115 protein-coding genes, 1 tRNA gene, 1 pseudogene, 2 riboswitches and 1 other annotated feature are annotated in these 105,510 nt (G+C 48.5%); of the genes and pseudogenes, 97 read left to right on the top strand and 20 right to left on the bottom strand.

The features are described 5' to 3' along the window. The 17 genes from T504_RS0104310 to T504_RS0104235 all read left to right on the top strand — a co-directional run. The coding region (locus tag T504_RS0104310) for a GNVR domain-containing protein (RefSeq protein WP_033169827.1) at window positions 1–639 on the top strand (639 nt) is incomplete at its 5' end. Window positions 640–643: 4 nt separating this feature from the next. Beyond that, window positions 644–2,473 carry a polysaccharide biosynthesis protein gene (locus tag T504_RS0104305; RefSeq protein WP_051635200.1) on the top strand — a complete coding sequence of 610 codons (1,830 nt, stop codon included), beginning with the start codon at window positions 644–646 and terminating at the stop codon, window positions 2,471–2,473. A gap of 85 nt (window positions 2,474–2,558) precedes the next feature. Then, entirely contained in the window at window positions 2,559–3,827 is a 1,269-nt protein-coding gene (locus T504_RS0104300; RefSeq protein WP_033169826.1) for a DegT/DnrJ/EryC1/StrS family aminotransferase, read from the top strand. Between the two features lie 9 nt (window positions 3,828–3,836). Then, entirely contained in the window at window positions 3,837–4,460 is a 624-nt protein-coding gene (locus T504_RS0104295; RefSeq protein WP_033169825.1) for a sugar transferase, read from the top strand. After that, window positions 4,457–5,656 (top strand): type III PLP-dependent enzyme domain-containing protein, encoded by a 1,200-nt coding sequence (locus T504_RS0104290; RefSeq protein ID WP_033169824.1) that lies wholly within the window; start codon window positions 4,457–4,459, stop codon window positions 5,654–5,656. The genes T504_RS0104295 and T504_RS0104290 overlap by 4 nt, the downstream gene beginning before the upstream one ends. After that, window positions 5,653–6,618, top strand: coding sequence for an ATP-grasp domain-containing protein (locus T504_RS0104285; protein ID WP_033169823.1), 966 nt, complete (start codon window positions 5,653–5,655; stop codon window positions 6,616–6,618). The genes T504_RS0104290 and T504_RS0104285 overlap by 4 nt, the downstream gene beginning before the upstream one ends. A 23-nt stretch (window positions 6,619–6,641) precedes the next feature. Next, window positions 6,642–7,805, top strand: coding sequence for a glycosyltransferase (locus T504_RS0104280; RefSeq protein WP_033169822.1), 1,164 nt, complete (start codon window positions 6,642–6,644; stop codon window positions 7,803–7,805). Beyond that, a complete protein-coding gene (locus tag T504_RS15080) occupies window positions 7,802–7,915 on the top strand; it encodes a glycosyltransferase (RefSeq protein WP_197018680.1) in 114 nt (37 codons plus the stop codon). Before T504_RS0104280 ends, T504_RS15080 begins: the two co-directional genes overlap by 4 nt. Window positions 7,916–8,100: 185 nt before the next feature. After that, complete coding sequence (locus tag T504_RS0104275; protein ID WP_051635199.1) at window positions 8,101–8,901, top strand: hypothetical protein; 801 nt, start codon at window positions 8,101–8,103, stop codon at window positions 8,899–8,901. A 5-nt stretch (window positions 8,902–8,906) separates the two neighbouring features. Then, complete coding sequence (locus T504_RS0104270; RefSeq protein ID WP_033169841.1) at window positions 8,907–9,950, top strand: polysaccharide biosynthesis protein; 1,044 nt, start codon at window positions 8,907–8,909, stop codon at window positions 9,948–9,950. A gap of 9 nt (window positions 9,951–9,959) precedes the next feature. Further along, window positions 9,960–10,724, top strand: a complete 765-nt coding sequence (locus T504_RS0104265) for an NAD-dependent epimerase/dehydratase family protein (RefSeq protein ID WP_051635198.1) — start codon at window positions 9,960–9,962, stop codon at window positions 10,722–10,724. Window positions 10,725–10,729: 5 nt separating this feature from the next. Further along, window positions 10,730–11,581, top strand: a complete 852-nt coding sequence (locus T504_RS0104260) for a glycosyltransferase (protein WP_033169821.1) — start codon at window positions 10,730–10,732, stop codon at window positions 11,579–11,581. Window positions 11,582–11,661: 80 nt separating this feature from the next. After that, entirely contained in the window at window positions 11,662–12,723 is a 1,062-nt protein-coding gene (locus tag T504_RS0104255) for an EpsG family protein (RefSeq protein WP_033169820.1), read from the top strand. A 7-nt stretch (window positions 12,724–12,730) separates the two neighbouring features. After that, window positions 12,731–14,200, top strand: a complete 1,470-nt coding sequence (locus tag T504_RS0104250; protein ID WP_051635197.1) for a flippase — start codon at window positions 12,731–12,733, stop codon at window positions 14,198–14,200. A 79-nt stretch (window positions 14,201–14,279) separates the two neighbouring features. Then, the gene (locus T504_RS0104245; RefSeq protein ID WP_033169838.1) at window positions 14,280–15,446 is read left to right on the top strand and encodes a nucleotide sugar dehydrogenase; all 1,167 of its coding nucleotides are present in this window, start codon (window positions 14,280–14,282) and stop codon (window positions 15,444–15,446) included. 46 nt (window positions 15,447–15,492) lie between these two features. Beyond that, window positions 15,493–16,512, top strand: a complete 1,020-nt coding sequence (locus tag T504_RS0104240) for an NAD-dependent epimerase (RefSeq protein WP_369793610.1) — start codon at window positions 15,493–15,495, stop codon at window positions 16,510–16,512. A gap of 4 nt (window positions 16,513–16,516) precedes the next feature. After that, entirely contained in the window at window positions 16,517–16,708 is a 192-nt protein-coding gene (locus T504_RS0104235) for a type II toxin-antitoxin system HicB family antitoxin (RefSeq protein WP_033169818.1), read from the top strand. 58 nt (window positions 16,709–16,766) lie between these two features. Here the strand turns inward: T504_RS0104235 and T504_RS0104230 are convergent, their stop codons facing one another. Further along, a complete protein-coding gene (locus tag T504_RS0104230; protein WP_051635196.1) occupies window positions 16,767–17,765 on the bottom strand; it encodes an Rpn family recombination-promoting nuclease/putative transposase in 999 nt (332 codons plus the stop codon). A 533-nt stretch (window positions 17,766–18,298) separates the two neighbouring features. After that, window positions 18,299–19,135 (bottom strand): Rpn family recombination-promoting nuclease/putative transposase, encoded by an 837-nt coding sequence (locus T504_RS0104225; RefSeq protein ID WP_033169817.1) that lies wholly within the window; start codon window positions 19,133–19,135, stop codon window positions 18,299–18,301. A gap of 291 nt (window positions 19,136–19,426) precedes the next feature. Between T504_RS0104225 and T504_RS0104220 the strand changes: the two genes are divergently transcribed. The 3 genes from T504_RS0104220 to rbr all read left to right on the top strand — a co-directional run bounded on the left by T504_RS0104220 (window position 19,427) and on the right by rbr (window position 22,425). Further along, window positions 19,427–21,340 carry a fructose-bisphosphatase class III gene (locus tag T504_RS0104220; RefSeq protein WP_033169816.1) on the top strand — a complete coding sequence of 638 codons (1,914 nt, stop codon included), beginning with the start codon at window positions 19,427–19,429 and terminating at the stop codon, window positions 21,338–21,340. A gap of 147 nt (window positions 21,341–21,487) precedes the next feature. Next, window positions 21,488–21,868 (top strand): desulfoferrodoxin family protein, encoded by a 381-nt coding sequence (locus tag T504_RS0104215; protein ID WP_033169815.1) that lies wholly within the window; start codon window positions 21,488–21,490, stop codon window positions 21,866–21,868. 20 nt (window positions 21,869–21,888) lie between these two features. Further along, complete coding sequence (gene rbr, locus T504_RS0104210) at window positions 21,889–22,425, top strand: rubrerythrin (protein ID WP_033169814.1); 537 nt, start codon at window positions 21,889–21,891, stop codon at window positions 22,423–22,425. A gap of 52 nt (window positions 22,426–22,477) precedes the next feature. On the opposite strand, the gene T504_RS0104205 is transcribed toward rbr, so the two are convergent. Then, entirely contained in the window at window positions 22,478–23,398 is a 921-nt protein-coding gene (locus T504_RS0104205) for a LysR family transcriptional regulator (protein WP_033169813.1), read from the bottom strand. A gap of 159 nt (window positions 23,399–23,557) precedes the next feature. Here T504_RS0104205 and T504_RS0104200 point away from each other — a divergent pair, with 159 nt between their 5' ends. From T504_RS0104200 to T504_RS0104155, 10 genes are all read left to right on the top strand, one after another. Further along, window positions 23,558–24,673, top strand: a complete 1,116-nt coding sequence (locus tag T504_RS0104200) for a 5-methyltetrahydropteroyltriglutamate--homocysteine S-methyltransferase (RefSeq protein ID WP_033169812.1) — start codon at window positions 23,558–23,560, stop codon at window positions 24,671–24,673. Window positions 24,674–25,039: 366 nt separating this feature from the next. Continuing rightward, window positions 25,040–27,010, top strand: a complete 1,971-nt coding sequence (locus T504_RS0104195) for a methyl-accepting chemotaxis protein (protein WP_033169811.1) — start codon at window positions 25,040–25,042, stop codon at window positions 27,008–27,010. Window positions 27,011–27,065: 55 nt separating this feature from the next. After that, window positions 27,066–27,182, top strand: a riboswitch (FMN riboswitch). A 101-nt stretch (window positions 27,183–27,283) separates the two neighbouring features. After that, on the top strand, window positions 27,284–28,378 hold the full coding sequence (ribD, locus tag T504_RS0104190) for a bifunctional diaminohydroxyphosphoribosylaminopyrimidine deaminase/5-amino-6-(5-phosphoribosylamino)uracil reductase RibD (protein WP_369793611.1): 1,095 nt from the start codon (window positions 27,284–27,286) through the stop codon (window positions 28,376–28,378). Window positions 28,379–28,382: 4 nt separating this feature from the next. After that, the gene (locus T504_RS0104185; protein ID WP_033169809.1) at window positions 28,383–29,018 is read left to right on the top strand and encodes a riboflavin synthase; all 636 of its coding nucleotides are present in this window, start codon (window positions 28,383–28,385) and stop codon (window positions 29,016–29,018) included. A gap of 16 nt (window positions 29,019–29,034) precedes the next feature. Then, complete coding sequence (locus tag T504_RS0104180; protein ID WP_033169808.1) at window positions 29,035–30,246, top strand: bifunctional 3,4-dihydroxy-2-butanone-4-phosphate synthase/GTP cyclohydrolase II; 1,212 nt, start codon at window positions 29,035–29,037, stop codon at window positions 30,244–30,246. Window positions 30,247–30,270: 24 nt separating this feature from the next. Continuing rightward, complete coding sequence (gene ribE, locus T504_RS0104175) at window positions 30,271–30,738, top strand: 6,7-dimethyl-8-ribityllumazine synthase (RefSeq protein WP_033169807.1); 468 nt, start codon at window positions 30,271–30,273, stop codon at window positions 30,736–30,738. 27 nt (window positions 30,739–30,765) lie between these two features. Beyond that, window positions 30,766–31,323, top strand: coding sequence for a phosphodiesterase (yfcE, locus tag T504_RS0104170; protein WP_033169806.1), 558 nt, complete (start codon window positions 30,766–30,768; stop codon window positions 31,321–31,323). A 66-nt stretch (window positions 31,324–31,389) separates the two neighbouring features. Beyond that, on the top strand, window positions 31,390–32,268 hold the full coding sequence (gene hslO / locus T504_RS0104165; protein ID WP_033169805.1) for an Hsp33 family molecular chaperone HslO: 879 nt from the start codon (window positions 31,390–31,392) through the stop codon (window positions 32,266–32,268). Further along, on the top strand, window positions 32,268–32,981 hold the full coding sequence (locus tag T504_RS0104160; protein WP_033169804.1) for a M48 family metallopeptidase: 714 nt from the start codon (window positions 32,268–32,270) through the stop codon (window positions 32,979–32,981). Before hslO ends, T504_RS0104160 begins: the two co-directional genes overlap by 1 nt. A 343-nt stretch (window positions 32,982–33,324) precedes the next feature. After that, window positions 33,325–34,113 (top strand): helix-turn-helix transcriptional regulator, encoded by a 789-nt coding sequence (locus T504_RS0104155; RefSeq protein ID WP_033169803.1) that lies wholly within the window; start codon window positions 33,325–33,327, stop codon window positions 34,111–34,113. A 104-nt stretch (window positions 34,114–34,217) separates the two neighbouring features. Here the strand turns inward: T504_RS0104155 and rpmB are convergent, their stop codons facing one another. Further along, window positions 34,218–34,409: a 50S ribosomal protein L28 gene (gene rpmB, locus T504_RS0104150; protein WP_033169802.1), complete on the bottom strand. Its 192-nt coding sequence runs from the start codon at window positions 34,407–34,409 to the stop codon at window positions 34,218–34,220. 108 nt (window positions 34,410–34,517) lie between these two features. Next, the gene (gene pepF / locus T504_RS0104145; protein WP_033169801.1) at window positions 34,518–36,317 is read right to left on the bottom strand and encodes an oligoendopeptidase F; all 1,800 of its coding nucleotides are present in this window, start codon (window positions 36,315–36,317) and stop codon (window positions 34,518–34,520) included. Between the two features lie 124 nt (window positions 36,318–36,441). Between pepF and T504_RS0104140 the strand changes: the two genes are divergently transcribed. The 7 genes from T504_RS0104140 (at window position 36,442) to T504_RS0104110 (ending at window position 43,813) form a co-directional block, all read left to right on the top strand. Further along, a complete protein-coding gene (locus T504_RS0104140) occupies window positions 36,442–38,232 on the top strand; it encodes a B12-binding domain-containing radical SAM protein (protein ID WP_033169800.1) in 1,791 nt (596 codons plus the stop codon). Window positions 38,233–38,342: 110 nt separating this feature from the next. After that, window positions 38,343–39,308: a tRNA modification radical SAM protein MnmL/YtqA gene (locus T504_RS0104135; protein WP_033169799.1), complete on the top strand. Its 966-nt coding sequence runs from the start codon at window positions 38,343–38,345 to the stop codon at window positions 39,306–39,308. 81 nt (window positions 39,309–39,389) lie between these two features. After that, window positions 39,390–39,761 carry a hypothetical protein gene (locus T504_RS0104130; protein ID WP_033169798.1) on the top strand — a complete coding sequence of 124 codons (372 nt, stop codon included), beginning with the start codon at window positions 39,390–39,392 and terminating at the stop codon, window positions 39,759–39,761. A 119-nt stretch (window positions 39,762–39,880) separates the two neighbouring features. Beyond that, window positions 39,881–41,728 (top strand): acyltransferase family protein, encoded by a 1,848-nt coding sequence (locus tag T504_RS0104125; protein ID WP_033169797.1) that lies wholly within the window; start codon window positions 39,881–39,883, stop codon window positions 41,726–41,728. A 100-nt stretch (window positions 41,729–41,828) separates the two neighbouring features. After that, window positions 41,829–42,116, top strand: coding sequence for a LysM peptidoglycan-binding domain-containing protein (locus tag T504_RS0104120; RefSeq protein ID WP_051635194.1), 288 nt, complete (start codon window positions 41,829–41,831; stop codon window positions 42,114–42,116). 114 nt (window positions 42,117–42,230) lie between these two features. Then, window positions 42,231–42,902, top strand: coding sequence for a helix-turn-helix domain-containing protein (locus T504_RS0104115; protein ID WP_033169796.1), 672 nt, complete (start codon window positions 42,231–42,233; stop codon window positions 42,900–42,902). Continuing rightward, window positions 42,899–43,813: an IS3 family transposase gene (locus tag T504_RS0104110; protein ID WP_197018679.1), complete on the top strand. Its 915-nt coding sequence runs from the start codon at window positions 42,899–42,901 to the stop codon at window positions 43,811–43,813. The genes T504_RS0104115 and T504_RS0104110 overlap by 4 nt, the downstream gene beginning before the upstream one ends. A gap of 103 nt (window positions 43,814–43,916) precedes the next feature. Here T504_RS0104110 and T504_RS0104105 read toward each other — a convergent pair whose 3' ends face one another. After that, on the bottom strand, window positions 43,917–44,999 hold the full coding sequence (locus T504_RS0104105) for an HAD family hydrolase (protein WP_033169795.1): 1,083 nt from the start codon (window positions 44,997–44,999) through the stop codon (window positions 43,917–43,919). A 195-nt stretch (window positions 45,000–45,194) separates the two neighbouring features. Here T504_RS0104105 and T504_RS0104100 point away from each other — a divergent pair, with 195 nt between their 5' ends. The 3 genes from T504_RS0104100 to T504_RS0104090 all read left to right on the top strand — a co-directional run bounded on the left by T504_RS0104100 (window position 45,195) and on the right by T504_RS0104090 (window position 46,628). Next, complete coding sequence (locus tag T504_RS0104100) at window positions 45,195–45,668, top strand: hypothetical protein (RefSeq protein WP_156033470.1); 474 nt, start codon at window positions 45,195–45,197, stop codon at window positions 45,666–45,668. Between the two features lie 215 nt (window positions 45,669–45,883). After that, window positions 45,884–46,453, top strand: a complete 570-nt coding sequence (locus T504_RS0104095) for a hypothetical protein (RefSeq protein ID WP_033169793.1) — start codon at window positions 45,884–45,886, stop codon at window positions 46,451–46,453. Window positions 46,454–46,541: 88 nt separating this feature from the next. Further along, window positions 46,542–46,628, top strand: a tRNA-Leu gene (locus T504_RS0104090). Between the two features lie 114 nt (window positions 46,629–46,742). Here the strand turns inward: T504_RS0104090 and xerC are convergent. Continuing rightward, window positions 46,743–48,014 (bottom strand): site-specific integrase, encoded by a 1,272-nt coding sequence (xerC, locus tag T504_RS0104085; RefSeq protein ID WP_033169792.1) that lies wholly within the window; start codon window positions 48,012–48,014, stop codon window positions 46,743–46,745. Window positions 48,015–48,286: 272 nt separating this feature from the next. Further along, window positions 48,287–48,631: a helix-turn-helix domain-containing protein gene (locus tag T504_RS13810; RefSeq protein WP_051635193.1), complete on the bottom strand. Its 345-nt coding sequence runs from the start codon at window positions 48,629–48,631 to the stop codon at window positions 48,287–48,289. Window positions 48,632–48,888: 257 nt separating this feature from the next. Here T504_RS13810 and T504_RS0104075 point away from each other — a divergent pair, with 257 nt between their 5' ends. The 6 genes from T504_RS0104075 to T504_RS0104055 all read left to right on the top strand — a co-directional run bounded on the left by T504_RS0104075 (window position 48,889) and on the right by T504_RS0104055 (window position 51,457). Then, window positions 48,889–49,113 carry a helix-turn-helix domain-containing protein gene (locus tag T504_RS0104075; protein ID WP_033169791.1) on the top strand — a complete coding sequence of 75 codons (225 nt, stop codon included), beginning with the start codon at window positions 48,889–48,891 and terminating at the stop codon, window positions 49,111–49,113. Next, on the top strand, window positions 49,041–49,487 hold the full coding sequence (locus T504_RS14750) for a helix-turn-helix domain-containing protein (RefSeq protein ID WP_197018678.1): 447 nt from the start codon (window positions 49,041–49,043) through the stop codon (window positions 49,485–49,487). Before T504_RS0104075 ends, T504_RS14750 begins: the two co-directional genes overlap by 73 nt. 104 nt (window positions 49,488–49,591) lie before the next feature. Continuing rightward, window positions 49,592–49,753, top strand: coding sequence for a hypothetical protein (locus T504_RS14565; RefSeq protein WP_156033468.1), 162 nt, complete (start codon window positions 49,592–49,594; stop codon window positions 49,751–49,753). Continuing rightward, a complete protein-coding gene (locus T504_RS0104065) occupies window positions 49,754–50,272 on the top strand; it encodes a hypothetical protein (protein WP_033169789.1) in 519 nt (172 codons plus the stop codon). Window positions 50,273–50,306: 34 nt separating this feature from the next. Then, entirely contained in the window at window positions 50,307–50,885 is a 579-nt protein-coding gene (locus T504_RS0104060) for a MarR family transcriptional regulator (RefSeq protein WP_033169788.1), read from the top strand. Between the two features lie 11 nt (window positions 50,886–50,896). After that, the gene (locus tag T504_RS0104055) at window positions 50,897–51,457 is read left to right on the top strand and encodes an N-acetylmuramoyl-L-alanine amidase family protein (RefSeq protein ID WP_033169787.1); all 561 of its coding nucleotides are present in this window, start codon (window positions 50,897–50,899) and stop codon (window positions 51,455–51,457) included. 51 nt (window positions 51,458–51,508) lie between these two features. Here T504_RS0104055 and T504_RS0104050 read toward each other — a convergent pair whose 3' ends face one another. Beyond that, window positions 51,509–52,087 carry a PBECR4 domain-containing protein gene (locus T504_RS0104050; protein ID WP_033169786.1) on the bottom strand — a complete coding sequence of 193 codons (579 nt, stop codon included), beginning with the start codon at window positions 52,085–52,087 and terminating at the stop codon, window positions 51,509–51,511. 445 nt (window positions 52,088–52,532) lie between these two features. Next, window positions 52,533–52,700, bottom strand: a complete 168-nt coding sequence (locus T504_RS14560) for a hypothetical protein (RefSeq protein ID WP_156033467.1) — start codon at window positions 52,698–52,700, stop codon at window positions 52,533–52,535. A 343-nt stretch (window positions 52,701–53,043) separates the two neighbouring features. On the opposite strand from T504_RS14560, the gene T504_RS0104045 reads away from it, so the two are divergent. From T504_RS0104045 to T504_RS0104020, 7 genes are all read left to right on the top strand, one after another. Continuing rightward, a complete protein-coding gene (locus T504_RS0104045) occupies window positions 53,044–53,271 on the top strand; it encodes a DUF1659 domain-containing protein (protein WP_033169785.1) in 228 nt (75 codons plus the stop codon). Window positions 53,272–53,292: 21 nt separating this feature from the next. Next, complete coding sequence (locus T504_RS0104040; protein ID WP_033169784.1) at window positions 53,293–53,508, top strand: DUF2922 family protein; 216 nt, start codon at window positions 53,293–53,295, stop codon at window positions 53,506–53,508. Beyond that, window positions 53,508–53,663: a YvrJ family protein gene (locus T504_RS14170; protein WP_231473856.1), complete on the top strand. Its 156-nt coding sequence runs from the start codon at window positions 53,508–53,510 to the stop codon at window positions 53,661–53,663. Before T504_RS0104040 ends, T504_RS14170 begins: the two co-directional genes overlap by 1 nt. 183 nt (window positions 53,664–53,846) lie before the next feature. Beyond that, complete coding sequence (locus tag T504_RS0104035) at window positions 53,847–54,827, top strand: DNA adenine methylase (protein ID WP_051635192.1); 981 nt, start codon at window positions 53,847–53,849, stop codon at window positions 54,825–54,827. A 16-nt stretch (window positions 54,828–54,843) separates the two neighbouring features. Next, a complete protein-coding gene (locus tag T504_RS0104030) occupies window positions 54,844–55,611 on the top strand; it encodes a DpnI domain-containing protein (RefSeq protein WP_033169783.1) in 768 nt (255 codons plus the stop codon). 51 nt (window positions 55,612–55,662) lie between these two features. Next, the gene (locus T504_RS0104025; protein ID WP_033169782.1) at window positions 55,663–56,043 is read left to right on the top strand and encodes a PBECR2 nuclease fold domain-containing protein; all 381 of its coding nucleotides are present in this window, start codon (window positions 55,663–55,665) and stop codon (window positions 56,041–56,043) included. A gap of 375 nt (window positions 56,044–56,418) precedes the next feature. Further along, window positions 56,419–57,198, top strand: coding sequence for a TRM11 family SAM-dependent methyltransferase (locus tag T504_RS0104020; RefSeq protein ID WP_231473855.1), 780 nt, complete (start codon window positions 56,419–56,421; stop codon window positions 57,196–57,198). A 103-nt stretch (window positions 57,199–57,301) separates the two neighbouring features. Here the strand turns inward: T504_RS0104020 and T504_RS13625 are convergent, their stop codons facing one another. The 3 genes from T504_RS13625 to T504_RS0104005 all read right to left on the bottom strand — a co-directional run bounded on the left by T504_RS13625 (window position 57,302) and on the right by T504_RS0104005 (window position 60,352). Next, window positions 57,302–58,687 carry a hypothetical protein gene (locus T504_RS13625; RefSeq protein WP_051635191.1) on the bottom strand — a complete coding sequence of 462 codons (1,386 nt, stop codon included), beginning with the start codon at window positions 58,685–58,687 and terminating at the stop codon, window positions 57,302–57,304. Between the two features lie 557 nt (window positions 58,688–59,244). Further along, window positions 59,245–59,427, bottom strand: a complete 183-nt coding sequence (locus tag T504_RS0104010; RefSeq protein ID WP_033169781.1) for a hypothetical protein — start codon at window positions 59,425–59,427, stop codon at window positions 59,245–59,247. A gap of 502 nt (window positions 59,428–59,929) precedes the next feature. Beyond that, window positions 59,930–60,352 (bottom strand): helix-turn-helix domain-containing protein, encoded by a 423-nt coding sequence (locus T504_RS0104005; protein ID WP_033169780.1) that lies wholly within the window; start codon window positions 60,350–60,352, stop codon window positions 59,930–59,932. An 878-nt stretch (window positions 60,353–61,230) separates the two neighbouring features. Between T504_RS0104005 and T504_RS0104000 the strand changes: the two genes are divergently transcribed. The 3 genes from T504_RS0104000 to T504_RS14895 all read left to right on the top strand — a co-directional run bounded on the left by T504_RS0104000 (window position 61,231) and on the right by T504_RS14895 (window position 62,669). Then, complete coding sequence (locus T504_RS0104000) at window positions 61,231–61,800, top strand: hypothetical protein (RefSeq protein ID WP_033169779.1); 570 nt, start codon at window positions 61,231–61,233, stop codon at window positions 61,798–61,800. Between the two features lie 53 nt (window positions 61,801–61,853). Beyond that, the gene (locus tag T504_RS0103995; RefSeq protein WP_156033466.1) at window positions 61,854–62,378 is read left to right on the top strand and encodes a hypothetical protein; all 525 of its coding nucleotides are present in this window, start codon (window positions 61,854–61,856) and stop codon (window positions 62,376–62,378) included. 120 nt (window positions 62,379–62,498) lie between these two features. Beyond that, on the top strand, window positions 62,499–62,669 hold the full coding sequence (locus tag T504_RS14895; protein ID WP_231473854.1) for a hypothetical protein: 171 nt from the start codon (window positions 62,499–62,501) through the stop codon (window positions 62,667–62,669). A 39-nt stretch (window positions 62,670–62,708) separates the two neighbouring features. Here the strand turns inward: T504_RS14895 and T504_RS14890 are convergent. Both T504_RS14890 and T504_RS13805 read right to left on the bottom strand, forming a co-directional pair. Continuing rightward, a pseudogene (locus T504_RS14890) lies at window positions 62,709–62,783 on the bottom strand (hypothetical protein); the annotation flags it as partial. Window positions 62,784–62,824: 41 nt separating this feature from the next. Beyond that, entirely contained in the window at window positions 62,825–63,727 is a 903-nt protein-coding gene (locus T504_RS13805) for a GGDEF domain-containing protein (RefSeq protein ID WP_051635190.1), read from the bottom strand. A gap of 300 nt (window positions 63,728–64,027) precedes the next feature. Here T504_RS13805 and T504_RS0103985 point away from each other — a divergent pair, with 300 nt between their 5' ends. The 4 genes from T504_RS0103985 (at window position 64,028) to T504_RS0103970 (ending at window position 66,039) form a co-directional block, all read left to right on the top strand. Next, complete coding sequence (locus T504_RS0103985) at window positions 64,028–64,240, top strand: hypothetical protein (protein ID WP_033169777.1); 213 nt, start codon at window positions 64,028–64,030, stop codon at window positions 64,238–64,240. 90 nt (window positions 64,241–64,330) lie between these two features. Then, entirely contained in the window at window positions 64,331–64,603 is a 273-nt protein-coding gene (locus T504_RS0103980) for an HU family DNA-binding protein (protein WP_033169776.1), read from the top strand. Between the two features lie 139 nt (window positions 64,604–64,742). Continuing rightward, entirely contained in the window at window positions 64,743–65,444 is a 702-nt protein-coding gene (locus tag T504_RS0103975; protein WP_033169775.1) for a hypothetical protein, read from the top strand. 94 nt (window positions 65,445–65,538) lie between these two features. Further along, window positions 65,539–66,039, top strand: a complete 501-nt coding sequence (locus tag T504_RS0103970; protein WP_033169774.1) for a hypothetical protein — start codon at window positions 65,539–65,541, stop codon at window positions 66,037–66,039. Window positions 66,040–66,101: 62 nt separating this feature from the next. Here the strand turns inward: T504_RS0103970 and T504_RS0103965 are convergent, their stop codons facing one another. Beyond that, window positions 66,102–66,656, bottom strand: coding sequence for a phosphoribosyltransferase family protein (locus T504_RS0103965; RefSeq protein WP_033169773.1), 555 nt, complete (start codon window positions 66,654–66,656; stop codon window positions 66,102–66,104). Between the two features lie 192 nt (window positions 66,657–66,848). On the opposite strand from T504_RS0103965, the gene T504_RS0103960 reads away from it, so the two are divergent. The 5 genes from T504_RS0103960 to T504_RS14555 all read left to right on the top strand — a co-directional run bounded on the left by T504_RS0103960 (window position 66,849) and on the right by T504_RS14555 (window position 70,169). Further along, window positions 66,849–68,030, top strand: coding sequence for a type III PLP-dependent enzyme (locus tag T504_RS0103960; protein ID WP_033169772.1), 1,182 nt, complete (start codon window positions 66,849–66,851; stop codon window positions 68,028–68,030). Between the two features lie 54 nt (window positions 68,031–68,084). Next, complete coding sequence (locus T504_RS0103955) at window positions 68,085–68,297, top strand: hypothetical protein (protein WP_033169771.1); 213 nt, start codon at window positions 68,085–68,087, stop codon at window positions 68,295–68,297. Between the two features lie 283 nt (window positions 68,298–68,580). Next, window positions 68,581–69,369 (top strand): transporter substrate-binding domain-containing protein, encoded by a 789-nt coding sequence (locus T504_RS0103950; RefSeq protein WP_033169770.1) that lies wholly within the window; start codon window positions 68,581–68,583, stop codon window positions 69,367–69,369. Window positions 69,370–69,577: 208 nt separating this feature from the next. Then, a complete protein-coding gene (locus T504_RS14745; RefSeq protein WP_197018677.1) occupies window positions 69,578–69,952 on the top strand; it encodes a hypothetical protein in 375 nt (124 codons plus the stop codon). Between the two features lie 31 nt (window positions 69,953–69,983). After that, a complete protein-coding gene (locus T504_RS14555) occupies window positions 69,984–70,169 on the top strand; it encodes a hypothetical protein (RefSeq protein WP_156033465.1) in 186 nt (61 codons plus the stop codon). A gap of 131 nt (window positions 70,170–70,300) precedes the next feature. Here T504_RS14555 and T504_RS0103940 read toward each other — a convergent pair whose 3' ends face one another. From T504_RS0103940 to T504_RS0103930, 3 genes are all read right to left on the bottom strand, one after another. Next, entirely contained in the window at window positions 70,301–71,599 is a 1,299-nt protein-coding gene (locus T504_RS0103940; protein ID WP_033169768.1) for an aspartate aminotransferase family protein, read from the bottom strand. Window positions 71,600–71,667: 68 nt separating this feature from the next. Beyond that, window positions 71,668–73,617, bottom strand: coding sequence for a peptidase U32 family protein (locus tag T504_RS0103935; protein ID WP_033169767.1), 1,950 nt, complete (start codon window positions 73,615–73,617; stop codon window positions 71,668–71,670). A 184-nt stretch (window positions 73,618–73,801) separates the two neighbouring features. Then, the gene (locus T504_RS0103930) at window positions 73,802–74,464 is read right to left on the bottom strand and encodes a zinc-ribbon domain-containing protein (RefSeq protein WP_033169766.1); all 663 of its coding nucleotides are present in this window, start codon (window positions 74,462–74,464) and stop codon (window positions 73,802–73,804) included. A 217-nt stretch (window positions 74,465–74,681) separates the two neighbouring features. On the opposite strand from T504_RS0103930, the gene T504_RS0103925 reads away from it, so the two are divergent. From T504_RS0103925 to T504_RS0103770, 31 genes are all read left to right on the top strand, one after another. Continuing rightward, complete coding sequence (locus T504_RS0103925; RefSeq protein WP_033169765.1) at window positions 74,682–75,236, top strand: hypothetical protein; 555 nt, start codon at window positions 74,682–74,684, stop codon at window positions 75,234–75,236. A gap of 42 nt (window positions 75,237–75,278) precedes the next feature. Then, window positions 75,279–75,845 carry a biotin transporter BioY gene (locus T504_RS0103920; protein WP_081823369.1) on the top strand — a complete coding sequence of 189 codons (567 nt, stop codon included), beginning with the start codon at window positions 75,279–75,281 and terminating at the stop codon, window positions 75,843–75,845. A 2-nt stretch (window positions 75,846–75,847) separates the two neighbouring features. Then, window positions 75,848–76,996, top strand: coding sequence for an acetyl-CoA C-acyltransferase (locus T504_RS0103915; RefSeq protein ID WP_033169764.1), 1,149 nt, complete (start codon window positions 75,848–75,850; stop codon window positions 76,994–76,996). Next, window positions 76,993–78,387, top strand: a complete 1,395-nt coding sequence (locus T504_RS0103910; protein ID WP_051635189.1) for an AMP-binding protein — start codon at window positions 76,993–76,995, stop codon at window positions 78,385–78,387. The genes T504_RS0103915 and T504_RS0103910 overlap by 4 nt, the downstream gene beginning before the upstream one ends. Window positions 78,388–78,392: 5 nt before the next feature. After that, window positions 78,393–78,580: riboswitch (cobalamin riboswitch) on the top strand. Between the two features lie 353 nt (window positions 78,581–78,933). After that, the gene (locus T504_RS0103900) at window positions 78,934–81,129 is read left to right on the top strand and encodes a methylmalonyl-CoA mutase family protein (RefSeq protein ID WP_033169762.1); all 2,196 of its coding nucleotides are present in this window, start codon (window positions 78,934–78,936) and stop codon (window positions 81,127–81,129) included. Continuing rightward, a complete protein-coding gene (scpA, locus tag T504_RS0103895) occupies window positions 81,129–83,330 on the top strand; it encodes a methylmalonyl-CoA mutase (protein WP_033169761.1) in 2,202 nt (733 codons plus the stop codon). The genes T504_RS0103900 and scpA overlap by 1 nt, the downstream gene beginning before the upstream one ends. A gap of 13 nt (window positions 83,331–83,343) precedes the next feature. Then, window positions 83,344–84,546, top strand: a complete 1,203-nt coding sequence (meaB, locus tag T504_RS0103890; RefSeq protein ID WP_033169760.1) for a methylmalonyl Co-A mutase-associated GTPase MeaB — start codon at window positions 83,344–83,346, stop codon at window positions 84,544–84,546. 2 nt (window positions 84,547–84,548) lie between these two features. Next, window positions 84,549–85,076, top strand: a complete 528-nt coding sequence (locus tag T504_RS0103885; RefSeq protein ID WP_033169759.1) for a peptide-methionine (S)-S-oxide reductase — start codon at window positions 84,549–84,551, stop codon at window positions 85,074–85,076. Between the two features lie 394 nt (window positions 85,077–85,470). Continuing rightward, the gene (locus tag T504_RS0103880) at window positions 85,471–86,082 is read left to right on the top strand and encodes a hypothetical protein (RefSeq protein WP_033169758.1); all 612 of its coding nucleotides are present in this window, start codon (window positions 85,471–85,473) and stop codon (window positions 86,080–86,082) included. 76 nt (window positions 86,083–86,158) lie between these two features. Continuing rightward, window positions 86,159–86,773, top strand: coding sequence for a hypothetical protein (locus T504_RS0103875; RefSeq protein WP_033169757.1), 615 nt, complete (start codon window positions 86,159–86,161; stop codon window positions 86,771–86,773). Window positions 86,774–86,837: 64 nt separating this feature from the next. Further along, window positions 86,838–87,031: a binding site (T-box leader), on the top strand. Window positions 87,032–87,081: 50 nt separating this feature from the next. Continuing rightward, window positions 87,082–88,107 (top strand): phenylalanine--tRNA ligase subunit alpha, encoded by a 1,026-nt coding sequence (pheS, locus tag T504_RS0103870; protein WP_033169756.1) that lies wholly within the window; start codon window positions 87,082–87,084, stop codon window positions 88,105–88,107. An 18-nt stretch (window positions 88,108–88,125) separates the two neighbouring features. Next, window positions 88,126–90,561, top strand: a complete 2,436-nt coding sequence (gene pheT / locus T504_RS0103865) for a phenylalanine--tRNA ligase subunit beta (RefSeq protein ID WP_033169755.1) — start codon at window positions 88,126–88,128, stop codon at window positions 90,559–90,561. A gap of 10 nt (window positions 90,562–90,571) precedes the next feature. Continuing rightward, on the top strand, window positions 90,572–90,832 hold the full coding sequence (locus tag T504_RS0103860; protein ID WP_033169754.1) for a cell division protein ZapA: 261 nt from the start codon (window positions 90,572–90,574) through the stop codon (window positions 90,830–90,832). Between the two features lie 174 nt (window positions 90,833–91,006). Continuing rightward, window positions 91,007–92,728 carry a methyl-accepting chemotaxis protein gene (locus T504_RS0103855; RefSeq protein WP_033169753.1) on the top strand — a complete coding sequence of 574 codons (1,722 nt, stop codon included), beginning with the start codon at window positions 91,007–91,009 and terminating at the stop codon, window positions 92,726–92,728. Window positions 92,729–92,935: 207 nt separating this feature from the next. Then, window positions 92,936–93,571, top strand: coding sequence for a hypothetical protein (locus tag T504_RS0103850; protein WP_033169752.1), 636 nt, complete (start codon window positions 92,936–92,938; stop codon window positions 93,569–93,571). A 161-nt stretch (window positions 93,572–93,732) separates the two neighbouring features. After that, a complete protein-coding gene (locus T504_RS0103845; protein ID WP_033169751.1) occupies window positions 93,733–94,137 on the top strand; it encodes a type II secretion system protein in 405 nt (134 codons plus the stop codon). Next, window positions 94,134–94,610: a prepilin peptidase gene (locus tag T504_RS0103840; RefSeq protein WP_051635188.1), complete on the top strand. Its 477-nt coding sequence runs from the start codon at window positions 94,134–94,136 to the stop codon at window positions 94,608–94,610. The genes T504_RS0103845 and T504_RS0103840 overlap by 4 nt, the downstream gene beginning before the upstream one ends. Further along, entirely contained in the window at window positions 94,607–95,134 is a 528-nt protein-coding gene (locus T504_RS0103835) for a pilus assembly FimT family protein (RefSeq protein WP_033169750.1), read from the top strand. The genes T504_RS0103840 and T504_RS0103835 overlap by 4 nt, the downstream gene beginning before the upstream one ends. Continuing rightward, a complete protein-coding gene (locus T504_RS0103830; RefSeq protein WP_033169749.1) occupies window positions 95,131–95,541 on the top strand; it encodes a hypothetical protein in 411 nt (136 codons plus the stop codon). The genes T504_RS0103835 and T504_RS0103830 overlap by 4 nt, the downstream gene beginning before the upstream one ends. Continuing rightward, window positions 95,538–96,086: a PilW family protein gene (locus tag T504_RS0103825; protein WP_033169748.1), complete on the top strand. Its 549-nt coding sequence runs from the start codon at window positions 95,538–95,540 to the stop codon at window positions 96,084–96,086. Before T504_RS0103830 ends, T504_RS0103825 begins: the two co-directional genes overlap by 4 nt. After that, on the top strand, window positions 96,079–96,528 hold the full coding sequence (locus T504_RS0103820) for a hypothetical protein (protein ID WP_033169747.1): 450 nt from the start codon (window positions 96,079–96,081) through the stop codon (window positions 96,526–96,528). Before T504_RS0103825 ends, T504_RS0103820 begins: the two co-directional genes overlap by 8 nt. Then, window positions 96,503–97,609 carry a PilN domain-containing protein gene (locus T504_RS0103815; protein ID WP_033169746.1) on the top strand — a complete coding sequence of 369 codons (1,107 nt, stop codon included), beginning with the start codon at window positions 96,503–96,505 and terminating at the stop codon, window positions 97,607–97,609. Before T504_RS0103820 ends, T504_RS0103815 begins: the two co-directional genes overlap by 26 nt. Before the next feature lie 23 nt (window positions 97,610–97,632). Next, on the top strand, window positions 97,633–98,187 hold the full coding sequence (gene pilO, locus T504_RS0103810; RefSeq protein ID WP_033169745.1) for a type 4a pilus biogenesis protein PilO: 555 nt from the start codon (window positions 97,633–97,635) through the stop codon (window positions 98,185–98,187). A 128-nt stretch (window positions 98,188–98,315) separates the two neighbouring features. Then, on the top strand, window positions 98,316–99,476 hold the full coding sequence (gene aroC / locus T504_RS0103805) for a chorismate synthase (protein ID WP_033169744.1): 1,161 nt from the start codon (window positions 98,316–98,318) through the stop codon (window positions 99,474–99,476). 3 nt (window positions 99,477–99,479) lie between these two features. Beyond that, a complete protein-coding gene (locus T504_RS0103800; RefSeq protein WP_033169743.1) occupies window positions 99,480–100,010 on the top strand; it encodes a shikimate kinase in 531 nt (176 codons plus the stop codon). Next, entirely contained in the window at window positions 100,003–101,091 is a 1,089-nt protein-coding gene (gene aroB, locus T504_RS0103795; RefSeq protein ID WP_033169742.1) for a 3-dehydroquinate synthase, read from the top strand. Before T504_RS0103800 ends, aroB begins: the two co-directional genes overlap by 8 nt. Before the next feature lie 156 nt (window positions 101,092–101,247). Further along, a complete protein-coding gene (gene rplS, locus T504_RS0103790; RefSeq protein ID WP_033169741.1) occupies window positions 101,248–101,589 on the top strand; it encodes a 50S ribosomal protein L19 in 342 nt (113 codons plus the stop codon). A gap of 72 nt (window positions 101,590–101,661) precedes the next feature. Next, a complete protein-coding gene (gene lepB / locus T504_RS0103785) occupies window positions 101,662–102,183 on the top strand; it encodes a signal peptidase I (RefSeq protein ID WP_033169740.1) in 522 nt (173 codons plus the stop codon). A 16-nt stretch (window positions 102,184–102,199) separates the two neighbouring features. Continuing rightward, window positions 102,200–102,952, top strand: a complete 753-nt coding sequence (locus T504_RS0103780) for an exodeoxyribonuclease III (RefSeq protein ID WP_033169739.1) — start codon at window positions 102,200–102,202, stop codon at window positions 102,950–102,952. Between the two features lie 172 nt (window positions 102,953–103,124). Further along, entirely contained in the window at window positions 103,125–103,511 is a 387-nt protein-coding gene (locus T504_RS0103775; RefSeq protein WP_033169738.1) for a hypothetical protein, read from the top strand. 69 nt (window positions 103,512–103,580) lie between these two features. Beyond that, window positions 103,581–104,273, top strand: coding sequence for a hypothetical protein (locus T504_RS0103770; RefSeq protein WP_033169737.1), 693 nt, complete (start codon window positions 103,581–103,583; stop codon window positions 104,271–104,273). A gap of 105 nt (window positions 104,274–104,378) precedes the next feature. Here T504_RS0103770 and T504_RS0103765 read toward each other — a convergent pair whose 3' ends face one another. After that, on the bottom strand, window positions 104,379–105,038 hold the full coding sequence (locus T504_RS0103765; protein WP_033169736.1) for a hypothetical protein: 660 nt from the start codon (window positions 105,036–105,038) through the stop codon (window positions 104,379–104,381). Between the two features lie 216 nt (window positions 105,039–105,254). Between T504_RS0103765 and T504_RS0103760 the strand changes: the two genes are divergently transcribed. Next, window positions 105,255–105,510 (top strand): helix-turn-helix domain-containing protein (locus T504_RS0103760; protein WP_033169735.1); only part of this gene is annotated, 256 nt, incomplete at its 3' end.

The raw sequence follows: 105,510 nt of genomic DNA, 5'->3' as shown, positions 1-105,510 counted from the left end.
GTCGCTACCCAGAAACTCGGGGAGCAGAAAGCCGGAGCTGCCAGCTACAACATCAACGATAACAGCACCGTCCAGAGCATCCGTGCGCAGATTGTCGCGAAGGAAGTCGAACTCGTCGGTCTGCGGCAGAAATATACCGACAATCATCCGTCCGTTATCGCAGCGCAGCGTCAGCTGACTCAGCTGAGTCAGTCGTTATCCGATGAAGTCGGTGCCGTCGTGAACTCCAACGCCGCCAGCCTCAACAGCGCTCAGATGGAACTGTTAAAGAACCAGGCGGTAGCTCAGGCACAGGCTAGTGCTGCCAGCGCCAGCGAAGCGGCCATTAAGGCGAAAAAAGCCGAGAAAGAAACAGAAATCTCGCAGCTGCCAGAAGCCGTCATGGACTACATCAAACTCGAAAGCGACGCGAAAATCAAACAGCAAATCTACACCAGTCTCGTCCAGCAGTGCGAACAGGATAAAATCCAGGAAGCCATGGAGAGCATGGACATCCAAATCATTGATGAGGCAAATCTCCCCGATGAAGATAAGCCGGCGGCACCTAGAAAGAAACTAATCACAGCGATTGGCTTTGTTATCGGCTGTTTGATTAGCTTTGGCTATGGACTGATTTGTTATAAACGAGAAGAGGTTTGACGTGTTGGCTTATCTACGACAAATACGAGACAAACTAAAATTGCTGTTAATCGATGCCATAATCCTGGCCGTGATGCCATTAGTAGCATTGTTGCTTCGTTTCGAAGGTGTCGTTCCCGCTGCGGAGTTTGATACGTTTCGGGTATGCTTGCCATGGATGGTGTTGATTTCACTGGCCATCTTTTATTTCTATGGGATGTATCACCGCATTTGGCACTATGCGCGCATTCGTGATCTCATTGCGATAATTGGTGCCATAACCCTATCACAGGCTATTGTCTTTTTGATTATATCCATGGCGGCGATTCCCGTGCCGCGCAGTGTCATCATCTTAACCTGGGTGCTTACGATTTGTGCCGTGGGAGCCAGCCGTCTGGCCTATAAAGTCAATTTGGACTTGGTCACAGAATCCAAAGGGGATAGAAAAAATCTCCTCATCGTTGGTGCTGGCGATGCTGGCGCCATGCTGGTGCGTGAACTGGAACAAAAAATGACCGCATCTATCTGCATCGTTGGTTTCGTTGACGATGATGTGAAGAAACAAAAGGGGCGACTCGCTGGTTTTCCGATACTCGGGACCATAAGTGAAATCCCCAAAGTAGTACAAGAACACAAAATCGACAAAATCGTTATCGCCATACCCTCGGCGGATGGTGATACCATCCGCCATATTGCGATGCAATGCCGCAAGACGGGGGCAAAAGTCCGTATCATGCCAGGAATCTACGAAATGATGACCGACGAAGTCGGCATGGGGGAGATGCGCGAAATCCGGTTGGAAGACTTGCTTCGCCGTGATCCGATTCATCTCGACTTTGCCAAGATAACGAACTACATCGCCGGCAAAACCGTATTGATTACCGGTGCTGGCGGTTCCATTGGCTCGGAAATCTCCCGCCAGATCAGCCGCGTAGGAGCGAAAGAGATTATCCTCCTCGGCCGTGGGGAAAACAGCATCTATGAAATCCATCAGGAATTAAAGCAAAAATTCCCGGAGCAGACCTACCATACGGTAATCGCAAATATCACGGACAAAGACCGCATGGCACGAATCTTTAAACGTTTCCATCCGGAAGTCGTGTTTCATGCAGCGGCCCATAAACACGTCCCGCTTATGGAAATCCAGCCGGACGAAGCGGTCCGGAACAACGTCTTTGGTACGAAAAACGTGGCAGAACTCGCGGATGAAAACCACGCCGAAATTTTCGTATTGATTTCCACGGATAAAGCCGTAAATCCGACAAGCGTCATGGGCGCAACGAAACGTACCGCCGAACTTGTGCTGCAGGAAATCAATCAGCACAGTCCAACGAAATTTGTCACGGTAAGATTCGGCAACGTTCTCGGCAGTCGTGGCAGTGTCGTGCCGCTGTTTGAAAAACAGATTGCCGCTGGCGGCCCGGTAACCGTTACTCATAAAGAAATGACAAGATTCTTCATGACCATTCCGGAAGCTGTACAGCTCGTACTTCAAGCTGGTAGTCAGGCCGAAGGCGGCGAAGTTTTTCTGTTTGACATGGGCAAACCCGTGAAAATCAAAGATATGGCCGAAGACCTCATAAGACTTCACGGCCTCGTTCCAGGCGAAGACATCCAGATTATCTATACGGGGCTGCGTCCAGGAGAGAAACTTTACGAAGAACTCCTTACCAACGAAGAAGGTACGACTAGTACCAAACACAAGAAGATTTTTAGGGCACAGATTCAGCCGTTGGATGAATCTGATCTTGAGCAAAGCCTGAAAACGTTGCAAGAAACCACAGATAAGCAGGTGATCCTGCAAACCCTAAAACACATGATACCGACCTACAAAAGCAAACAGCTGGAATCCTAAAAAAGCCTCCCCCTAAGGGGGAGGGAGACCGCGAAGCGGTGGAAGGGGTTCCAGCACGAAAGGTAAGAAAGAAGGCTTTTTACGAATGTCAACCAATAAAATATGGCTATCCTCCCCCACGATGCATGGTGACGAGCAGAAGTGGGTAGACGAAGCCATCCGCACCAATTGGGTATCTACCGTCGGTGCAAACATAAATGCAATCGAAGAACAAATCGCCGAATACGTCGGCTGTAAGTACGCCGTAGCTTTATCGGCAGGTACCGCCGCATTGCATCTTGCAACAAAATTGGCTGGAGAAAAACTATACGGTCAGGCAAAACCGAATGCAGGCACCCTGCAAGGGCATAAAGTTTTCTGTTCAGACGTCACTTTTGATGCCAGCATCAATCCCGTAGCCTACGAAGATGGTGATGCTGTATTCATTGACACAGAATATGATACCTGGAATATGTGTCCCGAAGCTTTGGAGAAAGCATTTGATATTTATCCAGAAGTAAAACTCGTGATTGTTGCACACTTGTATGGTACCCCTGGCAAGATGCAGCAGATAAAGGAAATTTGTGACAAACACGGGGCCTTGATCGTTGAAGATGCTGCTGAATCCTTGGGCGCAAAATACAAACTCAATGGCGAGTGGGTAGAAACCGGTAATATAGGCGATTTCAATGCCATCAGCTTCAATGGCAACAAAATTATCACGGGATCTTCTGGCGGTATGTTCCTTACCAACAGTAAGGAGGATGCCGACAAGGTAAGAAAATGGTCCACCCAAAGTCGTGAAGCTGCCCCATGGTACCAGCATGAGGAAATCGGCTACAACTATCGTATGAGCAACATCATTGCTGGCATCATTCGTGGACAGATTCCCTATTTGGACGAGCATATCGCCCAGAAAAAAGCAATTTATGAGCGGTATGAAAAAGGTCTTGCCGATTTACCGGTTAAGATGAATCCTTACGACAGGAAAAACAGCCAGCCTAATTTTTGGCTATCTTGCATGATTATCGACAAAGAAGCCATGGCCCCTCAGGTCAGAGGCGAGCAAGAGTATCTCTACAAACATGAAAGTGGCAAAAGCTCGCCACAGGAAATTCTGGATGCCATAGCATCTATAAATGCAGAGGGGCGTCCGATTTGGAAGCCCATGCATATGCAGCCGATTTATCGGACAAATGCGTTTATCACGAAAGAAGGAAATGGGCGAGGGAATAGCAATGCCTATATTGCAGGCAAAAGTGTAGATGTGGGTGCAAATATATTTCAACGTGGCTTATGTTTGCCAAGTGACAATAAAATGACTGTTGAACAGCAGGAGCGGATTATTGAAATCATACATAAGTGTTTTGAGTAGGAGAAGAGCATGTACGCAAAATATATAAAGAGAATAATGGATTTTATTCTCTCGTTGAGCGCAATAGTGGTTTTGTCGCCATTGCTTATGTCACTTACAATAATTGGCGGAATAAAGATGAAGGGCAATCCTTTCTTTACTCAGGAAAGACCTGGACGGCGTGAGAAGGTGTTCAAGCTTATAAAGTTTAGAACAATGACGAATGCGAAGGATAAGGACGGAACCCTATTACCCGATGAAGTAAGACTTAACGGATATGGTAAGTTCCTGAGAAGTACAAGTCTTGACGAACTCCCTGAACTGTTCAATATCTGTAAAGGAGATATGAGCATTATTGGTCCGAGACCTTTGCTTGTTCAGTATCTTCCATACTATACAGAAATAGAAAAACATCGCCACGATGTAAGACCAGGACTTTCGGGGCTTGCACAGGTGAATGGAAGGAACCTTGTAAAGTGGGATCAACGGCTTGCAATGGATGTTGAGTATGTAAATAATATTACCTTTATGGGGGATGTTCAAATTATTTTTAAGACAATCAAAAAAGTGTTCGCGAAAGAAGATATTGCTACAGATACATTAACAGTGGAGCCTTATCTTGATGAGGAAAGAAAGGTAAAGGTAAGTATATGACAGGATTATCCATAAAAACCCCTTATTTTCTGATTGACAAAACAGGTCTTGATTCTGGATTGCAGAAACTTAAGGATGCTCTACAGAACGCATGGCCGAATTATATTATTGGGTATTCATATAAAACTAATTCACTTCCATGGGTTATTAACTACTTCAAAAAAAACAACTGCTATGCAGAGGTGGTTTCTGATGATGAATATGAGCTGGCTAAGTCAATTGGCATTGATAATAAAAATGTGATTTATAACGGTATAGCGAAAAGTAAAAAAAGTTTTCTTGAAGCAGTACGGAATCATGCAATTGTGAATATCGATTCGGAATATGAAATTGATTGGTTGGATGATCTCGCGTATCAGGACAGAGTGCAGGGAGAAAAATATGAAGTCGGTATTAGAGTTAACTTTGACCTCGAAGCGTATTGTCCTGGTCAGACTCAATGTGGTGAAGATGGCGAACGCTTCGGTTTTTGCTATGAAAATGGTGAGCTTCAACGGGCAATAGATAAGATTGAAAATAAGGGAATTCATGTGACGGGACTTCACTTACACAAAAGTTCTAAAACAAGGATGCCTGATATATATGAATCTATTGCAAAAGTGGCAGTAGAGATAACTGGAAAGTATGATTTGAGCTTGTCGTATATAGACATCGGTGGAGGTTTCTTTGGAGGACTTGAAACGAAACCTCAGTTTCCTGAGTACTTTAATATGGTTGCAGGCATTCTCGCTGAACAGTTTGATTCTGATAATACAGTATTGATTGTTGAGCCAGGTATGGCCTTGATTGGCTCAGCGGTTGATTATATTACATCAGTTGTTGATGTAAAAAAAACTATGAGAAATACATTTGTAATTACTGATGGAAGTAGAACACAGATAGATCCATTGATGACGAAAAGTGAATATTTCTACGATCTTATTATGCAGAATGAAAATAGAAAAAATAATACTCGGCAGATTGTATCTGGTTTTACATGTATGGAGCATGACAGATTATTTGAATTGAACGATGGTTTGGAACTTCAGCCTGGTGATCAGATCGTCTATCACAAGGTAGGAGCATATACCATGTGCCTAGCTCCTTTGTTTATAAAATGGTATCCGGATGTGTATGTTAAAGATGGAGCGTTAATCAACAAAGTTCGTAACAGATGGACTGATAGTAATTACAAGAGTGGGAGTATCGCCGAATGAATATACTGATTTTATCTGCTGGAACAAGAAGTAAAATTGTCCAGTATTTTAAAAGAACATTTGATGGAATTGGAACGGTGGTTGCTGCAGACGCAAGCAAACTTGCTCCGGCTATCTATGAGGCTGATAAATACTATATCGTGCCATTAATAAGTGAAGAAGGATATATAGAAAAGATCTTGGATATCTGTGATAAAGAACAGATTAATGGAGTTTTAAGCCTTATTGATCCAGAATTAAGTCTTCTTGCGGCCAATGAAAAGCGATTTAGAGAGATGGGGGTAACAATCATAGGCAGTTCTTATGAGCTTTGCGAGATGGCCTTGGATAAAATGAAGATGTATGAGTGGTTACAATCTCACGGGTACAATTGCGCAAGGTCTTGGATGGATAAAAATGATTTTTATAAAGCAATTGAAAATGGTGAGGTTTCTTATCCGGTATTTGTAAAACCATATCGTGGTTCAGCGTCGATTAGCATATCGAAAGTCTATGATAAGGAAACTGTTGATATATTATTTGCGCATGAAGATGATTTAATGATTCAGGAGTTTTTGAATGGGCAAGAAATTGGTGCAGATGTATACATTGATTTGATATCTGGTGAAGTTGTTTCAATTTTTGCCAAGAAGAAACTTAAAATGCGTGCTGGTGAAACTGATAAAGCGGTTAGTTTTAAGGACGAAAAATTATTTGAGCTAATTGAGAAATTTGTTTTAGAAGTTGGATATAGGGGACAAATTGATATTGATATTTTTGAAATAGACGGAGAATATTATATCAGTGAAGTGAATCCTAGATTCGGAGGTGGTTATCCACATGCATATGAGTCTGGAATTGACCATATGATAATGATTTTAAATAATTTAAGAGGTGTTTCAAATTGTAAGGGGATAGGTGGATATGATGAAGGAATTGTTATGATGAAGTACAGTGATTTGAAAATTATTGATAAAGCCTGATTGTTGGTCGGAAGGAAAATTGAATGTTAGCGCTAAAATTTATTTGGTTGATATCAATATTAGTTATCTTTTGGGCGATGGTTGGATATCCTGTATCATTGATAGTTTTAAATAAAATTTTTAGAAAAGATAATAAAAAGGATGATACGCTTGAGCCAACGGTTACCATAATGGTTGTTGCTCACGACGAAGAGAGGGTTATTGCTGAAAAGTTACAAAATTTGTTAGATATAGATTATCCTACAGAAAAGTTGGAATTTTTGATTGCCTCTGACTTTTCGACAGATAAAACAAATGAAATTGTTGAAGAATTTATTGCAACCCATTCAGAGCGTCGCATTCGAATACACAAGTCGATAAATCATTATGGAAAGACAAATGCACAAGATGAAGCACAGAAACTATGTGATACAGAAATACTTGTAATGACTGATGCAAATGCTATTTTTGAGTCGAGTGCAGTTAGGGAGTTGGTATCATACTTTACAGATCAAGATATTGCTTATGTATCGGGACAACTTAGATATATAAACACAGAAGAGAATCAAACAGCAAACTTAGAAGGCTTTTATTGGAAGCTTGACTTGATGTGTAGGAGTATCGAGAGTAAATTTCAGACTATCACAGCTGGTAATGGGGCAATTTATGCCGTAAGAAATAGTAATTATGAAAAGATACCGTCCATAGAATGTCATGATTCTTATTTTCCCATTGTCTATGCGTTGAAGAAGAAGAGGGCGATTTACAATCCAAATGCAATAGCTTACGAAAAAGCTGGTGAAGTTAACGAGGATGAGTTTAAACGAAAAGTTCGAATGAATAGAACTATTTTGAGAGGAATTTGTCCAGATATACGGGTGTTTAATGTGTTGGAATATCGATGGTTTTCGTACTTTTATTTTGGCCATCGAACTTGTCGCTACTCACTTTGGTTTATGCATTTATTAGTTTTTATAATAAATATTCCACTGTCGATTTGGGGAGGTTGGCTTTGGAAGATAATATTTGGATTTCAGCTTATTTTTTATGCGATAGCAACACTAGGTTGGATTACAAGAAGTAGTAATAAATTTGTGAAGATTGTTACATATTATTGCATGACAGTTATAGCACAGTGGAAAGGTGTTATTAATTGTGTAACAGGGAAATCGAAACCAGTGTGGGAAAAGGCAGAGAGTACTAGATGAATCGTAAAGAAGGGATGGTATCGATTATAACGCCGACACACAATTGCGGTAAATATATAAAAGAAACTATTGAAGCAGTACGAAATCAAAATATTCCAAGTAAGGAATGATAATTGTTGGTGATTGCTTATCGGATAATACCAAAGAAATAGTAGATAACTACAAACAATAAGATTCTAGAACAAAATGTAGATTGAGAAATGATTCCATTTCTAGCAATAAATGGTAGTTGTAAAATATACGTGGCAGTTATAAAAATATATAGATTGAAATAAAATGAATTGAGGGGATAATAATGTTTTCTATATATGTTAGTTCATACGATGGCGCATTTGATTTATGGAAACCGTTTTTTGATATTTTTTATTCGTATTGGGATGATTGTGCTTATCCTGTTTTTCTTATTAATAATAATCTTTCTTTTGATTATAGCAGTATTCATAATCCGGAAAGAAAACCTTTGGTTATAAATACGGGGGAAGAAATTAATTGGTTTCATAGATCTATAGAATCATTGAAAAAAATTGAAAGTGATTATGTCTTGTTTATGTTGGAGGATTATTATCTAAGCAAAAAACAGGATAATCAGAACTATGAGGATATAATTGAGTTTATGAAAAATAATGATGCTTGGTATTATCAACTATCATTAAAAAGGGGAGTTAATGGCGGTGATGTTGTACCTGTATGCAATAGCCTTAATTATCCAATAAGTTTACAACCGGCTATATGGAATAGAGTGAAACTTATAACAGTAATGGAAAAAATTAATGGAAAAAGTCCTTGGGATTTTGAACGATATTTTAAAATGAAATATAAAGATGGCAATGGTGAAGAGATAAAAGGTGCGTATTATGATACGCGAGATATTCTTGGTTATAAGAATGGTGTTCTAAGAGGAAACTGGATACCATCTACAATTATGTTTTATAAAGACAAAGGAATAAATATAAGCTTAGGAAATAGACCAATACTATCAAAGTGGAAAGAGTTTAAATTTAATTGTGCTGTAAATATTAGCCATAAATTAAATAATAAAGAAAAAGAATTTGCCAAGAGGATTTTATCAAAATTAGGTATTAGTTATTTAGGGTGATGTTAATGAGTAGTATATTTAAAGATAAAATTTTGCTTATTACAGGTGGAACTGGTAGCTTTGGTAATGCAGTTCTTAAACGGTTTTTGGATACTGACATAAAACAAATTAGGATTTTTTCGCGGGATGAACTTAAACAAGATGATATGAGGCATAAATATGAAGCCAAAAGACCTGATACGTGTGATAAAATCCGATATTATATAGGCGATGTTAAAGATATTGATTCGGTTCGCAATGCCATGCATGGTGTGGACTATATTTTTCATGCAGCGGCATTAAAACAAGTTCCATCGTGTGAATTTTTTCCTATTGAAGCTGTAAAAACAAATGTATTAGGAACAGAAAATGTCTTAACTGCTGCTATTGAAGAGAAGGTTAAACGCGTTATATGCCTTTCTACGGATAAAGCAGCATATCCTGTTAATGCAATGGGAACGTCAAAAGCTATGATGGAAAAAGTGATTGTGGCCAAAAGCAGAACAACTAATACTACTAAAATTTGTTGTACAAGATATGGAAATGTAATGTATAGTCGTGGTAGCGTTTTACCACTGTGGGTTAGTCAAATGAAAAAAGGAGCACCGTTGACATTAACAAACAAAGATATGACTCGATTCATAATGTCATTAGATGAAGCGGTTGATTTGGTTTTGTTTGCTTTCGAAAATGGTGAGAATGGAGATATATTGGTGCAAAAAGCGCCTGCAACGAGTATTGGGGTGTTGGCTGATGCTTTAAAAGCAATTTTTTCGTATGATATTCCCAATAAAATCATAGGGATACGACATGGTGAAAAAAATTACGAAACATTATTGACCGATGAAGAATGCTTTAGAGCTATTGATATGGGAGATTTTTATCGTGTGCCATGTGATAAAAGGGATTTAAATTATGATAAGTACATTGATAGTGGTACAGAAAGGAGTGGCCTAATTCAGTTTAATAGTAATAATACTAGATTGCTTACTGTAGAAGAGACAATGGAAAAATTATTGACCTTAGATGAGATTAAAGATGAGGTTAAATGTTGGAAGCATAAAAGTTAAGAGGCGCTTATGAAGGTACTTATTACTGGATATGATGGATTCGTTGGAAAAAATTTAATTAATACCTTAAAACGAAAACATAGTGTAGATGAATTGTTGTTATATAATCGAAAAAATTCATTTGACGATTTAAATCTATTTTGTAATCAAGCGGATGTGGTTTTTCATTTAGCAGCTGCTGTTAGGCCTAAAGCAAGAAATGGTTATGATGATAATATTGAGCTCACTAATCGTTTGATTGATTGCCTCGCAAAGAATGAAAATAAATGTCCTATTATGTTTGCATCATCAATTCAAGCCAAGGATAATAATCCATATGGGATTTCGAAAAGATCAGAGGAATCGAATTTGATCTCCTATGGTGTGAAGAATGATCTAAATATATATATATTTAGATTCCCTAACTTGTTTGGTAAAATGAGTAAACCTAATTATACAAGCGTTATATCGACTTTTTGTTACAACACTATAATGGGAATGCCAATTACTATTAATGATTCAGGGACTATGATAAACTTTGCATTTGTTGAAGATGTGCTCGATGAAGTTACGGATATAGTTTTAGATAAAAAACAAAAAAGTGCTGATTATATAGAGTTTGATGATTGCTATTTGGTTGGGTTAGGTGAGCTGGCTTATTATATGCAAACATTAAAAAATAATACATTTCCACAGATTGATAGGAAAGATGATTTTTATTTAAAGCTGAAACAAACATATAATTGGTATTTAAAAAATTATAAAATGTTTAACAACTTATCATGTAAGGGATAATTGATATGGTCGGAATAGTGATTTTGAATTATAATACTTGGAATGATTCTATAAAGTGTATTGAGTCGATTGTTTCGCTGACTACTGTTCCATATAAGATTTATTTGGTTGATAACTGTTCTGATATCAAACCGGGAAATGAGTGCTTGAAATATTTATGTGATTATAATGTGGAATTAATATATAGTGATGCAAATTTGGGATATGCAGCTGGTAATAATTTAGGATTACGCAAGGCCTATAATGATGGGTGTAGTGGATTTATTATTACGAATAGCGATGTAGTGTTGTTGAATGATTGTATAACCAAAATGGTGAAATATACTGAGAATATATTAGATGTTGGTATTGTGGGTCCTCTCATATATGATAAAAACAAGAATTTTCAGCCTATTTACATGCTATCGAGATTGAACGCAATGGGTAAAGTAAAAAATATGATGTTAAAGACACCGTTACGAGTGTTTTTGACAAAGTTCCAAGATTCATTTATTAAATATGATATCCCTGATAGGTCGTTGCGTGTATTCAGTGTAAGTGGATGTTTTTTTTATATTACAAAAAAATGCTACGAAAAGGTTTTTCCGTTTGATGAAAATACTTTTTTGTATGAAGAAGAATACATATTAGGATGTAGATTGGAGAACGAGAATATTGCGGCATGTATTATACCAGATGCTAGCATAATGCATATGGAATCATCGTCTATTGGTGCTATGAGTGATTTTTCATATACATGCTTGATGAAAAGTGAGGAATATTATCTTAAAGAGTATATACATGAATCACTTTTTATGAGATATATTGTTAAAATTTTGAGAAAAATCATATGGAGGTTGTTTTATAAAAAAAGATAATAATTGTAGTTATAATTTTGTGTTTGTTGTTTGTTAATGTAGTATTATAACAACTTTATCCAAGAAAAGGAAATAGATTGATGTTGATATTATATTTTCTGATAGTTATTGCTGGATTTCTGTTGCCAAAATCAAAAACGATTGTTTCGGCACAGATGATTATATGTAGTATCATTTTTATATTTAATACAGATAATCCTGATTATTTGGGGTATGTTGGGACTTACGAGAGCGTTAAATACGGTGGAGAGTTTAATCAGTATTTTCAGTTATATGCACCATTATATAAATTTCTGGTTTTTACTTGTGAATACTTGGATATGAGCTTTAATATGTTTCGTGCAGTGGTTTTTTTTAGCTGCATGTTATTAATGATTTCAACAGTGAAAAAAATTACCAATAATGTTGGTTTCGTTATGTCTATGTATATGATTTTTCCATTTGTAATGGATTGTATTCAAATCAGGAATTTTATTGGTGCAGCAGTATCAGTTTATGGATTTAGATTTTTAATAGATGCTGAAAATTCACAGAATAAAAATGCTGTTAAATTTGCTGTTACTATTGTTGTTGCAAGCTTATTTCATTACACAATGATAGCATATTTGATATATTTAATGAAGTTTTTGAAAGGGAAAATGTTTTCTTTAGCATATATTGTAGGGATGATTGGTGCTTGCTTATTGGCATTTGTCCTTCAGTACTATATAAAAATAGTTGAGTTATCATATTTAGAAACAACGGTTAGTGTTGAAACGTTTATGTTTATGTCCGGCTTAACAATTTTGGTCATCTATATTATATATAAATATAGGGAAAGGTTGGATGCTTTGAATATAAGTGAGGATGGGGAAACGGGAATATACAGTATACTGAAAATTTCGTTTATATTTATTCCGATGCTAATTTTTCACTTTGATTTGTACAGATATATACGTAATGTTTTGATTGTTTTTTCTTGTTATGCAGGCGATTACTTTGAGAAAATAAGAACTCCTAAAGGAGCTATTCTTTTGTCAAAGGTAATATTGTTTAGCGTGTTTATATTATGTTATGGATTACTATTGTGGAGGAGTGCATATTATTCTTATGACATTTCTTTGCTTGACAAATTATTGAATAGTATAGAATTCGTTTGGTGAAAATAGTATGAAATCTTTAAAGATAAATGCCACACTCAATGTGATTCAAAATATATGTAAAATTATCTTTCCGTTAGTAACTATACCTTATGTGTGTCGAGTTTTGGAAGCTTCTAATTTCGGGAAGGTATCATTCGGAAATTCGGTTGTTAGATATTTTATTTTGTTAGCTGCATTAGGGATTCCTGCTTATGCTCAGCGTGAAGCTTCTGCTTTTAGAGATGATAAAAATCGTATATCTCGGTTCTCAAATCAAGTTTTTTCGATTAGTGTATATTCAACTATTGCATCGTATACTTTCTTGTTTATAGCCTTGTTCTCGTCCTCAAAACTTAGTGATTATGCAATACTTATAATATTGCAAAGTGCGACAATCATACTTATTACACTAGGTGCTGATTGGATTAATGTTGTGTATGAAGACTATTTTTATCTGACGGTGCGTTATATAATATTTCAACTTATATCTATAATTTTGTTGTTTATGTTTGTTAATACAGCAAACGATTATTATATATATGCAATAATAAATATAATTGCTACAGCGGGGGGGGATGTCTTAAATATATTCTATATTCGAAAATATGTAAATCTTAAGTTAGTACCATTTAACGAAACGATTGAGCATTTTAAACCTATAATGATTTTGTTTTGCGTTTCTATGACTACCGTTATTTATATTAATTCGGATATTACAATTTTAGGATTTTACTTGTCAGATGATGATGTGGGTGTTTATACAATAGCTTCGAATATATACTCTGTGGTTAAGCAGGTGATCAGTGCAGTGATTGTAGTTAGCTTGCCACGATTGGCTTATTATTTGGGACATGATGATAATGAAGCGTATATGAAGCTAGCATTAAAGGTCTTAAATACATTAATTATTATATCGGTTCCATTGATCTGTTGGTTGATAATATTTAGTTCGGATATATTGCAGCTTTTAGGTGGATATGAATATATAAGAGGACAGCAATCATTAATAATTCTTTCTGTGGGGCTCCTTTTTGCCGTATTAGCTGGTTTTTATGCCAATGGATATCTTCTTTTGCATAAAAAAGATAAAATATTTCTTATGGCGACTACAATAAGTGCAGCTTTGAATATTGGATTAAATCTTTTTTTGATACCTTTTATAGGTATTGTTGGAGCAGCTATAACAACTTTGATTGCTGAGTTTGTTATGACTTTTATTTCATTTAGAGAAGCAATGAAAAAATATCGATTGGTTGTTGGGAGAAGTGAGCTTTTTTCTGCTATTATCGGAGGGGGGATTTTTCTCTTAATGTCTATTGCTGTTAAGAGTGTTAATGTTGATTCAATGCTTAATATGTTTGTATCCTTATTTATAGCTTTGCCTTTGTATTTTTGGTTTTTGAAATGCATGAACAATCCTTTTGCTAATAGCTTATGGATTATGCTTGTAAGTGTATGGAAGAAGGGTATAGGTGTTGTTAGAATTTTGTATAGGTGATTTTATAATTTGATATTATAGTGGCCATAATAATGAAATACAATAATAGTTAATATATGGAGAAGGGGAGTAGTGTGTGTTGAAAATCGCTATCGCAGGTACAGGTTATGTTGGCTTGTCTAATGGTATTTTGCTTGCACAATATAATGAGGTTGTGGCGTTGGATATTGTGCCGGAAAAGGTGGACATGTTGAATCAGAGGCAGTCACCGATTGTGGATGGGGATGTTTCAGAATTCCTTGCGCATAAGGAGCTGAACTTTCGGGCCACTTTGGACGCTCGAGAAGCGATTGAGGGGGCGGAGTTTGTTATTATTTCTACGCCGACTAACTATGACCCGGATAAGAACTTCTTTGATACCTCCTCGGTAGAGTCAGTAATTGAGGAAGTGTTGGATATTAATCCGCAGGCCGTAATGGTGATAAAGTCTACTGTTCCTGTGGGTTACACGGAGCAGATGAAAAAGCAATATAAGACCGATAATATTATTTTCTCACCAGAGTTTCTGCGGGAAGGAAAGGCGCTGCACGACAATCTCTATCCATCCCGAATTATCGTCGGAGAACAATCGGAACGCGCAAAGGTATTTGCAAGATTGTTGGCAGAAGGTGCGGTGAAGGAGAAGATTCCCACGCTGTTCACAGGTTCCACAGAAGCAGAGGCAATTAAGCTCTTTGCGAATACGTGCCTGGCTTTACGGGTGGCGTACTTCAATGAACTCGATTCCTATGCAGAGGCCCGTGGTCTCGATACGGCAGAGATTATCCGTGGTGTCAGCCTTGATCCTCGCATTGGTGATTTTTACAATAATCCATCTTTTGGCTATGGTGGTTATTGTTTGCCGAAAGATACAAAGCAGCTATTAGCTAACTATCGGGATGTTCCCCAAAATCTCATTGGGGCAGTGGTAGAAGCAAATCGTACTCGTAAGGATTTTATTGCCGATTCGATTATTGCAAAGAAGCCGAAGGTAGTAGGGATTTATCGTCTGACTATGAAGACGGCATCGGATAATTTCCGAGCCAGTGCTATTCAGGGCATCATGAAACGTATCAAGGCCAAGGGAATTCCCTGCATTGTTTATGAGCCGACACTCAAGGAAGATAACTTCTTCCGGTCTGAAGTTGTCAATGATTTGGAAGACTTTAAGAACCGAAGTGATGTGATTGTGGCCAACCGTTGGAATGATGCCTTGGAAGATGTACGGGAAAAGGTGTTTACCCGGGATATTTTTAGCCGGGATTGATTTAGCCTTCCCCACTGGGGAAGGTGGTGCGTAGCGCTCGGATGAGGTGAATAAATTGGCAAAATACAAAGAGTTTGATAATAGCAAGAAAGTATTGGTGACTGGCGGAGTTGGTTTTATCGGTTTCCACTTGTCAAAACGATTGCTGGAGCTTGGTGCAGAAGTAGTGGGGTTTGATAATTGTAACGATTACTATGATGTTTCGTTGAAGGAAAGTCGACTGGAGATTTTGCAGCAGTATCCGCTGTATGAGTTTATTAAAGGCGATTTGGCGGATGAGTCAAATGTTCAGGCATTATTTGACAAGTCAAAGCCGGATATTGTGGTGAATCTAGGGGAACAGGCTGGTGTGCGGTATAGCATTGACCATCCGCGCAGCTATATTGATTCCAATGTGATTGGGTTCTTCAATATATTGGAAGCTTGTCGCCACAATCCGGTGGAGCATCTGTTGTTTGCATCTAGTTCCTCGGTGTACGGTAATCAGGAGAAGACGCCTTTTAGCACCACAGATAATGTGGATCATCCCATCAGCCTCTATGCGGCAACGAAAAAATCCAATGAGTTGATGGCCTACACATACAGTCATCTATATAACATTCCGGCAACGGGATTGCGGTTCTTTACGGTGTACGGGCCGTATGGACGCCCCGATATGGCCTATTTTAAATTTGCTAATCTGATTCGCGAGGGTAAACCCATCAAGATTTACAACAATGGCGATATGCTGCGGGATTTCACCTATGTGGATGATATTGTCGCGGGCATTGAGCATATGCTATGTAATCCGCCGAAAGCTAATAAGGATGGCGATCAGTATAAAATTTACAATATTGGCAACAACAGTCCAGTGAAGTTGATGGATTTTATTGAGATGTTGGAAAAAGCCTTGGGAAAAACGGCGGCGAAGGAATATCTTCCTATGCAGCCTGGTGATGTGTATCAGACTTATGCCGATGTCAGTGAATTGGAGCGAGATTTTGATTTTAGGCCTAAGACGACAATCGCGGAAGGGCTAGGAAAATTTGCTCGGTGGTATTGTGATTTTTTCAGTGTAATAGGGTGATTATATGTTTGTGGTAAAAAAGAATTCTGAGATGACCAATAAGACGTTTCGTTTGCCGGTGGATTTGGTAGAGCGTCTCACGGAGGTGGCGAAGTCTCAGAACGTGTCGGTCAATAATCTGGTGCAGCAGTGCTGTGAATATGCACTTGGCGAGATGGCTGGTGAAGAGCGTTCTGCTAGTGGACGAAAAAAATAATGAAAAAGGGAACCACGTTGTGAGCAGTGGTTCCCTTTTTTCATTATGGGGCGGATTTTTATAGTTTTTTGGCGAGGTCGGCTATTTGCTCGGCAGATAGACTGGTGTACTTCATGATTTTGTTGATGTCCATGTTATCACGTAACATGTCAATAGCAATGGTCTCTTGGGCGGTTCGTTCTCCTTCAGCTAAGCCCTGCTGGATACCCTGCTGGATACCCTGCTGGAGACCTTGTTGGATTCCTTGTTGGATACCCTCTTGAATGCCCTGTTTTAATCCCTGTTTGATACCTTCTTCGTGGCCTTGTTTAAAGCCTTCGGCAAGATTTGCTTTGAGGTCGCTATTATAATCCCAGATGGCAGATTCGCGGGCAATATATTCTCGGTAGGCATCATCATCCATGATATAGCGGTCAGATGCTTGCATGGCATCTTTGATAGCGGTATTCTTCATTGCAAGTTCCTCCTTTTGGTTTTCATCGAGTTTATTGGCGAAAAAAGCCAGCCATTTTTCGATGCGATCCATAGATTGGATGGGTTTGTCCTTGTATTTTGGTATTTCGAGAAAGTGAATTTCAAGATCGCTGGTTAGGCGATGATGTGTCTCTGGATTGTATAGAATGTAGGCGGCATGTGGATTATCCTGAGGTAGAAAACTGTAGCGCAGGATGTTGATGGAGATGGCAGGTTTCAATGTGCCGTAATCGTCACCGGTGTGGAGAGAGTCAAAGTGTAGATACATATGTGACCAATAGAAAAGCGTACGTTTTTCCATATTGCGACGATTGACAACCTGCATTTCGATATCGATACGGCTGCCGTCGTTTAGAATGCCGAAGATATCAAGTCGGCCAAGTTTTTCGGTCTGTTTGTCGGGAGAGAGCTCCGTATTGTGGAATTGCAGATCGACAAATGCGTCATTACCGTCACGACCGAGAATATCATTTATGAGTTGCAAGGTGATATTTTTGCGCTCTTCTCGCCCAAAGACAAATTTGAACAGTAAATCGTTGGTGGGGTCATAGGAACGCACGGTAGGTACATGACTCTGCTTCATGGGTATCCTTCCTTTCTTATATTATAAAGAATGATGAATATCTCTGCAAGATACAGAGATATAGCAACTTTAAAACATATATTCTCCACACATATATTCTATCATAGTGAGAACATAAATTCTATATTATGTGCATGTATACATGCTTAAATGGCTGAGTGATGAGGAGGTCGGTCAAGGGGATTCGGTGTGTTGGTAGTGGGAGTTCCGATTGTAGCCGCATCATCCTTTTCCCACAGAATAGCGGGATTATTACCGCGGAATATTGCCGCAAGCAGAGCTTTTGTAGTAGCCGGTAATCTATGCAGACGAAACGCCAGTTTAGGTGCTGAATGAAAAGGACAAATCCTGAATTACTGGGAAATTTTCCCCCTTGGAGTGAAGAAGTTCAGTAGAATTGCAAATAAAAAGAGCTTGACCATCTATACCGTGGTCAGGCTCTTTCCATTATTGATAACTTCGGATGATTTAGCGCTTACGTGTATTCGTGCTTTAGGGTGTTGAGAGTATTTGACGAATTCCGCTTCTATGGATTATTTGGAATGCAGAGAAAGTTCTTCGACTTCTTCACGCGAGAGATTGACGAGTTCGATGATTTCCTCAATGGATTTGTTCTTTGCTAACATTCGTTTAGCGGTACGAAGATCAGCATTTCGTTCTCCTTCGGCGCGACCCTCGGCGCGGCCCTCGGCGCGGCCATCATCATGGGCTTCACGCATTTTCATTTCGTAGGTCATATAACTCACCCTTTCCTCGTGGTTGGTTTTTGTTTCAGTGATGCAGGCATCGATTTCTTTTGTGAAATCATTAGCTGCAGGTAGTCCATTCATATAGTCAAGGAATGCACGTACATCTGGAGAGATGTCGTTGGCAGTACCTTTACTGCTGAGAAATATCTTGGTGGCACCGTCGTTCAGTTCAAGGTTTTTATCTTCGATGCAGATATTGCGGAATGTATAGATGTGACGGTTCCGGTCGAAGAGTTCAAAGGGACAAAGAAAGATGATAATGGAGGAGCGAAGCTCCTTGTACAAAGCCCCCCTGGCTAAGGAATCAACATCAATCATGGACTGGTAGTATCTGGTACGCTGGGCAAGTTCTTGGTCGCCGTAATCGCGTACTTGCATCTCGATATCATAAATCGTTTCATCACCCTCAACGTAAACATCGAGACGTATGCCTTTGCTGTCGTATTTCAGCTTTAACGATTTTTCTTCTTCTAGATAGTTGATGTCTCGGATTTTGATGTTGAGAATTTTTTCGATGAGCCGTTTGCAGAATCGCTTGTGGCGCATGACGAGTTTAAACATGTAGTCATCGATGATGGTAAGTTCTTCCCAAGGTTTAATCTCACGACGATAAGCAGACATGGCAGATACTCCTCTCTTATATTATAAAGAATGATGAATTTCTCTGCAATATGCAACGAAAGATTAACTAAACATATATTCTCCACACATATATTCTATCATAGTAGGAACATAAATTCTATATTATGTGCATGTATACATGCGTAAAAAAACTGTGTGGTGAGGCGGTCGGTCAAGGGATTCGGTGTGTTGGTAGTGGGATTTTCGATTGGTAAAGGCAGGAGTTTTTATCGAGGCAGGCGAATTAAGGGATAGATATTTTTGCCGAAAATGTATGAGGGGAGTTTTAGGATGCAGGAGATAGCGGAGAAAACCTTGAACAACGGAAAGGCCAACAAGCTGCTGCGGCTGCTGGCGGAGAAATATCCCAATAAGCAGGCCGTCTACGAGAAACTTGTGTATCTTCAGTCACGGTTGTCGCTTCCTAAGGGCAGCGAGCATTTTATGAGTGATTTACATGGCGAGTACGAATCGTTTTTTCATATTTTAAACAATTGCTCGGGGATTATTCATGAGAAAGTGGATTATGTTTTTGGCGATCGGCTTACGCCGGAGGAGAAGGCGGAGTTCTGTACGCTGATTTATTATCCGAAAGAAAAGCTGGAGCAGGTCACGGCGTTGCATCAAAATACACCGGCATGGTATCGGCGCAATTTGGCACAATTACTGGAACTGTCGCAGGTCATGAGTTATAAGTATCCGGCGTCTCGGGTAAATGGATTTATTCCGGACCGCTATGCTTCGGTAATCTTTGAATTGATGAATACCCATCCGGCGGTGGATAGCGCGCAGCGTGTCTATTATAATCGGTTGCTGAGCACCATTGTTCAGATTGACAGCGGGGCAGATTTTATCGAGGCCTTTACGGTGCTTATCAAGCGTTTGGCGGTGGATCGGCTGCACATTGTCGGGGATTTTTATGACCGTGGCAATCGGCCGGATGCGATCTTGAACCTGTTGATGGAATATCCGTCGGTTGATATCCAATGGGGCAATCATGATGTTCTGTGGATGGGGGCGGCGCTGGGCAGTGAAGTTTGTATTGCTGGCGTAGTACGCAATTCGCTTCGCTACAACAATACCGATGTGCTTGAGCGGGGGTATGGCATCAGCTTGCGCTCGCTGTCGACGTTTGCTTCGCGGCTCTATCCCGATGAAAATCCCATCAAGGCGGCGGAGCGGGCGATGACTATCATCATGTTCAAGCTCGAAGGCCAGCTCATCCGCCGCAATCCGGATTTTCAGATGGAGAGCCGGCTGCTTCTCGATAAGATTGATTTTCGGGTTTCGGCGGTTACGCTGGGGGATGGCAAACGGTATGAATTGGAAAATGCCTATTTCCCGACGATTGATGAGAATACTAGCGATCCGTATGTGCTCACGGAAAAAGAGCAGGAAGTAGTTGCTGATCTCAAATCGTATTTTGTGGAGAGCTTGATGCTCAAGCGGCATGTGGATTATCTGTATCAGAAGGGGAGTATTTATACCCGTTTTAATGGCAATCTGCTGTTTCATGGTTGTGTACCGATGAATGAAGATGGCAGTTTGCGGACCATTCGATATGGCGGTCAGGAATACAGGGGGCGTCAGTGGTTTGATTTTTGCGAGAAAATGGCGCGCGCTGCCTGGCTTCATGGGGATGAGACGGCGAAGGACTTTATGTATTTTCTGTGGTGTGGCCGTATATCGCCGGTGTCCGGACGGGAGTTTAAGACGTTTGAACGGGCGATGATTGCGGATGAAAGCACTTGGGTGGAACCGTCCGATCCGTATTACCGCTATATCGATAAGGCGTCAGTCTGTGAGAAAATCCTGGCGGAATTTCATTTGGAACCCAAACGCGGCCATATCATCAATGGACATGTCCCTGTAAAGGTACGCAAGGGAGAGACACCGGTGAAGGCTGGTGGCAAAGCAATTATCATCGATGGCGGTTTTTGTAAGGCGTATCACAAGAAAACGGGGATTTCTGGTTTTACGTTGATTTCGAATTCACGGGGCCTGAGGCTGCTGGAACATCAGAAGATACCCGATGTCCGGGAGGCGCTGCGGGAAAATCGGGACATCGAGTCGGTTTCGGAGACCGTGGAGCTACAGTCGTATCGGACTACCGTGGGGGATTCGGATGAAGGTCGGGCAATCAAAGAGGAAATCAGCGATCTCTATAAGCTGTTATTGGCTTATCAGAATGGTTTGCTGAAATAACCAATAGATATTTTTCGTGTTGGCAGGAAGTGGCCGAAAAGTGTCGAAGTATTACAAAGCGGGAAAAAGATTTTACGCAACTATATTGCGGACTCTTTACCCGTGGAAAGCCTTAATGTGTATTGTAGTTTGGCGGGAGGCGGTTTTATGGCAAAACGGTTCTTTATTTGCAAGCTGTGCGGCAATATTGTCGGTGTAGTGAAAGAAGGCGGTGGAAAGCTTTCGTGCTGCGGTCAGGCGATGACAGAGCTTACGGCAAATACCACCGATGCGGCGCAGGAAAAACATGTGCCGGTAATCACGGTAGCCGGAGATTCGGTAAAGGTGTCGGTGGGCAGTGTTACGCATCCGATGACGCCGGAACACTTCATTGAGTGGATTCATCTGGAAACGAAACAGGGAGCACAGATGGCACATCTTACTCCGGATGATGCGCCGGAGTTTGTGTTCAACCTGGCAGATGGAGATGAAGCAGTGGCAGCTTATGCCTATTGCAATCTGCATGGCCTGTGGAAAGCAGAAGTGTGACGAGTTAGGAGGATATTGCTATGAGTAAATACGCGGGAACTCAGACGGAGAAAAATCTGCAGGCGGCTTTTGCCGGAGAATCGCAGGCACGCAATAAATATACTTTTTTTGCTTCGGTGGCAAAGAAAGATGGTTCGGAGCAGATTGCCGAGTTGTTTTTGAAAACAGCTGCCAATGAGTCCTATCATGCGAAGATGTGGCTCCGGGAATTGGAAGGAATCGGCAATACGGAAGAAAATCTCGAAGATGCCGCTAATGGCGAAAACTATGAGTGGACGGATATGTACAAAGGTTTTGCGGAAACGGCGGAACAGGAAGGGTTCCCCGAGCTTGCCAAGAAATTCCGTATGGTTGGCGAGATTGAAAAGCATCATGAAGAACGCTATCGCAAGCTGCTGCAAAATGTCAAAAACGGCGAAGTGTTTAAGAAAGGGGAAGTAAAGGTATGGGAGTGCCGCAATTGCGGTCATATTGTGGTTGGCATGCAGGCGCCGAAGCTCTGTCCGGTATGCCAGCATCCCCAGACTTATTTTGAGATTCAGGGGGATAACTTCTGAAGCGTTTCGTGAAAAATGCGGACCGGGTCAATGTTTGGCCTGGTCCGCATTTTTATTGGCGGTTGGGATTGATTTTGGCGGTGAGATTCGTCAGGATGTCGAGGAATTCGCAGGTGAGGCGGGAGGGACGAGTGGATTTGGGGAGGATATAGCCGATTTCCATATAGTCATCGACAGCTAGCGGCCGGGCTACGATATTGGAACCGTTGAGCTCTTCGCTGATGCTGCCGCTGCAGATGGTGTAGCCGTTGAGGCCGATTACCATATTGAACAGGGTGGCGCGGTCGCAGACGATCAGTTCTTTGTCACAGTCTTCGGTGCTTAGGATTTCCTCGGAAAAGTAAAAGGAGTTATGACTGCCTTGTTCGTAGGAAAGCCGCGGAAATGGTTTTAGGTCGGCGAGGGTGACGCAGTCTTTTTGCGCAAGCGGACTGTTTTTGCCGACAAAGACATGTGGACTGGCGGTAAAGAGCGGCGTAAAGGTGAGCTGATTGTCTTTTAGTGTTTTGGTGATGATGGAACGATTGAATTTGTTGCGATACAGGATACCGGCCTCACTGCGCATGTGAGCGACATCGTCGATGATTTCATAGGTCTGGGTTTCCCGCATGTGGAATTCGTATTTGCTGCCTTGGAATTGGCGGATGAGTTCGACAAAGGCTTCGACGACGAAGGAATAATGCTGGGAGGAAATGCAAAAATGCTGACGGATTGGCGCTTTGCCGGTGTAGCGCTCGTGCATGAGGTCGGCTTGTTCTAACACCTGGCGGGCATAGCCTAATAGTTCATCCCCGGCAGGGGTCACTTCAATGCCTTTATTCGAACGAGAAAAGATGGTGATGCCGTATTCTTCTTCCAGGGAATGGATGGCAGCGGTGAGGCTGGGCTGGGCGATGAAGAGTTTTTTGGCGGCTTCGGTGATGTTTCCTGTCTCGGCGACAGTGACGGCGTAGCGGAGTTGTTTGAGTGTCATGATGATCTCCTGGTTAAAAGTTTTTGCTGTAATTATAACATAGACCATAGAAAATAACTATGGCATTCTGACAGTTTTTCGTATTGTACAGAATCTCAAGAATTCCTTAAGATAGGGATATGCGAGTTAAGAATATGAACGAAAGAAAGGAAGATTGTTATGAATAAAATACAGACGCCATGCCGCTACGATTTTGTGGGGAGCTTTTTGCGTCCGGAAAAATTAAAACAGGCGCGGGCACAGTTCAAAGCGGGAAAAATCAGTCAGCAGGAGCTTGATGCGGTGACGGATGAAGCGGTGGCACAGGTGGTGACAAAACAGAAGGCGGCAGGCTTTTCGGTGATTACCGATGGGGAGTTCCGCCGGTCATACTGGCATTTGGATTTCATGTGGGGCTTTGAAGGGGTGGCGCATAAAGCTGGTGGCGGAGTCCAATTCAACGGAGAGGTTGCAGAGCTCGAAGATACCTGGCTCGTGGGCAAGGTGCGCGCGAAACAGCATCCTTTTGTGGAGTATTTCAAGTTTCTCAAATCGTTTGAGGATGAGCAGACGGTGGCAAAATATACGATTCCGGCACCGGCGCAGATGTTTCAGCAGTTTATCATTCCGCAGAATATCGAATCGACGCGCAAAATTTATCCGGATAACGAGTCGCTTATCCAGGATATTGGGGAGGCCTATCAGCAGGTCATCCGTCAGTTCTACGAGGCGGGGTGCCGTAATCTGCAGTTTGATGACTGTACCTGGGGAGCTGTGGTGGGCGATGCTGCCCAGCAGCGTTATCAGGCGCTGGGGCTGGATTTAGAGGATGTCAAAGCGCAGCTCTTGGCGGTGAACAATCTGGCGTTAGCAGCGAAACCGTCGGATATGGTTATCAATTCGCATATTTGCCGCGGAAATTATCATTCGACCTTCTTTACCAGCGGCCCGTATGATTCGGTAGCGGATTACGTTTTTGCCGAGGAAAAGGTCGATGCGCTCTATCTGGAGTATGACGATGAGCGGTCTGGCGGCTTTGCACCGCTGGCTAAGGTATCGCCGGATAAAAAAGTGGTACTCGGACTTATCACGACGAAAAAGCCCGAGCTTGAAGATAAGGAAGCCGTTATCGCCAGAATCCATGAGGCAGCGAAATATATCCCCTTGGAGCGGCTGTGCCTAAGTCCTCAGTGTGGATTTGCCTCCTGTGAAATCGGCAATAAACTGACGGAAGCGCAGCAGTGGGCAAAGCTGGCACTGGTTAAAGAGATTGCGCAGGAGGTGTGGGGCGAATAACCCTTGACAAATACATTTGTCTAAAGCATGTATACGATATTCCTAGTAAAGGTTTTCTTGTTTTTATTTTTGCAGTATGATATAATCTTATCTTAATAAAACATCTGTGGGATTTATGGCGGTTTTGTTACGATGTAAATGAAACGTGATGCCTCATGCTGCTGATGGACAATTTCTTACGATGCGGATAATTTGCCTTAAGCATAGGAGCATTTAAATCCGGGTTGCGATCGCGCAACTCGGATTTTGTTGTAAAGGGATCATTTACTTTTATCAAGCAACTAAATGACAGCATTAGTTACAGCAGGTAGAAACGGTCCAAGGAGACTGTTTTTATAAATACTATTACAAAAAGGAGCAAGAGAAATGGGAATTAGACAAAAGTTTTTCGTGTTGGCTGGTATCGTAGGTGCGCTGATGGCGATAGTGTCCATCTCCGGGTATTTTTTGGCAAGCGCGGATTTGGAGCAGAGCGTCGATAACGAACTGCGGGCGGTAGTGGCCAAAGAGGTGTCCGATATGGATGGCTGGCTCATGGCGAAGCAGTCGTCAACGGCGCATACGGCCAATATCATGACGGCCTATAATGGGGACAAGGCCAGCATGCAGACGAATGCCGCGCTGCAGTCGGCATCGTCGGAGGCCGATGTCATGGGGGTCACGCTCGGCATGGAGGATAAGTATTTCGCTTCCTCGACGGGCGGCAATCTGACCGGTCAAAAAGACCCGACGCAACGTCCGTGGTATCAGCAGGCCAAGAAGGACGACAAGGTGGAATTCACCGATGCGTATGTCGATGCCATCACGAATAAGCTCATCATCTCGGCCATTGCGCCGGTTAAGGCCAACGGGCAGTTTATCGGTGCGGTCTGCAACGATATTTCGCTTGATGCACTCGATGAGCAGGTAAAGAATATCGAGTACCATGGCGAAGGCCAGGGCATCATCTTAGAGAAGACGGGCAACATCCTCGCGACGGCCGGCCTTGGCAAACCTATGCAGAATTTTGCTGAGGTCGATGGCTTTGGAGAGCACTTCAAGGAAATGCAGGGGAAGGAATCCGGTTACTTTACGACGAGCAGTGATGGTAATGATATCGTGTTTGCCTATGCGAAGGTGCCTTCGACGGAATGGCTGATCGGCATTGCGGTGCCGGAGGATTTTGTATTTGCAGCGCTCAAGCATATGCGTTGGGTATTTGGTCTTTTGACGCTCGTTGGTTTTGCGCTGATGATGTTTGTCTGCCAGTATTTTGCCCAGAAAATCACGCGTCCGATTTTGGGACTCAACGAGCATGCGGTTCAGCTGGCTGATGGCAATCTGCGCATGGCCGACCTGCCGGTGGAAAGTACCGATGAAATCGGTCAGCTCACGCAGGCCTTTAACACCATGAACAAGAATATCCGCAATCTCATCCAGAAGATGAGCTCGGCCGCGGAGCAGGTGGCAGCCTCCTCGGAGGAGCTCACGGCCAGTGCACAGCAGTCGGCTGAGGCTGCTAATAGTGTAGCGGTATCGGTAGGCGATGTGGCCCAGGGCGTCAGCGATCAGGCCGTCAGCGTGGATAATGCCAAAAATGTCGTCGAGGAAGTCGTCGGCCATATCGACGATGTGGCCAAGGGCATGGAGCATGTCAATGCGCGTACCAATGAGACGAATGAGACGGCTGCGGCGGGCAGCCAGCTCATGCAGGATGCCATGGACAAGATGGTCCAGATTGAAAAGGCTTCGCAGGAATCGGCAGCTATTGTCGCCCAGCTCGGCAAGAACAGCGAGCAGATTGGCAAGATTGTCGAAACGATTTCAGCGATTGCCGAGCAGACGAATCTCTTGGCGCTCAATGCGGCCATCGAGGCGGCGCGGGCCGGCGAGCAGGGCCGCGGCTTTACCGTGGTAGCTGAGGAAGTTCGCAAACTGGCGGCCGAATCTCAGGAGGCGGCCGAAGATATCAAGCGCCATATCACGACGATTCAGAGCGACACGAACCAGGCCGTTGGCTCGATGGAGTCGAGCACGGAGCAGATCAAGCTCGGTACCGATGCGATTCGCGAGGTCGGCGAACAGTTTGGCCACATTATCGCGAAAGTCCATGACATCAAAGATGAGGTTGAGGCCATGAACCTGCGCGTGCATAAGGTTTCCAACGGCGCCAGCTCGATTGTCGGTACGATGGAGGAAATCGACGCGGTCAGCAGCAAGACGGCTGCCCATACGCAGACGATTTCGGCCGCAACGGAAGAACAGTCGGCCTCGACGGAGGAGATTGCCTCGGCTTCGCAGTCGCTGGCCAATATGGCGACGGAGCTGCAGGATGCGACGGCGAAGTTCAAATTCTAAGGCCGAGATATTCTATTGATAGAAAGGATAAAGGCGTGCTATAATAGGACATGAGATTTGTCTTTGAGGCGGGGAGCATTTCCCCACCGGCGGTATAGCCCGCGAGCCCTTGGGAGCATGATCCGGTGAGATTCCGGAGCCGACCGTATAGTCGGGACGAGAAAAGGCATGTTGTTTTTGCATGCAGTCTAAGCCAGCGAGAAGAGGAATCTTTTCGCTGGCTTTTTAAGTCTCAATCACAAACCTAAGATGAAGGAATCTGAGGTGATACGATTGCAGGATGAAGATTTTATGCGCGTGGCGCTGCAGATGGCCCGCAATGCGGAGGGGCGCACCTCGCCGAATCCGCTGGTCGGGGCCGTGATTGTCCGCGATGGCCGCATCGTAGCGGCCGGCTGGCATCGCAAGGCTGGTACGCCCCATGCAGAGGTTCATGCGCTGAACATGGCTGGCGATTTGGCCCAGGGCGCAACGCTCTATGTGACGCTGGAGCCTTGTGCCCACTATGGCCGCACAGGCCCTTGTGCCAAGGCCGTGGCCGAGGCGGGCATCGCCCGCGTCGTCATCGCGATGCGCGACCCCAACCCCCTGGTGGCTGGCAAGGGTATCAAGATTTTGGAAGATGCCGGCGTTGAAGTTACCTGTGGCGTGCTCGAAGCGGAGGCTATCGCGTTAAATGAGGTCTTCCTCAAATGGATTACGGCGAAGATGCCCTTTGTGGTGCTCAAGACCGCGATGACACTTGACGGCAAGATTGCAACGGCGGCTGGCGAGTCCCAGTGGATTACGAACGAGACTTCGCGGCGCCGCGTCCATGAGCTGCGTGATATCTACGATGGCATTCTCGCTGGCATCGGCACGGTGCTGAAGGACGATCCGAGCCTTACGACGCGGATTCCAGGCCGTACGGGCAAAAATGCCATCCGCATCATCGTCGACAGCAAGGCGCGCACGCCGCTTACGGCTAAGGTCGTGACCGACGGTGCGGCACCGACGATCGTGGCGGTGACGGAGCAGGCACCCAAAGAGCGCGTGCAGGCGCTGAAGGAAGCTGGCGTCGAAATCCTGGTGGCAGGCAGTGGCGAACACGTTGATTTGCAACTGCTTTTGGCAAAACTTGGCGAGCGGGAAATCTGCTCGGTATTTGTCGAGGGCGGCGGCCGCGTGAATTTCTCCCTGCTTGAGGCAGGTCTGGTAGACAAAGTCCAGGCGTTTATTGCGCCCAAACTTATCGGCGGGCGCGAGGCGCTCACGCCGGTGGAGGGCGAGGGCTTTGCCAAGCTTTCGGATGCGGTAGAGCTTACGCGCGTGACGACGGAGCCGCTGAATGGAGATATTTTGCTCACGGGCTATGTGGTAAGGAGATGAGACGTTGTTTACGGGAATCATTGAAGAGGTCGGCCATATCCGGCAGCTTGGCGGCGGTAAGCTTGCCATTGACTGCCAGAAGGTGGTCGGCGATGTTGCCTTAGGCGACAGCATCGCGGTAAATGGCGTCTGCCTTACGGTGACCTCGTTTGACAAGAACCATTTCACGGCGGATGTCATGCCCGAGACTGTGCGGCGTACGTCGCTCGCGGAGCTTAAAAAAGGCAGTCCTGTGAATCTGGAGCGAGCGCTTACGCTCGCCAGCCGTTTGGGCGGTCATATTGTCAGCGGCCATATCGATGGCACGGGGGAAATCGTTGCCTTCCAAGAGGAAGGCAACGCTATCCTGATGAAGATCGCGGCGGGGCCGGAACTTCTGCGCTATGTCGTGGAGAAGGGCTCCGTGGCCCTCGATGGCATCAGCTTGACGGTGGCAGCCGTGACGAATAAGGATTTTACGGTCAGCCTTATCCCGCATACCCGCGAGGTCACGAACCTTGGCAGTAAGAAGGCGGGCAGTACGATTAATATTGAAACCGATGTGCTCGGCAAATACGTGGAAAAGATGCTGGGCGGCAGCCAAGCACAGCCCAGCGCTGGCGGACTTTCGCGGGCGTTCTTGCTCGAGAACGGTTTTTGAATGAAGGAGAAAGATTATGGCAGATTTTGCAACAGTAGAGCAAGCCATTGAAGATATCAAGAATGGCAAAATGGTAGTGGTCGTCGACGATGAGGACCGCGAAAACGAAGGCGACCTCATCGTCGCCGCAGCGACGGTTACGCCCGAAGATGTCAACTTTATGGCTAAATATGCCAAGGGCCTCATCTGCACGCCGATTGACGGCAAGCGTCTCGATGAGCTCAATATCGGCCAGATGGTCGTCAACAACACCGACAACCATGAGACGGCGTTTACGGTTTCGATTGACGCTCATGAGACGGATACGGGCATCTCGGCCTATGAACGCTGCCTGACGATTCGCAAGCTCCTCGATCCGAAGGCGCGTCCGTCAGATTTCCGCCGTCCGGGCCATGTGTTCCCGCTGCGGGCGGTCGAGGGCGGCGTCCTGCGCCGTGCCGGCCATACGGAGACGACGACGGACTTGGCACGGCTGGCTGGTTTTTATCCCGCAGGCCTTTGCTGCGAAATCATGGACGACGATGGACACATGATGCGTACGCCGAAACTCATCGAGTTTGCCAAGGAGCATGGCTTGCATATGATTACGGTGCAGGCGCTCATCGAGTACCGCAAACGCACGGAGTCCTTTGTCGAGCAGGTCGCTGATGTTGACTTCCCGAGCAAGTTCGGTCATTTCCGCATCAAGTCCTACGAGAGCAAGCTCGATGGCAAATGTCATCTGGCCATCGTCAAGGGCGACGTCAAGGGCAAGAAAGACGTGCTCGTGCGCGTTCACTCCGAGTGCCTGACGGGCGATGCCTTGGGCTCGATGCGCTGCGATTGCGGCGATCAGCTCCATGCGGCGCTGGAGAAAATCGAAAAGGCTGGCGAGGGCGTCGTACTCTACATGCGCCAGGAAGGCCGCGGCATTGGCCTCGCGAACAAGATGCGGGCTTATGCGCTGCAGGATAAGGGCCGCGATACGGTCGAGGCCAATGTCGAGCTGGGTTTTGCGCCGGATCTTCGCGATTACGGCATTGGTGCGCAGATTTTGGCGGACCTGGGGCTTACCAGCATCCGGCTGATGACGAACAACCCGGCTAAGCGTGCCGGCCTTGAAGGCTATGGCCTCAAGATTACCGAGCGCGTGCCGCTGATGATTCATGCCAATAAATTCGACAAGAACTATCTGACGGTCAAAAAAGTGAAGATGGGGCATCTCTTGAACGAAGAGACGTTGAAGTAAGAGGAATACAGGAGGTAATAAATCATGGCAAATGTAATGGAAGGTTTTATTACGGGCAAAGGGCTCAAATTCGGCATCGTCGTAGCCCGTTTCAATGAGTTCATCACGAGCAAGCTGTTGAGCGGTGCGCTCGATACGCTGCATCGTCATGAGGCAAAGGATGACGATATTGACGTTGCTTGGGTTCCGGGCGCGTTTGAGATTCCGGTCGTCGCCAAGAAGATGGCTGAAAGTGGCAAATACGATGCCGTCATCTGTCTGGGCGCTGTTATCCGTGGTTCGACGACGCATTACGACTATGTCTGCAACGAGGTGTCCAAGGGAACGGCGCAGGTTGGCATGCAGACGGGCGTGCCGACGATTTTCGGCGTCGTGACGACGGAGAACATCGAGCAGGCTGTCGAGCGCGCTGGCACGAAGGCTGGCAACAAGGGCGTCGACAGCGCTATGGCAGCTATGGAAATGGCAAACCTGCTCAAGAAAATCGGTTAATCGCGTTTAGGAAAGAAGCTGTTTACGATGAAAATTGGTATTATCAGTGACACCCATGGTCATGAGGGTGCTTGGCAGACGGCCTTTGATAAGGCGTTCCACGATGCGGATATGATCCTGCATGCGGGCGATGTGCTCTATCATGGCCCGCGCAACCCGATGAAGGCCGATTACAATCCGGCAGGGCTCGTAGCAAAAATCAACAGCTGCCCGGTGCCGGTCGTTATTGCCAAAGGCAACTGCGACTCGTCTGTCGATGCCAGCTGTCTGGAACTTCCCGTGCAGGCACCTTATGCCTATGTGGTTTATGAGGGACTGCGCATTATCGTGACGCATGGTGACAGCGTCATGACCGATGAAGAAAAGGACAAGATGGCAGCTCATCTGAAGGCCGACCTCTTCATCAGCGGCCATATCCATACAACGGTGCTCGAAAAGCGTGGCCAGACGGTGTTCTTGAATCCGGGCTCGGCGGCGCTCTCCAAGCGCGAAGATGGCCGTAACACCTATGCGGTGCTCGAAGATCGCACGATTCGGATTTTCGATATCGATACCGATGAAGTATTGATGCAGTATACGATGTAAATACGAAGTCTTCCCCTTTGGGGAAGGCTTTTCGCTTGTATTTCGGTTCTAGAAAGGATATAGAGAATGAAAGACCATTTAGTAAAAGCAACGGCGGAGGGCGTGCGCATCTATGCGGCAGTCACGACGGACCTTGTCAATGAGGCAATCCGCCGTCATGATTGTTATCCGGTAGCGGCGGCTGCTCTTGGCCGCACGATGACGGCGGCGCTGTTGATGGCGGCCAACCTCAAGAACAAAGAAGCGCTGACGATAAAATTCGATGGCGATGGCCCGCTCGGAAAAGTCACGGCGGATGCAACGCCTGAGGGCTTTGTGCGTGGCTATATCGATGAGCCGCATGTCAATCTGCCGCTCAACAGTCTCGGCAAGATCGATGTGGGCGGTGGTGTTGGCAAGGGCATGGTGTCGGTTACGCGCTTTACGGGGCTCAAGAACCCGATTACGGGCAGCACGGAAATCACCGATGGCGAGATTGCCGATGACCTCACGAAGTATCTCTACGTCTCCGAGCAGACGCCGTCGAGTGTTGGCCTGGGCGTGCTCGTAAATCCTGACTTTAAGTGTATTGGAGCCGGCGGCTTCATCATCCAGCCGCTGCCCGATGCCACCGACGAATGCATCGATAAGCTTGAGGCCAATCTGCGCACGGTGAACTCTGTTTCGCATATGGTCGAGCGCGGCCTCGATGCCAAAGGAATCATCGCTGAGCTTTTGCAGGGCTTTGATGTCAACTACATGACGACGACGGACTTGGCCTTTAAATGCCAGTGCTCGAAGGAGCGCATCAGTGAGGTGCTCTTGAGCCTGGGCAAAAACGATTTGCAGACGCTCGTCGACGATGGTCATGCCGAAGTCTGCTGCCATTTCTGCAATGAGAAATACGAGTTTTCGGGCGAGGAACTGCAGGCAATCTTTGACGAGTCCGAAAAGCGCCGGAAGTAATGACCGAGGAAATCTTTCCGTTTGCCGGACAGGTGATATACCTTAAACGCAAGCGAATCAAAAACATGTATCTGCGGGTGCAAAAGCCTGCTGGCCGCATTGAGGTAACCGCGCCTATGCGCATGAAGCGTGAACGCATTACCGAGTTTTTGGGTAAGCACTGGTCGTGGGTCGAAAAAAAACAGCAGGCCATCCGGGAAAAGGCGGAGACGCAAAAATTGACCCGTCAATATCAGACGGGCGATAAAATTCCGCTTTGGGGTGTCTATTATGATCTCGTGGTGCGCGATTCGGCTGGTCGTCAGGCTTCGGTGGTTTGCAGGGATACACGGATTGTCCTCACGGTTCCTGCCTATGCGACGGTGGAACAGCGGCGCGAAATCGTCAATGGGCTTTACCGCCGTCAGCTGGAACAGGCGATTCCAAAGCTTTTGCCTCGCTGCGAAGCTATCGTTGGCAAAAAAGCCGCCGAATGCCGTATCCGCAACATGAAGACGCGCTGGGGGACTTGCAATATCGTGAAGGCTCGCGTCTGGCTCAATCTGCAGCTGGCGAAGTATAAGCCGGAGGCACTAAAGTACGTTATGCTGCATGAATTAACGCACCTCTGGGTGCATAATCACGGCCCGGCCTTCAAGGCAAGGATGGATGTGTATTGTCCGGATTGGCGGCGGATTCGGCAGGAGCTGAATCAGTTCGCAGATTTTGCCTAATTTATACTACTAAAGTGGTAGAAAAATAATTACGCCTACTACCGATGAATTGTAAAGCCGAAAAAGTTTCATTATAATAGAGGAGCCGTCGGAATGGATTATGAGGGATGAATGGTTCCTGGTACGTTTGAGGAACGATTCTCCGATGGTTGCTATGAGGCTTGGGGAAGCTGATTGGTATAGGGGATTATATGTTTTTGGGGCGAGCCTTGAGGGGCTCGCTTCTTTCATTTGTACGAAAGAGGACGGATGACCCGAACGGATGCAAGGATTTTCGTTATAGCAAAATGGGAATAATGAGGGTATAATGAAGTGAGAAAAAGAGATGAGAGAGGCAAGGGATATGCTTTATTTGGATGAAAATGAATGCCACGTGATGACTATGGCTGTGCTGAAGTGTTATGAGGCCAGCGTAGATGAATATCGGCTGACTGTGTTTGAAGCGTTGGAAAGCTTGGTCCCGTTTGCTTGTGGTGTTTCCTTTATCATGCTGAATGAAGCTGATGATAAACGTCATGTGAAGCCCATTAGCTACAAGTGGAGCCCAGACGCACCGAGTTTTGAGGAAATGTCAGCCAAAGCGATCCGCTTAGGGAAATCCTATCCCTACCGGTCGCTGGAGTGGCGCAAGGAGTCGTTGGTGTTCCGCGATACCGATGTGTTAAGCGAAGAATTCCTGCAGAGTTCGGATTTTTATCAGCAGGTGCGGAAGCCGATTGGTATGCATTACAGTTGCAAGTTATGGCTGGTAAAAAACAATCTGCTGCTCGGAAAATTCGGGCTGCTGCGTCCCAAAGAAATGGGGAATTTCACGGACTTAGAGCTGATGAAGCTTCGCTGTATTGAGCCGCATGTCGCCCAGCGTTTATATCAGTTTCATCCACAGAATGACGAGAATCAGCGAATCCGGATGGTGTTAAAACAGCGGTTTGGGCTGACGGAACGGGAAATTCAAATCGCAGGATTGTTGTGCCGTGGTTGGTCGAATCGCCAGATCAGTGAGCGCGTGAACAGTGCAGAGAGCACCGTCAAGAAGCACGTCTATGTTATCTGCAAGAAGATGAATGTGCCCAATCGCGCTTCGGTGATGTGCCGCTGCGTATTGGAAGGTGTGATGCCCCAAAGCATTTGATTGGCTTTGGGCATCACGCCTTTTTTATAAAAAATAAAGAAAGCGAAAGAGACGAGCTCTTTCGCTTTCTTTATGATATATCAGCTTTTGATATTATGCGCAAATTAGAGGGCACGCTGAACCTTACCGGAACGCAGGCAGCGCGTGCAGACGTTGACGCGTTTGACCTCGCCGTCAACAACAGCGCGGACACGCTGGATGTTCGGTTTCCAAGCACGTTTCGTCTTCAGGTGGGAATGGCTGACGTTGTTACCAGACAGCTGACCCTTTGCACAAACTTCGCAAACACTTGCCATGTGTTACACCTCCTTAACGTAGGAGCATAGTTACCCCTAACAACACAATACAAGTATTCTAGCATAAATTCTAGCAGGTTGCAAGTAGAAAACCTTGACAGGCGAGAATTATTTGATAATTTTTTCAAGCTGATCGAGACAATGCGAGAATTTCTTGAAAGTGATGGCAAAAGGCTCGCGGCTCGTCATATCGACGCCGGCGTTTTGCAGCAGCTTGATGGAGTAGTCGCTGCCGCCGCTGGCCAGGAAGCCAAGATAAGCCTGCTGGGCGGATTCTCCCTGGGTGCGGACTTTCTCGGAGAGCGTCATGGCGGCCGCATAGCCAGTCGCGTACTGGTAGACGTAGAACGGACGGTAGAAGTGCGGGATGCGCGACCACTCGGCGCGCAGCTCGTCGTCGAGCACGACGCCTTCGCCGTAATACTTGCGGTTGAGGTCCATCCAGATTCCTTCGAGCTTGTTGGCGGTCAAAGCCTCGCCTGCTTCGACGGCTTCGTGCGTGAGTTTTTCAAACTCGGCAAAGAGCACCTGACGGAAGACCGTCGTGCGAATCTGCTCGAGATAAAGGTTTAGATAATAGAGGCGGTCCTTTTCATCCGCATGCTTCAGCATGTATTCGAGCAGCAGGTTTTCGTTGGTGGTGGAGGCGACCTCAGCGCAGAAAATCGTGTATTCGGAGTTCGTGTATTCCTGATTCTTGGCGCTGTAGAAGCTGTGCATGCTGTGGCCCATCTCGTGGGCCAGCGTCGAGACGGCATCGTAGGTATCGTGCCAGCTCATGAGCACGAAGGGGTGCACGCCATAGACGCCCCAGGAGTAGGCGCCGCTGCGTTTGCCTTCGTTTTCCAGGCGGTCCACCCAGCCGCCATCAAGGCCGGCAAAGAGATCGGTGAGATATTGCTGGCCCAGCGGTGCCAGGGCTTCTTTCAGGAGGGAGCGGGCCTCTTCGTAGGTGTATGGCGTTTTCGGTTTTTCGACGACGGGCACATAGAGGTCATACATATGGAGCTCACTTACGCCGAGGAGTTTTTTCTTGAGTTCCATGTAGCGATGGAGTTCGGGCAGGAACTCATGGGTGACGTTTATGGTCTGTTCGTAGACGCTTACGGGAATATTGCCGGCATCGAGGGCGGCTTCGAGCATCGAAGGGTATTGGCGCGTGGTGCTGAGGAACTGGCTGGCCTTGACCGAGGAGCTGTAGAGGCTCGCAAAGGTATTGCGGTAGGAAAGATAGGTGGTGAAGAGCTTATGGAACGCATCAGCGCGGACTTTGCCGTCTTTCGAGCGGATAAACTGCATATAGCGGCTTTCGGAGAGCGTCGTTAGCTTGCCATCTTCGCCGAGTGTATCGGGAAACTTCATGTCGGCGTTGGTCATGACCGTGTAGGTGTTGCGGGCGGTTGCGCGAATCTCGCCGGTACGGGCAAGGAAGGCTTCCTGCTCCGTGGTCAGCACGTGCTTTTTGCTGCGCAGCAGATTGTGGAAGCGGAACTGGTATTTTTTCAGCCCCGGCAATTTCTCGGTCATGGTGTGCAGTGTTTCTTCGGGCAGGGTTAGAAGCTCCGGCTCGATGAAGGCGCAGGCTGCCGATGCCTGGTCAAGAAGCGGCAAACAGCTGGCGGTATCGGCCTGGTATTCCTGGTTGGCCGTATCGGTATCGGCCTGCATGCGCGCATAGGCAAAGACGGCGCTGAGGCTGATCTCCATTGTGTCGACTGCGGTCAGGCAGGCGAGCAACTGCTCGGGGTCCGCAAGCTTTCCGGCAAACTGCTGGATTTCGCGCAGTTCGCCTGCAATGGCGTCACGGGCCTTTTGCCAGTCCGCACGCGTGGCGAAAATATCATGAAGGTGCCATTTTGCCGTTTCGGGAATATCTTCACGGCGGAGAAGTTTATTTTGACTTGTCATAATATCGTCCTCTCTATTAGAAAGTTGTTCTCAATTATTATAACACATACCAAGCGCAACCGTAATGTGGTAGAATAAGTAGACATTATGGTTACGGGTTATTCATATCGTGAGGAGAATCGTTTTGACAGAAAAAATTCTATGGCTGGGCATCAATGCCAAGTATTCGCATACGTCGCTTTCCATTCGTTATTTGCGCGAAGCCGTGCCAGGCTCGCGGATTTTGGAGCTTACCATCAACCATCAGCTGCTGGCTATGCTCGGCGAAATCTATGAGCAGCAGCCCAAGGTGCTCGGGATTTCGTGCTATATCTGGAACATCGAGGTCGTAAAGCGGCTGTTAAAGCTGCTGCCGGCCGCGCTTCCCGATACGGTCATCATCTGCGGCGGGCCGGAAGTTTCCTATGGCACGGCGGACTTTATGCGGGAATTTCCGATGGTCGACTATGTCATGCGTGGCGAGGCCGAGGAGTCAATCCGCGCGCTGACAAGTCAGCTTTTGACTGGTCAATTTGACCGGTCAAAAGTCAATGCGGCGCTTGACGCGTCAGAAATCCGCGGCATTGCCTGGCGCGGCGCCGATGGCGTAATCCATGAAGGCCATGATGTGACGGTCGCCGATCTTGCCGCCGTGCCCTTTGCCTATCGCGCGGAGGAGATGGCCGATATTCGCGAGCGCATTCTCTACTACGAGACGTCACGCGGCTGTCCGTTTTCGTGTGCTTACTGTCTGTCCTGCGCGACGGCGGGTGTGCGCTATCTGCCACTTGCGCGCGTCTTTTCCGAACTGGACTTTTTCGTCCAGCATGACGTGCGGCAGGTCAAGTTCGTCGACCGCACGTTCAATGCCAAGAAGGCGCATTTCCTGCCTATCTTAAAATATCTTTTGGCCCTGCCGGCCTCGTGCCGCACGAATTTCCATTTTGAGGTGGCGATCGACTATCTCGATGAAGAGGTGCTGACGGTACTGAGCCAGCTGCCGAAAGGCCGCGTGCAGCTCGAAATCGGCATCCAGTCGACGAATGAGCAGACGCTCAAAGCCGTTTCGCGCGTCAATCACTGGGAGGACATTAAGGCCCATATCCAGCGCATCATGAGCTTCCATAATATGCATCTGCATGTCGACCTCATCATCGGTCTGCCGGGGGAGGGCATGGCATCGTTCCATCGTTCCTTTAACGATGTCTACGAATTGCAGACGGACATGCTGCAGCTCGGTTTCCTGAAATTCCTCAAGGGGGCGTCGATGATGAATCTCGTAACGCCCTATGGCTATCAGTATATGCCGATGGCGCCCTATGAAGTGCTCGTGACCGATGCGCTGAGTTATGGGGAGATTCGCTGGTTCCATAGCTTTGAGATGGTCTTTGAACTCTATTATAACGCGGGACGTTGCCGGCAGACGGCTAATTATTTGATTCGCGAGGCCGAGCAGGGCGATGCCTTTGCCTTCTGGCAGAAACTTACCGATTGGTGGGAAGAAAAGGGCTTCCATAAGATTGGCCATAGCACGAAGAATCTCTACGGCTATCTGCGGGATTTTGCGTTGGCAGCGTATGACCTGCCGGCGGAGATCTTGGACAATCTCCTGCGCTATGATGCCCTGCTCGCCGATGGTGGCAAGATCCGTCCCGAGAACCTCGATTGGAATCGCCTGAAATATCAGGACATCACCGCAGATTTCTGGAAAGGTGCCCCAAGCCGCGTACGTACCTATCTGCCGGGCTACGAATTTACCAACTGGCGCGAGGTCAATAAGAAATACCATATCGAAGTCTTTGCCTATAATATGATGTTGACAAGTCAAAAATTGACATGTCAGCCGACGGCTTTGCTGTTTGACTACACCGCAGACGATCCGGTCTGCCAGTTGATTGAGTTGGAGATTGGCACTGATGCACAAGATAGTGTATAAGAAAGTATATAAGATAATATATAAGATAGCGAGCAAAAAGGCTGTGATTGTCAAAAATGTAGTTCGGGTATCCGAAATTTAGGTACAGGAAATGAATGGAGTAATCGAATATGGAACATGAGATATATAAAACGTTTTCGGATTATTTGAAAAAACGTTATGGGGAAAAGGTTTATAAGCTGCCGGTGGCGCTCCCCGTTACGTGTCCGAATCGCATGGGCGAATGTGGCAATGGCGGTGCTGGCTGCACATTCTGCGGATCGATTGGCGCCGGCTATGAGAACCTGCCGGCAGATATGACGATTACCGCGCAGATTGCGGCCAATAAGGCACATATCATCCCGAAGTACAAGGCGAAGAAATTCATTCCGTATTTCCAGAATTTCAGCAATACCTATGCACCGCTGGAGACGTTGCGGAGCTGGGTGCAGGAGGCAGGCGCTGGTGAAGACATCGTGGCGATTTATATTGCGACGCGGCCGGACTGCGTCAGCGATGAGTATTTGGCGATGCTGCGTGAGGAAGCGGATAAACTTGGCGTTGATATCTGCGTGGAACTGGGCTTGCAGAGTGTCAACTATCGGTCGCTGCAGAAAATCAACCGTGGACATACTTTGGGCGAGTTTATCGATGCAATTCTTCGCATCAAGGCGCATGGCTTGCAGTCGTGTGCGCATCTGATTTTGAATCTTCCGTGGGATACGATGACCGATGTGGTGGAGGATGCCAAGATCTTATCAGCGCTTGGCGTGGATCAGGTCAAACTGCATGCACTTTACATCGTCAAGGGTACGGAGATGGCACGTCAGTATGAAGCGGGGGAGCTTACGCTTATTTCGCGCGAGGAATACGAGGCGCGCGTCATCACGTTCCTGGAGTATTTGTCACCGCATATTGTCCTTCAGCGCATCATCGGCCGGGCGCCTGAGACGAATACGCTGTTTTCGAATTGGCATACGGGCTGGTGGAAGATTCGTGACAATATTACGGATACAATGGCAGCAAATGGCCAGTATCAGGGTCGTCTTTGCCACTATCTCAATGGCCCCGCCGTGAGAAAGTTTTTGTCCGACTAAGAAGGATATTGCCCCTTAAATGTCTAATACCACAGTATTAACGATAAATTGTACGGTTTTTACTGTGAAAGGGGCGATACTATGCGGGTATGGATTGAGCGGATTGGGCCTTTGGGAGAAAATGAACTTTATGCCTTCGGGCCGTCCTGGCAAGATGTGACAGGACGGGTGGAGCTGGATGCGCTAGGAAATGGAATCATTCGTCGCAAGCATGAGGCATTTTCAGAGGCGCAATTGGCTGTCATCGCTGACCAGATTGACGGGTGGATCCGTGATTTGGGCAGCTGTCAGCTATCCTGCATCAATGCGCCGGATAAAGAAAGCGGGGAACCGGAACGGCGTTGCCGCTGGAAACCGCGGGCGGCAGATCTAAGACCTTTGGAGCTCCCTATGCGCTCTATGGAAATCACACCGAAGCTTGAGGATTGGCCGGCTGGCGAACAATGGTTGTAAAGGTAGAACACCTCTTGGGAGATTTTTCCTAGGAGGTGTTCTTTTCGTCGTGAGGAAGTTATGCTATAATGCGTAAAGTAAGTTTGTAGTACCTTGAAGATTAGGAGTAGTGTTATCGAATGAATGTTTTTCAAAGCCTGGGCAGAAAGAACCACATTGCGGGGTTGGATGCACTTCGCGCGTTGGCTATTGTCGGCGTCACGCTTTTTCATATGTTTCCGGACACGGTAAAGGGCGGCTATTTGGGTGTGTCCCTTTTCTTTGTGTTGACGGGCTTTTTGCTGGCTTTCACGAGCGTGAGAAGCTGGGAGAATGGTTCGTTTCACGTGCTGAGGTATTATGGAAAGCGGATAAAGCGCATTTATCCGTCCCTTTTGATTATGATGCTCACGACGATTGGAATCTTCCATTTCCTGGTACCGGATGTTATTGCGGCAATCCGTCCCGAGGTGGAGTCGGTACTCTTGGGATATAACAACTGGTGGCAGATTGATCAGAATGCGGATTATTTCACCCGCATGGCCAATGCGTCCCCGTTTACCCATTTATGGTTTTTGGGCATCGAGCTTCAGTATTATCTGATATGGCCGGTATTGTTCTTGGTCTATGTTCTCTGGGCCAATGTGTTTGGCAAACGGAGCGGAGCGGTGTTTTTCGCGCTGCTGGGCTTGGCAGCGGCTGTGCTTATGCCGTTTCAGTATGAGCCGGGGATGGATGTCACGCGCCTTTATTATGGAACGGATACCCGCGTATATGCGCTGCTTTTGGGCTCCGCACTTGGTTTTTGGCGTGGGGGAATGAAGCCGGCGGGGTTGCAGTTCCGTTCGACTGGTGGTTACAGCTGGTTAAAATATCTGGCCTTTGCCGGGATTCTCATGGTAGCGTTTCCTGCGTTTGCGTTGATGGATGGACAAGCGGCTTCGACCTATCAGTGGGGAATGCTGCTGATGACGCTGCTGTTCTGCTGGTTGATTCATTTGGTGGCAGATGACCGGCTGGAGCTTGGTCGTGGTTTGGATATGCCGTTATTGCGCTGGATTGGTCGCCACAGCTACGGGATTTTTCTTTGGCAGTACCCGGTAATCTTTTTGTTTAATCGATTGGGCTGGACCAAATGGCCGGAGTATTGGGCACTGGAATTGGCGGCGATTTTGCTGCTGACGATTTGGTCGGATGCTATCGTAGACTTTTTGCTGAAGCGTAAGCGGCCGGCTGTTGGCAGTTCGTTTATCGCAGCGCAGTGCGTATTTTTCTTGATTGTCACTACGCCGGGGGTTGCGCTTATGGGCTATGGCGGTTATGGGATTGTCGCGTCATCGAATCAAAAGACGTCGGAGCTCAAGGCAAAGCTCGAAGCACAGAAAGCGGCGCAGGCGGAGGCCAATGCCCGTGCGGCTGCTGAGGCTGCGGAGCTGGCGAAAAAGCAGAAAGAAGATCAGGCTAAACTGGTGACCCAGCAATTGACTGGGGTGGCCTGCATCGGCGACTCGGTATTGCTCGGCGCTTCTGGGGATGTGCGCAAGGCGCTCCCAGGGGCAATTGTGGATGGTGAAGTATCCCGTTATGTAGGCGGCGGTATCCCTGTGGCGCAGAGCTTAGCGGCGCAGGGGCAGTTAGGCAATGTCGTTGTCATCGCGTTGGGAACTAATGGCCCGATTGCCGGACAGGCGCGTTATGAGGAGCAGACGAAGGAACTGCTCAAGATTTTAGGAACAGAGCGTAAAATTTTCTGGGTTAATATCTATGGACCAAACCTCACTTGGCAGGACACCAACAATGCGTATCTGCAAAAGGTTGCCACCGAGCATCCCAATGTTACTGTGGTTGATTGGTATGCAGAAGTATCCAAGCATCCCGAATGGTTGTCCGCTGATGGCATCCACCCGAATGATGCAGGCTGTGCTGCCTATGCCCGCATCATTCGGGAGTGCATGGAGCGGACGCTGACTGCTCAGATGGCAAAATAAAAGTCAACAGAGTATTCTGACAAAAAACTTGCTTTTCTTCGAAAGAACATTTATACTGATGGTAGATAGAGGGATAGATGTTCGATAGGAGGAAGCTAAAATGAAGAAGGCATTTGTCGTAGTGATGGCTGTCTTGTTCATTAGCCTTGGGGGAATGAACGCCGAAGCAGCCGAGAAGAACTGGAATCTCGTGGAAGTGACTGTTACGGTTAAAAGCGGCGATACGCTGGAGAGTATCGCGCGAGAATATATGAAGAAAAATACCTATGGGCCCCGGGAAATTCATGAATTCATCGATGGCATCCGGGAACTCAATGAATGGTTGCTGAAACGGGATATTCGTACGGGAGATACGTTGCGTATTAACTATTGGGAAAAACGAAACTAAAAAGGATTTGGGACGAAAAGGCCCCGGCCCTGCGAAGTGTTCGCAGGGCTGATATGCTCCCTATTAGGTAGACAGAAGAAATAATAAAACTGTCTGCTTGATAGGGAGCATTTTATGTACAAGAAGAGATTATCACCCGAAGAGAAAATCCACTTCATTGAAAAGTATAAACGTGGAGAGGGCAGTTATGCCTCCATAGCCGCGGATGCAGGTATTGACAGAAGATCCTTCAGGCAATGGGTTCGTAACTATGATGCTTGTGGCCCGGATGTATTCTTCAAACGACATCATCAGCGCTATTCTGTTGAGTTTAAGGAAACTGCTATCCACGATTATCTTTCTGGCGTGGATTCACAAGATGCTATATGCCGAAAATACGGACTTCGTTCGCGGAGACAGCTACAAGACTGGATTATGAAGTATAATAGTCACGAGGAACTTAAACCATCCGGTATAGGAGGGAGCACCATCGTGACTAAAGGCAGAAAAACTACATTTGATGAACGGGTATCCATTGTGGAGGATTGCATTGCAAATGGCCGTGATTATGCTTTGGCGGCGGAGAAATTCGATGTTTCTTACCAGCAGGTCTATACCTGGGTCAGGAAGTATGACCAAAAGGGAATCGAAGGCCTCAAGGACGGCAGAGGCCGCAGAAAGCCTGAGTCTGAGATGAACGAGCTGGAACGGCTCAGATATGAAAACCGCATGCAGAAGGCTCAGTTGCTACAAAAGCAGATGGAGATAGATTTTCTAAAAAAACTCGAGGAATTGGAAAGGAGGTGATACTAGACAGAACTCGTAATACGGCTACCTACCGGGCGATACTGGAGCTCAGCAGTATCTGTAAGGATTATCCAGTCAAGGCGTTATGCAGGTTGGGCTGTGTAACCAGGGCTGCGTATTACAAATGGCTTCACAGGAAGTTGGGACAAAACGAAGAAACGAACCAGAAGCTTGCTGCCCTGGCAGAATCAATCCATAAGGAGCATCCAGATATGGGCTACCGAAGGATTCGAGATAAGATTGAGCATGACCATGGCCTGCATGCTAATGACAAGCGTATCCTGCGCATATGCCGCAAGAAGAGACTGCACTCCGTAATAAAAGGACGTCACAACTGTTGCACCAGGCCTGCTGTTGATCCATACTATACAGCAGAGAATGTACTCAACAGGGATTTCCATGCAGATAAATACAACCAGAAATGGGTTACGGATGTGACCGAATTCAAGTACTTTCCTGAATACGGAACCGTTAAAAAGGTATATCTGAGTGCCATCCTTGACCTCTGTGATCGCCGGCCTGTTGCCTATGTTATTGGTGACAGCAACAATAACCAGTTGGTATTCCAAACCTTTGACAAAGCTCTTGAAGCCAATCCAGGAGCACATCCCTTGTTTCATAGTGACCGTGGCTTTCAGTACACCAATAAGTTGTTCCGCGCCAAAATTGAACAGGCCGGTATGACACAAAGCATGTCCCGTGTAGCACATTGCCTAGACAATGGCCCCATGGAAGGCTTCTGGGGTATCTTGAAGCGCGAGATGTACTACAGACGCAGATTTACTTCTCGGCAAGAGTTGGTTGAGTCAATTGAGGAATATATAAGATATTACACTTATGACAGACCACAGCGTCATTTAGGCATACGAACCCCAAGTGAGTACCACGAAAAACTGGTTGGAGCTGCATGAAAAAAGCTGCTCGCATTAGTTGCGAGCAGCAATGAATATTTTTATTTTTTTACCTGTCCACTTGACGGGGAGCACACCAGGCCGGGGTCTTTTTTATCGTTTGTTATTTGGCAACTTTTACGTTGTAACCATAGATGGTCTTCCAGTCGTCGCGCATGGATACTGGAATCCAGCCATTCTTCTGGCAGTCTGCTTTCATCTTGTCGGCTTTTTTGATGTTGCCGAGATCGTCTTCGAGGTCATCACAGCAGAGCGAGAAGGCCAGTGCCTTATATTTGTTCTTGCTGATGGTGTAGTTGAACATGGAAGCATCACCAGAGCTGTTGCCGAAGGCGAGAACCGGCTGGCGGCCGATTTCGCGGGCAATGTTGGATACTTTGTTCATCTTGACGTCTTTTAGGACGAACTGTCCGCGTACCAGCGTGTCTTTATCTTTATCGTAGACGTATTCCAGGCCGTCCGTATTGCCCTGACCGGATGCGAGGGTCATGATGTCCGTGCCGATGAAGTGGTCGCGTTTGATTGGCAGTACGCCATCCATCAAAACACGCTGGGCGTCACGGTCGGAGCCGGATACAATCCAGATATCAAAATCATTTTCCTTGAGGTAAGAGACGACTTCTGCCATCGGCAGATAGAACTCTTCGCCGCGTTTGAGATTCGTCAATCCTTCAGCTGGCGTTTCCATGAATTTCTTGACGAAGGCGTTGTACTCGTCCTGCGTCATGCCAGCAAATACGGAAGCCTGGGATTTTGCCTCTTTGCCTTCCATATCCTCGGGAATTGACTGATTTTCAATTGCCTTTTTTACGACCTGCGCATATTCACGGTCTTCTTTGGAGGGGGTGTAGGTTGGATCGTTAAGTGCGCGCTCGAGGTACATCATCCACTCAAAATAGCAAGGGGTGCGTTCGCCGAGCAGCGTGCCATCCATATCGAAGACAGCAATGCGATCCTCTTCTGGGATGTAGTTTTTGCTCTTCTTGTTGGTTACATCTTTGACATAGCTCGTGAGAGCCTTGAAGGAAGCAGAATCTTTATTCCAATACTGGAAGTTGCTTCCGTTTTCCTTCACACTGATTTTGGCAATTTCGGCACGAGTGGCGGCCTCAACGTCCATGCTCAGGCCAGTGCCTACGATGAAGCTCATAGCCATCAGTGCTGCACAAAGTTTTTTCTTGTTCATAGAATTTCCCCTTTCTTAAAAAACGCTCAAGAATTACCAATGTGTAATATTAGAGTGTCCCTATTCCCCCTGCTTTTTTATATTCGCTTAGGGAGGGGGAATTCCTTCTATTTAGCCATAGAAAATTGCGAAAATGGATAACGATTGTGTAATCCTGTAACATGAAATTTGCAGGCTCGACAGGTGGTTTTTCCTTTGCTGTCGAAATGTATCGTCAGGAAAGACAATCCCATTCATATCGGTGGAGGCCGGTATGAGGTCAAAGGAGGCATTGCTATGTGTGACCACGAAACGTTGGAAAGAAGACTAAATGAGTTCCTGTCTGAGCGGCATTTTGAGGAGTGGATTCCGAAATCGCGGATTGAGAACTTGGAGACAGGGCTTCGGACTTTTGCGCATGAATTGGCTTTTGCCCTGGATGCAACAGAGACGGAGGAACATCCCTTGGAAAAAGCGGCGGTAGCTGCGGATACGGTCGATGAAATCATAAGGGGACAGTTGCGGGGGAGAACTCCAAAGGCCTTTGCCGCGCTGGCGGATGAGACTAAGGCGCTGCTTTGGGCTGAGACCAGTTTGTTGGATGAGCTGATGCCTCGTGGCCGCCAGATTTCGCCCAATTGGCTGGAGAAAAAACTCTATCCGGAGTGCGGGCGAAATGCCGCTCTTTAGGTGGTGGATGATAACTGAAACTTATAGTAGTGCCCTCATAAATCGGAGGATGGAATCGGATTTATGAGGGCATTTTTGGCGGCAAAAGGCTATTTTTATCAGATTTTTAGCAAAAGTGCATAAACATTTAATAAATCCGGTCTATCCTATAAAAGGATTTTTGCGGTTGAAAATTCAACTGCCGGTATGCCATAAGGGCGGAAAGAGGGATGTTTATGGATGATAAGAATGAGCAGCTTCAGCAGGAAGCGGCACGGCTGGCCTTAAAAGTTAAGGCTGAGGAAGAGGAAACGGCGGAAGTTTCCGCAAAGTCGAGCGGAGGTTCAGGAATATTGCGTGGCTTGGGCAAAGGCATCGTTTACTTGATGTTGGCTGCGCTGATGGTTTATGTAATCAAGCCCATGTATTATGAATATATCGATGCCTCGGCTGCGCAGGAAATGACAGATGCTGAAAGACAAGAGTCTATGGGTCTGCCGCTGAAAATGTCCAAGCCACCTAAGGGGAAGCGCGGCGCTTGGAGCCGGGAAGAACTTCGTTGGATGGCGTTTATGGATATCAAAATTGACGAAGTAAAAGCCTGCGTGAATAAACGAAATGAGAAGGGGACGCAGGAATACAATAATATGGCAAGAGATTATAATGAGCGTTGCCGAGAGTATCGCTATCATGAAGAGGATTTGCAGGCTGTTCGCAAGGAAGTAGATAAATACAGCGAGCAAATTAAACAGAAGACGAGAGAAGAAGTACAAGCCAAAGGCTGGGATAAACCGGATAAAAAATAAAACAATAAAAAAATAAAAATAATGTTTGACAAATAAAATACTCGGTGCTATACTAATATTCGTTGATGACGCACGTAAGTGTCATTTTGCCGGAATGGCGGAATTGGCAGACGCAGCAGACTCAAAATCTGCCGTTGGCAACAACGTGCCGGTTCAAGTCCGGCTTCCGGCACCATTAGTGCTATCAAGGCCTCGCGATGTTTTCGCGGGGTCTTTTTTCGTGCGTTTTTGGGATGCTTGTATGGCCAATGTATGGCCAATTTGTTTTTGACCGTTTTAGCGGGGCAGATTATTCTACCCTGAAACGGTCTTTTTTTGTAGGTGCTTTTTGGGGAATCTCAGTATCTTTGCCGAAGATTTCATCCATGCCGTTTTCGAGCCAGCAGCTGATTTCGTGTTGTTGTTCGTCGTCCAGATGGGTATAAATATCCATAGTTATTTGAATGCTGGAGTGGCCGAGTTGGTTTTGGATGTCTTTGAGGTCGAAGGTACGATTTTTTTTCATCCGGCTGGCCATGTCGTGCCTTAGCATGTGGAACGTGGTAGCAATTCCGAGTTTTCGACGAATGTTTGCATAATAGGAGCTGAATGAGCTTGGGTTTATAGGATTGCCGTCGTTTTTGGTAAAGATGAAGCCTTGGTCATTATACGCAGGCATCATAAGCCGTTGTTCTAGTTGCTTTTTGCGGTAGATCATGATTTCGCGGCAGTAGTCTGGGGGCAGTGGCAGGATGCGGTTGCCTTCGCTGGTTTTTGTGTTTCCCAAGAGTACGGGGCGCGGTTGGCGTGGGGCGATATTTGTTCCTAGGTACAGCGCATGCTGGATGTGCAGGCTGCCACTGGTTGGATTGCCACTGGTGTCTTTGTGAATCGTCAGGTCGGACCAATGCAGGCCAAGGACTTCACTGAGACGTGCGCCGGTTACAAATTCGGTGAGCAGTATCCAGCGCCAACCATAGTAGCGGGAGCTGGGATATTCGATGAGCTTTCGCCAGGCTTCGGCGGTTGGTTTGGCAAATTTACGTTTGGCTGGTTTTTTCGGCAGTTCCAAGTCTTCGGCCGGCGATTCTTTTATCAGGTGGCTTTTGACCGCCCGACGGAATGCGGCCTTCATGATGGTGCGGAATAGCTGCGCGGTGCGATAGTGCAAGCCGAGCCGCCGGAAAATAATTTCCTGCAGGTCGATGTCCGTGAGTTTGTCTAGTTTGATGTTGCCGACTTCTTCATTCGCGATGGTGATGATACGTCGGTATAACTGTTGTGTGTTGCCGCGGATTTTGGGCTTGGAAAACACTTCATACCATTTGAGGAGCCAGTCCCTGGTGGTCATGATATCGGCGTCAATATGCGTAACAACGGCATATTTTGCCTTCAGTTCCTCCAGGGCTTGCAGGGCTTCTGCCTTTGTGTTTTTGTAGCTGACTTTTTTTATGGCACGGCCGGTACGTGGATTGGTTCCCATGCGTATCTGGGCAACCCATTTGCCACGGCTTTGCCAGTAATAAATCGTGCCTTCGTGATCTGCGCGTTTGCGGTTGCTGTTTTTCTTTGTGGTTGTCATTTCCTTCACTCCTTCTGACGGATGATCCGTCGTGAGTTCCGGAAAGGTTGTATGTGGATAACGTTGTGGATATTTTGTGGATAGCTGGTGTATAAACTGTGGATAGCTATCTTTCTGGCCCGTGTTGCGGGCGTGGTTGCAGATTTGTTTGCGGTTTGTTTGCGGCTTTATTATGTCCGCAGGGGTTGTCCCGTCTTAGGACGGGCGCAGTTTGGCGGCTGTCCTAAGATATAGAAGAAGACGAGATAAAGATTTTATTTAGTAGTGGACGTTTATTTTTTCCGGCTGTTGTGGCCAAGCATTGAGGCGATGACCTGCTCGATGGCGTTTTTCTCGTTTTCGTCCAATTGACGGATACGAGAGAGGAGCACTTCGGCAGCGTCTTCGGCTTTGACCCCGAGCAGGTAGTCGGTGGTGGTGTGGAATACCTGGGCAAGTACCGGCAGGCGGTCGATGCTTGGCAGCGAGCGGCCTTGTTCCCAGTTGCCGTAGACGGTGGCAGTGACTTCGCAGGCACTGGCGACTTCGCTTTGGGTAAGCCGGTGTTCTTCGCGCAGGCGGTGCAGCCTGATGTTGAATGGTTCCTGACCGGTCAAATTTTTGTTATGAACTGTCACGTTGTAAACCCTCCTTTCTATGTCTTATTTTATCACATTTTCGCAATATATGCGAGAGTTTACGAAGAAAACTGTATAAAATACTAGACAATCCGAAGGAAGCGATATATAATACAAGTAGATTTTGCGAGTTGACTTGTCAAAATGTGTAATATCTACAGGTTTATTAGAAAAGAAAGAGAGGAGGATTAAATACATTTGACCAGTCAAAATGTACAGGTGTTATTGGTTTTTGTTCAGGGAAGGTTGTGTGGATTTTGCAGGAACAGAAAATTTTGCTTACGGTCAAGGAGTTTGCGGCGGTGTCGGGGCTCGGGGAGACTTGTATCCGCCAGCTGTCACATGTGGAGGGGTTCCCGGCTATTCGCAATGGCATCAAGATTTTGATTCACCGGCGGGCGGCCGATGCGTGGCTGGCGGAGCAGGCCAAGGGGATGGCGGGCAGCCTGCCAGGTGTTGCCCCGTCATCCCGTCCCCACTGATGGACAGCGTAGGCGGCTGGATTTCAGAGATACGTTTTTTTTACAAGCGTCAGACCCTGTATCCGTTGTCGCCGCATGCGCAGGCTTTGTGGGGCTGGCTGATGTGGCGGGCCAATGAGGTGTTTTGGCAGTTTCCGTTGCGGCTGTCGCTCTCAGAGATTGCGGGCGGGACGCGGATGAGTGTGTCGATGGTAAAAAAGGCGCGTCATGAGCTGGTCGAAGGCGGTTATCTGCTGCATGAAAAGTACGGTGGCCGCAATATGGCCGGCTATTGTCTGCTGTCCTGCATCCGCCCAGGGACGTTGGTGATGCCAAAGGCGCAGAAGGGAGGCCGTCAAGAGTTAGCGCAGGCGGGGGCGGGAATGGTTCATTAAGATTTCGGATTTTTGCTGATGACAACGACGTAAAGAGGAAAGAAGGCCCTGCTATGTGCATGGGGTTACATGGAGATTGTAGGAAATATCGGGGAGCTGATGCGATGGAATGCCTGATCCTTGACTGGTTGCGGCAGGCCCCCGAGGTGCTCACGAAGGTTTCCGGGCAGGAGGAGCTGCCGGTGATCGAGCTTACGGATGAGGGGGCCATGCTGCATGGTATTTGTCTGGCCGCCGTGACGGAAGCGGAAAAGGGGGAAAACTGAATGGAGAAAGAAAAGCTGGTTTGTGTCCGGCTGGATAATGTCCAGCGGCTCATCATCGGGGCGGTGCTTGTACAAAGCGACCCCTATGGACAGCTGACGCGCAAGTGGTATCGGCTGCAGGAGAAGCTAAAGCGGCAGTTGCAATCTGAAACATCGGCAAGGATTCTGGTACCGGCACGGCTTACCGAGCCCTGCGGGGTGCCAGATCTTTCCGGCGGTGATATTGTGGTGCTTTGCCAAGCACTGGCCGTGCATGGACAGGCGGGATTGGCGGCTCTATGGCAGGGGATTTATGCGGCCATTGAGTGGGATTATGCCGCGGAGCTGTCTTTATATGATGGGGAAATTGACTTGTCAACGATTGCGGGCCGGAATTGCTTGCTGCGCAACGTCCGCCGGATGGAGCGGCTGCACAGCCTGCCGGCGGATGGGCAGGCTGGCGGCAGGCCGTTGCCGGTAATGGCAGTGTTTCATAGTGAAACATATAGCGATAATTACAAAAATAATGTGCCGCATTGAAACATGGCGGACGTTTCGGAAAGGGGGAGGTTATATGGAATTATCGCGGAAGGCGGCCTTGCTTTTGGCTTATCTGCAAAAGACGGGCGGCGGTTCTCTGGACGAGTGGCGGGTGCGCGATCGTACGGGGCTCAGTCATGGCAGTATCGTTGCCGCGCGGCGGGAGCTGGTGGCGGCGGGGCTGGTGACGCTTTCGAAATCCTGCCGCCATTTTGTCTATGCGTTGACCGGTCAAGGGCAATCCCTGCCGGAAACGGCGGAGGCGGCAGCGGATAAGCCGCCCGCTGCGCCGGCAGAATCGTTATCGCCTGCGGTATCTTCTGGGGCTTTGCGGCAGGCAGAGGAGCTTTCTGTGGAGACAGTACAGGAGGCAGAGGCAAAACATGCACCGCGGGGCGGCGACTGTTTCTTTGCTTCGCCGATGCCCCATGTGGCAGGGACGTTCTTTGACTTTGACGAGTGGACGGATGCGCTGATGAACGCACTCGGGGACTGCCTCGATATCAGCGAAAGCCTCGTGGAGGAGGGCACGTATACCGTCTATTCCCATGATTTTGAGAGTGAGGACACCTATCATACGGAAACGACAAGTGAGGGCTTTATCGTGAACTGAGGGGGAAGAATATGCGTGTGTTTATCAATCCCGGCCATGCGCTGGGCGGAAATCCCGACCCTGGCTGCGTGAATCCCGCCATTCATCTGCGGGAGTGCGATCTGGCCATAACCTATGGCAGCCTTTGCGGTAAATATCTGGAGGCGGCAGGCTGTGAGGTACGGCTTCTGCAGAGCCATAATCTGGCCGGTGAAAGTCCGGGCTATCCCTGTGTCTGTGATGCGGCCAACGCCTGGGCAGCCGACGTGTTCCTCTCCATCCACGTCAACGCGGGCGGCGGTCGCGGGGCGGAAACCTATTGCTATAATCTTGGCGGTAAAGGCGAACGGCTGGCTCACTGTATCCAGAAGCAGCTCGTAGCCGCCATCCAGCCCATCGACCAAGGCTACCGTGACCGCGGCGTTTACGAGCACCCGACCTTCTGTGTGCTAAGGAATACCAACATGCCCGCCGTCCTCGTCGAAACGGGCTTTATCGACAGCGACGATGTGAGCGTGCTGACGCTGCACGGCGATGAAATCACAAGGGCGCTGGCTAGAGGGGTTACGGATTACTGGCAGGGGAGTAGTTAAAAGAAAAGCAGCCGGGGTGAACGTATCGGTCAATCCGGCTGCTTTTCTTGGTTATTTCTTGTTTTTAGGCCGTTTTTGAAAAGGCGTGATTTTTACATCTAAAACATTATATACGGTCTGATTTTGCAAGTAGCGATAATTTGTTGTGCAAAAAAACGACATAGGAACGTATTGATTATCCTGTGCATCACGGCCAAGTTCCTTTACAAGGAATAGATATAGATATTCCAGTCCCTCCTGGCTGTACATCAGATAATCCGCCTCAATCAGGGTGCCTGCACGTTTGGGATTGAATTGGATGATGATTTTTCGGTTGCGCAGATTTTGGATGATTTGCACAACCCGTGCGAAGTCGTGGATGCGTTCTTCTATGTCGGCAAAAATATTGCTTTTTGTAAGGTATTCCCAGGTTATTTCGCCGCACTTTATTTTGTTATACAGTGCGGCAGGCTTTGCGCCGTTAATTTTCGCAAGATCTTTAAGTTTCGTGATTCCTAAAAGATGCGGGAAGTTTGCCTTTTTGAATACAAGGTGCAGGATGCGCTTGTCCTCGTTTTTGGCAATTGTGATATAGAAATCCTTATTCAGTAATCGTTCGTATATAGTAAGGGCTGCGGTTAAAGCGTCCAACGTGTATCCTCCAAAGAAAAATGCCTAGAGCCGGATAGCTCTAGGCAATCAAATCATGTTGGCATTTTTCTTTTCAGCATGCATGACATGCCTATTCAAGTTCTGGCTTAATGCACAAACCGATAGAAAGCTTCCCTTAACCACTCCCTTGACCAAGCGGCTAAGCTCATAAGCACCGGAAGGGATAGCCCTTTCCTTACTTAGAATATAGCATAGCTATCTATATGCGTCAAGTTTTTTCTAACAAACAATACGTTTGGAGGATATTTTTCTCTCCGCCTATATCAGCATGGGCGCTGCGCGATGGGGGACGGATTACTGGCAGGGGGAGTGGAGAAAAAGAGGCTATGAAATAACATGGCAAAAAGGCGATTCGCAGACCCTTGTGTCAGTGAATCGCCTTTTATTAGGGGCTGTGCATCTTTAAAGCCCATCAAAATGATACTTATTTTTTCTTATTAACACTGGTGATAGTTGTGCGCCCATTTTGAGGATGATGATCGCTAAATTTCTGTCGAGCTTCGCTGGTGGAGTTTGCTGTAACGGTTGCATTTCCGCGGCTGGTAGAAGAACCGTTTTTAATAGTGAAACCAACATTGTACTGATTAGCCATAGAATATCCCTCCAATCAACTATACAACTTAGTCTATATTACTAATCTAATTGTATAATGGGGGGGGACATTGTCAATGCATTATAAAAAATCCTTTCTCAGAAGTTTCTCTTTTAGCACCTCAAGCTTTAGGCGCTAGGATAAATCACGAAATCTGTTGCATTTGACCGGTCAACTCGGTAAACTGACCTTAGAAACGAAATATTGAAGCATTGCGGAATGCTGACCTTTGGATTTTGGTATCTGGCGCGAGGCGCTTGATATATATGGTTGTCATTCCGCAACGAAGCCGCGCGGGGTGACGACCGGGCGGCTTTGTTGCGTTTCTGAAGGAGGTTTTATCATGGAAGCCAAGAGAGAAGATCAGACTTGTGCGCTGAAGCTCAAATACGTTAAGGGGCAGAACTCGGCAGGCAAGGATGTCTATGCGGTGGTGACGTTCCCGCATGTGAATCCGGAGGTAACGGATGCGGATATGTACGAGACGGCTGTCCTTATGGGGCGGCTGCAGGCGCGCAGTCTCCATGCGATTGTCCGCGAGGATAGTGCGTCGCTTATTCCTCAGGGTTGAGCGTAAAGGAGGAGTATTATTATGAAAAAAACGCTTATTGTCAGATTCAACCGTCTCGATGGAAAAAAGGCGGAGCTGGTATTTGCCAATCCGCGTGATGACATCACGCCTGCGGAAATTCATGAACTGGTGGAAAAGATTACTTCCAAGAAGTTCTTCATCATCAGTGGCATGCCGCTGGTGTCTTTGGATATCGCAATCGTCCGCACGGTTGAGGATGAGGCAATCGTCGGCTGATGGATGCTGCCATGGAGCAGACGATCCTGACGGCGATATCGGCCGTGGGGTTCCCGATTGTGGTGACGTTCTACCTCTTGACCCGTTTCCAACGGTCGATGGATAATCTGACGGACAAGATCGGGGAGCTCATCAAGGAACTCCAGCGGCATTAGCCAAAGTTACTGCCATTCTCATAATCCCATTCCCTGCACGCGGGCGGCTGACAAGTCAATTTTTGACAAGTCAGCCGCCCGCTGTTTGTTTTCTTTGCGCGGATTTTCTGAGAAGTGATATTGCTATTATTCTAGCTCTAGAATATAATAATATTGAGAGTTTATGGACAAAGGAGAACATCTATGACCTTTATATCTGCAAAAGAAGCTGCCGCTAAATGGGGGATTTCCCATCGGCGGGTTTCGACTTTATGTGCGGAAAATCGTATACAGAATGCGGAAATGGTGGGAAATGTGTGGATTATTCCTGCTGATGCCGAAAAGCCGCAGGATGCGCGGAGCCTGCGTTATGTGGAACAGCCGCAGCCGGGCGTGAAGCCTTTTTTGAAATGGGCGGGCGGCAAAGGTCAGCTTTTGGCGGAGATTTCCACTTATTATCCTTTTGATGATGGTCAGTTCACAAAGTATGCCGAGCCTTTTGTGGGCGGCGGTGCCGTTCTGTTTGATGTGCTGAATAAATTTGACCTTGAAGCCGTTTACATCAGCGATGTGAACCGGGAACTGATTGGTACCTACAAGTCCATCAAGGAGAACGTGGATGAGCTGATTGTCCGTCTGCAGGAGTATCAGGCGGCTTATCTGCCGGAGCTTACCGAAGGGCGCAAGGCGTATTATATGAAAATGCGTGCCCGGTTCAATGAGTTGAAGCTGGCTGGCCGCGATGCGGATCAGGTGGAACGTGCCGCCCTGCTGATCTTTTTGAACAAGACCTGCTTTAATGGCCTCTACCGCGTCAATAAAAAAGGTGCTTACAATGTGCCCATGGGGGCTTACAAGCGGCCATTGATTTGTGATGAAGAAAATTTGCGGGGCATTGCCCAGAAGCTCCAAAATGTAGAGATTGTCTGCGGCGATTACAGCAAGGCGCGGGATTTTATTGACGAGCATACCTTTGTATATTTTGATCCGCCGTACCGCCCGCTCACTGCTACGGCCAGCTTTACTTCCTACACGGCGGACTGCTTTAATGATGATGACCAGATTGCCCTTGCCAAATTCGTTGACGAAATGGCGGCCAAGGGTGCTAAAGGCGTGATAAGCTATCCGGATCAGGATGATCCCAAAGGCAAGCGTCGTCTGTTAAAGTGTTTTGAGAAAAAATGACCAAAGGAGAACCGGCATGGATATACGCATGGACGCCTCTTTGGGCGCTTCCTACCATAGCCTGCAACAGCAAGCCCGGGTAATAACGGAGGCATGGGCCGCTGACAACATGTATTGCGTAATGTGCGGTGCCCCCCATTTGGAACCACTGCAAAATAATAAGCCCGTGGCGGATTTGCTTTGCCCTAGCTGCCGAAATGTTTTCGAATTGAAAAGCCATAATGGCCCCTTTGGCGGGATAATTGCGGATGGTGCTTATGATACCATGATGGCCCGGCTTATGGACGACCACAATCCGCATTTGTTTGTTATGGAATACAACCGTTCGGAATACATGGTCGAAAATCTTTGGGTTATCCCCAAATACTTTTTTACGGCAGAAGTCATCATCAAGCGGAAGCCACTTGGCCCCAACGCCCGCCGTGCAGGCTGGACAGGTTGCAATATTGCATGGAAAAATATTCCTTCCCAGGGGAAAATCCCTGTCATTCAGCAAAGAGAAGTTCTCGATCCGCAGTGTGTATGCCAGAAAGTTTCCGCTACATCTGAGCTGGCCACCAGTAAAATCACCGCCCGGGGTTGGTTGATGGATGTGCTTTACTGTTTGGAACAGCTGGGCAAAGAGGAGTTTTCCCTTCAGGATGTATATGGTTTTACCGCTTATTTGCAGGAACGTCATCGGGAAAACCACAATGTTCAACCCAAAATCCGTCAGCAGCTGCAAATTTTGCGTGATAAAGGTTATGTAGAATTTTTAGGCCGAGGCGAATATAGATGGAAATAAGGCGTATGCTGTGATAGAATAGAACAAGCATTTATTGATGAGGACTACACTGTGCATTTTATAGGAAAAATCGACAAAAACATTTACGCCTGCGTTACCGAGGATATTACCACGGATGAGGTAATCATTACGGATGAACGGATTGGGCATATTGAAGACCACCATCCGGGAGAATACGAAAATATTGCACCTTTTTTGGGCGAGGCCGTCCGTTCGCCTGATTATATTCTGCGGGATAAGGCCAATACAGGGCTGATTCTGAAAATGGTGGAAGAAAACGGCAAAAGGATTCAGTTGGTTTTGCGCCTTCATACGTCCGGTGATAAGCCCGGCTACAAGAATTCCATTATTTCGGCTTGGCGGATTAGCAAGACTCGTTGGGAAAGTTATGTACGCAACAAGCATATTCTTTACAAACGGAATACAGACTGATATAATATAAGTGATGATAGAGATTCTCTGAGGTGGTAAATTTCGTTGCGACCACACGCCGATGGCATGACAGGGGTAACCCGAGGGATGCGGGAGAGGCGACGCCCGCCGGAGGATCTCTTTTATTATGCAATCAAACAATAATAAACAATAGACTATCTGACACAAAGAGAATGAAGGCCAGTTTGGAAACTGGCCTTCATTTTTTTACAAAAAATCAATAAAACAGAGACTTTTCGGGAGTTATTCAGCAAGGAACGCACAAAGATTGAGGCAGGATAAAACAATACTTGCATGGATCAGGGATCTTATGCTATATTATTCAATACAAAACGATCTGAAATGATCGAAAATAATAAATCTGGAGGATCTGCCTTGAATAATACTGTAGCTTTAGTGCCTGCACCTAAAATGAAAAAGATAAAAAAATGGGAACCGGAGGAATTTGAACTTAGAATGACCACCCATTGGACGTTTCCCAAGCGCGGTGATTGGGCTACCCATGACGCCAAGTGGCGGGGAAACTGGTCGCCCTATATTCCCCGCAATATCATGCTGCGCTACTCCAAGGAAGGCGATTGCGTTCTTGACCAGTTCGCCGGTGGCGGCACCACGCTTGTCGAGGCCAAGTTATTGAACCGCAATATTATTGGCGTGGATGTAAACGATGTTGCCCTTGAACGCTGCCGGGAAAAAACGGACTTCGAGCATGAAGGAGCCAATGGTAAGGTCTACCTGAAAAAAGGCGATGCCCGTAATCTTTCCTTTATTCCCGACGAACACGTCGATCTTATCTGCACGCACCCTCCCTATGCGGATATTATCAAGTACAGCGAGGATATAGAAGAAGATCTCTCCCGCTTGAAAATAGCTGACTTTTTGGAAGAAATGAAAAAAGTCGCCGGGGAATGCTACCGCGTACTCAAAAAGGATAAATTCTGCGCCATTCTAATGGGCGATACCCGCAAAAAAGGCTGCATGGTGCCCATGTCATTTGACGTGATGAAGATTTTTGAGGAAGTTGGCTTCACATTGAAGGAACTGATTATCAAGGAACAGCATAATTGCCGGGCCACTGGCTATTGGAAAACCAACAGCGTGAAATATAATTTCCTGCTGATCGCCCATGAATATCTATTTGTGTTTCGGAAGTAATTTGGTCAAAATTGATTGGAGGATATAAAATGAGTCATAGTGGGCAACCCACTATGACTCATTTTATATCCAGTATTATGCTATGCTTCTCTACCTCAGGACATCAACCCGCCGCCACCAGATTCTTCGGTGGCATAGGTTCTTTCCCAGCCAGTTTGACCAATAATGCTGAAATGCTGATGGATTTTGGCGCTTGTAAGGAACGCTTGCCATTTTGATCACATAACGCACGGAAAGGACATTCGAAAAAATTAGGGTTAGCTAAGTGCTTTTGATAGAAGGTGGTTTGTTCTATGGCAATATGTCCATCTGGATGTGTACATGGCAAAACATTGCGATGTATGCATGGCGTTTTTAAGATTGGAACAGCACCCCGCTGGTTTCTAGGAAGAGCTTTTCTTTTTGCGGTACTTTCTTCCTTACAAATAGGGCAAAGCTTTATATTAGAAGAAAGGCTGGAAAAATGATGGTCTTCTGCACATTCATATAGATAAAGGCTATTTTTACAGAATTCTTTCCCGACAGTATTATAAATAAAATAATCCAGTAATACAGGGCTTTCCAAACATTCTTCTTTAGGATAATTGGCACACCAAATTTCCCAGACACGTTTCCATGCTTCGGCTACTATCTTATCTACTTCATCATATTGATAGCTGAACATATCCATAAAACTAGAAAGCAGTGGAATGGAAGATTTTACAATACCGGTTCGCATTGCTACCTGCATGGTATTAATATCGCTGGGGACGTTGATTTGCTCAATGCCGGTAACATTATCCCATACGCCATGCACATACATGTCTCGGATAAACATATTGGCTTTCTTTTCCTTAAAACCTGTGCCTCGTTCATTTATTAAAGCATTTTTCAATGCAACCAAATCACGATTGTATAAATCTATAAGCTGATATGGTGTAGTATTTTTGGATAAAACAAAATTTGCGATACTCTTAGCGAAAGTGATTCGTTTGTCAGTTTGGGAAAGCGAAGAAACATTGATGGCATTCAAAAATTGTTGTGGATTATTGCTAATGCTTTTTAAGTTGAATATATCAGGGGTTCTTTTGTATATTGCAGCTAATTCTGCGAAACTTCTGGAGCCACGAAAATCCTGGTTAGCTGTCAAAAAACGTACATGACAGACTTCTTCATCACTAAGGCCGCAACGATCATATACATAACCAAAGGCTTTGCCACTGGTGCGTATAAATACACTATGAAGAACATCTGCTACTAAGGTACAGGATGATTCATCAATTTGAAGGTTTAAAATTTCTTTATGGTGTTTGTGCCAATACTTGTGAAAATCGGAAATATACGCTCGATTTTTGGCCAGTTCATAAGTTGTCCCAATACCATCATGTGTATTGTAAAGAAAACGATTGAGTTCTTTTACCGTCTGACGAGCTAGGTTAATATTCTCATCGACGTTGCCTTGTGCAGCGATAGATGCTATAGCTTCGATAAAGTCTTTTAGTTCACTCATGTAGGAATCCACCTTATACTGATAATACTTAAGTATACTCTTATAAACAAAAGATATCAATAAAAGGGGGAGGTTTACATCGAGCCATCCCTTACAGCGACGCGCCCGCCCGCCACACCCTGGCAGCTCCTCACGAGAGGCTGGGCGCGACGTGGCAGGCTGCCGCAAGATACCGCGTGCAGGCTCCAGCCTTTGTGAAGCGGCACAGCCACCTCGCGCCCAGTCGGTTCTTTCGCGGCCCTCAAACTGCGATGGCGCACCACGTCCGCTGCGCTCCCGTCGTGCGGTGCTGCTCAAAACTTCGTGCCAGGAGTGCGCCCGCCGCGCCTCAGTCCTCGGTCAGCCACCGTCCGTCGGCAGGTTTTGACCGGTCAATTTGACATGTCAACAGCGAAGCATGACCCGGGGAGAGAGCAGCCGGACGGCTTAAGCTCCCCTGCGGATTCCGTCGCGGCTTACGCAAGGCCCGCCGTCTTGCATGCCTTCCAATAACTGCTTTACGGCTATCGGAACTAACCCTCCCGCAAGCGGGCCCCTCCCGTGCAGGGCACGGGGCTTTAGTTCCGATAGCCACAGTTATTGAAAAGCATGCGCGTTCGCGATACTCCTGCCAGTGGCCGCATCCGGCTCCCGTAGCGGGCTCGTCCCTGAGCCCGCCCAAACTGCTCGGCATGGCCATAGGTATACGCAACTAGCAAGGCTGGCAGGCAAGTCTCCCCACAAGCGTCGCGGCAGGACACGCCATAAACCTCCTTCCGCTGCAGTCTGCCCGTGCAGCCCTCCGCTTCACTCGGCTGATGGCGGCTCCTGCCGTCCTTTGACAAGTCAAATCTGACCGGTCAAAGCGTCATAGTGCTCGGGTGGACAGCTTTGCTGTCCACTTCGCCCAAGACGCCGCAAGTGCAGCTCCTCATAAGTGACGCACGAAGAGGGGCGGGGACGGCCTGGCGATGGCCTTGCGTTTGGCGCTCGGGGCCTCAGTTGCCTGCCATGACGGGTGCTCAGGTCTTCGCACTATTTCCGCCATGGTAGGCAGCTTCGACCCACTCGGCCGGCTCCAGTCCCTCGCCAGCCCGTCCCCGCGCACCGCTCCAACAGGTCACGGGTGTCCATGTCCTTGGGTGGACAGCTGCGCCGTCCACGTCGTCCATCGACACCGCGCATCCCTGCGCCGGAAAGGCTCGCATCCGGCTCGCCACGAAAAAAGAGACTGCCGAAGCAGTCTCAAAATAGTATTCCTATTTAATTATCGCTACTATCTCGCAGCACTCGCTGGACGGTGGAGGTGCTGCATTTAAGCTCCTTGGCAATCTGACGGATCGACATGCCTTGGTTGCGGTAGTAGATGATGTCCTTATGCAGATTCACATTCGTCTTAGGCCCGCGTTTGGCGAACTGGGCGCGGCGGATGGCCTCGGCATATTCGGCGGCATTGCGTTCTTTTTGGTCTTCGATGATGAACTGGGTCTTTTCCCTCAGCAGTTGCTCGACTTCCATTTTCTCGGCCTTTAATTGCTGATACTGTTCTTCGCGAGCTTTATGTATCCCTTGGAGGTGGGCATATTTTGATTCGACCTCGGCCAGTCTTCGTCTGAGCTCGGTGTTCTCCTGCTGCAGCATGTCCACTAAGGATGCGGTGTGGTTGCTGTCTGCTACCTGTCTCATGGTGGCCTCCTTTTGTGTATCTGTAATTAAATATCGCTACACTTATAATATACTATATCGGCAGTCAAAAGACAAGTAAAACCTGTAGCGAAAATAAATTATCGCTACAGGTTAGTTGATTTTGAATAATTTACTGTTTGACAATACAACCTTTCCGAAACAGCAAAAATGTATGGCCAATGTATGGCCAATCCTTCTTCAAACTATAGAAAGTGTTATGAATTTATACTAGCCAAGAGTAGAAAAAATTTGAAGCTACTGACCTTTATCAAGAGATATGAACTTATAAAAATGTAGGCTGTAGTCTCAAAATCTGCCGTTGGCAACAACGTGCCGGTTCAAGTCCGGCTTCCGGCACCATTAGTGCTATCAAGGCCTCGTGATGTTTTCGCGGGGTCTTTTTTTGTGTGTTTTTTTGGTGTTTGTAGAGCCAAAGTAGAGCCACGAGATTTTTTTGTTGACCGTTCTGGGCATAGGTCTTATTGCCTATTATGCGGTATCGGTGAGCTCGCACCGGGGGATGAAGGACAGATGCGGCAAATAGGAGTTATTTTCCAAGCCATGCAGGCCGTGAAGATGGCACTGGCGGAACTGCCCCAGCGCTGCATGTTCAGTTCGGATGCTCCCTATGGCTAGCCGCTGCTTGCCCGCCAGTTGGTGGAATACATGAGCCCGTCGCCGGCAATCGCCGCGGCCGTATTGGGAGAAAACACTCAACGCGTATTGAACTTAATAGGATAGCCAGCTGCTGGCCAAACGGGAAAGCCTCACGGTAAGCGTGGGGCTTTTCTTAATGAGACGCTAATGGGAGACTAGGTACGCTTTAAGTTTTGTAAGGTATCATAAATGAAAATAAGCTGAAAAGAAGGGTGGGAAAGATGGACAAGAAGAGGAAAAAGTGGTTGAGGAATATTGGTGTGATTATGCTGGTTCTTTATGAAGTACTTCCCGGAAATCTGCTTTGGCGGACCGAGGTCGAGATGACAGCAGCGGATGATTTTTTTCTATGTTATCCCGTGGCCGAGACGATGCGTGACGGACGGACATTTTCGTTTTATTTGCCTGTGCAGCCAGATAAGAAACAGCCGGCAGCGGCTGCGCCGTATGTGAGCTTGAGCGAGTTTGAGGCGGCAGCGGACGGATATCAGATACGGATTTTGCATGGCGTATTAGAAACAGCAGCGCCTGCGCCTCGTTTTGATTTGGCCGGATTCCGGCAGGCATTTTCTCAGGCAGCGGGCAATTTTGACGTACAGGGCGAGGGCCTTCGCTTAGCGGGCAACAAGCCGCTGCATATCATCGAGGGTGTGGATGGAAACGACCGCAAGGAATACTTAGGCTTTCAAGCGGGACGGGATGTCTGGCTCTTTTATTTTCAATGTGCCGAGGATGATGATATGGCTAAGGCTATGCTGGAAAGGGCTATTGAAAGCATAGCCATAAATTGATGGGGAAGGTGAAACATACGCGTATATTTATTCTTGCTTGTTTGCTTTGGGGCATGGCTTGTCTCAAGTATGCTGTTTTCCCCGAGGTGTTCTGGCCATCGTCTTGTCTGGCCGTAAATGATACCAGCCAGATAGAGATGCAAGTACCGCGGGAACTGAAAGCACTTCCAGGGGAAGATGAGGACTGTAAGGTTTGGCAAGCGAAATGCAACCGCTTTTTTGTCGATGCCCATTTGCAGCCATGGGGCGATGAACCTGTTGAGCTGGTGGCTGACCCTACACCGCCGGAGCGCGTGTATAAGACGTTGGCACGCTATAAGGTCAAGGATGTGGTGCTGAAGGAAGCGGACTTGATGGCGATAGATGGCCGCCCGGTCTGGCGATATGAGTTTACAGGCCAAAAGGATGGCAAGGCCTATGAAATCGTGGCAGCTTCCTATCCCATTGCTCATAACAGCTATATCGTGACGTATTTCTATCATGCTGGCAGTGAGGCGGCGCGGGATGACGTGCTGCGCAGTATCAAAAGCCTGCAAGTCACTGACCGGAAAGCAAAGGGGGAGAACAAGCAAACGTAATGAAACGGATAGAAAAAATGGCAGCGGCGTTGGCCGTGCTCCTGCTGCTGGTGCAGTGATTTGGGTGTTAGGAGCATTGCTTGTCAATCGTAGCCGGTTGAAGGCCATGATTATCTGGCCATGCCGCAGGAATATAATACAGGACGGAAAACAAAGAAGACTGACCGGTCAATTGACTGGTCAGTCTTCTTTGTTTTGGGGCAGGGGCGGCATGAGCATCTGCAAGCATTCGAGCAGGTAGTCGGACTGGGCGGACTGGGCGGACTGGGCGATACCGGTCTTGCACCATAGGGCAAAATGCTCGCAGTTGTTGAGCAGCAGGCTATAGCCGTGTTCGCCGAGTTTGCTGCGGGCACGCGTGACGGTTTCCTGCGGCGAGAAAAGTTCGACATCGCCGCCTGCCAGATGATGTACCAGCCAGTCGAATAGTGCAGTTCCTGCTGGTGTCAGTTGTTTTTCTGATCGTGTCCTTTCGGCGCAAGACCGCAGTCATCGATGGTGACTTTGTTGCGGCCCTGGCGTTTGGATTGGTAGAGGGCGTTGTCGGCGCGGGAGTAGAGGCTGGTGAAGGTATCCTGGGGGTGGGAGATGGTGCCGCCGACGCTCATGGTGACCGGGTGTTCCTGCGTGCCATAGTGGATGGACGAAGGTACTGTGTCACAGATGCGTTCGCAAAGCTTTTCGGCGTAGTCTTTGGATGGGATATTGGGAAGGTACAGGCAGAATTCATCGCCCCCCATGCGGCCGATGATATCCGTATGGCGGATATGCTCACGAAGAATCTGTACGATGTCCTGCAGGACTTTATCCCCGGCCTGATGGCCGGAGGAATCGTTGATGGTCTTAAAATAATCGATATCCAGCATGATGAAGGCACTGGGAATCCCTTTTTTTAGGGCGATTTGAATGAGGTCGTGAATGGCACCGCGGTTATAGACGCCGGTTAACTGATCGGTGGCCGCTTTTTGCTCCAGTTGCTGCTCTTTTACGGTGTTGGCGGTAATGTCAGAGAAAAATCCTGTGATGCGCAAAACTTTGCGATGGTTTTTGTCATAAAATTTATGGCTGTTGACGCAGTAGAAGCAAGTCCGATTGTTGGTATAGGTAAGGCAAAGCTCCTGGGTGACGTCGTTTTTCTGTATCGCCTGCGCGAGGAAATGAAGACCAAGTTTTTCCAGCGGGGTATTCAGCTGCTTGCCAGCGGTACGGAATGCTGGAATAGACTCAGGCAGATGCAATACCGAGGCACAGCTGGGGGAAAGGTGCATTTTGTCGTTTATCGGGTCATAGTCAAATACGAAGAATCCGGCCGTGTGACTCATCCATAGGAAAAAATCCCATTGGTTCATCCGGCGGTGATGCTCCCGATAGAGAAGTCCAGATAAAATGAGTGCAATTATTGTTAGAAATATAGTGGCTTCAATCATAGGGTTCATAATCCTTTTCCTTTTACAGTCTAAGCTGTGCAAACCGTATTTTTATTTGATTTTCATGATAGCATAATTTGGTGGGAGAGTAAATAAATTCAAGCGGGCAAAAGTCAAGACTTTTTCTTGGATTTTTATCGTGCTATACTCTAAACCATGTTGAATGTGTCAGCTTTAGGGGAAAGCTGATGGTGGAAAAGAAGTTGGTAAAGGAGATTTGTGATGACGGTAGTGACACAAGGAAAGGAACTTGCTTGCATCGATAAGCTCGGAACAATGTGTGCGATGAGTCATTGGACCGATGACCAATTGCAGGATGTGTTGGATTTGTTGCGGGATTATGGGCAGAGCTGCGAGCAGGATGGTTTTGCGGCTGGATATGAAGCGGCTTTGAATGATGCTGTCGCTGCGGCGGAACGCACGGCTATGGGCTGAAAACTGACGAATTTTAGAAAAATAATTGACTATTACAAGATAATTCGCTATAATACGCTTGTTATTAAAGTGAAAGGGGACAAACTCACTATGGCAAAAGAAGTACTTAGCAAATCCGCACTGGTAGATAAAGTTGCAGAAGCAGCTGGTGTTTCCAAAAAAGACACGAAAGCTGTTGTTGATGCACTGCTTGAAACGGTAAAAGAGAGCGTTAAAGCTGACGCTGAGATCCGTCTCATCGGCTTTGGTACGTTCAAAAAAGCTCATCGCAATGCACGTCAGGGCCGCAACCCGCAGACGGGCGCTACGATCGAGATCGCTGCTAGCGATAGCCTGGCATTCAAATCCAGCGTTAAATACTAATTTTTATTAGTAGAACAAGGAAAGGGCATGACATGTTGTCATGTCCTTTTTGCGTGGCAGGATTCCCTGTTGGCAGGGATGTGGGGATTTTCGTAGAATTTTCCAAGGGATAAGAATTTGATTTAGGGAAGGAAGCAGGTTGAAAAAGTCACAGATTATAATCGCGGCGGTCATCCTCTATTTGATTATTCTGGTCATGGGAGGCGCTGCCTACTATGCCTACAGCATTCAGCATGAGGCGCGGCAGGCTCGGATTGAGCAGGAAGCTGACGATGCGGCGGCAGAGCGCAAGACCGCCCAGGAGAAGGCGGTAACGCAGGAAAAGGAAACGGAAGAAGAGTCCAAGAAAGAACAGGCATCAAAACGGTCTGACTCGATGGAAGTCGAGACGCGGGGCGGGGTGGATTATTATAAGCATCCCTGGCCGGTAAAACCGTCCAGTGGTGTTTATCTGCGTCCGTTTGTCGCGGAGCGGAACGGCGTCTGCGTATTCAAGAACGATATCTATTACTTTTATGAAATTACCGATTCCGAGCAGACGGCCTGGATCTTTGGCGATCGGTTGGCAATCCATGCCGGCGGCCAGACCACGACTTTGGAGCTGGATCCGTCAAAACTCCACAAGCACATGGCGTCAGATGCGACTTGGCTGTCGGAGAATTACGTGATGAATGCGGATAAAAAGACGCTGGAGGCATATCGCCGTATGGCAAAGTCCGATTCGGCGTATATCGTTTATTATAAGGTGGGCGGCAAGCAGCGCCGGCACGATTTAAGCGCCAAGGAATTGCAGTGGATTCGCGAGATGGTAGAGCTTTATGATACGCTCACGCAGCCATGACCGTGGGCTGATTGCGCGCAGTTTGACAGATACGAGGAAATCGAGTAATCTATTAGAAGTATTTTGTTTTATTTTTCTAGGAGGGATTTTTTCCATGAAAAAGACAGCTCTGCTGACGCTGGGCGCTCTGATGATGAGCTCCGCTGCGGTTATGGCTGCTCCGATTAATCAGATGGCTGCCAATGAGACGGCTATCGGTGTAGGTACGAATGAGTCCTACATTGAGCACAAAGTGACGAATAAGATGACGGTTGGCTATCAGTACGCAGACCGTGACCAGTATGGCGATCATAGAGATGCTTATCTCCAGTACGATATCGTTGGTTCTGAAGTCAAGGTAATCGGCGGCTATCGCTGGAATCTGCCGGGAGACAAAGATCAGGCTTTTGGTGGTGTAGCAGTAAGCACGCCGAAGGTTCTGGGCTTTGAGGCTTATGCTTCCTATGTTGCTGGCAAGGATTTCAATGAAACGACGGTTGGTGTCAACAAGAATCTGCTGTTCAATGTTGATGTCAACATCAATTATCATAACTTCAAACCGGAATACGGCAAACGTGAAAACGGCGTTGGCGCTGGTTTGACGGTTAAGTTCTAATTGGCGTTTTGAACACGAAAAGACCGCAGGGAATTTCCCTGCGGTTTCTTTGTGTCTGGATTTTAAGCCTGAGCGTCAAATAATGGCAGCGGCTCCAGGAAGATGATGTCATCACGGGAGGATGCATCGCCTTCAGCGAGCACGCAGGCCTGACCGATGACTTTGCCACCGGCTTTTTCCGTCAGCTCCGTCAGAGCTTTCATCGAACCGCCAGTGCTGATGACATCGTCAAGCAGCAGCACGTTTTTGCCTTTGAGTCGGTCGACATCGATACCGTCAAGGCAAAGCTTCTGTACGCCTTTTGTCGTGATGGAAATATCCTCGACCCAGATGGCGTTTTCCATATAAGCTTTAACGGATTTGCGAGCTACGATGTAACGGGCCATGCCCAGTTCGCGGGCAAGGTCTGCGGCGAGGGGGATGCCCTTCGTCTCTGCCGTCAGGATAACATCCGTTTCTGGCGGAATCTTCTTGGCCAGTGCTTTGGCACAAGCCAGCGTCAATTCCTGGTCGCCAAGCATGATAAAGCCGGCAATGGCCAGTTTATCCGTGACGTTCAAGATTGGCAGGGAGCGTTTGCAGCCCGCTACTGTTAATTCATAAAATCTATTAGCCATAGTACACCTCTCTCAACTAATACGGAACTATTATACGCTCTTTGCATCTAATGTGCAAATTTTAATGTAGGAATTCAAAAATCTGACGATAAAAATTCAATTTTATATTGTGTATCTTGCAGGATTGTACTAAAATATTTCCATAAGACCCTATGGGGCTTAAATTTATAAAAAAGGTCGTGTTAATGTGTTATGAAGAGTTTCAGACTCACCGAAAAGGAAATGAACAAGATGGCAGAGCGGATTCCGACGCCTTTTCTCGTCGCATCGCTGGATAAAGTTGAGGAGAACTACCAGTTCATGCGCAAGCACTTGCCGAGTGCTGGTGTCTATTATGCGATGAAGGCGAATCCGACGCCGGAAATCCTCAGGCTGCTGGCTAGTCTTGGCTCCCACTTTGATGTGGCTTCGGCCGGCGAGATGGAAGCGCTGGCGAATCTTGGCATCGATGGCTCGCGCATGATTTACGCAAACCCCGTCAAGGATTTGCGTGGTTTGCAGGCCGCCGCTGTCTATGGTGTGCGCCGGTTCACGTTTGACGACGTGACGGAAATCGACAAGATGGCCAAGTATGTGCCGGGTGCAGACGTGCTGGTGCGCATCCAGGTGCGCAATAACAAGGCACTGGTCGATCTCAATACGAAGTTCGGCGCGCCGATGGATGAGGCCCTTGACCTGTTGGAGAAGGCAGAGAAAGCTGGCCTGCATGCGATGGGCATCTGCTTCCATGTCGGCAGCCAGTCGCTATCGACAGCCGCGTATGAGGAGGCCTTGCTCTTAGTTCGTAATCTTTTCGATGAGGCGGAAGCTCGTGGCATGCACCTTACCGACCTCGATATAGGCGGCGGTTTCCCAGTGCCCGATGCCGATGGGCTGACCGTTGATTTGGCGGCCATGATGGAAGCCATCAACCGCCAGATTGACCGCTTGTTCCCGGATACGGCCGTATGGACGGAACCGGGGCGCTACATGTGTGGCACGGCGGTAAATCTCGTAACTTCGGTTATCGGTACGAAAGACCGTGCGGGTACGCCATGGTATATCCTCGACGAGGGGATCTATGGCTGCTTCTCGGGCATTATGTATGATCATTGGACCTATCCACTCCACTGCTTTGGCAAGGGTGAGAAGAAGCCTTCGGTGTTTGCCGGCCCGAGCTGCGATGGCATCGATGTGCTCTATCGCGACTTTATGGCGCCAGCGCTCCATGTTGGGGATAAGTTGCTCGTAACGGAGATGGGTTCCTATACGAGCGTCAGCGCGACGCGCTTTAACGGTTTCTATCTGGCACCGACGGTCATCTTTGAAGACCAGCCAGAGTATGAGGCGCGCCAGAGCAATAGTAACGACAATGATGCCGAGGCAGCTGTCTGACTTTGACATTTGACAAGTCAAAATAGCAGCGGTATAGAAAGGAAGAACTACAGAATGGAATTAGCAGAAATCGAGCATATGCTGCTGCATGCCCTGACGGAAGAATCCGTCGGCGAAAAACTTGACGGTGCCAAATCCCAGCAGGAAGTATACGAGGCACTCCAAACACTTCCGTACTTCACGCTGACGATGGAAGAATTCCAGCAGGGGATCATGGCTCTGAAGGATCAGCAGGCGGAAGTTCATGAGCGGGAACAAGAAGAATAAGAAAAAGAGATAAAGCGGAATGAAAAAGCACCCCTGTCGGGCAAGTTTGCCTGGCAGGGGTGCTTTTAGCATATGAGTTCCACTTGGGTACCAGCTTCAAGACGGTTGCTCTCTGTGTTTGCGTCTATGCCATCTTCTCCGGTCTGGGCGTTATCAGCTGGTTCGTTTGGGCACTTCCTGGCGAAATGCTCCAGACTTGGCTGCTTTCCTTTTTGTGCGTGAAGGCAGGAGAAGAAAGCAGGCGCATGGAACTATTATTTAGAACGAAAAGGAGTGATTTTGGATGAAATTAAGAAAAATCTATACGTTGTGGCTGGTGACTTTATTTTGCTTGCTTCCACTAAGCATGGCGCAGGCAGGACATTTGGAAGATATTGCTGCGCGAGGGACAATCCGCGTGGGGACAACCGGGGACTATATCCCCATGTCATACCGCAATCCTCAGACGGGGGAGTATGAAGGCATTGATGCGGAATTGACAAAGATTATAGCGGATTCGCTCGGAGTACAGATTGAGTATGTACCGACTTCTTGGCCAGCACTTACGCAGGATACTTTGGCAGGAAAGTTTGATATTGCTCTTTGTGGGATTTCACGTAATTTTGTACGTGCCAGAACGATGGCGATGTCCGATGCCTATGGAGAAGGTGTCTTTGGAAAAACCATTTTATGCCGCAAAAAGGATGCCAAGCGGTTTACGAGCCTGGCCGCCATCAATCAGCCTGGCGTTCGCATTATGATTAATCCTGGTGGTACCAATGAAAAATTTGCGCGGGCAAACCTTACCCAGGCTCAGTTGATTGTTAATCCGGACAATGCCGGGATACCACAGCAAATCGCAGAAGGTAATGCAGATATTATGATTACCGAAACGGTTGAAGCAGCTCGTTACGTGGAAAAGGATAGTCGACTCGCAGCTCCGTTGATTCATGAGCCATTTACCCGTCATTCCTGTGGGATCCTCATGCAAAAAGGGGATCAGGAGTTTTTAAATTATATCAATTTTGTACTGGCAGAGCTTAAGATGGATGGAACGATGGCTAAGCTTGAGGCGAAATATTTGCGTTTTTAGTTTGGCGAAACAAAGATCAGGCGATTGGTTGATCGCTTGGTCTTTTTTTTGTATAGAAGGATATTTCATGTGAGGCGAAATTGGTATTTTTGCAGCACTAATCGCAGGGGGGAGCTTTAGCAGCTATGCGGAAGCCTATGATTCGGATAGCGTAGACTTCAAGGGCAGACATTTTATTGATTTTGCCTTCTTTGATACCGAGGAAAGCATGTTACCACTAGTTGACAAATCAGGGGTTACCTATGTAGATAAGGGGAACACGCTGGCTTTGTCCAAATTTGCAGCTACGGAAGACAAGGATTTTTGGAATCTTCGCCTGATCGATCAGAATGGAAATCATAGCAAGCCCGGTATGATGATTGTGACTACGGAAGGGTTTAATCGCTTAAAAGAAAAGAATCCTAGCCTTAAGGAATTGGACTGCTTTATTGTAGATTTGGGGTATGATTTCGACCGCTTTATGAAGGGCACGGGGGCAGTGGGCATCAGGGGAGATGGCGAAGGGAATACGATAAAGGTTCCTGCGGCAATGCGGCGAATCCTGACGGAACGCCATACGCCGCCACGGGGATGCTTTCGATGACCGCCTGTGGAATGAAAATTGGCGGGGAGGGGTGTTCCTAAGTTATCAGTTCACCGGCCTTGGGGCAGCGTCTTGTGGTGGTAGTGCTTATGATACGCGCCTTGGTCTTTACGCAGGTTATGACGGTAAGACCTATACTTTGCGGAATGCTCAGGATAAGACCCATTTTACCATGTCTTTATTGGGCAAAATGAATTTGCCAAGGGTTGGTTCCTGAATGGCGAAGTCCAGCTCCAGAAAGGTGCTCACGATAAGGATGTTTCTGCATCTATCCAGTTTAAACGGGTGTGGTAAAAACGAAAAAACCAAGCGGTCGACGACTCGCTTGGTTTTTCGTTTCTTTTGTGTTTAGAGATTTTTCTCTGTCAGTACCAGGTCGATGGCGTTCAGTACGTCGTCGACGTTTTCTTTGGTGATGACAAGTGGCGGCTGGAAGGCCATGACATTGCGGCCAACACCGTTTTTGCCGATGATGAAGCCGCGGTCTTTGAGGGTCTCTAAGACATCGTCAAGGATTTCGGGGGCTTCGCTGCCATCGGCATGGATGAATTCCGCGCCGTCCATGAGGCCGAGGCCACGGACATCGCCGATGACGGGGTGTTTTTTCTGCAGTTCGCGCAGGCCAGCGCGCAGCTGCTCGCCGCGCTCCTGGGCATTCTGGGCGAGCTTGTGCTCTTCGATATAGTCGAGAACGGCTAGTGCGGCTTCGGAGGAAACTGGGTTGCCGCCGAGCGTCGAAGCACCTGGGCGCGTATAGGTATCAGCGACTTTACTACTTGCGATAAAGGCCGAAATCGGCGTGCCGTTGCCGAGGGCTTTGGCCATGCACATGATGTCGGGGACGACGTCGTAGTTTTCGATGGCAAAGAGCTTACCGGTGCGGGCAAAGCCTGTCTGGACTTCGTCGATGATGAGCAGCGTGTTGTATTTCTCGAGGATTTCCTTGACGCGCTTGAAGTAGCCTTTCGGCGGTACAACGCAGCCAGCGTTGCCCTGAATCGTCTCGGCGATGAAGGCACCCGGGTGGCCAGATGTCGCCGTCTTGATGAGGTCTTCGATGGCATTGGCGCAAGCGTAGTCGCATTCCGGGAATTTCTTGTTCATCGGGCAGCGATAGCAGTTTGGGTTCGGGGCAAAGTGGATGCCGCCGACAGGCGTCGGCGCGGTGCGCCACATCGTAAGGCCCGTTACGCTCATGCCGAGTTTCGTGCGGCCGTGAAGGCCCTGGCGCAGGGCGATGATTTCGCTGTTGCCACTGTAGACTTCGGCGAGCAGCAGTGCCCCTTCGGTGGCCTCCGAGCCCGTGGAGCAGAAGAAGGATTTCTGCAGGTCGCCCGGCGTTACTGCGGCGAGTTTTTCGGCGAGGTTGACGAAGTTTTCGGTCAGGTAGATGTTGCAGACGTGCTGGAGTTTATCGACCTGTTCTTTGATTTTCGCGGTAATTTCGGGATTGCAGTGGCCGCAGTTCATGACGGATACGCCAGCGTACATGTCGAGATACTTTTTGCCGTTGCTGTCCCAGAGGTACTGCATCGAGCCTTTGACCATCTGCTGCGGATTCGAGTAGAAGTGGGCCAGGCATGGCATGATGTATTTCTTTTTCTTTTCGATGATGGCCTCAGGGCCAATGTAGTGCTTTTCTTCCATTTTTTGTATCCTTTCCGAATACACCCTTCGGCATATCACTACCGAAGGGTGTTGTTGTAAAAACGATGTTAGATGGAGTTACGGCTCTGGCGGAAGCGGAAGGTACCAAGACCAAGTTCACGCGGGCCCTGCTGGAGCTCGGCGAGTTTTGACTGGTCAATTTCCTGGCCGCTCGCCAGTGCGTCAAGCGCTTCGCGATAGAGTTTTGTGACTTTGCCTGTAAACTCTGGCGTGTAGTCCTGCGCCTCGATACGGTAGGAGGCGATGCCGTTGAATTTATTAAGATACGGATAGAGGCAGAGATCCTTGGCAAAGTAAATGTGGTTGCGGCCAAACTGATCGATGCGGATGGAATGTTTCTCCTTGGCATTGTCGAGCAGCGCATAACGGCGGTCGAGAACCTCCGGATTGTCGAGCTCGCTATAATGCGGCAGGGACATGCCCGGGATATTGTGGTCGCAAATCATGGATTCGTAGGAGCCATGAACGATTGTCTCAATTGGAAGCTCAGAGCTTTCCACGATTTCGCGCAACTGCTCGAAGGAAAGTTCCAGGGAAGAGCAGGCCATGACGAGGCTGTTTTCCTTGAGGAATTTTGCAGCCAGATGGTTAAAGAGGTTAAACGAGACATCGGCCTGGATCGGCAGTTTCGTGTACTGCTTGGCAAGTTTCAGCGAGCCAAGGTTGCTGACCATGATGCCGTCAGCGGCCAGCTCTGGACGGGAAGCAATCGCCGTCAGGAACTGCTCGAGTTCGCCACACTCACGGCGCATGGTTGTGCGCGGCGTGTTGATGACGACCTTGGCCTTGCCCTTGGCATAGGCGATGATGTCTGCGTATTCGGAAAGCGTCCAGGGACGGAATGGGCGGAAGGCTTCACCGCCAACGTAGATGACATCAGCGCCGTTATCGACAGCTGCCTTGGCGGAATCGATGGTATTGACGCGGACGCTCAGCGTGCGGTGCGCGTCGTTTTCTTTGTTGATGTCGCGCTCTTTTTTGAGGATTTCATCCTGGAAGCCGGCTTCTTTGACGGCGTCACTGAAGAAGCGCGGTTCGCGCTCGCCGGTCATGCCGATATCCTGTTTCGTCGGGGAGCCGAAGGCAAAGGTCGTCGTAAAGTCGCGGGCACGGTTCTCATAGAGGCTCTTCCAGCCTTCTTCATCAACTTTATAGCCCATCGGATCGGCGATATAGGCATCGATGGCTTTGCGGTACGTGGATACGATGCGGCGGATAAACGGTGCCGGGCGCATGCGGCCTTCAATCTTGAAGGAGAAGACGCCAGCCTGGATAAGCTGCGGAATCGAGCGGTACATGCACATGTCCTTGAGCGCAAGCTTGTAAGCGCCGTCGCTGTCTTTGTCGAGGACTTCCCCCGTCTGCTCGTCGATGAGCGAGTAGGCCCAGCGGCAGGGTTTGAGGCAGCGGCCGCGGTTGCCGCTCTGGCCAAAGATGACACCAGAGTGGATGCACTGGCCGCTTTCGCTCATGCACATATCGCCATGCATGAAATACTCGACCTCGATGCCCGTGCGCTCGCGGAACAGGCTGAGTTCGGAGAGCGTCATCTCACGGCCGACGACGATGCGCGTGATGCCATACTCTTTGAGTTTTTCAATGGCGTGCTCATTGTGCGTATTCATCATGACCGATGTGTGAATGGGGATGTCGATACCCATCTCATGTACGAGCTCGAGGACCGCAAAGTCCTGTACGAGCAGGGCATCTGGTTTGATTTCGTTGAGGTAGGCAAGGTACTCGCGCAGCGCCGGAACTTCTTCGTCGCTGATGAGGTTGTTGAGCGTGATGTAGAGTTTGACATCGTGCTCGTGCGTGTAAGCGATGGCTTTCTTGAGCATCTCGTCATCGAAGTTGAAATCGCCCTCGTGCATGCGCATATTGAAGTGCTTGCCGCCGAGGTAGCAGGCGTCGGCACCAGATTCAACACCAGCTACGAGTGCATCCCAAGTGCCCGCTGGTGCCAAAAGTTCAACAGATTTACGATTCAAAATCATAATAGGTAAATTACTCCTTTAAAAAAAATAAATGATATCTATATATGATAGTCCTAATTCATAAGTATAACAGGAAAAGGAAAGAGCTTCAATATATAAGAAAGGATAAAGCATAAATGTCTGGAAAAAGAAAACAAGCCTCTGCCGATGGGGCAGAAGCTTGTGGGGATAGAAAGGACAAGTTTTAGCTGATGGTGCCGGTTAGGCTGATGTCCTGACCGCTGATGGGTTTCCATTCGGTATTGTCGGTATAGTGGAGGTAGATGACTTTGGCGCGAAATTTTTGACCGTTGTCAAAGCCATGAAGCGTCCAGACTACGGTGCTTTTCAGAGTTTCGCCTGGTGCAATGGGAACGTCGCCGCTGCCGTGGTAACAGGAAGCATCGTTGGTACTGCTTTTTACCAAAGTCCCGTTGCTGTCGAACGCATATACAACGATACGGTATCTATCAATGGTCTTTTCGGCATCGGTGTTGCGAATGTCCAGATGCAGTTTGGGTTCGCCCCAAGAGCTTTTTTGGATTCGAATGCCATCCAGGGATATTTGGGGTGTGTTGGACGCTGATTGCGACTCTTTGGCGGGCTTAGGTGCTTGTTTTTGCTGCTGCTGTTCTTCTGCGGCTGGCTGAGCTCCAGACTGTGCGGCAAGTTTTCGGTTGTGGACTTGGATGGAGCCGAAGATGAGAACGATGACAAGCAGGATAGCGAGAATGATTTTGGAGGATATGGAAGGTGAGCTGCTGGGCAGAGGGACTTTGCGAATTGGATTATCCGTAATTGGGGTCCCACACTTTTTGCAAAAGTGGGCATTATCGGGGAGCTGCTCACCACAATTTTTACAGAACATAACGAAACACTCCTTATAAAATAGAATCCATAGTTAAACGTAGCACTTTAGATTAAAAATAACCCTTGAAAAACCTTAAAAGTTTTTTGGAAAAAGGCAGAAAGGGCAAATTCTTGCCAAAATGTCCGTGAAAAACATTGGTTAACCCAAAAGAAAACAATAAGTTGACGATAGGAGCAAAGGTGTTTATAATGAAACATGTTTGCAGGAGGCAATTATGGAACAAAATCATTTTCGTGAACTGGCGCGGTCGTTGTCCTGTTTGCAAGGCGGGCGATTTGCTGGTGCAGTTATCATGCGAGCGGATTGGCAGGTGACGGATGGTGAAAGGGAACCGTCGCCTGGGTTACAGGTGTTAAAGGATCGGCATGGACTCTTTATGGTGCGCTGTGTGGTTGACAACGAAGTGCTTAGCGTAACGATGCTATTAGGTCGTCAAGCGGAAAACTCGTTTGACCAGTCAAGTTTGACAAGTCAATGGACCGGTCAAACGGACTGGTCTATTGACTTGTCAACTTGGCGGGTAGCAGCGACGGATATCCTGGCGTTTACGGCTGATGTAGGGGATACGAATTGGATTCATCAAGGGGAACGGCCGGTTATCCCCGGCTTGCTGCTCATGGAGAAACTTCTGGCCAAGTGTCCGGCTGCAACAAGACAGTTGTCGCTGCGGTTTTATCATGCGATGTTTGCCGGTGCCGTTTCGATTGACTGGCGGACGGGAAAATTTTTTCAGCGGGAGAGAATGACAGCGGCTTTCCATTGGCAGTAAGTAGGCTTTATTTTGGAATTTCTATAAAGGCAGGTTTTTGAGATGCAGAAAGATACAAGTATGATGTTGACAGAAGAGAAATTTACGGTGCGGCAGATGACGAAAATGGCACTTTGCCTAGCGTTCTGCTGCGTTTCCGCTTTTATTTCGTTTCCTTTGCCGTTTACGCCAGGTTTGGTGACGGCGCTGACCATTGCACTTACGGTGACGGCGCTGGTTCTGCCACCGAAACTGACATTTGTGACAATTGCGGCGTACGTGTTTTTAGGAGCAATTGGTTTGCCGGTGTTCCCCGGCGGCATGGGCGGCTTGGGGCGTCTGTTAGGCCCGACGGGTGGTTTTTATTTTGGCTGGCCGTTTGTCTGCCTGCTCGTCAGCCTGCTCAAGGGAAAGGCGATTTCGTTTCGCCGTTATGCATGGGTAGCAGTGATTGTTGGTGTGCCGCTTACTTATGTCGGCGGTTTGATTTCGATGATGCTTGTCATGAAGGTTGGCCTTTGGCAGGGGCTCATCATGGCCGTGTTTCCGTTCATTCCCGGCGATATTATGAAGGCACTTTTGGCAGCGTTTATCGGTGTGCGCGTCAATAAGATGCTTGAGAATCTTTGAGCATGAAAGAGGTATACGTACTGGCTGCCCTGCGGACGCCAATCGTCGGGAAGAATGGACGATTTAAGACGATACGTCCCGAGGTGTTTGGCGCTGAGGTGGTAACGTCGCTGCTGCAGCGGTGTGAACTAACGACCGTTGATGGCATTTTGGGCGGCAATGCCGTGGGAACAGGAGGGAACATCACACGGCTCATGGCGTTATTAGCGGGGCTGCCTGATGTGGTTCCAGCTTGCACGATCGATATGCAATGTGCGTCGGCAGCTGCCGCACTGTCGTTGGCGTACGCGAAAGTGGCTAGTGGGCAAGGGGAGATATGGCTCGCGGGCGGCATGGAAAGTTCGTCGCTGCAGCCACTGCGGCGGTACGCGATGGCAGATGAACGCTATGGATTGGCGCCAAATGGCGATGGGGTGTACTATACGGCGCAGTTTGCACCCGGTGATATGAAGCCCGATACGATGCTTCGCGGTGCGGAGCGCGTAGCAGAGGCGGAAGGGATAACGCGCGCGCAGTTGGAAAAATGGGTGCTGCGCTCGCATGCGCGGGCAGCAGCTGCTGCAAAGGCAGGTGTCCTGAAGGATGTGATTGTGCCGATTCAAGGGTGGTCACAGGATGATGGCATTCGTCCGCGCATGAATCAGTGCCTGCTCGATCGTTTGCCACTGCTTTTGGGAGCGGGCACGACGCTTACGGCAGGGTCTGCCTGCTGTATCAATGATGGAGCAGCCTTTGCCGTGTTGGCTTCGGGGGATTATGTGCGGCGGCGGGGGATAAGGCCGCTGGCGCGTATCGTGGGAACGGCATCGGTGGGAGGGAGTCCCGACCAAAGTCCGCGCGGGGCGATGCGCACGGCCGATGTTTTGCTCGGGCGGTTGGGGTGGCGCTATGAGGCGTTACAGGCCATCGAGTTTAACGAGGCCTTTGCGGTCATTGATGTGCTGTTCGAGCGCGCGCATCCAGATTGTGTGGCAAGGTATAACCGTTTGGGCGGAGCTTTGGCCTATGGCCATCCGTACGGGGCATCGGGGGCGATTTTGCTGGTGCATCTTATCAAGTCGCTGCAGACAGTTGGCGGTGGTAGGGGGATATTGTCGATTGCCGGTGCTGGCGGCATGGGCGAAGCGATTGCATTGGAGCTGGTAAAATGAATTATTATGAGTTGCTGCAAAAATGGGTGACAAGTCAGCCGGAGAAACTGTTTCTGATCGTGGATGAATCGAAATGGAGTTATCAAAGGTTTGGGGCGGTGGTTAAGCACTTGGTCGGTCAAATGTCAGAACACCTAGTAAAGCAACTGACTGGGGCAGATGTTTTACTGTTAGCGGATACGTTTGCTGGCCAATTGGCGGGCTTTCTAGCTTTGCAGGCGGTACAGGCACGACCGATTCTGCTGCATCATGGACTGTCAGAACGTGAGGTGCAGGATATCCTGCAGGACAATCACTTGCAAGGCTTGTTGAAGATTAGCGGCTCCATGGACCCGTCTGAGTTTACTCTGTCTTTTGAACCGATGGCACAGGATGCGTTCCAACATGAAGCGTTGGATATTTTGGGGGTGCTCAGTTCTGGTTCGACTGGGACGCCAAAGGTCATGTATCGCACGTATGAGAGCTGGGCGGGTTTTTTCCCTGTGCAGAATCCGATTTTTCATGTGAGTCAGGAGACGCGATTGTTTTTGCAGGGGAGTTTGAGCTTTACGGGCAATCTCAATTCGCTGCTCGCGGTCCTCTATGAAGGGGGCAGTCTTATCACAAGTGAGACGATGCACTGCCGCCGCTGGGGAAAGCTTATGCAAAAATGGGCCGTGGACGTGATTTACCTGATTCCTACGAAACTGCAACTGCTTTCGGCTGCGCTGAAGGAGTCTTTGCCACAGGTGCAGTCACTGTTTACGGGATCGCAGCTGCTGACTGCGCGCAATATCCGCGATTTGCAGCGGCTTTTGCCGCAGGCAGAACTCATCCTCTACTATGGGGCAAGTGAGCTCAATTATATCACCTATGCAATTTGTAACGAGGCTGGTCGTGACAGCCGCAATCTTGGACGGCCGTTCCCAGGAATTGGCGTAACGGTACACGATGGCCTTATCTATGTCGATACACCTTACCATGTGAGCGGCGTGAAGATTCCCTTTTCGGTCAAGGATACGGGGTATCTGAATGAAAAAGGGGAGTTGATTTTTGAAGGGCGTCGTGATGCTTGGGTGAATAAAGGCGGTGTCAAAATTAGTACACTGCGGTTGGAAAATAATCTGCAGGCGATAGCTGGTATCCGCGAAGCGGTGGTGTTGCCCTGTGCCGATAAATTGCGCGGCAGTACGCTGGCGGCTTTTATTGTTCCGGATGAGGGTGCTGAGGAGTCTGCTTTGCGGCGGGAAATTCGAAGGTCGTTAAAGCCAGTTGAGATTCCCAGCGTCCTTTGTTTCCTGACAAAAATGCCGTTAAATGACCGCGGTAAGGTAAATCGTCGTACATTGCGGGAAAAATTGGAAAATTATTTGACAATAAGCGAAAACAATAGTAAAATAAGTGTCAGTTAAAAAAGAATATTGCGATTGGATCAGGTGTCGAAAGACTTAATAGGGAAGCCGGTAAAGTCCGGCGCGGTCCCGCCACTGTAACAGGGAGCGACTTTGCAAGATATGTCACTGGAGAGGGAGAAAGCCTCTTTGGGAAGGCGCAGAGGAGCGATGAACTGGAGCCAGGAGAACTGCCTGATTGACGATCACCGTTTGACCTGCGAGCGATGGGGATGGGGATCTTGGACGATTTGGTTTAGAAAGAGTCAGGCTTTTACCTGACCGTTAGAACTGAATGTTTTTCAAGATGAGCCCGTTTCCGCAAGCCGCAGGAAATGGGCTCATTGTGGTATGTATTCTCGCTGTTCTTGACTTTAGGCGAAAGGTTTTTCCTCATGGAATCTTCTGTGGGGAGAAAATTGCTCATACATTTCATTCAGTTCTATGTATTGGCTGCCTTTGTTGCAGCAAGGGTCTCGATTTGTGGAAGGATCGAGACCCTTCTTTTTTTGCCTGGGCGGATGAAATGGAGCATATATTATTCTACCTTTAAAGGGGGAAATGTATATGAGTAATGAAACAAAGACACAGACAGAGTCGGAACTCGACCTGCAGGCTATCTTGAAGAAAGCCGAGCAGCAGACCGAGTTCCCCGATGTACCGCTCGACGAGTTTACGCCGCCGACGTATGAGGAGTGGAAGGAGAACTGTATTACGCTCCTGAAGGGAGCACCCTTTGAAAAGAAGATGTTCACGAAAACCTACGAGGGCATAACGTTTGACCCGATGTACTTCCGCAATACGACCGAGGAAATCCTTCCACGCACGTCTTTCCCCGGCATGGATGATTTCCTGCGCGGCTCGCGTCCCAATGGCTATATCAAGTCGCCCTGGGGGATTGCGCAGGCCTGCGACGAGACGATGCCGGCAGAGAACAATGAGCTGTTAAAATACGAGCGGGAAAAAGGCTCGACGATTTATCATATCAAACTTGACCAGTCAACATTGACCGGTCAGGATGCGCGTCAGGCAGAAAAGCCGGGCGATGAGGGCTGCAGCCTGACGACGCTGGATGATTTGCATGTACTGCTCGATGGACTGAAACTTGACGAGCATCCGCTGTATATCTATGCGGGGCAGACGGCACTGCCGCTGCTTTCGATGGTGGCGGCGGTGCGCCGGGCATCGGGCAAGGATATGCAGGCGGTTCGCGGCTTTATCGGTGCTGACCCGATTGGCGAGCTGGCGGAGCGCGGTACGCTTGCGGCAACGCTCAGCGACCGCTATGATGAGCTGGCGGAGTGTGCGAAATGGGCTATCGCCAATGCGCCGGAGCTGCGCACGATTATGGTCCGCAGCGATGTCTACAGCCGCGGCGGTGCCAATGATATCCAGGAGGCATCCTATACGATTGACACGGCAGTCACTTATCTGCGGGAGCTGCAAAAACGGGGCCTTTCGATTGATGAGGCGGCCAGCCAGATCATGTTCGGTTTTTCGATGGGGGCCAATTTCTTCCTGCAGATTGCGAAGCTCCGCGCGATGCGGCCCATCTGGGCGCAGATCATCGCGGCCTTTGGCGGCAGTACCGAGTCCCAGCGCATGCATGTCCATGCCCGGCCGGCATTGTTCTTCAAGACGGTCTATGATCCCTATGTCAATATGCTGCGCAACACGACAGAAATCTTTTCGGGGGTTGTCGGCGGTATCGATTCGTTTGAGAATGCACCGTTTGATGAGCCGATTCGCAAGGGCGACGTGTTCTCGCGCCGCATTGCGCGTAACGTGCAGATTATCCTGCAGGAAGAGTTCGGTCTCTTGCAGCCAATCGATCCGGCCGGTGGTTCGTGGGCGGTGGAGTCGCTGACGAAACAGGTCAAGGAAAAGATCTGGGAGGCCTTCCAGACGGTGGAGGGTGCAGGCGGTATTGTCGAGGCGCTGAAGGCTGGCAAGCCGCAGCAGGCCATCGGCGAGGTGCTGGCTGAGCGGTTCAAGAATGCCGAGCTCAGGCGCGACCGCATTGTCGGTAACAATATGTACCCGAATATGACGGAGAAACTTCTCGACCCGCGCACCGAGGATTGGGCCGAAAATAAAAAAGCGCGTACCGAGGCCATCGAAGCGTATCTGGCCGATATCGACGGCAAGTATCGCGCGGAGAAACTCGCGGCCCTGTCGAAAGCCCAAACAGACCGGGTGACGGCAGCTATCGCGGCTGCCGAGGCTGGGGCAACTCTGCCGGAGCTTTGGGCAGCACTGCCAAAGACTGATGAGGTGCCAAGTGTCGAGAAAATCACGCCGCACCGCTGGAGTGAACGCTTTGAGGCCCTGCGTCACCGCACGGAAAAATACGCAGCCGACAAGGGGGATAACGTGCGCATTTTCCTGGCGAATATGGGGCCGATTCCGCAGCATAAGGCAAGGGCGGACTTTACCACAGGCTTTTTGCAGGTCGGGGCTTTTGAGGTCTTGCGCAACGATGGTTTCAAGACGACCGATGAAGCGGCGGCCGCCGCAGCCGAGTCCGGGGCGGATGCCGTGGTCATCTGTTCGACCGATGCGACCTATCCGGAAATCGTTCCCGATTTAGCACCAAAACTTCATAAGGCGCTGCCAGCGGCTACGGTCTATCTGGCCGGTGCCGCACCGAAAGAATTGCTCGAAACGTACAACGCGGCGGGCATTGACGATTACATTTCGGTACGGGCCAATTGTTACAAAATCCTGCAGTTCCTGCAGCAGAAGAAAGGAATGATGGCATAATGGCAGCGTTCAAGAATCCGGATTTTACGAGCATGAATCTGCGGGAGGCACCGCAGCACACGAAAGAAGAATGGCAGAAACTCTTTGAACAGCAGGTCAGCGCCAGCTATGACGAAATGACGGCGCGCACGATGGAGCATATTCCGGTCAAGCCCTTTTACAACCACGAGGAATACGACCACATGAATCATCTCGATTTTGCCAGTGGCATTCCGCCCTGCCTGCGCGGGCCGTATTCGACGATGTACGTGTTCCGTCCCTGGACGGTCCGCCAGTATGCGGGCTTTTCGACGGCGGAGGAATCCAATGCGTTCTACCGCCGCAACTTGGCCGCCGGACAGAAGGGCCTCTCGATTGCCTTCGATTTGCCGACCCATCGCGGTTATGATGCCGATAATCCGCGCGTGCTCGGCGATGTTGGCAAAGCCGGCGTTTCGGTCTGCTCGATGCTCGATATGAACATCCTGTTTTCGGGCATTCCGCTCGACCAGATGTCGGTATCGATGACGATGAACGGTGCGGTGCTGCCAATCCTCGCGTTTTATATCCAGTCGGGTATCGAGCAGGGGGTTGACAAGTCAATCATGGCCGGCACCATCCAGAACGATATCCTCAAGGAATTTATGGTACGCAACACCTATATCTATCCGCCGGACATGTCCATGCGCATCATCGGCGATATCTTCGAATATACGACGAAGAACATGCCGAAGTTCAACAGCATTTCGATTTCGGGCTACCACATGCAGGAAGCTGGAGCAACGGCCGATATCGAGCTTGGCTACACGCTGGCCGATGGCCTCGAGTACCTGCGCACCGGCATCAATGCCGGGCTGGCGGTCGATGCCTTTGCAAAGCGCCTGTCGTTCTTCTGGGCGATTGGCAAGAACTACTTTATGGAAGTGGCCAAGATGCGCGCGGCGCGTGTACTCTGGGCCAAGATTGTCAAATCCTTTGGTGCCGAGAATCCAAAATCGATGGCGCTGCGCACGCACTGCCAGACCTCTGGCTGGTCGCTGACGGCGCAGGACCCGTTCAACAACATTTCACGTACCTGCATGGAGGCTATGGGCGCGGCGCTCGGTCATACCCAGTCGCTGCATACCAACGCGCTGGATGAGGCCATCGCCCTGCCGACGGACTTCTCGGCGCGCATTGCCCGCAATACCCAGCTCTACATCCAGGATGAGACGCGCGTCTGCAAGATCATCGATCCGTGGGGAGGCTCTTACTATGTCGAGGCTTTGACCAATGAAATCATCCGCCGGGCCTGGGCCCATATCCAGGAGGTCGAGTCGCTGGGCGGCATGGCCAAGGCCATCAGCACGGGGCTGCCGAAGATGCGCATCGAGGAGGCCGCGGCCCGCCGGCAGGCCAGAATCGACTCGGGCAATGAGACCATCGTCGGACTCAACAAATACCGTCTCGACAAGGAAGATCCGCTCGAAATCCTCGCGATTGACAATACAGCCGTACGTCAGGCGCAGATCGAGCGGCTCGAAAAATGCCGCCGCGAGCGCAACGACGACGATGTGCGCCGTGCGCTCGAGGCCATCACGAAGGCGGCGGACAGCCGCGACAACGGCAACTTGCTCGAATGCGCTGTCGAGGCCGCGCGCGTGCGCTGTACGCTCGGCGAGATTTCCGATGCGGTCGAGAAGGTTTCGGGACGCTATCAGGCGGTTATCCATACGATTTCGGGCGTTTACTCGTCGGAATTCACGAATAAGAGCGCACTCGACAAGGCGCGTCATATGGCTGATGAGTTCGAGGAGCTCACGGGCCGCCGGCCGCGTATCTTTGTGGCCAAGATGGGCCAGGATGGCCATGACCGCGGCCAGAAAGTCATTGCGTCAAGCTTTGCCGATATGGGCTGGGATGTCGATGTCGGGCCGCTGTTCCAGACGCCGGAAGAGACCGCCCAGGATGCTGTCGATAACGATGTGCACATGGTCGGCTTCAGCTCGCTGGCAGCGGGGCACAATACGCTCTTGCCGCAGCTCGTCGAGGAGCTCAAGAAACTCGGCCGCGAGGATATCATGGTCGCCATCGGCGGCGTAATCCCCGTGCAGGATTACGATTTCCTCTACGAGCATGGGGCAGTGGCCATCTTTGCGCCGGGCACGAACATCCCGGAGGCTGGCTGCAAGCTGCTGACGCTGCTCATCGACCGGGCGAAAGAAGAGCTCGCAGAAGCATAGGGAGGTAATACGCATGGCACAGAAATATTCGGTCAGCAAACCGAGCTGGGTGCCAGAAGAAAAGGATGAGAAATTTGCCTGCTCGGTCATGGGCGGCATCGAAGGCATCAAGGATACGACCGTCGGCAATATCAATCCGGCCATCCAAAGCGGCAGGCTAAAGCCCAAGCGGCGCATGGTGCTGACCGAGGAGGAATATGTCGAGGGCGTAGCAAACGGCGACCGCATGACGCTTTCGCGGGCCATTACGCTGATTGAAAGCAACAGTCCACGGCATTTTAAAAAGGCGCAGCGCGTGCTCCAGCGGCTCCTGCCGCGTACAGGCAAGGCCCTGCGCATCGGCATCACGGGCGTTCCCGGGGCCGGCAAGAGCACGATGATTGAGGCGCTGGGCAATATGCTCTGTGATGAGGGGCATCGCGTGGCCATCCTGACTGTCGACCCGACGAGTTCAGTCACCAAGGGCTCCATCCTTGGGGACAAGACGCGCATGGGAACGCTGTCGCGCCGGCCTGAGGCCTTTATCCGCCCCTCGCCGGCGGGCGGGACACTGGGGGGAGTGGCCCGCAAGAGCCGTGAGACCATGCTGATGTGTGAAGCTGCCGGGTATGACATCATCCTCATCGAGACCGTAGGCGTCGGCCAGTCAGAAACGACGGTGCGGTCGATGGTGGATTTCTTCATGCTCGTCGTGCTGACCGGCGCTGGGGATGAACTGCAAGGCATCAAGAAGGGGATTATGGAACTGGCCGATGCCATCGTCATCAACAAGGCCGATGGCGATAACCTCGTCAAGGCCAAGGTGGCCCGCGGTGAATTTGAGCGCATGATCGAATACATCCGCCCGGCTACTCCAGGCTGGCCCACCCATGCCTATCTGGCATCGGCCATCGAAAAGACCGGTCTCAAGGAACTTTGGGAGGTCATGCAGGCCTTTGAGCAGATGACCAAGAAAAGCGGTGTTTTCCAAAAGCGCCGCGATGGCCAGCTGCTCGACTGGATGCACAGCATGATCGATGAACATCTGCACAACCTGTTTCTCGAAGATCCGGTCATCAAGGGCCGGATGCCCGAGGTAAAGGACGCGGTCCTTGACGGCACGATTTCGCCGACGCAGGCAGTGGCCGAGCTCATCGGCATGTTTGATGTACAGCGGGCGGCCGCAAGGCAGGACGATTTGTTCCATCCGCGGGAAGAGAAGGGAGGCGGCCGTTAGGCATGTATACGAAAAAGATTTACTTTTCGGGGGGCGATTTCCACGAATTGCAGGCGATATTCACGGGCTTGCCCGGTGTCGTGTCCACGCGGACAGGCTACCTGACAGGAGAGGGTAACGACGATGAGGTGCATGGCATCGAAGTCGAGTACAATCCGAAAAAAGTGGATCTCTCCATGCTGATGGATATCCTGTTCGCCGTCGTGACACCATACCGTCCCGACGGCCAAGGCAAGGCGGTGGGCAAGGCTTTCCGGGCTGGTGTCTGGTACACCGATGCCGAAGACGAGCCACATCTGCAGTTTTACATGCACTTTTTGGCCAATCGCGGCAAAGCTCCGGCGGCAACAGCAGCTGGACTCACCATCAACGACCCTAACAGCAAAGCCGTGCGCAAATGCTACGCCAAAGCCACCCCGCTGAAAACTTTCCGCGAAGCCGCCGAAGAGCATCAAAACTATTTTGCCAAGCATCCCGACGCCGAATCGTTTATCGATTGGAAATCGTTTCGGGAGCAGGTGCGGTACTAGATAACGCAAAAGAGGATAAAAGAGCCGACAAGCAGAGTAGACGATTAGGCTGTATTGCTTGTCGGTTCTTTTTATGGAAAGAAATAGGAATGGGAACACGGATTTTAAATCTTGATGGCTTGTTTTGAGAATAATATAACATATAACGCAAAGTGGTTATAATGACCTTATGAATGGGGAATGTTTTTTACTATAAAATGTCGTATGAGGTCTAATAGGGAGGAATGTTGCACTTAATTTGGCAATTTATAGTGAAATCTTCTATGTAAAATCGTTTGGAAGTTTTTGGAAGAAGAGAAGGGATTTGTAGATGGATTGGAGAATTACTTCGAAGGGGGAAGATTTGAAGCGGAGGGAAGTTCGTGAATTTTTCTTTTAGAAAGGGGAGGAGTTTATGAAGAATGTTAAAAGTGTATTCTTTTTTTTGTTTGTAACGATATTTTCCACGTTATTGATTGGTTGTAAGTTGGGTGGGCTGATGGAAAATGATAAGGATTCCTCTTTAAAGGTAGCAACCTTTAAAGGGGAATCAACCGAGTTGACAGCAGGATTTCCTTTTGAGATGAGTACGAATAGCCAAAGGGAAGAAATACCAGAAGATGCCAAAGGATTTGTTACAACAATACAACGTTTTCAAGGAAATAGCCAAGACATGGTAGTTAATGTGATTTCTACAAATTACAAAAAAGAATTATTTGTAAAAATGTCAGAGAAAGAGCGGATGGAAGGGATAAAAGAAATTGTTGATGATGATATGAAGGCGATGAGAAAACAGAATAGTGTTCAAGATTTTCAAGAGAATAGACAGGAGACTACAATTCACGGAAATCCAGCGATTATCGCAATCGTAAGGTATAAGAATGCCGGAACTAGTATGGAAGGGAGATGTATGTATATTATAAAGCAGAATGAAACATGGGTGGTTATTTGTGAGTATAAAGCTTCCGATTCAACAATGAGAAATAAAGCAGAGGAAGTGCAGAAAAGTATAAGAATAAAGGAATAAAAATGTTTTTTATTCCTTTATGGACTGAGAAGTGAAATGATGATAAGTGAAGGGAAAATGCTTTGGGGGTGATGATATGATTAAATTGTTTATAAAACTTTCCACATTGATTATGGCTTTGATGTTTTCAACAGCGTCTTATGCACTGGCTGATGGGGCTCCGGCTGATTATACGGTTTGGGATAGAATGCCTGCTGAAGCTGCAGTTAATGTGAGAATAAAAATTGAGAATCCGTTAACGCTTTATGCGGCGCCTAATAGTGATAACGTAACGGGGAATATTTCTTCAGGAGAAATTGTGAATCGCATCTCTTGTGTAGTGTATACCCACCCCAATCGGCATGCCGTTCGAGTGGAAAAAACTGTGCAGGCGTATAAATATCAATCGGCATCATCTGAAAAAATAACGCTTTATCCGGGGACAATTATCTATTTGTTGCAGTACACAGGCGAGGGAACGTATCTCGGATACTGGAATGGGCAACTCCTTTGGTGGCTGGAAGGCTATAATATCAGAGGATTCAATACTGCGAATTCATATGCAGTTTGGGGAAGTTATATTGGTGAGGCAACAGATCGTTCCCTAGGTATTGATTTTTGGATGTGCCTTAGAAAGGCAGATGGAACGGTCGGCTGGGTTCATCCTAAGGAATACCCGCAAAGTACTTTCAAGTATTATTGGAAAGATTGATGTTTTTGACATGCTTCATGATGGCGATTTGCAAAATACGGCTATCTATGTTACACTTTAACGTATCGTGACGATGAAAAAGAAGAGTAGGCTTGCAGAGCATCTTTAGAGAGTTCCCGGCTGGTGGAAAGGGGACGGTGTGGTGGGTTGAAGTTCGCTTTGGAGTCTTTCGGAGGAAATGCCGGACGTAGGACTGCGTTAAAGTCATTTGAGTGAGAAATCAGGGTGGTACCGCGAATTTATGCCTTCGCCCCTCGTGCGCTGTTGCGCAAGGGGCGAAGGCTTTTTTGATAGTAGGAGGTTATTCGATGGAAGAGAAGATTGCACAGCTGAAGGCCGAAGCTGCCGCAGCCGTCAAGGGTGCTAGCGATGTGGCAGCCCTCAACGATATCCGCGTCAAATATCTGGGCAAGAAGGGCGAGTTTACCGCGATCCTGCGCGGCATGGGCAGCCTCAGCCCAGAGGAGCGTCCGAAAGTCGGCGCGATTGTCAACGCCGCCAAGGGCGAGATTGAAGCGCTCATCGGGGAGCAGAAGAAAACGCTTGAAGCTAAGGAACTCGAGGCACGTCTTGCCAGTGAGCGCATCGATGTGACGCTGCCGGGCCGCAATGTACCGATGGGGCATCTGCATCCGTTGACGCTGACACTGGAGCGCATCAAGGATATTTTCGTGCACATGGGCTTTAGCGTAGAAGAAGGTCCCGAGATTGAGCGCGACTACTTCAACTTTGAGGCGCTGAATCTGCCGAAGGATCATCCGGCCCGCGATATGCAGGATTCCTTCTATATCACGGAAGAGATTCTTATGCGTTCGCAGACGTCGCCGGTTCAGGCCCGCACAATGCAGGCTAGCGAACCGAATAAACCGATTCGCATGATTGCACCGGGCCGCGTGTATCGCCGCGATGAGTACGATGCTACGCATTCGCCGATGTTTACGCAGGTTGAGGGCCTGGTCATCGACGAGGGGATCAGCCTGGCGGACCTCAAGGGCACGCTGGAGCTGTTCCTGCATCAGATTTTCAACGAGAATGTCGGCGTCCGCTTCCGTCCGAGTTTCTTCCCATTCACGGAGCCGTCGGCTGAGGTCGATATTTCCTGTGTCATGTGCCACGGCGAAGGCTGCAAGGTCTGCAAGGGCACAGGCTGGCTTGAAATCCTCGGTGCCGGCATGGTTCATCCGCATGTCCTCGAGATGAGCGGCTACGATCCGAAGAAGGTCAGCGGTTTTGCGTTCGGCATGGGTGTTGAGCGTATCGCTATGCTGTCCTACGGCGTCGATGACCTGCGCTTGTTCTACGACAACGACATGCGTTTCCTGAGCCAGTTCTGAGATTGAGGAGGTTATACGATGCAGGTTTCCATTAAATGGCTGAACGATTACATTAAATTCAACGAGACGGCAGAAGAACTTGCCGATAAATATACGATGTCCGGCGTGCCGGTCGAAAACGTCATCCGCGCGGACGAAGGCCTTGACAAGGTCATTACGGGGCGGATTGAAAAACTCGAGGCACATCCGGATTCGGATCATCTGCAGATTTGCCAGATGAATGTGGGCGAAAAAGATCTCATCCAGATTATTACGGGTGCTCAGAATGTCAAAGAGGGCCAGATCGTGCCGGTGGCTATGATTGGCGCGCATCTGCCCAATGGCCTTCATATCAAGAAAGGCAAGCTGCGCGGCCTGCCGTCCAACGGCATGCTTTGCTCGGCCGATGAGCTCCACATGGATCTCGACAAACTGCCGGAGGAGCAGAAGAACGGCATCTACATCCTGCCGGCGGATACGCCAGTTGGCGTGCCGGCCAAAGATGTGCTGGGCCTTGACGATGTCGTGCTCGAGTTCGAGCTCACGGCCAACCGCGGCGACTGCTTCAGCGTTATGGGCCTCGTGCGCGAGGCGGCGGTACTCACGGGCAATGAGCCCCATTATCCGGAAATCAAGGTCAATGAGGACGATGAGGCCCAGGCGGCTGATATGATTAAAATCGGCATTGATGCCAAGGACCTCTGCGACCGTTTCTCGGCGCGCGTTCTGAAAAACGTCAAGATTGGCCCGTCGCCGGAGTGGATGCAGCAGCGCCTGGAGGGAGCTGGCATCCGCGCCATCAACAATGTCGTCGATGTCACGAATTTTGTCATGATCGAGCTCGGCCAGCCGATGCATGCCTACGACTATGATGAAATCAAGGGGCAGCAGCTGACGGCCCGCGTGGCTAAAGCGGGCGAGAACCTCCATACGCTCGATGATTCGTCGCGCGTGGCTAAGGGAACGGAGCTTGTCATTGCCGATGCTGAGAAGCCGGCAGGTCTCGCTGGTGTCATGGGCGGTCTCGAGACGGAAGTCACCGAGAAGACTACGACGGTTGTTCTCGAGGCAGCTTCGTTCTACGGTCCGAACATTCGCCGTACGTCACGCAGCTGCGGCCTGCATTCTGAGGCATCGGGCCGCTTCGAGCGCGGGGTCGATGTAACGAATACGCCGCGAGCTCTCGACCGTGCGGCCCAGCTCCTGCAGGAAATGGGCGCCTGCACGGTTACGAAGGGCATCGTCGATGTTTATCCGCAGCCGAAAGAGCCGGTCAAGATTGACTTCACGGCTGAGCAGATCAACAAGCGCCTGGGCACGAAGCTGGCTGGGGCTAAGATGGTCGAGATTCTCGAAAGCCTTGGCTTTGCCATCGAGGAGAAAGGCGCGGAGGTCTATACGGCTACGGTTCCGTCCTGGCGTAATGACTGCACCTATATGGAGGATCTTTCCGAGGAAGTTTCGCGCATCTATGGCTTTGATAATATCCTGTCGACGTCGCCGCGCGGCAGCATCATGCAGGGCCGTCAGAGCGATCGCCAGAACTTCATCGATAAAATCAAGCATGTGCTCGCCAGCCTTGGCATGACGGAGGAGCTGTCGTTCAGCTTCACGAGCACTGAGATGTTTGATAAGATGCAGGTGCCGGCCGATAGTCCGCTTCGCCAGGCTATCCCCATCATGAATCCGTTGACCGATGATGCACCGCTGGTCCGCACGAGCCTGCTGACGAGCATCATGGAAAATGCCGTGCGCAACTTTGCGCGCAAGAATACCGATATCCGCCTGTTCGACGTGGCGCCGGTATTCTTCCCGAAGGCCCTGCCGGTTACGGAGCTGCCCGATGAGGTCATCAAGCTGACTGGCCTTATCACGGGCCGTCGTCATCCGTTTGGCTGGAACCAGGGAAATGAGATGGTGGACTTCTACGATATGAAGGGCATCGTCGAGGAACTCTTCCAGGCGTTGTCGATTGCTGGTTATACGGTTGAGGCTGGCGAGCATTTCGCCCTGCATCCGGGCAAGACGGCCCTCTTCAAGAAGGGCCGCGAGGTAATCGCAACGGTCGGTGAGCTGCATCCGGCGGTGGCCGCGAACTTTGGCATCAAGCAGAAGGTCTATCTCTTCGAGATGGATGTCGAGACGCTGATGAAATACACGGCCAAGAATTTCCATTACGAATCGCTGCCGAAATATCCGGCTATCGCGCGGGACCTGGCCATCGTCGTCGACGAGACGGTCGCTGAAGGCGAAATCAAGGCTGTTATCGAGAAGAATGGTGGCAAATTCTTCTGCGGCGTGACGCTGTTTGATGTCTACACGGGCGAGCATGTTGCCGAGGGCAAGAAGAGCCTCGCGTTCAACCTCAAGTTCCAGTCCAAGGATAAAACGCTGACCGATGAGGAAGCCGATGCAGGCTTTAATAGCATCCTCAAAGCGGTCGAAGCGAAGTTCCACGCAGAACTTCGCGCATAAGAGGGGCATCATGGCAGAAGAAATGAAAAAACAAGCGGAACGGGTCTTGGTGGAAATCTATGGCAATACGTATCCGCTGAAAACCGATGACCCGAAGCATATGCTCCAGTTAGCAGCAGAGCTCGATAAGCGCATGAAGCAGATGGCACGGGTAGTGCGAAGTTTTGATGAACGCAAGATTGCGGTGTTGACTTGCTTGCAGCTGGCAGAAGAATATGCGAAACTCAAAAAAGATTACGATGAGTTGGTAGAGCTTATCGAGGAAAAATAATTAAGTGCCCCAAAGTCTGTAACTCCCAGATGTAACGTCTGGGAGTTTTTTCTATTCGAAATAGAAGGATTATGGTGAAAAATGTCGAAACTGTAAGATAATCCCAAGATGTGAGAGAAAAAAGGTTGTATATGATGGGAAGTAAATAACCTTTTAGGAAAAGGAGTGTTTAGTATGGGATGGATGAACAATTTAAGGGTGGCTTACAAGCTGCTGATCTTAGCGGTAGTTGCCGTCATCGGCATGAGCTTTATCGGCTGGAATGGCTACTCGGCTGTCACGAAGGCACAGCGGGATATGGAAGTGATGTATGAAGGCACGGTCAAGGGTGTCGAGGCGGTCGGCAAGGCCGGCTATGGGATCCGTTATGCCCAAGGTATGGCGGTTATTGCAACGACGGTCAAAAACAATCCGCAGCGGCTGCAGGATCTCAAGGGCAAGTATGAGGCCGGCGTCAAAACGGTAGATGACAGTATTGCTGCCTATGATGCAATCCCGCATAAAATTGCTGGCGAAGACCCAATCATGGACAAGGTCAAGAAAGATTGGGCCGCTTTGAAGACGAACCTTGGCGAAGCGGTGGCTTTAAGCATGGAAGGCAAGAACGAAGAGGCGTTGGCTCATTATGAGAAAATCGGATCGCCGCTGGCAGCAGCCTTGGGAAAGGAACTAGGTGAACTGTCAGAGCTCAACAGCAAGCATGCCGAGGAGCTCAATACGCAGAATGATATTGACTCAGCTGCGGCTGTCCGCAACACAGTTATCCAGCTGCTGGTCACGCTGATTGTACTGATTGCCTGCGCACTTTGGATCACGAAGGAAATTACGAATCCGTTGGAGAAGATGATGCTGTCACTCGAGCGTCTTGAAGGTGGCGACTTCAGCGATCATGCGCGTACGATCATGCGCGGCGATGAATTCGGCCAGATGGCGGATAAAGTGGCTTCGGTGCGCATGAATCTCAACAAACTCATGCGGAATGTCAGCACGACGGCCGAGCAGCTCGCTGCATCTTCCGAAGAGCTTACGGCAAGCTCCCATCAGTCGGCTCAGGCGTCGGAACAGGTCGCACAATCGGTTACCAATGCCGCTGGCACGGTAGCAGAGCAGCAGCAGGATGTTGGCGATACTATTGCGGCCATTGACAATACGGCTGAGGCAATCAATCGTTTGAATCAGACGGCCCAGCGGGTTTCGGATCATGCAACAGTTACGAACGATGCTGCAACCAGTGGCAATGAGTCCGTCAAAGTAGCTGTAGAACAGATTGAAAGCGTAGCTCGTATCGTAAATTCTTCGGCGGCTACGGTGGATAAACTCGGACAGAGCTCGCAGGAAATCGGTCAGATTGTCGAGGCGATTTCGGCAATTGCCGAGCAGACGAATCTCTTGGCCCTCAATGCAGCTATCGAGGCTGCCCGTGCTGGTGAACATGGCCGTGGCTTCGCCGTCGTTGCCGATGAGGTAAGAAAACTGGCGGAGGAATCCCAGGAGGCTGCGCAGCGTATTACGAGCCTTATCAACGGGATTCAGGGCGATACGGCGGAGGCAGTGCGCTCGATGCAGGAAGGCAGTCAGGCCGTCAAAGAAGGCACTCAGTCGGTCGAAGAGTTGCGGGAAAACTTCGCGCGCATTCGTGAGGCAGCACTTAGTATGGCAGAACAGGCCAAGGTGATGTCGAATGAGATCAAGTCTGTTTCGGCTGAGACGGTAGTAGTAAAAGAGAAATCCGATGGCATTTCCCGCAAGGGCGGCATGGTTGCTTCGGAGATGGAAAGTGTATCGGCTGCTTCGGAACAGCAGTCGGCATCGGCAACAGAAATTGCGGATGCCAGCACGTCGTTGGCAAATTTGGCTCAGGGATTGCAGAATTCGCTGCAGCAGTTTAAATTTTAATGAAATAGAATGAGAAAAATTCCCCTATGAGGTAGGAAGAAAACGGATATGCTCCCCCTATGAGAGACAGTAAAAATAAAACTGTCATCATAGGGGGATTTTTTAGCAAATTTTGTTGTAAATTTAAGAAAGGAATAATCAATGATAGGTATTATGAAAAATGGATTTGTTGATTTCATAATAAGAATATGAGGTGGAGAAAATAGTATGAAGAAATCATTACGATGTTTTGGCATCGGCGTTTTGTTGCTTACGACTACGGTTACTTCTGGTTGTACGGTGTGGGAGTCTTTTGCGATTGCACGTGCGGTGCTAACGGTGGATCGAATTGCCTCGCGGCACGATAACTTGCCGAAGAACCCGCCGCCAGTAGAAACCTATCAAAACTTTAAGACAAAAATCCTTCGTCAGCAGGACGGGAAGGGGTTGTCGATTGACTTGCCGTTCAAGTTGGACTATGTATCTCTGCCGGCGGAGGGAAATGTCAAGAGCGCAGAACGGTATTTCCATCACGAGGATCGCTGTTTTGTGGATATCTACCATGGCTCGATGGCAGACCCGGGGCAGAAGATGCCGTTTAATCTGGATAGTTTTATGAAGTCGTATCAGGAGGCCGATAAAATGCATCCAGTTCTCAAGACCTGCGAGCAGCGAACGATTAATGGCCAGGAAATGACTTATGCGTTAATCCAGTTCAATGGCTATGGGAACAAGCAAACGATGGAGTGTTTGGGTGTTTATTCCGGCAATGATTTCTGGATAATCAGTTATGGGTATAAGGAAGACGATAGCCAGGCGAAGCAAATGGTAGAACGGTCAATGAAATCCGTGAAGAGAATATAATAACGAAGCGCGTCAGACGTCATGGAGAAGATTTCTCTATGGCGTTTTTTATTAGAAGATTAGAAGGAGATTGGTTTCTTGTCACGAAGTTTACAGACGGAAAAATCCTCACAGAGAGGATTTTTGTTGAATGAGAAGCGTATGCAAAAGGAGGAGTATCTATGAAGGAATCAAGGCAGGCTGGTTTTTCGTTGCTTGGTACTATGATTGCCATGGCGATTCTGGCGATTTTGGCTACGATAGCCGTGCCCAAATTTCATTCGGCTATTGCGATGGCTAACACCACGAAGGTGAAAGCGGACCTTACCACGTTGGATTCTGCTATTGCCATTTATGCAACGCAGAAGGGGCGATGGCCAAACCAGCTGGGTGATTTATCCGATTATGTTTCGGACTTGGATAACTTAAAACCTCCCCAAGGGAAATGCCAGTTAAAAGATGGGAAGATCGTGACGATAAGTGCGGAAACTTATGAGCTGAAAAAAGAGGCCGCTGGGATAGAGCTTGATGGGGAAGATTGTCGGGCGGCTTGTGCTGGCTATACGGCAGGAGATTTTGGCAAATGATGGGAAAGGAATGGGCATTTGCTCTACTGGGGCTGTGGTTTGTCTGGCGATTAAGCGAGTTGGCCCTGCAGGATGTTCGCTGCGGTCTTTTATACGACCGGCTGGTCTTGATTGTGGCGTTGTCGGCAGTTTATCCTTGGAATCTGGGGAGAAATTCCTTGGATGATATGCTGGCGGGCGCGCTTTTGGGGGGCGGACTATTTTTGGGGATACGTTGGCTGAGCTGTGGCGGTATGGGCTGGGGCGATGTGAAACTTGCTGGGGCAATTGGACTTTGGCTGGGCGTCAAGCCGATGGTGGTGGCTGTGCTGCTGGCCTTTGGATTGGGTGGGATTGTCGCATTGGGACTGCTTCTGTGGCGAGGGTATTCCTGTTCGGCAAAACTTCCCTTTGGACCATTTTTGACGATAGGAGCTTCTTTTGCCTACTGGTTTGGCATGGATTGTTGGCAGTGGTATGAGAGATTGTTATGAATAGACAGAAGAAAAAGCAGCAGGCAGGATTGGCACTGATTGAAGTGCTGATATTGATGGCGATTATCGCGGTTTTGGGCTTGGTGGCAGTACCCCAGGCAATGCAGTTCTATCGGGAGGCGGCCATTGAATATGAGACGGAGCATTTGCTGGTAGATCTTCGGCGGACGCAGTCGTTAAATCGCCTGATCGAGGGGGCGAATCATGGGCTTTACGTCCGCGATGGTGTAGTAAAAAAGGCAGTTATCGAAGTACGCAAGGAAGATTATTGTGTAACGGTGACCAGCAGTGAAGCGGAGACAACCATGTCGCATCGTTATTTGCCACTGGTGCGGGTGAGCAGGCAATGGAATGGGACAAATGTTGACAGCGGTCCGATTGCCTTTAAGGATAATGGGGAACTAAAAAATGTCGGGCTGGGAATGATGACGTTGCTTATCTGCTGTGAAGGCTGGCCGCAGGAAGGGCGGAAAATCATGATTAGCAAAGCGGGAAGAATCCGCATGGAAAGGGTGAGCCCGTGAAGGTGGAAAAACAGCAAGGGTATATTCTTTTGGAAGTGGTAGTGCTAAGCGTTGTCGTCATGGCGATGGCGGCCAGTTTGATGCTGTTCCGGCAGGCGCAAGTGGTGATGCAGCAAGATTCGGTGCGGCTGGCCGGCGTGTTTTTGGCGCAGGAGGAATTTGCGCGCTTGGAAGGGGCGATGGATCGGGACAGGCTTCAGGAAGGGCAATACGGCTGGCTCGGTGAGGGGCAGTTGCTACGGCAGGAGAATGGTTCGTTTGCCGTCAAAGCTGAGGTTCGAGCAGAAACAGCAGCAATCTGGCGGGTACAGGTGCGGGTGGACTGGCAGGTGAGTGGCAGGTCGGGAGAACTCGTGTATGAACGACTGCTGTGCCGGCACCATCAGCAGAAAGGAACAAGATTATGAAAGCAGCAACTGGGCAGAAGGGAATTATCCTGCTGGAGACGGCCATTTCGCTGCCAATTTTGATGCTTCTGTTAACGGCAGCGGTGGCAATGCTGCTGATAAGCGTTCGGAATTACTTTCGTGTGTTGGCCGACGCGGAGCTTCACCAGGAAATGCAGATTGCCTTTACCCGAATGGTTCAGGATTTGACGGAAGCAAAATATGTTACGCCGTATTCACAAAGTCCTTTGGGCATTGAGATGCACAAGCGCTGGTATGCGCTGCGAGATTATAACGGCAGTAACGATGTATGGTCGCTTTATTGGATTGCCGAAGTGCGGGGGAGAAAGAAGTTGATTTGGGGATGGGACCGATCCGCACCGATGAGTGGGGATTATTCGCTGGCGGAGGTCGAAATCTATGAAGTCGCAGGAAAAGAAGTTGCAGACTGCCCTGGTCTATATGTACTTCAGCTTAAGGGGCGCAGTCTATTCACCAATCATTTCTATAATCTGTCGACCGCTGTGTATTTGCCGAGAGGAGAAGGGGAGGAACCGGATGTGTGAGGATAGACAGCAGGGGGCAGTTTCGCTGTTGCTGCTCTGCATGCTGATGGCTGTGATGGTTTTTTCGTTTGGCTTGTTGTATTTTATTCGAGCAGGGCAGGAGGCAAATGATCGCTATGTCTGTGAGACAAGGCTGAGGCTGGCGGCTGAGAGTCTGGTAGAGCTCGTGGCGCTGCGGATTGAAGAGAATCCGCAGATTCCTTCGCAGTGGTCGGAGGATACGGTTATGGATATTAAGCTGGTGGCTGTGAATCTGGCAGAGGTAGTGCCGCCGGAGGGAGTAGCCTGGAAAGCGGGAGGAATTAAGCGCAAGGATAAAATCTATTTGCTGGGTTATGCGAGCAACTGTAGAAATACGAAACCGTGGGAAGAATGCCGCGTGGTCAAGGGAGAAATGAAGAAAGTGGGGGAGCGGTATGTTTGGCTTGGCTGGACGCCTTAAAAAGCTCGTGTATATGACATGGCAGGATATAATTGGTGTAAAGATCCGTGACGATGGTTCGGTGTGCTTGCTGGAATTAAGAGAAGATGATGATTGGCAGGTGAAGGCGCGAATGCTGCTGCCACCGGAGAACGGTCATGACCTGTTATGGCAGGCCAAACGGATTGCTGGGAGGTTGGAGGAAGAGGGGCTTTGGGATGTCCCATTGGTGTTATTCGCAAAGACAGAGAAGGATGGCTTTTGGAACGTGCCACCGGAGGAGAACGAAATCGAGCGGAAGGAACTCGCCTATTGGGCACTGGAGGGAGAGTTAGGAAACGTTGGGGTTGATATAGAGGATTGCGCTGTTGCGGTATACGCCTGGCCGCAGGAGACGAGGCCTTGGGGCGGCGCCGTGAGCCAGGAGTATTTGATTTCGGTGCAGGAGGCCTTTGAGCAGGCAGGGATTCGTCTGCTGGATATTTTGGCTGTGCCGGAAGACGAAACCGATTATATGTATTGCGTTGGCATGAAGTGTTGGCAGAATAATTGGGGGAAGAAGTGGGGAGGTGGACTGCTGAATCAGGAACAACACGTGAATCGGTGGAAGTGGCCGGCTATGGCAGCAATCGTTGCGGGAGTCGTGCTGTTTTTGAGCGGTATCGTCATTGGCTGGGATTTTTGGATGCTGTATGTGGCGCGGCAGGAAAACTGGTCAGCAAAGCAGGAACTGACTCGTTTGACTTCGGAGCAAAATAAAATGAAGATGTTCGAACATATCCGGCAGGAAACTGCAGGGAAGGAAAAACATTTGCAGGAATTATCGGTTAAAAATATTCCGTGGTACAGCGTGTTGGTTCATTTTGGCAGCCGCACGGTGGAGGGGGTATGGCTGGAACGGCTGGAGTTTGAAGGGCGCGACAAACTTCACGTGGCAGGTCGGGCGGTAAGTTATGAGGCAGTAGCCGATTTTGTCAAAACGTTTGAGGAGGATCGGGATTTCTTTCCCCAGGGAGCGGTACTCGAATCTTCGGAGGAGGCAGAAAAAGAGAATCCGCAGTCGGAGGAGCGTATATCGTTTCAACTCAGTATAAACTTATGACGGTAAGAGGCAGGAGGAACAGGATGAATTGGATGCAGAAGGTAGAAAAGCCCATGGGGAGAGAATGGTTGCTGGCTGCTGTTGGCGTTTCACTGCTGGCTTCCGCTTTCGTTTATTTTTTTATCCATGTGCCAATGCAGGCGAAACGGGAGCAGGCGCAGGCAGAATCCCAGGCGATGCGGCAGGATTTACAGGCGATTGAAGCGTATCGGAGTGCTCATGCTTCGGAGGCATCCTATGAAAAAGATTTGCTGGCGCGGCAGGCTCGCGTCGATAAGGCTTTGCCGGATCGTTTAGAGCAGGGCGTGTTTTTAGGCAGGCTGCAGCAATTGGCATTTCAGAACAAAATCAAATTAACGCAGGTGGCTCCCAAGGTGGCGGCAGTGCGCGATGGCTTGCAGGTCATGCCCGTGGAGGTGAAATTTCGCAGCAGTTATTTTGAGCTGCTGTCCTTTTTGCGCAGTCTGCGGGATGAAGACCGCTACATTCAAGTGGCGCGGACAGCCGTGCAGGAAAAGGATGGTGCGCTCAACTGTCAGTTGGAACTGCGGATTTTTGCGGTGAAAGGGGACTCATAAGGGAACATGGGGAGGAAAAGTTTTTGATAAATGGACAGGGATTGGCGCTAGAAGGACTTGATTTATATAAAGTGATAAATTAAACTAGTAAATAAAGAAATTTGAAATCCTGCGAGGTGTATCCTGTTATGAGTATGTTACGTTTTATGACGGCCGGAGAGTCCCATGGACCCTGCCTGACCGCAATCCTCGAAGGCCTGCCAGCGGGCCTGAAACTTGATCTTGAGGTGATTAATCGCGACTTGGCGCGCCGCCAGCAGGGCTATGGCCGTGGTGGACGCATGAAAATCGAAACCGATCGAGTCGAAATTGTCTCGGGCGTACGCTTCGGTGAGACGCTGGGGGGGCCGGTGACGCTGCGCGTTATCAACAAGGATTTCGAAAATTGGCTGGACCGGATGGCGGTATTTGGCAAACCGGCCGGGGCAAAAGTTACGGCTGCAAGACCGGGACATGCGGACCTTACGGGGGTCAAGAAATACAACCGGCAGGATGTACGGGATATTCTGGAGCGTTCCAGTGCGCGGGAAACGACGATGCGCGTTGCCGTTGGTGCCGTCTGCAAGGAATTTTTGCGTGCTCTCGGCATTCAAGTCGTATCGCAGGTGACCAATATCGGCGGGGTGGAAATAGATCCGTCGAAGGTCAATCGTCATCTGCTGGGACAGGAGACGGATTCGGAGCTTAATTGTTTTGACCCGGATGCTGAAGTGAAGATGAAGGCCAAGATCGATGAAGCCAAGAAAGCCGGCGATACTTTAGGCGGTATCTTTGAGGTGATCGTCCGCGGCCTGCCCGCAGGCCTTGGCAGCCATATTCAATGGGACCGTCGACTCGATGCTAAGATTGCTAGTGCTATGATGTCGATTCAGGCGATTAAAGGCGTGGAAATCGGTGCGGGTTTCCAATGTGCAGTTTTGCCAGGCAGTCAGATTCACGATGAAGTGTTCCTCGATGAGGAGGGCGAAGTGTTCCGAAAGACGAATCGTGCTGGTGGTTTGGAGGGCGGCATGACTAATGGGGAAGAAGTGGTGGTCAAAGCGGCAATGAAGCCGATTCCGACGCTTATGACGCCGCTTCGCTCGATTGACATCGAAAGCCGAGAGGCTGTCCTTGCCTGCAAGGAGCGCAGCGACACTTGTGCGGTGTCAGCTGCTTCGGTAGTAGGTGAGGCCATGATGGCTTTTGTCATGGCTGAGGCTGTCTGTGATAAGTTCGGCTCCGATGCGCTGGTTGATGTGAAGGCATCCTTGGAGGCGTATAAGCGACGCATTGGAAAGGACTGGTAAGTCATGAAGAATGTCATACTTATCGGTTTTATGGGAACCGGCAAAACCAGCACAGGCAAGATGCTGGCCAGTAAACTTGGCTGTGCCTTTATGGATATGGATCAGAAAATTGAAGAGGAAGCCGGCATGCGCATTCCAGAAATATTTGCGCAGCAGGGGGAAGATTATTTTCGGCAGTTGGAGCGGGGGCTGGTGGAGCGGCTCTCAGCTCGGCGCAATGCGGTGATTTCCACCGGCGGCGGGACGGTCAAAAATCCAGCCAATGTGGCTTCGTTCAAAAAAAGCGGGATTATCATTTGTTTAAGTGCCAGCGTTGATGCGGTGCTGGAGCGAACGATGCGCCATGGCACTCGGCCGGTGCTCGATAGAGCCGATCAGGGAGACCGCCGCAAGGCGGTGGAAATGCTGATGGAGGAACGGAAAGATTTGTACAAGCAGGCAGACTTTACCATCGACACCAGTGAATTGTCTCCACTGCAGGTGGTGGAAACTATCGTGCGTTATCTAAAGACGAGAGGGGTATTGCATGCGTGAAGTTCGAGTCGAATTAGGCGAAAAAAGTTATAGCATCTATATTGGTTATGGACTGGATGAGAAATTTCGTTCCTTTGTACAAACCGCGTCTTTTTCGCAAAAGGCAATGGTGATTACCGATACGAATGTCGGACCGCTTTACGGCGGGAAAATTCAAAACCTGTTGCGTGAAGCTGGGCTGGAGGCAGCGCTGGTGACAGTTCCGGCTGGTGAGAGTTCCAAGAGCCTGGCCGTGGCCGAAGACCTCTATACGAAGGCAATTGAACTGGGACTTGATCGCAAGTCGCCAATTTTTGCTCTGGGGGGCGGCGTAGTCGGGGATTTAGCCGGTTTTATCGCGGCAACATATATGCGCGGCGTGCCGTTCGTGCAGCTGCCGACGAGTCTTTTGGCGCAAGTGGATTCGAGCGTGGGCGGCAAAGTGGCTGTCAATCATAAATTGGGGAAAAATTTGATTGGTGCGTTCTACCAGCCGAAGGCTGTTTTTATGGATTTAGCGTTTATGAAGACGTTGCCAAATCGTGAAATCTATACGGGGCTTGGGGAAATCATCAAGTATGGGATTATCTACGACCGCGCGTTTTTTGAATTCCTCGAACAGAATCAGGCGGATGTGTTGACTTTGACGCCAGAGGTAGTGACGCATATGATTGCGCGCTCTTGCGAAATCAAAGCAGCTGTCGTAAGCCAGGATGAACAGGAGACCGGTCTTCGCCGCATTTTGAACTTTGGCCATACGATGGCGCATGCCATAGAAAAGGAAACCGGTTATACGCGCTATAATCATGGGGAAGCGGTGGCCATCGGCATAGTTGGTGCCGCCGATATCAGTTATGAATTGGGCATGATTTCGGCCCAGGATTTTCAGCGGGTGGTGCAGCTTACACAAAACCTTCAACTGCCGGTCCAGGCGGAGGGCTGTACGGTGGATGCCATGTATGGCGATATTTTCCATGACAAGAAGACGGTGGCCGGAAAAGTCAATTGGGTTTTAATGGATTCGATTGGCTCGGTTGTCTGCCGCAATGATGTGCCGGCTGAAGTGGTAAAGAAAGCCATGGGCGCGCGGCTTAGCCAGTAATTTTTTCAGCAAAATTTAATTTTTGCGGGGTGTTGAAACGGTCTTCCTTTTATGGTAAACTATCAGAGTATATGTGGGCGGTCCTCTGAGTAAGCCGTGAGTAATCACCGAAGTAGATGCTTGCCACGAACGTCTATAGAAGGAGGAAATATACAAATGAACATTATCGAAACTTTAGAGAAAGAACAGCTCCGTTCCGACATTCCGGAGTTCGCACCTGGTGACACGGTTCGCGTTCATGCGAAAATCGTCGAGGGTTCCCGCGAGCGTATCCAGATGTTCGAGGGCGTTGTCATCTCCCGTCAGGGTACGGGCGTTCGTGAGACGTTCACGGTTCGTCGTATTTCCTACGGTGTAGGTGTTGAGCGTATGTTCCCGGTTCATTCCCCGCGCATTGAGAAGATCGACGTTGTCCGCAAGGGTATCGTTCGTCGTGCAAAACTCTATTATCTGCGCAACCTTACGGGTAAAGCTGCTCGTATCAAAGAGAAACGCTAATTGGCGTAACGGTAGGGACTGCTTTTTAGCAGTCCCTATTTGTTTGAAATTTATTATGAGGAGGATACTGTAATGAGTTCATTAGGAGAAGAGGCTAAAGATTGGATTGTTTCGATTGTCGTGGCCGTCGTGCTGGCGTTTATCATCCGCCAGTTTGTGGTCGAGCTTTATATCGTTGATGGTCCGTCGATGCGGCCAACCTTGCAGTCTCAGGAGCGCCTCGTAGTCAATAAATTCATCTATCAGTTCCGTGAGCCCCAGAAGGGCGAAATCCTGGTATTCCAGTATCCCCGTGATCCGAAGCGTGATTTCATCAAACGTGTCATCGCTACGGCGGGGGACACCGTAGAAATCAAAGATGGCCGCGTATTCGTCAACGATCAGCTCTTAAACGAGGATTATATTCTGGAGAAGACGAAGAGCGAATATCCAAAGTCTACGGTACCGAAAGGGACGATTTTCGTCATGGGCGACAACCGCAACAATTCCGAAGACAGCCGATTTGCCGATGTTGGCTTTGTTCCGCTGGACCTCATCAAGGGCAAAGCTATGATGGTCTTCTGGCCGCTTGATTCGTTTAAGGCACTTCCGTAATGGGGAGGGTGAACCAATGAAATTTATTTCTTGGAACGTCAATGGCCTGCGGGCTTGCTTGAAAAAAGGATTTATGGAGTCATTTTGCAAGCTTAATGCCGATGTATTCTGCTTGCAGGAAACCAAGATGCAGCCGGATCAGGCGATTCTCGATTTGCCAGGCTATAAGCAGTATTGGAACAGCGCTGAGAAGAAGGGTTATTCGGGCACGGCTGTTTTTACGCGCATCGAGCCGCTGGCCGTAAGCTATGGGCTCGGTATCGAAGAACATGACCATGAAGGCCGCGTGATTACGCTGGAATTTCCGGAGTTCTACTTCGTGACGGTCTATACGCCCAACTCCAAGCGGGAGCTCGAGCGTTTGGCCTATCGCATGGAATGGGAAGACGCATTTCGCGCCTATCTCTTGGAGCTGGATAAGAAAAAGCCGGTTATCGTCTGCGGCGATCTCAACGTGGCGCATACGGAGATCGACCTCAAGAATCCGAAGACCAATCATCACAATGCGGGCTTTACCGATGAAGAACGCGCCAAGTTCACGGAGCTCTTGGATGCAGGCTTTATCGATACCTTCCGCAACTTGTATCCGGAGCGCACGGGCATCTACACCTGGTGGTCGTATCTGCGCAAGGCCCGTGATACGAATGCGGGCTGGCGCATCGATTACTTTGTGGCCTCAAAGCGGCTTCAGGAGCGCATTGTCGATGCGACCATCCACAATGAAATATTTGGCAGTGACCATTGCCCGGTGGGCTTAGAGCTCAAATAAAACAAACGGGACTATTGCAGCCATAAGTGGATGTGGAGTAGGTTGCATGATAAAGGACATGTATTGAATTACAATCATTAAGGAAATATTGGGGGAAGACTGGAGTTTCTTTAATAATACGCATCTTGCAAGGGCAATGAGGAAAATTTATGGTATAAGGAGAGCATGAGCAATGAAGAAATTATTGCTGGGAATTTTTGCAGGCTTGATGCTGATGACTTTTAGTAGTCAGACTGAAGCAAGTTTATTATCGGATGGAAATGGCTGTTATTATTGGAACGGAGATCGCAATTATTTGGCCGTGGTAAGAGCACCTAATTTTGTTCGCTTTGTAAGAATGGATTCCTGCAGGTTCGCGACCATGGAAGATTACGGTTATCGCGCAGTTGAGGTAATTTTATCCACTGGTAGTGCTGAGGGCAACAGTGTAATATTTAACGATGTGGCTTACATACTGCCCAATGGATCAATTAAGCATGGTCTTGGCGGCGGTTGGGAACGTGTTAGTATAGGTAGTACAAATAGTGTTGTGCGCGCTATATATAATGCAGCGCGTTGAACACACTCTTCAGGAAGAATCTGAAAGGGCTGCGCTGATTAAGTTTAGAAAATCAAAGGAATGATATTTATGAGTAACGGTAAGGACAATAACAACGGTGGAATGTCATTTATTGGCGTCTTATTGGTAATTGTTCTTTGGGGGGGTTTCTTTATCAATCAGCGAGCAGAGAAAGACAACTTATCCTTTACTGCAGAAATTCAAAAAATGCTTTCTAATGAAGATGATGTAAAGAAAGCAAAAGAAGAGGCAGAAAAGGAAAAGAGAAAACAATTTGCTCGTGATGCGTTGGAGCTTGCTAAAAAAATGCCCGATAAAGATAGCGCAGCCAATGTGAAGAAAACACGCTTGGATCCCCAAAAAGCAAAATGGACATTAATAAAAGAACAAACAATTGATCAAATGACGATGATGGCTGATTGCGATTGTAATGGCAATAATATTTACATTAATGAGAATGGTAATGTAATGAATTTATTTGCAACCAGAAAATCAGGCATCGACTATGACCGGTATGGAAATAAGATGCATCTAAATACTGATGAGTATTTAGTCTTTGTTCTGGAAATTGATATCAATAATGGAAAACAACGAATAGTTGATACTTACAAATACAATAAATCCACCGGTGTAAAATCTGATGTTGGTTTTGACACCAGCAAATATGGAAAATGGGAGAATCTAAATACGAGCGCGTTCCCTAATTATTATGATTGGATAAGGGAGAACTATAATAATTTTTACAAAATAAAATCTTCATAATGGCCGCATAATCATGTCGATAACAAGAACAGCCTTATCTCCTACAAAAGAGATAAGGCTGTTCTTGTTCACAAAATGAATTTTAGTTTTTAAAGCGATGTTATATTAATTGTTAAAATGGTGGATAGCGTGCTGTTCATGATGAGAAGCTGCTATTATTTCATTGAGATTGGAATCTTTAAATAGAAAAAAATCAAGATCAATCCACTTAACTTTTCCTTCTGGCCCCGTCCGAATTTCCATATGACGGCTGTCTTTCACAGATGCAGCAACATCTTCAAAGTTTGCATAATGTGAACGATAATAATTGATTAAGTTCCATGTACAGCAGCCAGCTGGAGATATATGTTGAGGTTCACCATATGCTGCACGAACATCATCTACACTCGACCCTACGTGAATTCCTGCTGGTGTAGCTATACCGTTGTTTTCTGTTACTTCTATTTTAAATATGTAGTATTGGCCATTTATAGGACAAGCTTCAAGTTCAAATCCATTGCCATATCTAATTGTTAAATTAGGACTGCGTCTGGTTTCGGCAGGATAACGTAAATTGTCCGCAAAATCAGGTTTTCCGTATACCTGTATCAGATAGTTATAGGTGCAGAACTTACCAATCCCGCCTAAGGCCATTTCGCTGTTCGGTACTTGTTTATAGGATGAATTCATACGTTCCTGATAGTTTGAAGGATACTTTGCCTCAGCCTCAATATTGAATAAAAAACACGCTAGCAGCGATAATGTTATAATCCATAGTTTTTTCATAAGAATAGCTCCTCCTAATAAATCTCTAATCTTGTCCTTAGAATAGCATATCGATATTTGTATTGTCAACAGAGTTGATTTTGATATTATGAGAGGTGATTTCTAAGATTATTTCTCGTTATATGGTAAATATTATGACAAAAAAAGGGGCTGTTGCACGTAATGTAGAGACCCCCATAAGTTAGACCAAGGAATCTAACTTATGGGGGTCTTTTTATGGCAAAATATAGTGCAGAATTTAAATGTAAGGTAGTCCAAGAGTATTTGAATGGACATATAGGATATACTGCCTTAACAAAAAAATATGACATCCCTTCCCCAAAATGCATTCAAGAGTGGGTCGGAAAATATCGTAGAATGGGGAAAGATGGGCTTCAGCGGTCAAGAAAAAATGAAACATATTCTTTCCAATTCAAGGTAAATGCTGTAGAGTTATATTTAAGTACAGAGATTTCTTACCACGAATTGGCAC

Source organism: Selenomonas sp. ND2010 (assembly GCF_000702005.1).
Lineage (GTDB): Bacteria > Bacillota > Negativicutes > Selenomonadales > Selenomonadaceae > Selenomonas_A.
This window is presented reverse-complemented; position numbering and strand designations above follow the sequence as displayed.

What these genes read in the sequence shown, in the direction of transcription:
- T504_RS0103825 (WP_033169748.1), top strand. Translation starts at nt 95,538, where the DNA reads ATGAAAGCAGCAACTGGGCAGAAGGGAATTATCCTGCTGGAGACGGCC.
- T504_RS0103820 (WP_033169747.1), top strand. Translation starts at nt 96,079, where the DNA reads ATGTGTGAGGATAGACAGCAGGGGGCAGTTTCGCTGTTGCTGCTCTGC.
- T504_RS0103980 (WP_033169776.1), top strand. Translation starts at nt 64,331, where the DNA reads ATGGCAAAAGAAGTACTTAGCAAATCCGCACTGGTAGATAAAGTTGCA.
- lepB (WP_033169740.1), top strand. Translation starts at nt 101,662, where the DNA reads ATGAGTTCATTAGGAGAAGAGGCTAAAGATTGGATTGTTTCGATTGTC.
- T504_RS15080 (WP_197018680.1), top strand. Translation starts at nt 7,802, where the DNA reads ATGAATCGTAAAGAAGGGATGGTATCGATTATAACGCCGACACACAAT.
- T504_RS0104000 (WP_033169779.1), top strand. Translation starts at nt 61,231, where the DNA reads ATGGACAAGAAGAGGAAAAAGTGGTTGAGGAATATTGGTGTGATTATG.
- T504_RS0104040 (WP_033169784.1), top strand. Translation starts at nt 53,293, where the DNA reads ATGAAAAAAACGCTTATTGTCAGATTCAACCGTCTCGATGGAAAAAAG.
- T504_RS0103950 (WP_033169770.1), top strand. Translation starts at nt 68,581, where the DNA reads ATGAAATTAAGAAAAATCTATACGTTGTGGCTGGTGACTTTATTTTGC.
- T504_RS0104270 (WP_033169841.1), top strand. Translation starts at nt 8,907, where the DNA reads ATGAGTAGTATATTTAAAGATAAAATTTTGCTTATTACAGGTGGAACT.
- T504_RS0103940 (WP_033169768.1), bottom strand. Translation starts at nt 71,599, where the DNA reads ATGGAAGAAAAGCACTACATTGGCCCTGAGGCCATCATCGAAAAGAAA.
- T504_RS0104045 (WP_033169785.1), top strand. Translation starts at nt 53,044, where the DNA reads ATGGAAGCCAAGAGAGAAGATCAGACTTGTGCGCTGAAGCTCAAATAC.
- T504_RS14895 (WP_231473854.1), top strand. Translation starts at nt 62,499, where the DNA reads ATGCCGCAGGAATATAATACAGGACGGAAAACAAAGAAGACTGACCGG.
- T504_RS0103900 (WP_033169762.1), top strand. Translation starts at nt 78,934, where the DNA reads ATGAGTAATGAAACAAAGACACAGACAGAGTCGGAACTCGACCTGCAG.
- T504_RS0104035 (WP_051635192.1), top strand. Translation starts at nt 53,847, where the DNA reads ATGACCTTTATATCTGCAAAAGAAGCTGCCGCTAAATGGGGGATTTCC.
- T504_RS0103855 (WP_033169753.1), top strand. Translation starts at nt 91,007, where the DNA reads ATGGGATGGATGAACAATTTAAGGGTGGCTTACAAGCTGCTGATCTTA.
- rbr (WP_033169814.1), top strand. Translation starts at nt 21,889, where the DNA reads ATGAGTAAATACGCGGGAACTCAGACGGAGAAAAATCTGCAGGCGGCT.
- T504_RS0103925 (WP_033169765.1), top strand. Translation starts at nt 74,682, where the DNA reads ATGGAACAAAATCATTTTCGTGAACTGGCGCGGTCGTTGTCCTGTTTG.
- T504_RS0103770 (WP_033169737.1), top strand. Translation starts at nt 103,581, where the DNA reads ATGAGTAACGGTAAGGACAATAACAACGGTGGAATGTCATTTATTGGC.
- xerC (WP_033169792.1), bottom strand. Translation starts at nt 48,014, where the DNA reads ATGACAACCACAAAGAAAAACAGCAACCGCAAACGCGCAGATCACGAA.
- T504_RS0103985 (WP_033169777.1), top strand. Translation starts at nt 64,028, where the DNA reads ATGACGGTAGTGACACAAGGAAAGGAACTTGCTTGCATCGATAAGCTC.
- T504_RS0104200 (WP_033169812.1), top strand. Translation starts at nt 23,558, where the DNA reads ATGAATAAAATACAGACGCCATGCCGCTACGATTTTGTGGGGAGCTTT.
- T504_RS0103995 (WP_156033466.1), top strand. Translation starts at nt 61,854, where the DNA reads ATGGCTTGTCTCAAGTATGCTGTTTTCCCCGAGGTGTTCTGGCCATCG.
- T504_RS0103920 (WP_081823369.1), top strand. Translation starts at nt 75,279, where the DNA reads ATGCAGAAAGATACAAGTATGATGTTGACAGAAGAGAAATTTACGGTG.
- T504_RS0104005 (WP_033169780.1), bottom strand. Translation starts at nt 60,352, where the DNA reads ATGAGACAGGTAGCAGACAGCAACCACACCGCATCCTTAGTGGACATG.
- T504_RS0104275 (WP_051635199.1), top strand. Translation starts at nt 8,101, where the DNA reads ATGTTTTCTATATATGTTAGTTCATACGATGGCGCATTTGATTTATGG.
- T504_RS0103765 (WP_033169736.1), bottom strand. Translation starts at nt 105,038, where the DNA reads ATGAAAAAACTATGGATTATAACATTATCGCTGCTAGCGTGTTTTTTA.
- T504_RS0103965 (WP_033169773.1), bottom strand. Translation starts at nt 66,656, where the DNA reads ATGGCTAATAGATTTTATGAATTAACAGTAGCGGGCTGCAAACGCTCC.
- T504_RS0103800 (WP_033169743.1), top strand. Translation starts at nt 99,480, where the DNA reads ATGAAGAATGTCATACTTATCGGTTTTATGGGAACCGGCAAAACCAGC.
- T504_RS0104220 (WP_033169816.1), top strand. Translation starts at nt 19,427, where the DNA reads ATGCAGGAGATAGCGGAGAAAACCTTGAACAACGGAAAGGCCAACAAG.
- pheT (WP_033169755.1), top strand. Translation starts at nt 88,126, where the DNA reads ATGCAGGTTTCCATTAAATGGCTGAACGATTACATTAAATTCAACGAG.
- T504_RS0103850 (WP_033169752.1), top strand. Translation starts at nt 92,936, where the DNA reads ATGAAGAAATCATTACGATGTTTTGGCATCGGCGTTTTGTTGCTTACG.
- T504_RS14565 (WP_156033468.1), top strand. Translation starts at nt 49,592, where the DNA reads ATGGAATGCCTGATCCTTGACTGGTTGCGGCAGGCCCCCGAGGTGCTC.
- T504_RS0104215 (WP_033169815.1), top strand. Translation starts at nt 21,488, where the DNA reads ATGGCAAAACGGTTCTTTATTTGCAAGCTGTGCGGCAATATTGTCGGT.
- T504_RS0104235 (WP_033169818.1), top strand. Translation starts at nt 16,517, where the DNA reads ATGTTTGTGGTAAAAAAGAATTCTGAGATGACCAATAAGACGTTTCGT.
- T504_RS0104105 (WP_033169795.1), bottom strand. Translation starts at nt 44,999, where the DNA reads ATGAACAAGAAAAAACTTTGTGCAGCACTGATGGCTATGAGCTTCATC.
- T504_RS0104130 (WP_033169798.1), top strand. Translation starts at nt 39,390, where the DNA reads ATGCGGGTATGGATTGAGCGGATTGGGCCTTTGGGAGAAAATGAACTT.
- T504_RS0104195 (WP_033169811.1), top strand. Translation starts at nt 25,040, where the DNA reads ATGGGAATTAGACAAAAGTTTTTCGTGTTGGCTGGTATCGTAGGTGCG.
- T504_RS0103845 (WP_033169751.1), top strand. Translation starts at nt 93,733, where the DNA reads ATGAAGGAATCAAGGCAGGCTGGTTTTTCGTTGCTTGGTACTATGATT.
- T504_RS14560 (WP_156033467.1), bottom strand. Translation starts at nt 52,700, where the DNA reads ATGGCTAATCAGTACAATGTTGGTTTCACTATTAAAAACGGTTCTTCT.
- T504_RS14170 (WP_231473856.1), top strand. Translation starts at nt 53,508, where the DNA reads ATGGATGCTGCCATGGAGCAGACGATCCTGACGGCGATATCGGCCGTG.
- pepF (WP_033169801.1), bottom strand. Translation starts at nt 36,317, where the DNA reads ATGACAAGTCAAAATAAACTTCTCCGCCGTGAAGATATTCCCGAAACG.
- scpA (WP_033169761.1), top strand. Translation starts at nt 81,129, where the DNA reads ATGGCAGCGTTCAAGAATCCGGATTTTACGAGCATGAATCTGCGGGAG.
- T504_RS0104055 (WP_033169787.1), top strand. Translation starts at nt 50,897, where the DNA reads ATGCGTGTGTTTATCAATCCCGGCCATGCGCTGGGCGGAAATCCCGAC.
- T504_RS0104060 (WP_033169788.1), top strand. Translation starts at nt 50,307, where the DNA reads ATGGAATTATCGCGGAAGGCGGCCTTGCTTTTGGCTTATCTGCAAAAG.
- pheS (WP_033169756.1), top strand. Translation starts at nt 87,082, where the DNA reads ATGGAAGAGAAGATTGCACAGCTGAAGGCCGAAGCTGCCGCAGCCGTC.
- T504_RS0104225 (WP_033169817.1), bottom strand. Translation starts at nt 19,135, where the DNA reads ATGTCTGCTTATCGTCGTGAGATTAAACCTTGGGAAGAACTTACCATC.
- T504_RS0103885 (WP_033169759.1), top strand. Translation starts at nt 84,549, where the DNA reads ATGTATACGAAAAAGATTTACTTTTCGGGGGGCGATTTCCACGAATTG.
- T504_RS13625 (WP_051635191.1), bottom strand. Translation starts at nt 58,687, where the DNA reads ATGAGTGAACTAAAAGACTTTATCGAAGCTATAGCATCTATCGCTGCA.
- T504_RS0104205 (WP_033169813.1), bottom strand. Translation starts at nt 23,398, where the DNA reads ATGACACTCAAACAACTCCGCTACGCCGTCACTGTCGCCGAGACAGGA.
- T504_RS0104155 (WP_033169803.1), top strand. Translation starts at nt 33,325, where the DNA reads ATGCTTTATTTGGATGAAAATGAATGCCACGTGATGACTATGGCTGTG.
- T504_RS13805 (WP_051635190.1), bottom strand. Translation starts at nt 63,727, where the DNA reads ATGAACCAATGGGATTTTTTCCTATGGATGAGTCACACGGCCGGATTC.
- T504_RS0104250 (WP_051635197.1), top strand. Translation starts at nt 12,731, where the DNA reads ATGAAATCTTTAAAGATAAATGCCACACTCAATGTGATTCAAAATATA.
- T504_RS0103955 (WP_033169771.1), top strand. Translation starts at nt 68,085, where the DNA reads ATGGAATTAGCAGAAATCGAGCATATGCTGCTGCATGCCCTGACGGAA.
- meaB (WP_033169760.1), top strand. Translation starts at nt 83,344, where the DNA reads ATGGCACAGAAATATTCGGTCAGCAAACCGAGCTGGGTGCCAGAAGAA.
- T504_RS0104120 (WP_051635194.1), top strand. Translation starts at nt 41,829, where the DNA reads ATGAAGAAGGCATTTGTCGTAGTGATGGCTGTCTTGTTCATTAGCCTT.
- T504_RS0104115 (WP_033169796.1), top strand. Translation starts at nt 42,231, where the DNA reads ATGTACAAGAAGAGATTATCACCCGAAGAGAAAATCCACTTCATTGAA.
- T504_RS0104135 (WP_033169799.1), top strand. Translation starts at nt 38,343, where the DNA reads ATGGAACATGAGATATATAAAACGTTTTCGGATTATTTGAAAAAACGT.
- aroB (WP_033169742.1), top strand. Translation starts at nt 100,003, where the DNA reads ATGCGTGAAGTTCGAGTCGAATTAGGCGAAAAAAGTTATAGCATCTAT.
- T504_RS0103840 (WP_051635188.1), top strand. Translation starts at nt 94,134, where the DNA reads ATGATGGGAAAGGAATGGGCATTTGCTCTACTGGGGCTGTGGTTTGTC.
- T504_RS0103860 (WP_033169754.1), top strand. Translation starts at nt 90,572, where the DNA reads ATGGCAGAAGAAATGAAAAAACAAGCGGAACGGGTCTTGGTGGAAATC.
- yfcE (WP_033169806.1), top strand. Translation starts at nt 30,766, where the DNA reads ATGAAAATTGGTATTATCAGTGACACCCATGGTCATGAGGGTGCTTGG.
- T504_RS0104065 (WP_033169789.1), top strand. Translation starts at nt 49,754, where the DNA reads ATGGAGAAAGAAAAGCTGGTTTGTGTCCGGCTGGATAATGTCCAGCGG.
- hslO (WP_033169805.1), top strand. Translation starts at nt 31,390, where the DNA reads ATGAAAGACCATTTAGTAAAAGCAACGGCGGAGGGCGTGCGCATCTAT.
- T504_RS0103875 (WP_033169757.1), top strand. Translation starts at nt 86,159, where the DNA reads ATGATTAAATTGTTTATAAAACTTTCCACATTGATTATGGCTTTGATG.
- pilO (WP_033169745.1), top strand. Translation starts at nt 97,633, where the DNA reads ATGAATTGGATGCAGAAGGTAGAAAAGCCCATGGGGAGAGAATGGTTG.
- T504_RS0103960 (WP_033169772.1), top strand. Translation starts at nt 66,849, where the DNA reads ATGAAGAGTTTCAGACTCACCGAAAAGGAAATGAACAAGATGGCAGAG.
- T504_RS0103915 (WP_033169764.1), top strand. Translation starts at nt 75,848, where the DNA reads ATGAAAGAGGTATACGTACTGGCTGCCCTGCGGACGCCAATCGTCGGG.
- T504_RS0104125 (WP_033169797.1), top strand. Translation starts at nt 39,881, where the DNA reads ATGAATGTTTTTCAAAGCCTGGGCAGAAAGAACCACATTGCGGGGTTG.
- T504_RS0103930 (WP_033169766.1), bottom strand. Translation starts at nt 74,464, where the DNA reads ATGTTCTGTAAAAATTGTGGTGAGCAGCTCCCCGATAATGCCCACTTT.
- T504_RS0103880 (WP_033169758.1), top strand. Translation starts at nt 85,471, where the DNA reads ATGAAGAATGTTAAAAGTGTATTCTTTTTTTTGTTTGTAACGATATTT.
- T504_RS0104230 (WP_051635196.1), bottom strand. Translation starts at nt 17,765, where the DNA reads ATGAAGCAGAGTCATGTACCTACCGTGCGTTCCTATGACCCCACCAAC.
- T504_RS0103780 (WP_033169739.1), top strand. Translation starts at nt 102,200, where the DNA reads ATGAAATTTATTTCTTGGAACGTCAATGGCCTGCGGGCTTGCTTGAAA.
- T504_RS0104095 (WP_033169793.1), top strand. Translation starts at nt 45,884, where the DNA reads ATGGATGATAAGAATGAGCAGCTTCAGCAGGAAGCGGCACGGCTGGCC.
- T504_RS0103935 (WP_033169767.1), bottom strand. Translation starts at nt 73,617, where the DNA reads ATGATTTTGAATCGTAAATCTGTTGAACTTTTGGCACCAGCGGGCACT.
- ribE (WP_033169807.1), top strand. Translation starts at nt 30,271, where the DNA reads ATGGCAAATGTAATGGAAGGTTTTATTACGGGCAAAGGGCTCAAATTC.
- T504_RS0104255 (WP_033169820.1), top strand. Translation starts at nt 11,662, where the DNA reads ATGTTGATATTATATTTTCTGATAGTTATTGCTGGATTTCTGTTGCCA.
- T504_RS0103970 (WP_033169774.1), top strand. Translation starts at nt 65,539, where the DNA reads ATGAAAAAGACAGCTCTGCTGACGCTGGGCGCTCTGATGATGAGCTCC.
- T504_RS0104180 (WP_033169808.1), top strand. Translation starts at nt 29,035, where the DNA reads ATGGCAGATTTTGCAACAGTAGAGCAAGCCATTGAAGATATCAAGAAT.
- T504_RS0103835 (WP_033169750.1), top strand. Translation starts at nt 94,607, where the DNA reads ATGAATAGACAGAAGAAAAAGCAGCAGGCAGGATTGGCACTGATTGAA.
- T504_RS0104265 (WP_051635198.1), top strand. Translation starts at nt 9,960, where the DNA reads ATGAAGGTACTTATTACTGGATATGATGGATTCGTTGGAAAAAATTTA.
- aroC (WP_033169744.1), top strand. Translation starts at nt 98,316, where the DNA reads ATGAGTATGTTACGTTTTATGACGGCCGGAGAGTCCCATGGACCCTGC.
- T504_RS0103910 (WP_051635189.1), top strand. Translation starts at nt 76,993, where the DNA reads ATGAATTATTATGAGTTGCTGCAAAAATGGGTGACAAGTCAGCCGGAG.
- T504_RS14745 (WP_197018677.1), top strand. Translation starts at nt 69,578, where the DNA reads ATGTTACCACTAGTTGACAAATCAGGGGTTACCTATGTAGATAAGGGG.
- T504_RS0104290 (WP_033169824.1), top strand. Translation starts at nt 4,457, where the DNA reads ATGACAGGATTATCCATAAAAACCCCTTATTTTCTGATTGACAAAACA.
- T504_RS0104285 (WP_033169823.1), top strand. Translation starts at nt 5,653, where the DNA reads ATGAATATACTGATTTTATCTGCTGGAACAAGAAGTAAAATTGTCCAG.
- T504_RS0104300 (WP_033169826.1), top strand. Translation starts at nt 2,559, where the DNA reads ATGTCAACCAATAAAATATGGCTATCCTCCCCCACGATGCATGGTGAC.
- T504_RS0104160 (WP_033169804.1), top strand. Translation starts at nt 32,268, where the DNA reads ATGACCGAGGAAATCTTTCCGTTTGCCGGACAGGTGATATACCTTAAA.
- T504_RS0103815 (WP_033169746.1), top strand. Translation starts at nt 96,503, where the DNA reads ATGTTTGGCTTGGCTGGACGCCTTAAAAAGCTCGTGTATATGACATGG.
- T504_RS0104295 (WP_033169825.1), top strand. Translation starts at nt 3,837, where the DNA reads ATGTACGCAAAATATATAAAGAGAATAATGGATTTTATTCTCTCGTTG.
- T504_RS0103775 (WP_033169738.1), top strand. Translation starts at nt 103,125, where the DNA reads ATGAAGAAATTATTGCTGGGAATTTTTGCAGGCTTGATGCTGATGACT.
- T504_RS0104260 (WP_033169821.1), top strand. Translation starts at nt 10,730, where the DNA reads ATGGTCGGAATAGTGATTTTGAATTATAATACTTGGAATGATTCTATA.
- rplS (WP_033169741.1), top strand. Translation starts at nt 101,248, where the DNA reads ATGAACATTATCGAAACTTTAGAGAAAGAACAGCTCCGTTCCGACATT.
- T504_RS0104030 (WP_033169783.1), top strand. Translation starts at nt 54,844, where the DNA reads ATGGATATACGCATGGACGCCTCTTTGGGCGCTTCCTACCATAGCCTG.
- T504_RS0104280 (WP_033169822.1), top strand. Translation starts at nt 6,642, where the DNA reads ATGTTAGCGCTAAAATTTATTTGGTTGATATCAATATTAGTTATCTTT.
- rpmB (WP_033169802.1), bottom strand. Translation starts at nt 34,409, where the DNA reads ATGGCAAGTGTTTGCGAAGTTTGTGCAAAGGGTCAGCTGTCTGGTAAC.